Origin of the sequence: Streptomyces sp. NPDC094032, assembly GCF_040303965.1 — a bacterium.
Classification (GTDB): domain Bacteria; phylum Actinomycetota; class Actinomycetes; order Streptomycetales; family Streptomycetaceae; genus Streptomyces.
The window spans coordinates 1-113,434 of the sequence record NZ_JBEOUE010000025.1; the positions used below are offsets into that span (position 1 = coordinate 1).

The 113,434-nt window shown below is 71.8% G+C and carries 96 protein-coding genes, 1 tRNA gene, 2 pseudogenes and 1 riboswitch (1 of these 100 cut by a window edge); of the genes and pseudogenes, 49 read left to right on the plus strand and 50 right to left on the minus strand.

From position 1 onward, the window contains the following. Positions 1 to 337: 337 nt before the first annotated feature. The 3 genes from ABTZ54_RS28260 (at position 338) to ABTZ54_RS28270 (ending at position 8,709) form a co-directional block, all read left to right on the plus strand. The gene (locus ABTZ54_RS28260) at positions 338 to 6,385 is read left to right on the plus strand and encodes a DNRLRE domain-containing protein (protein WP_351668392.1); all 6,048 of its coding nucleotides are present in this window, start codon (positions 338 to 340) and stop codon (positions 6,383 to 6,385) included. A gap of 366 nt (positions 6,386 to 6,751) precedes the next feature. Beyond that, the gene (locus tag ABTZ54_RS28265) at positions 6,752 to 7,393 is read left to right on the plus strand and encodes a GntR family transcriptional regulator (protein WP_351668394.1); all 642 of its coding nucleotides are present in this window, start codon (positions 6,752 to 6,754) and stop codon (positions 7,391 to 7,393) included. Beyond that, on the plus strand, positions 7,390 to 8,709 hold the full coding sequence (locus tag ABTZ54_RS28270; RefSeq protein ID WP_351668396.1) for an MFS transporter: 1,320 nt from the start codon (positions 7,390 to 7,392) through the stop codon (positions 8,707 to 8,709). The genes ABTZ54_RS28265 and ABTZ54_RS28270 overlap by 4 nt, the downstream gene beginning before the upstream one ends. 14 nt (positions 8,710 to 8,723) lie before the next feature. On the opposite strand, the gene ABTZ54_RS28275 is transcribed toward ABTZ54_RS28270, so the two are convergent. After that, positions 8,724 to 9,551 (minus strand): maleylpyruvate isomerase family mycothiol-dependent enzyme, encoded by an 828-nt coding sequence (locus ABTZ54_RS28275; protein ID WP_351668398.1) that lies wholly within the window; start codon positions 9,549 to 9,551, stop codon positions 8,724 to 8,726. Positions 9,552 to 9,710: 159 nt separating this feature from the next. Here ABTZ54_RS28275 and ABTZ54_RS28280 point away from each other — a divergent pair, with 159 nt between their 5' ends. Then, positions 9,711 to 10,484 carry a carbon-nitrogen family hydrolase gene (locus ABTZ54_RS28280; protein WP_351668409.1) on the plus strand — a complete coding sequence of 258 codons (774 nt, stop codon included), beginning with the start codon at positions 9,711 to 9,713 and terminating at the stop codon, positions 10,482 to 10,484. Positions 10,485 to 10,493: 9 nt separating this feature from the next. On the opposite strand, the gene ABTZ54_RS28285 is transcribed toward ABTZ54_RS28280, so the two are convergent. Beyond that, the gene (locus ABTZ54_RS28285; RefSeq protein ID WP_351668411.1) at positions 10,494 to 11,981 is read right to left on the minus strand and encodes an aminotransferase-like domain-containing protein; all 1,488 of its coding nucleotides are present in this window, start codon (positions 11,979 to 11,981) and stop codon (positions 10,494 to 10,496) included. A gap of 218 nt (positions 11,982 to 12,199) precedes the next feature. Between ABTZ54_RS28285 and ABTZ54_RS28290 the strand changes: the two genes are divergently transcribed. After that, positions 12,200 to 13,402 (plus strand): trans-sulfuration enzyme family protein, encoded by a 1,203-nt coding sequence (locus ABTZ54_RS28290; protein ID WP_351668413.1) that lies wholly within the window; start codon positions 12,200 to 12,202, stop codon positions 13,400 to 13,402. Between the two features lie 21 nt (positions 13,403 to 13,423). On the opposite strand, the gene ABTZ54_RS28295 is transcribed toward ABTZ54_RS28290, so the two are convergent. The 3 genes from ABTZ54_RS28295 to ABTZ54_RS28305 are packed head-to-tail and all read right to left on the minus strand — an operon-like array spanning position 13,424 to position 16,101. Next, entirely contained in the window at positions 13,424 to 13,915 is a 492-nt protein-coding gene (locus ABTZ54_RS28295; RefSeq protein ID WP_351668415.1) for an LURP-one-related/scramblase family protein, read from the minus strand. Positions 13,916 to 13,933: 18 nt separating this feature from the next. Further along, the gene (locus tag ABTZ54_RS28300; protein WP_351668417.1) at positions 13,934 to 14,686 is read right to left on the minus strand and encodes a bestrophin-like domain; all 753 of its coding nucleotides are present in this window, start codon (positions 14,684 to 14,686) and stop codon (positions 13,934 to 13,936) included. Positions 14,687 to 14,694: 8 nt separating this feature from the next. Further along, positions 14,695 to 16,101: a hypothetical protein gene (locus tag ABTZ54_RS28305; protein WP_351668419.1), complete on the minus strand. Its 1,407-nt coding sequence runs from the start codon at positions 16,099 to 16,101 to the stop codon at positions 14,695 to 14,697. Between the two features lie 158 nt (positions 16,102 to 16,259). Between ABTZ54_RS28305 and ABTZ54_RS28310 the strand changes: the two genes are divergently transcribed. Next, a complete protein-coding gene (locus ABTZ54_RS28310; protein WP_351668421.1) occupies positions 16,260 to 18,050 on the plus strand; it encodes an NHL domain-containing thioredoxin family protein in 1,791 nt (596 codons plus the stop codon). A gap of 47 nt (positions 18,051 to 18,097) precedes the next feature. Here ABTZ54_RS28310 and ABTZ54_RS28315 read toward each other — a convergent pair whose 3' ends face one another. From ABTZ54_RS28315 to ABTZ54_RS28335, 5 genes are all read right to left on the minus strand, one after another. Then, positions 18,098 to 19,390 carry a M18 family aminopeptidase gene (locus ABTZ54_RS28315; protein WP_351668422.1) on the minus strand — a complete coding sequence of 431 codons (1,293 nt, stop codon included), beginning with the start codon at positions 19,388 to 19,390 and terminating at the stop codon, positions 18,098 to 18,100. A gap of 133 nt (positions 19,391 to 19,523) precedes the next feature. Further along, positions 19,524 to 21,353, minus strand: coding sequence for an acyl-CoA dehydrogenase (locus tag ABTZ54_RS28320; RefSeq protein ID WP_351668423.1), 1,830 nt, complete (start codon positions 21,351 to 21,353; stop codon positions 19,524 to 19,526). A gap of 168 nt (positions 21,354 to 21,521) precedes the next feature. After that, the gene (locus ABTZ54_RS28325; protein WP_351668425.1) at positions 21,522 to 22,055 is read right to left on the minus strand and encodes a hypothetical protein; all 534 of its coding nucleotides are present in this window, start codon (positions 22,053 to 22,055) and stop codon (positions 21,522 to 21,524) included. Positions 22,056 to 22,113: 58 nt separating this feature from the next. Then, positions 22,114 to 23,877, minus strand: coding sequence for an alpha/beta hydrolase (locus tag ABTZ54_RS28330; RefSeq protein WP_351668427.1), 1,764 nt, complete (start codon positions 23,875 to 23,877; stop codon positions 22,114 to 22,116). A 5-nt stretch (positions 23,878 to 23,882) separates the two neighbouring features. Beyond that, a complete protein-coding gene (locus ABTZ54_RS28335) occupies positions 23,883 to 24,308 on the minus strand; it encodes a hypothetical protein (RefSeq protein ID WP_351668429.1) in 426 nt (141 codons plus the stop codon). 126 nt (positions 24,309 to 24,434) lie between these two features. Here ABTZ54_RS28335 and ABTZ54_RS28340 point away from each other — a divergent pair, with 126 nt between their 5' ends. The 3 genes from ABTZ54_RS28340 to ABTZ54_RS28350 all read left to right on the plus strand — a co-directional run bounded on the left by ABTZ54_RS28340 (position 24,435) and on the right by ABTZ54_RS28350 (position 27,272). Next, positions 24,435 to 24,923: an SseB family protein gene (locus ABTZ54_RS28340; protein WP_351668431.1), complete on the plus strand. Its 489-nt coding sequence runs from the start codon at positions 24,435 to 24,437 to the stop codon at positions 24,921 to 24,923. 155 nt (positions 24,924 to 25,078) lie between these two features. Further along, positions 25,079 to 26,041, plus strand: a complete 963-nt coding sequence (locus ABTZ54_RS28345; RefSeq protein WP_351668433.1) for a pirin family protein — start codon at positions 25,079 to 25,081, stop codon at positions 26,039 to 26,041. Positions 26,042 to 26,213: 172 nt separating this feature from the next. Continuing rightward, on the plus strand, positions 26,214 to 27,272 hold the full coding sequence (locus ABTZ54_RS28350) for an AI-2E family transporter (RefSeq protein WP_351668435.1): 1,059 nt from the start codon (positions 26,214 to 26,216) through the stop codon (positions 27,270 to 27,272). Here the strand turns inward: ABTZ54_RS28350 and ABTZ54_RS28355 are convergent. Further along, positions 27,269 to 28,081 carry an MBL fold metallo-hydrolase gene (locus ABTZ54_RS28355; RefSeq protein WP_351668437.1) on the minus strand — a complete coding sequence of 271 codons (813 nt, stop codon included), beginning with the start codon at positions 28,079 to 28,081 and terminating at the stop codon, positions 27,269 to 27,271. The genes ABTZ54_RS28350 and ABTZ54_RS28355 overlap by 4 nt on opposite strands. 69 nt (positions 28,082 to 28,150) lie before the next feature. Continuing rightward, positions 28,151 to 30,262, minus strand: coding sequence for an ATP-binding SpoIIE family protein phosphatase (locus ABTZ54_RS28360; RefSeq protein WP_351668439.1), 2,112 nt, complete (start codon positions 30,260 to 30,262; stop codon positions 28,151 to 28,153). Between the two features lie 240 nt (positions 30,263 to 30,502). Between ABTZ54_RS28360 and ABTZ54_RS28365 the strand changes: the two are divergent. The 3 genes and pseudogenes from ABTZ54_RS28365 to aspS form a co-directional block, all read left to right on the plus strand. Then, positions 30,503 to 30,559, plus strand: a pseudogene (locus ABTZ54_RS28365) (helix-turn-helix domain-containing protein); the annotation flags it as partial. 70 nt (positions 30,560 to 30,629) lie between these two features. Then, positions 30,630 to 31,592 (plus strand): RNA-guided endonuclease InsQ/TnpB family protein, encoded by a 963-nt coding sequence (locus tag ABTZ54_RS28370; protein ID WP_351668441.1) that lies wholly within the window; start codon positions 30,630 to 30,632, stop codon positions 31,590 to 31,592. A 275-nt stretch (positions 31,593 to 31,867) separates the two neighbouring features. After that, positions 31,868 to 33,721 (plus strand): aspartate--tRNA ligase, encoded by a 1,854-nt coding sequence (aspS, locus tag ABTZ54_RS28375; protein WP_351668443.1) that lies wholly within the window; start codon positions 31,868 to 31,870, stop codon positions 33,719 to 33,721. Positions 33,722 to 33,797: 76 nt separating this feature from the next. Here the strand turns inward: aspS and ABTZ54_RS28380 are convergent. From ABTZ54_RS28380 to ABTZ54_RS28390, 3 genes and pseudogenes are all read right to left on the minus strand, one after another. Next, a pseudogene (locus ABTZ54_RS28380) lies at positions 33,798 to 34,535 on the minus strand (RpnC/YadD family protein); the annotation flags it as partial. 194 nt (positions 34,536 to 34,729) lie between these two features. Continuing rightward, positions 34,730 to 36,337 (minus strand): methionine--tRNA ligase, encoded by a 1,608-nt coding sequence (gene metG, locus ABTZ54_RS28385; RefSeq protein WP_351668445.1) that lies wholly within the window; start codon positions 36,335 to 36,337, stop codon positions 34,730 to 34,732. Between the two features lie 72 nt (positions 36,338 to 36,409). Continuing rightward, positions 36,410 to 37,960 (minus strand): VWA domain-containing protein, encoded by a 1,551-nt coding sequence (locus ABTZ54_RS28390; RefSeq protein WP_351668473.1) that lies wholly within the window; start codon positions 37,958 to 37,960, stop codon positions 36,410 to 36,412. A gap of 228 nt (positions 37,961 to 38,188) precedes the next feature. Between ABTZ54_RS28390 and ABTZ54_RS28395 the strand changes: the two genes are divergently transcribed. Next, positions 38,189 to 40,243, plus strand: coding sequence for a PhoX family protein (locus ABTZ54_RS28395; protein WP_351668475.1), 2,055 nt, complete (start codon positions 38,189 to 38,191; stop codon positions 40,241 to 40,243). A gap of 25 nt (positions 40,244 to 40,268) precedes the next feature. Here ABTZ54_RS28395 and ABTZ54_RS28400 read toward each other — a convergent pair whose 3' ends face one another. The 7 genes from ABTZ54_RS28400 to ABTZ54_RS28430 form a co-directional block, all read right to left on the minus strand. Continuing rightward, on the minus strand, positions 40,269 to 41,258 hold the full coding sequence (locus ABTZ54_RS28400) for a hypothetical protein (protein WP_351668477.1): 990 nt from the start codon (positions 41,256 to 41,258) through the stop codon (positions 40,269 to 40,271). A 29-nt stretch (positions 41,259 to 41,287) separates the two neighbouring features. After that, positions 41,288 to 42,763, minus strand: a complete 1,476-nt coding sequence (locus tag ABTZ54_RS28405; RefSeq protein ID WP_351668479.1) for an APC family permease — start codon at positions 42,761 to 42,763, stop codon at positions 41,288 to 41,290. Positions 42,764 to 43,015: 252 nt separating this feature from the next. Further along, positions 43,016 to 44,995 (minus strand): FUSC family protein, encoded by a 1,980-nt coding sequence (locus tag ABTZ54_RS28410; protein WP_351668481.1) that lies wholly within the window; start codon positions 44,993 to 44,995, stop codon positions 43,016 to 43,018. Between the two features lie 66 nt (positions 44,996 to 45,061). After that, positions 45,062 to 45,298: a DUF2630 family protein gene (locus ABTZ54_RS28415; RefSeq protein WP_351668483.1), complete on the minus strand. Its 237-nt coding sequence runs from the start codon at positions 45,296 to 45,298 to the stop codon at positions 45,062 to 45,064. Between the two features lie 56 nt (positions 45,299 to 45,354). Next, the gene (locus ABTZ54_RS28420) at positions 45,355 to 45,792 is read right to left on the minus strand and encodes a hypothetical protein (protein ID WP_351668485.1); all 438 of its coding nucleotides are present in this window, start codon (positions 45,790 to 45,792) and stop codon (positions 45,355 to 45,357) included. Next, positions 45,789 to 46,220, minus strand: a complete 432-nt coding sequence (locus tag ABTZ54_RS28425) for a DUF7144 family membrane protein (protein WP_351668487.1) — start codon at positions 46,218 to 46,220, stop codon at positions 45,789 to 45,791. The genes ABTZ54_RS28420 and ABTZ54_RS28425 overlap by 4 nt, the downstream gene beginning before the upstream one ends. Positions 46,221 to 46,302: 82 nt before the next feature. Further along, positions 46,303 to 47,232 (minus strand): hypothetical protein, encoded by a 930-nt coding sequence (locus ABTZ54_RS28430; protein ID WP_351668489.1) that lies wholly within the window; start codon positions 47,230 to 47,232, stop codon positions 46,303 to 46,305. A gap of 210 nt (positions 47,233 to 47,442) precedes the next feature. Between ABTZ54_RS28430 and ABTZ54_RS28435 the strand changes: the two genes are divergently transcribed. The 3 genes from ABTZ54_RS28435 to ABTZ54_RS28445 all read left to right on the plus strand — a co-directional run bounded on the left by ABTZ54_RS28435 (position 47,443) and on the right by ABTZ54_RS28445 (position 48,912). Then, the gene (locus ABTZ54_RS28435; protein ID WP_351668618.1) at positions 47,443 to 47,913 is read left to right on the plus strand and encodes an RrF2 family transcriptional regulator; all 471 of its coding nucleotides are present in this window, start codon (positions 47,443 to 47,445) and stop codon (positions 47,911 to 47,913) included. A gap of 94 nt (positions 47,914 to 48,007) precedes the next feature. Then, positions 48,008 to 48,430 (plus strand): RidA family protein, encoded by a 423-nt coding sequence (locus ABTZ54_RS28440; protein ID WP_351668491.1) that lies wholly within the window; start codon positions 48,008 to 48,010, stop codon positions 48,428 to 48,430. A 74-nt stretch (positions 48,431 to 48,504) separates the two neighbouring features. Next, positions 48,505 to 48,912: a hypothetical protein gene (locus ABTZ54_RS28445; protein WP_351668493.1), complete on the plus strand. Its 408-nt coding sequence runs from the start codon at positions 48,505 to 48,507 to the stop codon at positions 48,910 to 48,912. Here ABTZ54_RS28445 and ABTZ54_RS28450 read toward each other — a convergent pair. From ABTZ54_RS28450 to ABTZ54_RS28465, 4 genes are all read right to left on the minus strand, one after another. Beyond that, the gene (locus ABTZ54_RS28450) at positions 48,906 to 49,304 is read right to left on the minus strand and encodes a hypothetical protein (protein WP_351668495.1); all 399 of its coding nucleotides are present in this window, start codon (positions 49,302 to 49,304) and stop codon (positions 48,906 to 48,908) included. The two genes, ABTZ54_RS28445 and ABTZ54_RS28450, sit on opposite strands and share 7 nt — an antisense overlap. An 86-nt stretch (positions 49,305 to 49,390) precedes the next feature. After that, positions 49,391 to 49,840, minus strand: a complete 450-nt coding sequence (locus tag ABTZ54_RS28455) for a universal stress protein (protein ID WP_351668497.1) — start codon at positions 49,838 to 49,840, stop codon at positions 49,391 to 49,393. A 66-nt stretch (positions 49,841 to 49,906) separates the two neighbouring features. After that, positions 49,907 to 50,530, minus strand: a complete 624-nt coding sequence (locus ABTZ54_RS28460; protein WP_351668499.1) for an FMN reductase — start codon at positions 50,528 to 50,530, stop codon at positions 49,907 to 49,909. A gap of 3 nt (positions 50,531 to 50,533) precedes the next feature. Continuing rightward, positions 50,534 to 51,622: an LLM class flavin-dependent oxidoreductase gene (locus ABTZ54_RS28465; protein ID WP_351668501.1), complete on the minus strand. Its 1,089-nt coding sequence runs from the start codon at positions 51,620 to 51,622 to the stop codon at positions 50,534 to 50,536. Positions 51,623 to 51,764: 142 nt separating this feature from the next. Between ABTZ54_RS28465 and ABTZ54_RS28470 the strand changes: the two genes are divergently transcribed. From ABTZ54_RS28470 to cobM, 3 genes are all read left to right on the plus strand, one after another. Then, a complete protein-coding gene (locus ABTZ54_RS28470) occupies positions 51,765 to 51,905 on the plus strand; it encodes a DUF6126 family protein (protein WP_351668503.1) in 141 nt (46 codons plus the stop codon). A 66-nt stretch (positions 51,906 to 51,971) separates the two neighbouring features. Next, complete coding sequence (gene cbiE / locus ABTZ54_RS28475) at positions 51,972 to 53,186, plus strand: precorrin-6y C5,15-methyltransferase (decarboxylating) subunit CbiE (RefSeq protein WP_351668505.1); 1,215 nt, start codon at positions 51,972 to 51,974, stop codon at positions 53,184 to 53,186. Positions 53,187 to 53,194: 8 nt separating this feature from the next. Beyond that, a complete protein-coding gene (gene cobM, locus ABTZ54_RS28480) occupies positions 53,195 to 53,944 on the plus strand; it encodes a precorrin-4 C(11)-methyltransferase (RefSeq protein ID WP_351668507.1) in 750 nt (249 codons plus the stop codon). 92 nt (positions 53,945 to 54,036) lie between these two features. On the opposite strand, the gene ABTZ54_RS35735 is transcribed toward cobM, so the two are convergent. Continuing rightward, a complete protein-coding gene (locus ABTZ54_RS35735; RefSeq protein WP_372460710.1) occupies positions 54,037 to 54,111 on the minus strand; it encodes a 50S ribosomal protein bL37 in 75 nt (24 codons plus the stop codon). A gap of 104 nt (positions 54,112 to 54,215) precedes the next feature. Here ABTZ54_RS35735 and ABTZ54_RS28485 point away from each other — a divergent pair, with 104 nt between their 5' ends. After that, on the plus strand, positions 54,216 to 54,977 hold the full coding sequence (locus tag ABTZ54_RS28485; protein ID WP_351668509.1) for a hypothetical protein: 762 nt from the start codon (positions 54,216 to 54,218) through the stop codon (positions 54,975 to 54,977). Between the two features lie 483 nt (positions 54,978 to 55,460). Here the strand turns inward: ABTZ54_RS28485 and ABTZ54_RS28490 are convergent, their stop codons facing one another. Beyond that, the gene (locus tag ABTZ54_RS28490) at positions 55,461 to 56,606 is read right to left on the minus strand and encodes a cobalt-precorrin-5B (C(1))-methyltransferase (RefSeq protein ID WP_502997330.1); all 1,146 of its coding nucleotides are present in this window, start codon (positions 56,604 to 56,606) and stop codon (positions 55,461 to 55,463) included. Between the two features lie 12 nt (positions 56,607 to 56,618). Here ABTZ54_RS28490 and ABTZ54_RS28495 point away from each other — a divergent pair, with 12 nt between their 5' ends. Further along, complete coding sequence (locus ABTZ54_RS28495) at positions 56,619 to 57,365, plus strand: cobalt-precorrin-6A reductase (protein ID WP_351668511.1); 747 nt, start codon at positions 56,619 to 56,621, stop codon at positions 57,363 to 57,365. Positions 57,366 to 57,373: 8 nt separating this feature from the next. Next, the gene (locus ABTZ54_RS28500; protein WP_351668513.1) at positions 57,374 to 58,912 is read left to right on the plus strand and encodes a serine hydrolase; all 1,539 of its coding nucleotides are present in this window, start codon (positions 57,374 to 57,376) and stop codon (positions 58,910 to 58,912) included. 48 nt (positions 58,913 to 58,960) lie between these two features. On the opposite strand, the gene ABTZ54_RS28505 is transcribed toward ABTZ54_RS28500, so the two are convergent. The 4 genes from ABTZ54_RS28505 to ABTZ54_RS28520 form a co-directional block, all read right to left on the minus strand. After that, entirely contained in the window at positions 58,961 to 61,036 is a 2,076-nt protein-coding gene (locus tag ABTZ54_RS28505) for a fibronectin type III domain-containing protein (protein ID WP_351668515.1), read from the minus strand. A 141-nt stretch (positions 61,037 to 61,177) separates the two neighbouring features. Continuing rightward, positions 61,178 to 62,611, minus strand: a complete 1,434-nt coding sequence (cobJ, locus tag ABTZ54_RS28510) for a precorrin-3B C(17)-methyltransferase (protein WP_502997333.1) — start codon at positions 62,609 to 62,611, stop codon at positions 61,178 to 61,180. A gap of 65 nt (positions 62,612 to 62,676) precedes the next feature. Further along, positions 62,677 to 63,330 (minus strand): precorrin-8X methylmutase, encoded by a 654-nt coding sequence (locus ABTZ54_RS28515; RefSeq protein WP_351668519.1) that lies wholly within the window; start codon positions 63,328 to 63,330, stop codon positions 62,677 to 62,679. Next, entirely contained in the window at positions 63,327 to 64,625 is a 1,299-nt protein-coding gene (locus ABTZ54_RS28520; protein WP_502997331.1) for a ferredoxin-like domain-containing protein, read from the minus strand. The genes ABTZ54_RS28515 and ABTZ54_RS28520 overlap by 4 nt, the downstream gene beginning before the upstream one ends. Positions 64,626 to 64,858: 233 nt before the next feature. Continuing rightward, a riboswitch (cobalamin riboswitch) is annotated at positions 64,859 to 64,997 on the plus strand. A gap of 40 nt (positions 64,998 to 65,037) precedes the next feature. On the opposite strand from ABTZ54_RS28520, the gene cobN reads away from it, so the two are divergent. Next, a complete protein-coding gene (gene cobN, locus ABTZ54_RS28525) occupies positions 65,038 to 68,658 on the plus strand; it encodes a cobaltochelatase subunit CobN (protein WP_351668521.1) in 3,621 nt (1,206 codons plus the stop codon). 63 nt (positions 68,659 to 68,721) lie between these two features. Next, complete coding sequence (locus ABTZ54_RS28530; protein ID WP_351668523.1) at positions 68,722 to 69,060, plus strand: hypothetical protein; 339 nt, start codon at positions 68,722 to 68,724, stop codon at positions 69,058 to 69,060. On the opposite strand, the gene ABTZ54_RS28535 is transcribed toward ABTZ54_RS28530, so the two are convergent. Together ABTZ54_RS28535 and ABTZ54_RS28540 are read right to left on the minus strand one after the other, a co-directional pair. Then, positions 69,041 to 70,018 carry a nucleoside hydrolase gene (locus ABTZ54_RS28535; RefSeq protein WP_351668525.1) on the minus strand — a complete coding sequence of 326 codons (978 nt, stop codon included), beginning with the start codon at positions 70,016 to 70,018 and terminating at the stop codon, positions 69,041 to 69,043. The genes ABTZ54_RS28530 and ABTZ54_RS28535 overlap by 20 nt on opposite strands. 65 nt (positions 70,019 to 70,083) lie before the next feature. Further along, positions 70,084 to 71,073: a S8 family serine peptidase gene (locus ABTZ54_RS28540; protein ID WP_351668527.1), complete on the minus strand. Its 990-nt coding sequence runs from the start codon at positions 71,071 to 71,073 to the stop codon at positions 70,084 to 70,086. Positions 71,074 to 71,244: 171 nt separating this feature from the next. Between ABTZ54_RS28540 and ABTZ54_RS28545 the strand changes: the two genes are divergently transcribed. Beyond that, the gene (locus tag ABTZ54_RS28545) at positions 71,245 to 72,210 is read left to right on the plus strand and encodes a DUF1648 domain-containing protein (RefSeq protein WP_351668529.1); all 966 of its coding nucleotides are present in this window, start codon (positions 71,245 to 71,247) and stop codon (positions 72,208 to 72,210) included. 2 nt (positions 72,211 to 72,212) lie between these two features. Further along, positions 72,213 to 72,569, plus strand: coding sequence for a GntR family transcriptional regulator (locus tag ABTZ54_RS28550; protein WP_351668531.1), 357 nt, complete (start codon positions 72,213 to 72,215; stop codon positions 72,567 to 72,569). Between the two features lie 67 nt (positions 72,570 to 72,636). On the opposite strand, the gene ABTZ54_RS28555 is transcribed toward ABTZ54_RS28550, so the two are convergent. After that, positions 72,637 to 73,212, minus strand: coding sequence for a histidine phosphatase family protein (locus ABTZ54_RS28555; protein WP_351668533.1), 576 nt, complete (start codon positions 73,210 to 73,212; stop codon positions 72,637 to 72,639). A 242-nt stretch (positions 73,213 to 73,454) separates the two neighbouring features. Here ABTZ54_RS28555 and ABTZ54_RS28560 point away from each other — a divergent pair, with 242 nt between their 5' ends. Further along, positions 73,455 to 73,685 (plus strand): CbtB domain-containing protein, encoded by a 231-nt coding sequence (locus tag ABTZ54_RS28560; protein WP_351668535.1) that lies wholly within the window; start codon positions 73,455 to 73,457, stop codon positions 73,683 to 73,685. A 15-nt stretch (positions 73,686 to 73,700) separates the two neighbouring features. Beyond that, positions 73,701 to 74,546, plus strand: a complete 846-nt coding sequence (locus ABTZ54_RS28565) for a CbtA family protein (RefSeq protein ID WP_351668537.1) — start codon at positions 73,701 to 73,703, stop codon at positions 74,544 to 74,546. 70 nt (positions 74,547 to 74,616) lie between these two features. Here ABTZ54_RS28565 and ABTZ54_RS28570 read toward each other — a convergent pair whose 3' ends face one another. Continuing rightward, positions 74,617 to 75,594 carry a D-2-hydroxyacid dehydrogenase family protein gene (locus tag ABTZ54_RS28570; RefSeq protein ID WP_351668539.1) on the minus strand — a complete coding sequence of 326 codons (978 nt, stop codon included), beginning with the start codon at positions 75,592 to 75,594 and terminating at the stop codon, positions 74,617 to 74,619. A 176-nt stretch (positions 75,595 to 75,770) separates the two neighbouring features. Between ABTZ54_RS28570 and ABTZ54_RS28575 the strand changes: the two genes are divergently transcribed. Further along, on the plus strand, positions 75,771 to 77,102 hold the full coding sequence (locus ABTZ54_RS28575; RefSeq protein ID WP_351668541.1) for a hypothetical protein: 1,332 nt from the start codon (positions 75,771 to 75,773) through the stop codon (positions 77,100 to 77,102). Between the two features lie 4 nt (positions 77,103 to 77,106). On the opposite strand, the gene ABTZ54_RS28580 is transcribed toward ABTZ54_RS28575, so the two are convergent. Further along, positions 77,107 to 78,939, minus strand: a complete 1,833-nt coding sequence (locus ABTZ54_RS28580) for an alkyl/aryl-sulfatase (RefSeq protein WP_351668543.1) — start codon at positions 78,937 to 78,939, stop codon at positions 77,107 to 77,109. Between the two features lie 523 nt (positions 78,940 to 79,462). Here ABTZ54_RS28580 and ABTZ54_RS28585 point away from each other — a divergent pair. The 5 genes from ABTZ54_RS28585 (at position 79,463) to ABTZ54_RS28605 (ending at position 87,744) form a co-directional block, all read left to right on the plus strand. Beyond that, complete coding sequence (locus tag ABTZ54_RS28585) at positions 79,463 to 79,921, plus strand: hypothetical protein (RefSeq protein ID WP_351668545.1); 459 nt, start codon at positions 79,463 to 79,465, stop codon at positions 79,919 to 79,921. A gap of 86 nt (positions 79,922 to 80,007) precedes the next feature. Beyond that, positions 80,008 to 80,550 carry a toxin gene (locus ABTZ54_RS28590; protein ID WP_351668547.1) on the plus strand — a complete coding sequence of 181 codons (543 nt, stop codon included), beginning with the start codon at positions 80,008 to 80,010 and terminating at the stop codon, positions 80,548 to 80,550. 43 nt (positions 80,551 to 80,593) lie between these two features. Beyond that, a complete protein-coding gene (locus ABTZ54_RS28595) occupies positions 80,594 to 81,844 on the plus strand; it encodes an MAB_1171c family putative transporter (protein WP_351668549.1) in 1,251 nt (416 codons plus the stop codon). An 80-nt stretch (positions 81,845 to 81,924) separates the two neighbouring features. Further along, positions 81,925 to 82,428, plus strand: a complete 504-nt coding sequence (locus ABTZ54_RS28600) for a hypothetical protein (RefSeq protein ID WP_351668624.1) — start codon at positions 81,925 to 81,927, stop codon at positions 82,426 to 82,428. A 201-nt stretch (positions 82,429 to 82,629) separates the two neighbouring features. After that, complete coding sequence (locus ABTZ54_RS28605) at positions 82,630 to 87,744, plus strand: DUF5979 domain-containing protein (protein WP_351668551.1); 5,115 nt, start codon at positions 82,630 to 82,632, stop codon at positions 87,742 to 87,744. 19 nt (positions 87,745 to 87,763) lie between these two features. Here the strand turns inward: ABTZ54_RS28605 and ABTZ54_RS28610 are convergent, their stop codons facing one another. After that, positions 87,764 to 88,777 (minus strand): hypothetical protein, encoded by a 1,014-nt coding sequence (locus ABTZ54_RS28610; RefSeq protein WP_351668553.1) that lies wholly within the window; start codon positions 88,775 to 88,777, stop codon positions 87,764 to 87,766. A 274-nt stretch (positions 88,778 to 89,051) separates the two neighbouring features. Next, the gene (locus ABTZ54_RS28615; RefSeq protein WP_351668555.1) at positions 89,052 to 89,792 is read right to left on the minus strand and encodes an NIPSNAP family protein; all 741 of its coding nucleotides are present in this window, start codon (positions 89,790 to 89,792) and stop codon (positions 89,052 to 89,054) included. A gap of 104 nt (positions 89,793 to 89,896) precedes the next feature. Here ABTZ54_RS28615 and ABTZ54_RS28620 point away from each other — a divergent pair, with 104 nt between their 5' ends. Then, the gene (locus ABTZ54_RS28620) at positions 89,897 to 90,925 is read left to right on the plus strand and encodes a helix-turn-helix transcriptional regulator (protein WP_351668557.1); all 1,029 of its coding nucleotides are present in this window, start codon (positions 89,897 to 89,899) and stop codon (positions 90,923 to 90,925) included. Here the strand turns inward: ABTZ54_RS28620 and ABTZ54_RS28625 are convergent, their stop codons facing one another. Then, complete coding sequence (locus ABTZ54_RS28625) at positions 90,926 to 91,810, minus strand: LysR family transcriptional regulator (protein WP_351668559.1); 885 nt, start codon at positions 91,808 to 91,810, stop codon at positions 90,926 to 90,928. A gap of 168 nt (positions 91,811 to 91,978) precedes the next feature. On the opposite strand from ABTZ54_RS28625, the gene ABTZ54_RS28630 reads away from it, so the two are divergent. From ABTZ54_RS28630 to ABTZ54_RS28645, 4 genes are all read left to right on the plus strand, one after another. Beyond that, on the plus strand, positions 91,979 to 92,599 hold the full coding sequence (locus ABTZ54_RS28630) for a CatB-related O-acetyltransferase (RefSeq protein WP_351668626.1): 621 nt from the start codon (positions 91,979 to 91,981) through the stop codon (positions 92,597 to 92,599). Next, positions 92,596 to 93,915, plus strand: a complete 1,320-nt coding sequence (locus tag ABTZ54_RS28635) for an erythromycin esterase family protein (protein ID WP_351668561.1) — start codon at positions 92,596 to 92,598, stop codon at positions 93,913 to 93,915. The genes ABTZ54_RS28630 and ABTZ54_RS28635 overlap by 4 nt, the downstream gene beginning before the upstream one ends. A gap of 1 nt (position 93,916) precedes the next feature. Further along, a complete protein-coding gene (locus tag ABTZ54_RS28640; RefSeq protein ID WP_351668563.1) occupies positions 93,917 to 94,324 on the plus strand; it encodes a VOC family protein in 408 nt (135 codons plus the stop codon). 169 nt (positions 94,325 to 94,493) lie between these two features. Next, positions 94,494 to 94,640, plus strand: coding sequence for a hypothetical protein (locus ABTZ54_RS28645; RefSeq protein WP_351668565.1), 147 nt, complete (start codon positions 94,494 to 94,496; stop codon positions 94,638 to 94,640). A gap of 123 nt (positions 94,641 to 94,763) precedes the next feature. Here ABTZ54_RS28645 and ABTZ54_RS28650 read toward each other — a convergent pair whose 3' ends face one another. From ABTZ54_RS28650 to ABTZ54_RS28660, 3 genes are all read right to left on the minus strand, one after another. Then, positions 94,764 to 95,261 (minus strand): zinc finger domain-containing protein, encoded by a 498-nt coding sequence (locus tag ABTZ54_RS28650; protein WP_351668567.1) that lies wholly within the window; start codon positions 95,259 to 95,261, stop codon positions 94,764 to 94,766. A 46-nt stretch (positions 95,262 to 95,307) separates the two neighbouring features. Then, on the minus strand, positions 95,308 to 96,048 hold the full coding sequence (locus ABTZ54_RS28655; protein ID WP_351668569.1) for a hypothetical protein: 741 nt from the start codon (positions 96,046 to 96,048) through the stop codon (positions 95,308 to 95,310). A gap of 172 nt (positions 96,049 to 96,220) precedes the next feature. Next, a tRNA-Gly gene (locus tag ABTZ54_RS28660) sits at positions 96,221 to 96,291 on the minus strand. 409 nt (positions 96,292 to 96,700) lie between these two features. On the opposite strand from ABTZ54_RS28660, the gene dcd reads away from it, so the two are divergent. Both dcd and ABTZ54_RS28670 read left to right on the plus strand, forming a co-directional pair. Then, positions 96,701 to 97,276, plus strand: coding sequence for a dCTP deaminase (dcd, locus tag ABTZ54_RS28665; RefSeq protein ID WP_046910319.1), 576 nt, complete (start codon positions 96,701 to 96,703; stop codon positions 97,274 to 97,276). 13 nt (positions 97,277 to 97,289) lie between these two features. Next, positions 97,290 to 97,787 carry a phosphoribosyltransferase gene (locus ABTZ54_RS28670; protein ID WP_132915920.1) on the plus strand — a complete coding sequence of 166 codons (498 nt, stop codon included), beginning with the start codon at positions 97,290 to 97,292 and terminating at the stop codon, positions 97,785 to 97,787. An 80-nt stretch (positions 97,788 to 97,867) separates the two neighbouring features. Here ABTZ54_RS28670 and ABTZ54_RS28675 read toward each other — a convergent pair whose 3' ends face one another. From ABTZ54_RS28675 to ABTZ54_RS28685, 3 genes are all read right to left on the minus strand, one after another. Continuing rightward, positions 97,868 to 98,731 carry a Yip1 family protein gene (locus ABTZ54_RS28675; RefSeq protein WP_351668571.1) on the minus strand — a complete coding sequence of 288 codons (864 nt, stop codon included), beginning with the start codon at positions 98,729 to 98,731 and terminating at the stop codon, positions 97,868 to 97,870. 175 nt (positions 98,732 to 98,906) lie between these two features. Next, a complete protein-coding gene (locus tag ABTZ54_RS28680; protein ID WP_351668573.1) occupies positions 98,907 to 101,156 on the minus strand; it encodes a (Fe-S)-binding protein in 2,250 nt (749 codons plus the stop codon). A gap of 118 nt (positions 101,157 to 101,274) precedes the next feature. After that, the gene (locus tag ABTZ54_RS28685) at positions 101,275 to 101,772 is read right to left on the minus strand and encodes a sugar transferase (protein ID WP_351668575.1); all 498 of its coding nucleotides are present in this window, start codon (positions 101,770 to 101,772) and stop codon (positions 101,275 to 101,277) included. 258 nt (positions 101,773 to 102,030) lie between these two features. Here ABTZ54_RS28685 and dnaK point away from each other — a divergent pair, with 258 nt between their 5' ends. The 4 genes from dnaK to ABTZ54_RS28705 are packed head-to-tail and all read left to right on the plus strand — an operon-like array spanning position 102,031 to position 106,206. Further along, positions 102,031 to 103,872: a molecular chaperone DnaK gene (dnaK, locus tag ABTZ54_RS28690; RefSeq protein WP_351668577.1), complete on the plus strand. Its 1,842-nt coding sequence runs from the start codon at positions 102,031 to 102,033 to the stop codon at positions 103,870 to 103,872. Continuing rightward, on the plus strand, positions 103,872 to 104,522 hold the full coding sequence (gene grpE, locus ABTZ54_RS28695) for a nucleotide exchange factor GrpE (protein ID WP_351668579.1): 651 nt from the start codon (positions 103,872 to 103,874) through the stop codon (positions 104,520 to 104,522). The genes dnaK and grpE overlap by 1 nt, the downstream gene beginning before the upstream one ends. A 30-nt stretch (positions 104,523 to 104,552) precedes the next feature. After that, the gene (gene dnaJ / locus ABTZ54_RS28700; RefSeq protein WP_351668581.1) at positions 104,553 to 105,737 is read left to right on the plus strand and encodes a molecular chaperone DnaJ; all 1,185 of its coding nucleotides are present in this window, start codon (positions 104,553 to 104,555) and stop codon (positions 105,735 to 105,737) included. Positions 105,738 to 105,741: 4 nt separating this feature from the next. Further along, a complete protein-coding gene (locus tag ABTZ54_RS28705; RefSeq protein WP_351668583.1) occupies positions 105,742 to 106,206 on the plus strand; it encodes a heat shock protein transcriptional repressor HspR in 465 nt (154 codons plus the stop codon). Positions 106,207 to 106,231: 25 nt separating this feature from the next. Here ABTZ54_RS28705 and ABTZ54_RS28710 read toward each other — a convergent pair whose 3' ends face one another. Then, positions 106,232 to 107,239, minus strand: coding sequence for a helix-turn-helix transcriptional regulator (locus ABTZ54_RS28710; protein WP_351668585.1), 1,008 nt, complete (start codon positions 107,237 to 107,239; stop codon positions 106,232 to 106,234). A 127-nt stretch (positions 107,240 to 107,366) separates the two neighbouring features. On the opposite strand from ABTZ54_RS28710, the gene ABTZ54_RS28715 reads away from it, so the two are divergent. After that, positions 107,367 to 107,570, plus strand: coding sequence for a hypothetical protein (locus ABTZ54_RS28715; protein WP_351668586.1), 204 nt, complete (start codon positions 107,367 to 107,369; stop codon positions 107,568 to 107,570). Beyond that, a complete protein-coding gene (locus ABTZ54_RS28720) occupies positions 107,567 to 107,887 on the plus strand; it encodes a (2Fe-2S)-binding protein (RefSeq protein WP_329421908.1) in 321 nt (106 codons plus the stop codon). Before ABTZ54_RS28715 ends, ABTZ54_RS28720 begins: the two co-directional genes overlap by 4 nt. A gap of 141 nt (positions 107,888 to 108,028) precedes the next feature. Here the strand turns inward: ABTZ54_RS28720 and ABTZ54_RS28725 are convergent, their stop codons facing one another. Further along, the gene (locus ABTZ54_RS28725) at positions 108,029 to 108,433 is read right to left on the minus strand and encodes a pyridoxamine 5'-phosphate oxidase family protein (RefSeq protein ID WP_351668588.1); all 405 of its coding nucleotides are present in this window, start codon (positions 108,431 to 108,433) and stop codon (positions 108,029 to 108,031) included. A gap of 128 nt (positions 108,434 to 108,561) precedes the next feature. Here ABTZ54_RS28725 and clpB point away from each other — a divergent pair, with 128 nt between their 5' ends. Together clpB and ABTZ54_RS28735 are read left to right on the plus strand one after the other, a co-directional pair. Continuing rightward, positions 108,562 to 111,150 (plus strand): ATP-dependent chaperone ClpB, encoded by a 2,589-nt coding sequence (gene clpB, locus ABTZ54_RS28730; protein WP_351668590.1) that lies wholly within the window; start codon positions 108,562 to 108,564, stop codon positions 111,148 to 111,150. A gap of 125 nt (positions 111,151 to 111,275) precedes the next feature. After that, entirely contained in the window at positions 111,276 to 111,812 is a 537-nt protein-coding gene (locus tag ABTZ54_RS28735; RefSeq protein ID WP_351668592.1) for a type III secretion system chaperone family protein, read from the plus strand. 32 nt (positions 111,813 to 111,844) lie between these two features. Here ABTZ54_RS28735 and ABTZ54_RS28740 read toward each other — a convergent pair whose 3' ends face one another. Continuing rightward, positions 111,845 to 112,972: a hypothetical protein gene (locus ABTZ54_RS28740; RefSeq protein ID WP_351668594.1), complete on the minus strand. Its 1,128-nt coding sequence runs from the start codon at positions 112,970 to 112,972 to the stop codon at positions 111,845 to 111,847. A 156-nt stretch (positions 112,973 to 113,128) separates the two neighbouring features. Continuing rightward, positions 113,129 to 113,434, minus strand: partial view of an NlpC/P60 family protein gene (locus ABTZ54_RS28745; protein ID WP_351668596.1) — the 3' portion only. The gene runs 1,443 nt beyond the window's last position; 306 of the gene's 1,749 nt are visible here — the last part of the coding sequence; its start codon lies off the right edge, out of view — the gene reads right to left on this strand; the stop codon is at positions 113,129 to 113,131.

Genomic DNA, 113,434 nt, shown 5'->3' on the forward strand with positions numbered 1-113,434 from the left:
AGAAGGTGGGACTCACCGTCGACCGCACGTACTCGTTCCCCTTCGCGCGGTCGGTCGGCAAGGTCTTCCCGTACAACGAGTTCATCCTGGTCGCCAAGAGCCTCCTCTGAAGCAGACGTTCCTCATCCGTCCTGACAGAGTCGTTGCCGAATGAACGAGTTTTTCGAACTGATGGTCGGTCCGTCTGTTTATGATCCCCGTTCGGCTGTGTCAGCAGCCGTTTATGGGGAGGGACTTCAGCACGATGAGTGTGAGAAGGAGACCGGCGAGTCGGGTGGGGGGCAGGTGGCTGGAAGCCAGCACGCTGTCACGCATAGCCCTGGCGACAGCCGGCCTGATGGCGGTCGAGGCGGCCCTGGTGGTCGGCACGACGGGCCAGGCAGTGGCCCTGCAGTCTCAGCAGGAGTCGCAGAGCGCCGCTGAGTCGAGTTATCCGACGCAGGCAGCGGATCTGCCGTCGGCTCAGGTGACGGCCCGTCTGTCGGGCAAGCGGGTCGAGGCGCTCTCGGAGCGCACCGAGTCGTCGACGACGTGGGCGAACCCGGACGGCTCGGTGACGCTGGACGCGGCGTCGGGTCCGGTCCGGTTCCGTGACGAGGTCACGGGCAAGTGGCGGGACATCGACGTCGACCTGACGAAGACGCTGGACGGTGGCATCGCCGCCAAGGACCACCCGCTGGGTCTGAAGCTGGCGGGGAAGACCCCGGCGGCGCAGGCGGCGAAGGTCCGCGCGTCCGGACCCGCCGGTGAGGCGGCGACCTCGGCGGTTCCGCTGGTCACGCTGGACGCCGGCAAGGACCGTGAGCTGGGGCTCTCGTGGCGCGGCGCGCTGCCGGAGCCGACCCTGTCGGGGACGACGGCGCGCTATCCGAACGCGCTGACGGCGACGGACCTGGTCATCGAGTCGACCCGGACGGGCTTCGAGCAGTTCCTGGAGCTGAAGAACCGTTCCGCCGTCGAGGCGAACGGCTCGGTGACCCTGACGCTGAACGCGAAGGGCATCAAGGCCCAGGCGAACGCGGACCGCTCGGTCACGTTCGTCGACAAGAAGTCGGGCAAGCAGGTCGGTCTGCTGCCCGCGCCGGTGATGTGGGACGCGTACGTCGACCCGCAGTCCGGCGAGCACACGCGTCAGGCCGATGTGGGCCTGAAGCTGACGCAGCGCGGGAACCAGGTGGACCTGACGCTGACGCCGGACGCGAAGTTCCTGGCCGATCCGCAGACGCAGTTCCCGGTGACGGTGGACCCCGCGGTCAACATCGGCCCCAGCTTCGACACGTTCGTCCAGCAGGGCTACGCGACGGACATGTCGTCCTCGACGGAGCTGAAGCTGGGCAACAACGGCTCGGGCCAGGTGGCGCGGTCCTTCCTCGCCTTCCCGATGGACAAGATCCTCGGCAAGCAGGTCCTGAGCGCCAAGCTGAACCTGTGGAACTTCCACTCCTGGTCCTGCTCGCCCAAGAGCTGGGAGGTCTGGGACACCGGGGCGGTCTCGACGGCCACCCGCTGGACCGCGCAGCCGTCGTGGTTCAACAAGTGGGCCACGTCGACGTCGACCAAGGGCTTCTCGTCGTCCTGTGCGGACGGCTGGGTGAGCACCGACGTCACCAGCATGGCCAAGTACTGGGTCGCCAGTGGCAACACGACGAACCGACTGGGCATCCGGGCGACGGACGAGACGGACCCGAACGGCTGGAAGCGGTTCAACTCGGGCAACGCGGCGTCGAACACGCCGTACATGTCGGTCACGTACAACACCGTTCCCGGTGTGCCGACGCTGGTCAGCCCGGTGCCGAACTTCCCCACCAACGACACGACGCCGGCGCTTTCGGCGAAGGCCGTCGACGGTGACGGGCAGCCGCTCAACCTCGACATCGAGATCTGGGACCGCAACGGCACCGCGTGGCTGCAGGCCCAGGCCTCGGGCATGAAGCCGTCGGGCACGGTGGTGACCTGGTCACCGGCGAACCCGCTTCCGGCCGGTGCCTACAAGTGGCGGTCGCGTTCCTATGACGGGACGACGTTCAGCGCGTGGGCGGCGTTCCGGAACATCAACATCGATACGACGGCTCCGGCGAAGAGCACGATCGCGTCGACGGACTTCCCCGCGAACACGTGGTCCGGCACCCCGGACGCGAACAACACCTTCTCGGGTGCGTTCACCTTCACCCCGCCCACGAGTGACATGGCGTCGGTGGAGTACAAGCTGGACTCCGGCGCCTGGACGGCGGCGGCCACGACCGGCGCCGCGGTGACCAAGACGCTGTCGTTCCCGGCGGGCCCGCACACGGTGACGGTCCGCTCGAAGGACGCGGCGGGCAATGTGTCGGCCGAGTCGTCGCACGTGTTCTACGCGGGCTCGGGTGCGGCGCTGCTGACGCCCGGTCAGGGTGAGCGTCCGGCGCGTCGTGTCGGTCTGTCGGCACTGGGGCTGTCCGTATACAGCGGTGTGACCTACCAGTACCGGCGTGGCGAGACGGACACGTGGAAGGACGTGCCGGTCGCCGATGTGCGGCAGGGCTCGGACACGGTGTCCGGCTGGCCGGTGGCGCTGTCGGGCGGCCAGCCGGCGGGGCTGACGTGGAACATCACGGACTCGCTGGCCGAGGACGGTGCGATCGAGCTCCGTGCGGCGTTCACGGACGGAACGAAGACCGTCTACTCGCCGGTGAACGAGATCACGGTGGACCGCAACGCGGGCACGGCGCCGGATGCGGAGGAAGGGCCGGGGACGGTCAATCTTCTGACTGGAAACTTCACCCTCTCGGCGGCAGACGCATCTCTCTTCGGCATTTCCGTGTCACGCTCGACCTCTTCCCGGCTCCCGGGAGCCGGAGCATTGCAGGACGGCCAGGCGCCGATCTTCGGACCGCAGTGGACCTCGGGCACAGATGGCGCGAGCGACGACGCCGGCTGGTCCTACCTGAAGAAGACCTCGACGACATCAGTCGCGCTGGTCGACCCCATGGGTAAGCAACTGGGTTTCACCGCCACCAACAGCGCTGGCTGGAAGGCGGAGCCGGGTGCTGAGGAGATGACGCTGACCGGATCACTCACGGGTTCCTTCACTCTGAAGGACACCGAGGGAGTGACCACCCTCTTCACCAAGACGGACTCGGCCGCCACTTCTTGGCAGGCGTCCTCCACCACTGTGGCAGGTATCGGGCAGTCGACGACCACGGTGATTTCCGAGGCTGTGACGGTCGATGGAAAGAAGCTGTCCCGCCCCAGACTGGTCATCGCGCCTACCTCTGCCGCCTCAGTTGCAACGTGCTCCGCGAGTCTCACTACGAAGGGTTGCCGGGCACTGGAGTACGTCTACGCGACGACTTCCACTGCCACGGGTGCAGCCTTCGGCGATATCACTGGCCAGGTGAAGGAGGTCCGGGGATGGTCCACTGATCCCGGTGCTGCGACTGCGACCGCCAGAGTTGTCCAGAGGTACCTCTACGACGAATCCGGCCGCCTTCGAGAGACGTACAACCCCCAGATCAGTCCCGCGCTGGTCACTGCCTATGCCTATGACGAGGCAGGTCGCGTCATCACGCTGACGCCGCCCGGGCAGCTGCCTTGGTCATTCACCTACGGCAGGGCGGGCAATGCCGCCACCGCCGGTGACGGCATGCTGCTGAACATCAACCGCTCCGGCCTGCAGCAGGGCACCAAGGACGTGGAGTCCGGCACTGCGAGTGTGAGTGTCGTCTACGACGTACCCCTCACCGGTCCCAACGCGCCCTACCAGCTCGGAGTCTCTGACGTGCGGGCGTGGGGGCAGACGGACGCGCCCGCCGATGCCACTGCGGTGTTCCCCCCCGACGCAGTCCCCGCGACGCATGACGGTCGTAACCTCACCGCCAGTGACTACCGTCGTGCATGGCTCACATACACCAACGCCTCCGGACGCCAGGTGAACACGGCCGTCCCCGGTGGGAGCATCACAACGACCGAGTACGACCGCTTCGGCAACATCATCCGTGATCTGAGCGCGGGCAATCGGGCTCTCGCGCTGGGTGGAACAGCCAGCGACCAGGCGGCGCTCACCGACCTCGGCATTCTCGGTCTGGGTGGGCAGGATCGTGCCGAGCTGCTTTCCACCAGATCCGCATACGACTCCAAGGGCACCCGAAAACTGGAAGAGCTTGGCCCACTGCGTCGCACCACTCAGATCGGCGGGGCACAGCCGATTACGGCTCGCCCGTGGGTGATCACTGAGTACGACACAGGCCGTCCGGCTGATGCCAAGGTGGAGAACCAGGCCACCAAGGTCACCGCTGGAGCTCAGGCGTTGGGCTCCAGGACCATGACCGACGCGCGCGTGACGCAGACCGACTACGACTGGGCCAAGGGGCTTCCGACCAAGACGATCAAGGACCCGGCTGGTCTCGCGATCACCACGGTCACCGCATACGACTCCGAGGGACGAGTCTCCAAACAACTGCTGCCGGGTGCCACCGGTACCGACAGCGCGACCCGCGCGACCACGTACTGGTCCGCGACCGGTACCGGCACGTGTGCCGGACGGCCGGAGTGGGCCGATCAGGTCTGCTCCACCGGGCCGGCCGGAGCCATCGTCGGCGGTGGAAGCAACCCGTCCCAGTTGCCGACCACCACCACGGAGTACGACTGGTCGGGTAATCCGACCAAGCTCGTCGAGTCGGCCAACGGTGTCGATCGAACCACGGTCAACACCTTCGACAACGCCGGCCGCCTTACCAAGAGTGCCATCACTGGTGGTGTCGGCCAGGCGGTTCCGGACACGACGACCGAATACGATCTGGCCACGGGGCAGGTCGTCAAGATGACGCTGTCGACGGGTGGTGTGATCGCCAAGGAGTACGACAGGCTTGGCCGCAGGATCTCGTACACCGACTCAAACGGTGGCGTTACCCGGACCGATTACGACCTGCTCAACCGGCCGGTCAGAATCACTGATTCGGCACCGTCCGTCGTCACCTACGCATACGACACCGCTGCCGAGCCTCGTGGGCTGGTCACCTCGACCACTGACTCGGTTGCCGGAACCTTCTCCGCCACCTACGACGCCGATGGCTCCGTCGCCACGGAGAAGCTCCCCGGTGGGCTCACTCTCGCAGTGAGCGAGGACACCGCAGGCGCCTTCGTGTCCCGCGTCTACACCCGTGACAGCGACGGCGCGGTCGTCTATTCCGACAATGTCGCGGAATCGGTCCACGGCCAGGTCACTGAGCACGCGGGCTGGTCCGGCCAGGACTACACGTACGACTCCACCGGTCGGCTGACCGGAGTCGACGACACCGTGGGCGACATCTGCACGCGCCGTACCTATGGATTCGACAAGCGTGCCAACCGCACTGCCGCCGCCACTGTCAGCGGCACAGCGGGCGCTGCTTGCCCGGCCACGGGAGGGAGTAGCTCGACCCATACCTATGACAGCGCCGACCGCATCGTCGACAGCGGATATGCCTACGACGCCTTCGGCCGCACCACCGCTCTCCCGGGGAGCCAGGTCAGTTACTTCGCCAACGATCTCGTCCAGCAGCAGACCACTGGGACCCAGCGTCAGACCTGGCGGCTGGATCCCGGATACCGCTTCGGCTCGTGGACTGTCGAAGAGAACACCGACGGCGTCTGGAGCCAGAGCGCGGCGAAGACAAACCACTATGGCGACGACAGTGACAACCCTCGATGGGTAACGGAAGACGTGGGCGACGGCAGCATCAGTCGCAACGTCGGTTCCGCCACGGGAGACTTCGCGGCTGTCACCAGCGGGAGCGGCGACACTGTGCTCCAGCTCACCAACATCCACGGCGACGTCGCGCTCCAGCTTCCGCTGGACACCAGCGACGCCCCCTTGGTCCTGGACAACGACGAGTACGGCAACACCCGCACCGGCCGGCCGTCCGTGCGCTACGACTGGCTCGGCGGCAAGCAGCGCTCCAGCGAGACCTTGACGGGCCTTGTCCTCATGGGCGTCCGGCTCTACAACCCGGACAGCGGACGCTTCCTCTCTCAAGACCCGTTCTACGGAGGGAACGCCAACGCTTACGAGTACTGCTATGGCGAGCCGGTCAACTGCACCGACCTGAGCGGGCAGTGGTCCTATACGACGTGGCGCGCGTGGTGGGCCCCCTACCATCACATCAAGATCTATACCACGCGAAGCGAAGCCGGTTGGCTGGCATTCACGGCAGGTGCGGTTGGCCAGCTGCTCGGTGTCGTCGCAAGCTACCTGAATGGACCGCTCAAGCTGGCTGTGACGTTGGCCCGTTACTACGCGTGGTATATCGCCTCAGTGAGTGGCTATGCTTGGAAGCGAGGCAAGGGAGTGGTCATCTATTCCTACGTATCCTTGATTCCCGCGCCTCACGCCGCAGCGCCAACTGTGTGGCCCAGGGGAGGATGGTAATGACCCGTCGACTCAATGCCGCAACTTCCGCAGCCTTCGTGGGTGAATTGGTCGCTGGTTCCGTGTTGACGGCGCTGGCCGTCTACCTGGGGACGGACGCGCCAGTGCTTCTCGCGGTCTTCGCGCTGGGGGGGCTCAGCTTCTTCCTTGACGCGTTGCGCCGCTGGAGAGCTCAGGGCGGAAGCGGGGCATGACGCTCTGGGTGGGACCTGCGCTCGCCGAGAGTCCTGACGCGCCTGTAGGAGTGGTCTTGACCGAGAGTTCCGTGTAGTCCACGGAACCTACTCAGACCGCGCAACGGGACAGGCCCGTCCGCATCGCGGACGGGCCTGTCTGTTGTACCTCTGTTGTATCTAAGCTGTGTCCATGGCATCCGCACCCCCCGCAGCAGACCGCGTCTACATGCACGTCAAGCAGGCCGTCCTCGACCGCAGGTACGAAGGGGGGACCCTGCTGACCGAGGGGGAGCTCGCGCTGGCGGTGGGGGTGTCGCGGACGCCGGTGCGGGAGGCGTTGCTGAAACTGGAGATGGAGGGGCTGCTCAAGCTCTATCCGAAGAAGGGGGCCCTCGTGCTCGCGGTCTCCGCGCAGGAGATCGCGGATGTCGTCGAGACGCGGCTGCTCGTGGAGGAGTTCGCGGTGCGGCGGGCCGTGCCTGCGGGGCCGGGGCTTGTCGGGCGGCTGGAGGAGCTGCTGGAGGAGCAGAAGCGGCGGGCCGAGGCGGGGGATCTGGCCGAGGTCGCCGCCACCGACCGGGCCTTCCACGCCGAGATCGTCCAGCACGCCGGGAACCAGATCCTCGCCCGGCTCTACGACCAGCTGCGGGACCGGCAGCTGCGGATGGGGGTCGCCGTGATGCAGTCCCAGCCGGACCGGGTCGCCAAGAACATCGTCGAGCACGCCGAGATCCTGGAGCGGATCAAGGCGGGGGACGTCGAGGGGGCCGCCGGGTGTGTCCGGCAGCATCTGAGCTGGGTCAAGGTGCTGGTCCGGGGAGAGGCCCGGTGAGCGGGCGGAAGAACGGGTATGGCTCTGCGGTCTCCTTGCCCGGGGATCCGCCCGGTGGGCGGAGGGCCGCGCTCGTCTGGGGTGTCGGGGTTGCCGTCTACTTCGTCGCCGTTATTTTTCGGACCTCGCTGGGTGTCGCCGGGCTCGATGCCGCCGATCGGTTCGGGGTCAATGCCTCGGCGCTCTCCACGTTCTCCATACTTCAGCTGCTCGTCTACGCCGGGATGCAGATACCCGTCGGCCTCATGGTCGACCGGCTCGGCACCAAGAAGGTGCTGACCATCGGCGTGCTGCTGTTCACCCTCGGGCAGCTCGGCTTCGCCTTCTCCCCCACGTACGGCATGGCGCTCGCCTCCCGGGCCCTGCTCGGCTGCGGTGACGCCATGACCTTCATCAGCGTGCTGCGGCTGGGGACACGGTGGTTCCCCGCCCGGCGCGGCCCGCTCGTCGCCCAGCTCGCCGGGCTCGTCGGGATGGCCGGAAACCTCGTCTCCACCCTCGTCATCGCCCGGCTCCTGCACGGCCTCGGCTGGACCGCCGCCTTCGCGGGCAGCGCCGCCGCCGGAGCGGTCGTCCTCGTCCTGCTGCTGCTCTTCCTCAAGGACCACCCCGAGGGGTACGAGCCCGAGCCCCTGCCCCACGCGGGCGCCGCCTTCGTCCGCCGCCAGATCGGCGAGTCCTGGCGCGAGCCCGGCACCCGGCTCGGGATGTGGGTGCACTTCACCACCCAGTTCCCCGCCATGGTCTTCCTGCTGCTCTGGGGCCTGCCCTTCCTCGTCGAGGCGCAGGGCCTGAGCCGCGAGACCGCCGGATCGCTGCTCACCCTCGTCGTGGCCTCCAACATGGTGGTGGGGCTCGTCTACGGGCAGGTCATCGCCCGCCACCACGCCGCCCGCGCCCCGCTCGCCCTCGGCACCGTCGCCGCGACCGCGACCCTCTGGGCCGCCACCCTCGCCTACCCCGGCGACCACGCGCCGATGTGGCTGCTGATCACCCTGTGCACCGTGCTCGGGGCCTGCGGGCCCGCCTCCATGATCGGTTTCGACTTCGCCCGGCCCGCCAATCCGCCCGAGCGGCAGGGCACGGCGTCCGGCATCGTGAACATGGGTGGTTTCGTCGCCTCCATGACGACGCTGTTCGCCGTGGGGGTCCTTCTCGACGCCACCGGGGGCGATTACCGGATCGCCTTCTCCTCGGTCTTCGTCCTCGAAGCCCTCGGCGTCGTGCAGATCCTCCGGCTCAAGTCCCGCACCACCCGACGGGAGCGGGAGCGGCTCGTGGCCAGTCGGGTCGAGGTCGTGCACGTCCCCGCGTAGGCCGGGACCAGTTACTAGTTCGGCGTGACCGCGAAGTGGTCCAGGATCGCCTTCGCCAGGTCCTCGTCGCCCTCGGTCTTCACCCGGTCGGCCACCTCGGCCGGCCGGACCCGGCCGCAGGCCAGGCGCACGAAGGTCTCCCAGTCCGTCATCAGCGTCACCGCCGGGCCCAGCGACGGCGCCCCGTCCACCGAGCCGTTGCCCTCCGCGTCCACCCGTACCGTCCGCAGGAACTCCACCGGGCCCGTCACGTCGATGACCACCGCCGAGCTCGTCGGCGCGCCCGCCTCCTTCGCGACGACGTGCGGCAGCGCCTCCAGGAGCACGTCCCGCGTGACGTACGCGCCGGGGGAGTCCAGGTTGCCGGGGACGCCGAGGGTGGTCCGCAGGTCCTGCTCGTGCACCCAGCAGTCGAAGGCGCGCATCCGGTAGGCCAGTTCCAGGGTCTGCTCCGCGCCCAGCGGGGCGCGCATCAGCGCGTCCGGCTTCCGGTTCTCGTTGCGCAGCTGACGGGCCCTGCGGATCAGGATGTACTCCAGCTCCGAGGTCATCTCCGGCGCCGTGTGGTGCCGCCGCACATCGACCTGCATCTCCATGTAGCGGGCGAAGTCACTGCGTACGTGGTAGAGATCGCGGGGCAGGCTGTGGATCGGGCGCGGGTCGCCCAGCATCTCGGTCTCCATGCCGATGACATGGGAGACGATGTCGCGGACCGACCAGCCGGGGCACGGGGTGGCGCGGTTCCACTCGCCCTCCACGAGCGGCTGCACCAGCTCGGCTATCGCTTCGATGGAGTGGGTCCAGGCGTCGGCGTAGTTCTGGAGGCTGGGATGGACGGTCACGGGACCCCTCGGCGGCGCTGGTACGGCTGGGCGGGCTGAAAACATGTCTGCGTGGGAGGCTCGTTGGCTAAGTTACGCTGCCCGCAGGCACCCCGGCAGTGCTTTCGTGTGACGATCGTAGGCCGGTGTTGACGGCTCGAATGCCAGGACGGTGGTAGTGTGCGCGCCTCGCTGATCCAGATCGCGGTAGACCCGGACGAACCGGTCGAGAGCCGGAGGGCGCGCGTCGCCCGGCTCGTGCGGGCGGAACGGGGCGGGGCGGACCTGGTGGTCCTGCCCGAGCTGTGGCCCGTCGGAGCCTTCGCCTACGAGTCCTTCGCCGCCGAGGCCGAGCCGCTGAAGGGCCCCACGTACGCGGCGATGGCGGCGGCCGCGCGGGACGCCGAGGTCTGGCTGCACGCGGGCTCGATCGTCGAGGCGGCGGGCGGGGCGCTCTACAACACCTCGCTCGTCTTCTCCCCCGACGGCGAGCTCGTCGCCTCCTACCGCAAGATCCACCGCTTCGGCTTCGACAAGGGCGAGGCGGTGCTGATGACGGCCGGCGAGGACCTCGTCACCGTCGATCTGCCGCAGCTCACCGTCGGCGTCGCCACCTGCTACGACCTGCGCTTCCCCGAGCTGTTCCGCGGCCTCGTCGACGCGGGCGCCCAGGCCTTCGTGCTGCCGGCCGGCTGGCCCGCCCGGCGCCTCGGCCACTGGCGGCTGCTGGCCCAGGCCCGCGCCGTCGAGAACCAGGCGTACGTCCTGGCCTGCGGCACCGCCGGCACCCACGCGGGCGTCGAGCAGGCCGGGCACTCGATGGTCGTCGACCCCTGGGGCGAGATCCTCGCGGAGGCGGGCCCGGACGAGGAGACCCTGCGGGTCGTCCTGGACCCGGCGAAGGTGAACGTCACGCGGGAGCAGTTCCCGGCGTTGAAGGACCGGTTGCTGTAGGGCACGCCCTCATACCGTGATCGCTCCCAGGGCGGCTCCGGCTCCGGCTCCGGTCCCTGGCCCCGCCCCCGGTGCGTACTCCCCCCACGCCGTCGCCAGGCGGCGTACCGCCTCCGACAGCAGCGGGTGCGGCAGCAGGAAGTGGAGCCGTAGCATCCGGGTGCTGCCGCCCAGGGCGTCCATCGTCGAGCCGGGCAGCACGGCGACCCCGTGGCGCAGCGCGACCTGCGCGAACGCGACGCCGTCGCCGTGCGGCAGGCGCACCCACAGGGTCTGGCCGCCCCGGGCCGGCGGGCAGGACCAGGCGGGCAGCAGCCGGGCCAGTTCGGCGCGCAGGTGGTCGTGGCCCGCGCGGAGCTCGGCGAGGCGTCGGCGCAGCAGCGGGTCGAAGGCGTCGAACAGCCGGACGGCGGCCAGTTGGGACGGGACGTCGCTGCCCAGGTCGTGCAGCGCCTTCAGCCGGGCGAGACGGGCGATCAGCGGGGCCGGGCCACGGACCCAGCCGATCCGCAGGCCGCCCCAGACCACCTTGCTGAGCGAGCCGACGGCGACGACCTCGGAGCCGTACGAGGAGAGCGCGGGCCCGCCGTCCGGCTCCGCCGCGAGGTCCAGCTCCGTCAGCACCTCGTCCTCGACCAGCGGCACCCCGAACGTCCGGGCCGCCTCCACCAGTCGGCGCCCGGGCAGCGGCGGCAGCACGGTGCCGGTCGGGTTCTGGAAGCGGGGGATCACATAGGCGAGGGCCGGGCGGTGACGTTCCATCACCCGGATCGCCTCCGCCACGTCGAGGCCGTCCGGGCCCACGGCCACCGGCCGCACCACCGCCGCCGCCTCCCGGAACAGGTCCAGGGCCCCCGGATACGTCGGCGCCTCCACCAGCACCCCGTCACCCGGCGCCACCAGGAGCCGGGTGAGCAGCGCGAGACCCTGCTGGGCGCCGGTGGTGACCAGGAGCTCGGCGGGCGAGGTCGGCACGCCCCGGCGCGCGTACCGGCGCGCGACGGCCTCGCGGAGCGCGGGCAGGCCCGCCGGGTGGTAGCCGAGGTCGTCACCGGGCAGGGTGAGCCCCGCGTACGCCTCGGCGAGTTCGCGCGGGGCGCCCAGGGGCGCGGCGCAGCTCAGCAGGATCGCGTCGTGGGACGGTTCGAGCAGGTACAGGAACATCGGGTTCGACGTCTCCGTCACCCGGGGCCCGGGCGGCGGTGCGAGCACGGCGGGTGCCACCCGGGTGCCGCTGCCCTGACGGCGTACCAGACGCCTCTCCTGACGCAGCGTCTCGTACGCCGACACCACCGTCGTACGCCCCACCGCGAGCGCCGCCGCGAGCCGCCGGTCCGGGGGCAGCACGGTGTCCGGCGGCAGCCTGCCCTCGTCCACCAACTGGCGCAGGCGGGCGGCGAGCAGGAGGTAGAGCGGCCCCCGCCCGGCGGACCAGCGGCCGAGCCGCGCGACGAGCTCCCCGGGCGGAACGGCGGCCGGGCCGGGAGCGGGGCTCATCGTGCGTCCAGGGGGAGGGCGGCGGGGCTCATCGGGCGTCCAGGGGAGGGGAGTCGGGCTTGGTCGGTGCTCATCGGGCGGCCGACGGCAGGGCGGCCGACGGCAGGGCATTCAGCGGCAGGGCATCCGGCAGCAGGTGACTGATTGGCTTCATCGGCGGACCAATCTGCCGGGATTGGTCCTGTAGCCGCAAGACCCCCGTCCGCAGACTGGGCGGCATGAGCGCAGCCGACTCCTCTTTCGACAGCCACCGTCCCGAGACCCTCGCCGTCCACTCCCCGCAGCCCGAGATCCGGGGCAGCAGGCCGCTCGGCGTGCCGCTGCACCAGGGCCATGTCTTCGCCTTCGAGACCGCCGACGCCATGGCCGAGGCCTTCCACTCGACGGACACCTTCCTCTACAGCCGGATGGGCAACCCGACCGTCCGCGCCCTGGAGACCGCCGTCGCCCGCCTGGAGGGCGGCGCCGCCGCCCTCTCGTACGCCTCCGGCATGGGCGCCATCAACGGCGTGCTGCTCGCACTGCTCTCCACCGGCGGCCACGTCATCGCCCAGCGCTGCCTCTACGGCGGTACGTACGCCCTGCTCACCGACCTCGCCGCGCGCTGGGGCGTCGACGTCACCTTCGTCTCCGGCACCGACCCCGACGAGGTGCGGGCCGCGCTGCGCCCCGAGACCCGGCTGCTCTACCTGGAGACCATCGCCAACCCCACCACCCGCGTCTCCGACCTGCCCGCCCTGATCGCCGTCGCCCGCGAGGCGGGGGTGCCGTCCGCCGTCGACAACACCTTCGCGTCGCCGCTGCTGTGCCGGCCGATCGAGTACGGCGCCGACATCGTCGTGCACTCCGCGACCAAGTACCTCGCCGGTCACGCCGACGTCCTCGGCGGCATCGCCGTCTTCAAGGACGAGGAGCTGTACGGCCGCGTCCGCCACTACGCCGTCGAACAGGGCGCGATCACCGACCCGTTCGCCGCCTGGCTGACCCTGCGCGGGCTGCAGACGCTGCCGCTGCGCATCGAGCGGCAGTGCGCCAACGCGGCCGGGCTCGCGGCGCGGCTCGCCGGCCACCCGGCGGTGGCCGCCGTCCGGCACCCCGCCCTCGCCGGCCACCCCGACCACGAGGTGGCGGCCCGGCTGCTGCCCAAGGGCGGCGGCGGGGTGGTCTCCTTCGACCTCGCGGGCGGCCGGGAGGCGGGCCGGGCCGTCGTGGAGGGGGTCCGGCTCGCCTCGCTCAGCGCCTCGCTCGGTGATGTGAAGACCCTGGTCATGCACCCGGCCTCCACCTCGCACCGCCAGCTGGACGCGGCGGCGCTTGAGGCGGCGGGCATCGGACCGGGCACGGTCCGGCTCTCGGTCGGCATCGAGCACGTCGAGGACCTGTGGGCGGACTTGGAGCAGGCCCTGGAGAAGGCGATCTGATCCGCGGCCGAGGCCCCGTCCTCAGTCCTCCCGTTCCCGCTCGGCCATCCGGATCACGCACACCGCGACCGCGATGAGCAGAGCGGGATCGGCGTCCTCGCGGACCGCGTTCACGGCGTACGTGTCGCGGACGTGGAACCACTGGCGGGAGATGTGGGCCAGCAGCTCGCCGTCGTACTCGACGGTGAACTCCCGGTCCAGGATCCGGCCGCTGATGTCGAGTTCGGTGCCCTCCACGAGGGTGACGCGGTAGTGGTTGCGGAGGAGCGAGAGGCGCTTGCGGCGGATGGTGGCGAGCGGGCGGTCGTCCCGCTCGATCGTCATGGCGTCCCGCAGGCTGAACATCTTCTGCCGCAGCGTGATGAGGACCTGCCCGTTCGGGTCCTTCAGCTCCAGGGTGTCGCGCAGCCGCATGGCCTTGCCGTCGACGAGGAAGGCGTGGCGGCCCCGCTCGTCCTCGATCCAGTAGTCGTCGCCGATCGCGAAGATCTTGTCCCGTACCAGGTATTTCATGGCGGAATGCCTTCCCCGTCACGGGGAGAAGTAGCGCGTGAACGGGTCCGGACTCGCGCCGAGCGTCGCCCCGAAGGGCGAGTCCAGTTGGTGGATGAGCAGCACGGTGAACGCGATGAAGCCGGCCAGGCCCATCACCATCACCACATGGGTGGTGCTCCGGCTGATCCCGAACAGGAACATGAACGCCAGCGTGAGCAGACCGCCGATGATGAGCCCGGCCCACAGGACGGGGGACAGGCTCTCCTGCGCCGCCGCCTCCCGCCCGCGCCGGGAGTCGTCCACGTAGCCGATCTGCGCGAGCATCTCCTGCGCGGCGATCTGCTGGGCCGCGGTGGCGGTGCCGTGCAGCTGGCTCGCGTCGCGCAGCCGGGCGAGCAGGGTCCAGCCCGCCGGCCCGAGGGGCTCGCGTTCGGCCATCAGCGGCCACTCGACGTCCACGACATGGGCGGCGTACGCGCGGGCCGCCTGCCGCACCGGTTCCTGCTGGGCGGCGGGGAGGGTGTCCGCGAGGAGGTACGTCTGGTGGAGCGCGCTCGCCTCGGCCTGCACCATGTCGTCGGCGGAGGCGCGGGTGTCCCAGACGGAGACCAGGCAGAGGCCGAGCACGATGGCGTAGAGGACCGAGACCATCATCGCGATGTACTCGGCGACGTCCTCGCGGGGCTCGTCGTCCTCGCTCACCGGGAAGAGCCGCGTCTTGGCGACCACGGCGAGCGCGGCGACGGCGGCGACGCCGATGACGACGACGAGGGTTTCCAGAAGGGCCATGGGGTCTCTCAGTGGTGGCGGGAACCGAGGAGTGCGGCGGCGAGGGCCGCCGGGATCAGCAGGAGCAGCAGCGTCACGACCACGCCGAGGTGCGGGAGTTCGCGGGAGCGGCGGTGGATACGGGGCAGCAGGCCCTCGTCGTCGGCGGGGACGGCGGCGGGGACGCGGGCGGTGGGGGTGTTGTTGTTGGTGTTGGTGGTGGGCGGCTGCGCCGGTGGTACGCCGGGGGGCTGGGCGCCTGGGGGGAGCGCCCCGGCGGCCGTTCCCGCTCCGGCGGCGGCTCCGGCGGCGGCCGCGCCTCCAGCTCCGGCGCCTGCTCCGGCGCCTGCGCCTGCGCCTCCGGCTCCCGCGCCCGCGGCTCCGGCGGCTCCGGCTCCCGCACCTCCGGCCCCGGCAGCCCCAGCACCCGCAGCACCCCCAGCAGCACCAGCCGCACCCGGAGCCCCCAGAGCCCCTGAACCCCCCGGACCCCCCGGAGTACCCAAGGCACCAGCCACCCCACCCGCCCCCACCCCACCCGGCGGCACCACACCCCGTACCGCAGAGGGCGCCCCCGGCACACCCCCAGCCGAGGACCCACCCCCAGTCCCGCCCCCACTCCCACTCCCACTCCCCGCCCCACCCTCCACCCGGAACACCGCCGAAGCCCGCGCCGTGAGTTCCGGTGCGGGGACGGTCTCCCCCCGTTCGCCGTAGGTCGTGACGCGGTCGCTGCCCGAGGCGAGGCCGGTGCTGCGGTAGGTGCCGGGGAGGCGCCGTACCGTCGCCGTGCACCCGGCGGAGGCGCCGGGCGCGAGGACGGGGACGGGCGCCCCCGGGCCCGTACCGCAGTCGGGGACGGCGTTCAGGGCGGCGTCGGAGAGGCGGACGGTGTGGACGGGGCGGTTGCCGAGGTTGGTGACGGTGTAGCGGACGACCGCCGTGCCGGGGCCGGGCGGGGAGGTGACCCGTGCGGTCTCGGTCAGCCTCAGCGCCCCGGCCACCCCCTCGTATCCGGCGCGGGCGATGGCGGTGACCCGGCGGTTCAGGGAGGGGATGTTCCCGGTGGCCCAGGCGGTCGCCAGGTGGGAGCCGGACAGGGCGCGGAAGCGGGCGGTGCACACCATCGTGCGGAGCGCGAGGAGCGGTCGGGCGGGGCAGCGTACGAGGTCGCCGGGGACGCCGGGGTCGGCGATCCGTACGCCGTAGAGGTCGGCCTCGCCCCGGTTGACCAGGAGATATCGCTTCACGACCGTGCCGCCGGCCCGGACGGCGCGGGCGTTCGACCCGCCCGCGCCGTTCACGGTGACGCTCATGCCGAGCGCCCCCTCACCGGCCCCGCCCGCCCGGGCGGCGGGCGTCCAGACGGGCAGGAGCAGCAGCGCGAGCAGGGACACGGGCAGCAGTGACAGCGCAGCACTCCGGAACCGCCGCATGGCACCCTCCCTGCGAACCGCGAACGAAAAACCGATGATCGTTCCGGCTGCCATGCTCGCCATGGCCCCCGCCCCGGCGCGAGGCAAGACACGCGGCCGTCCCGCCACCCGGGGCCCCTCATTCATCCGTCCGGCCGGACGTACGGCACCCTGGAGCCATGAACGACGACTCCGTGCGCGCGCGCGTCCGTGTCCGTGCCCCCGAGCTGACCGGCAAGGGTGGCTGGCTCAACACCGGCGGAGACGATCTGACCCTCACCGACCTGCGGGGGAAGATCGTTCTGCTCGACTTCTGGACCTTCTGCTGCATCAACTGCCTGCACGTCCTCGACGAGCTGCGCGAGCTGGAGGAGAAGCACCGGGACACCCTGGTGATCATCGGGGTGCACTCGCCCAAGTTCGTGCACGAGGCCGAGCACCAGGCCGTCGTCGACGCCGTCGAGCGCTACGAGGTGCACCACCCGGTGCTCGACGACCCGGAGCTCGCGACCTGGAAGCAGTACGCCGTACGGGCCTGGCCGACGCTCGTCGTGATCGACCCCGAGGGGTACGTCGTCGCCCAGCACGCCGGTGAGGGGCACGCCAACGCGCTCCGGACGCTGGTCGAGGAGCTGGAGGCCGAGCACGGCGCGAAGGGGACGCTGCGGCGCGGCGACGGGCCGTACGTGCCGCCGGAGCCGGTCGCGACCGATCTGCGCTTCCCCGGCAAGGCGGTCCTGCTGCCGTCCGGGAACTTCCTGGTCTCCGACACCACCCGCCACCAGCTCGTGGAGCTGGAGCCGGACGGCGAGACGGTGGTGCGCCGGATCGGCGACGGGGAGTTCCGGGAGCCGCAGGGTCTCGCGGTGCTGCCCGACGGGAAGGTCGTCGTCGCCGACACCGTGCACCACGCGCTGCGGCTGCTCGACCCGGCCACCGGCACCTCCGAGCGGATCGCGGGCACCGGCCGCCAGTGGTGGCAGGGCTCCCCGACCTCGGGGCCCGCGCTCGACGTGGACCTGTCCTCGCCGTGGGACGTGGCCTGGTGGCAGGGGAAGGTGTGGATCGCCATGGCCGGGGTGCACCAGCTGTGGACGTACGACCCGGATACCGGCACCGTCGAGGTCGCGGCCGGCACCACCAACGAGGGCCTGGTCGACGGGCCCGCCGGTGAGGCCTGGTTCGCGCAGCCGTCCGGGCTCGCCGCGACCGAGGACCGGCTGTGGGTGGCCGACTCCGAGACGAGCGCGCTGCGCTGGGTCGACCCCGACGGGTTCGTGCACACCGCCGTCGGCACCGGGCTCTTCGACTTCGGGCACCGTGACGGCGAGGCCGGGCAGGCGCTGCTCCAGCACCCGCTGGGCGTGACCGCGCTGCCCGACGGCTCGGTCGCCGTCAGCGACACGTACAACCACGCCCTGCGCCGCTTCGACCCGGTGAGCGGCGAGGTCACCACGCTCGCCACCGATCTGCGCGAGCCGAGCGACGCGGTCGTCGTCGGCGAGGACGTCGTGGTCGTCGAGTCGGCCCGGCACCGGTTGACCCGGCTGCGGCTGCCCGAGGAGGCCGTGCAGGTCGAGTCGGTCGCCCACCGCACCCAGCGCGAGGCCACCGACATCGCGCCAGGCCGGCTCCGCCTCGACGTGGTCTTCCAGGCCCCGAAGGGCCAGAAGCTGGACGAGCGCTACGGCCCGTCGACCCGGCTGCTCGTCTCCTCGACCCCGCCGGAGCTGCTGCTCACGGGCGAGGGCACGGGCACGGACCTCTTCCGCGAGCTCGCACTGAACCCGGAGCTCACCGAGGGCGTCCTGCACGTCTCGGCGATGGCCGCGTCCTGCGACGACGACCCGGAGAACGAGTACCCGGCCTGCCATGTGCACCAGCAGGACTGGGGCGTCCCGGTGAGGATCACCGAGGGCGGCGCGGCCCGGCTGCCGCTGATCCTGGCGGGGATGGACGCGGACGCCTGACGGTCCTCCGCCGGGCCGGGGGGCTCCCCCGGCCCGGGGGTACGGGCTCAGCCCTCCAGGAACGCCACCAGCGCGTTCGCCAGGTGGTGCGGGTCCTCGGAGCCGCAGAGTTCGCGGGCGCTGTGCATCGAGAGGCAGGCGACGCCGATGTCGACGGTGCTGATGCCGTGGCGGGCGGCGGTGATCGGGCCGATCGTGGTGCCGCAGGGCATGTCGTTGTTGGAGACGAAGGACTGCCACGGCACGCCGGCCTTCTCGCAGGCGGCGGCGAAGACGGCGCGGCCGCTGCCGTCGGTGGCGTAGCGCTGGTTGACGTTCACCTTGAGGATCGGGCCGCCGTTGGGGCGCGGGTGGTGCGTCGGGTCGTGGCGCTCGCTGTAGTTGGGGTGCACGGCGTGGCCGACGTCGGAGGAGAGGCAGATCGAGCCGGCGAGCGCGCGGGCCTTGTCCTCGTAGCCGCCGCCGCGGGCGTAGACCGAGCGCTCCAGGACGTTGCCGAGCAGCGGGCCCTGGGCGCCGGTGTCGGCCTCGGAGCCGTTCTCCTCGTGGTCGAAGGCGGCGAGGACCGGGATGTACGGGAGGTCGGGCAGCGCCGACACCGCCGCGAGGGCGGCGACGCAGGCGTGCACGGAGATGAGGTTGTCCATGCGCGGGCCGGCGAGGAGTTCGCGGTCGCGGCCCAGGTAGGCGGGGGCCTCGACGGCGTGCACCATCAGGTCCCAGCCGGCCACGTCCTCGGCGTCGACGCCCGACTCCTCGGCGACGAACGAGATCAGGTCGCCCTCGTGGACCTCGCCCAGGCCCCAGATCGGCTGCATGTGGCGCTGGCGCTCCAGCTTCATGCCGTCGTTGACGCCCCGGTCGAGGTGGACGGCGAGCTGCGGGACGCGCAGCACGGGCCGGTCCACGTTGACGAGCGCGGTGCTGCCGTCGCGGAGGGTGAGCCGGCCGGCCAGGCCGAGGTCGCGGTCGAGCCAGCTGTTGAGCAGCGGTCCGCCGTAGATCTCGACGGCGACCTGGCGCCAGCCCTCGCGGCCGAAGTCGGGCTGCGGCTTGACGCGCAGGTTGGGGGAGTCGGTGTGGGCGCCGACGATCCGGAACGGCGTGTGCGGGGCGGCGCCCTCGGGCACGTACCAGGCGATGATCGCGCCGCCGCGGACGACGTACTTGCCGCCCGTCGTCGCGTCCCAGGCGTCGGTCTCCTCGACCTTGCGGAAGCCGGCCTTCTCCAGCCGCGCGGCGGTGTTGGCCACCGCGTGGTACGGCGACGGCGAGGCCGCGAGGAAGGTCATGAGGTCATCGGTGTGGCCGCGGTCGAAGCGGGGAGCTGCGCTACTCATGCGTTCACCTTACGCAGCGGCCGGGAGAAGGCAGAACGGCCCGCTCCCCTCCCCGGGAGCGAGCCGTTCCGGTGCGGACGGAGGCGGGTACGGATACCCGCCTCGTCCAGGTCCTTCGAAGCCGTGCCGTGTCCTAGAACGCGGCCTCGTCGAGGTCCATCAGCGAGCCGTCGACGCCCTCGGCGAGGAGGCGCTCGGCGGTGACGCCCGGCAGCATGGTGGCGGCGAAGAACTTCGCGGCCGCGATCTTGCCCTGGTAGAAGGGGACGTCCTTGGCGGAGGCGCCCGCGGCCAGCTTCTCGGCGGCGACGGCCGCGCCGCGCAGCAGCAGGTAGCCGACGACGACGTCGCCGGAGGCCATCAGCAGGCGGGTGGTGTTGAGGCCGACCTTGTAGATGTTCTTGACGTCCTCGCCGGTGGCGGTGAGGTCGGTGAGCATCTTGCCGACGATGCCCTCCAGGTCGACCGCGGCCTTGGCGAGCGCGTCGCGGGCGCCGGCCAGCTCCTCGCCGCCGGTGCCGACCGCGAGGAACTTCTTGATCTCCTCGGCGAGCGCGTTCAGGGACGCGCCCTGGTCGCGGACGATCTTGCGGAAGAAGAAGTCCTGGCCCTGGATGGCCGTGGTGCCCTCGTAGAGGGTGTCGATCTTGGCGTCCCGGATGTACTGCTCGATCGGGTACTCCTGGAGGAAGCCGGAGCCGCCGAAGGTCTGGAGCGACTGCGCGAGCTGCTCGTAGCCCTTCTCGGAGCCGTAGCCCTTCACGATCGGGAGCAGCAGGTCGTTCAGGCCGTGCAGGGCCTTCGTGTCCTCGCCGGCCGCTTCCGCGAGCGCGATCGCGTCCTGCACGGAGGCCGTGTAGAGGACGAGGGAGCGCATGCCCTCGGCGTACGCCTTCTGCGTCATCAGCGAGCGGCGGACGTCGGGGTGGTGCGTGATGGTGACCTTGGGGGCGGCCTTGTCCATGAAGTTCGCCAGGTCGGTGCCCTGGACGCGCTCCTTGGCGTACTCCAGGGCGTTGAGGTAGCCCGTGGAGAGGGTGGAGATCGCCTTCGTGCCGACCATCATGCGGGCGAACTCGATGATGAGGAACATCTGGCGGATGCCCTCGTGCTTGTCGCCGATCAGCCAGCCCTTGGCGGGGTGCTGGTCGCCGAAGGTCATCTCGCACGTGTTGGAGGCCTTGAGGCCCATCTTGTGCTCGACGTTCGTCGCGTAGACGCCGTTGCGGGCGCCGAGCTCGCCGGTCTCCCAGTCGAACTCGTACTTCGGGACGAGGAAGAGGCTCAGACCCTTGGTGCCGGGGCCGGCACCCTCGGGGCGGGCGAGGACGTAGTGGAGGATGTTCTCCTCCATGTCGTGCTCGCCGGAGGTGATGAAGCGCTTGACGCCCTCGATGTGCCAGGAGCCGTCCTCCTGCCGCACGGCCTTGGTGCGGCCGGCGCCGACGTCGGAGCCCGCGTCGGGCTCGGTGAGGACCATGGTGGAGCCCCAGCGCTTCTCGACGGCGATCTGCGCGACCTTCTTCTGCGCCTCGTTGCCCTCGTTGTAGAGGACGCCGGCGAAGGCGGGGCCGGAGGAGTACATCCAGATGGCCGGGTTCGAGCCGAGCAGGAGCTCCGCGTAGGCCCAGACGAGGGAGCGCGGGGCGGTGGTGCCGCCGATGCCCTCGGGGATGCCGAGGCGCCAGTACTCGGAGTCCATGAAGGCCTTGTAGGACTTCTTGAAGGTGGCCGGGACGGGCGCGGTGTTGGTCTCCGGGTCGAAGACCGGCGGGTTGCGGTCGGCGTCCGCGAAGGACTCCGCGAGCTCGTTCTCGGCGAGGCGGCGGATCTCGTCGAGGATGCTCTTCGCGGTCTCGACGTCCATCTCCTCGAACGGACCGGTGCCGTACACCTTGTCGCGGCCGAGCACCTCGAAGAGGTTGAACTCGATGTCGCGGAGATTCGACTTGTAGTGCCCCATGGCGACGGCTCCGTAAAGGCTCGGGGAGGCGGTTTCCTCATACGCGTACACGACGACTACCGGCGGGTAGCTCACGCTCTCTACGATGATGCTACCCACCGGTAATAACGGCAACCCCTATCCGGCCAAGATGTCTGTGACGCCGCCCTCAGTGGCCGGCCGGCGCGGTCAGTAGTGCTCGACCTTCTGCCCGTCCGGGACCTGGTAGCAGCCGGAGATCACGTCGATCATCAGCATCGGGGGCTTCGGCTTGCCCAGCACGGTGCGGGCCTTCCAGAAGCTGACGTGGACGCCGAACTTCCGCTCGTCGTTGTCGGCCGTCAGCTCCAGGCTCTTGGCGGGGCTGTCGTCGGGGCCGTACTTCACGATCTTCCAGCCGCGCTTGGGCAGCTCCGTCCTCAGCCGCTCCATGGCCTGCGCCAGCTCGTCGTCGGTCTTCGCCGAGAGGCTCCACGGGTGGAACATCGTGTAGAACTTCTCGCGGTCCAGGCCCTCGCAGGAGCGGACTCCGGCGCCTGCCTTGGACGCCGTTCCCTGGACCGCGATCAGGTCGAAGAGCTCGCTCGACACCTTCTTGGTCTCGGCGTTCACCTCGTCCTGGTCGCGTACTCCGACGACCTTCGCCCCGTCGGAGCCGGCTGTCGCGGAGCCGGACGTGCCGGAGCCGGGCGTGCCGGAGGCGGTCCCGTTCGAATCGGACATGCTGCATCCCGTGAGTGTGAGGAGCGCCGCCAGTGTGGCGGCGGCGCCGGCCCGGACCTTAGTCAACCTTCTTCACCTGTTCGTATTCGCCGGTGACCACGGCGGCCTGGTTCCTGATGCTCAGGCTGCCGTCGTTCCAGTAGTCGCTGTGACCTTCCCCGTCCGTGGCCATCTGGTTCGCGCCGAACACCTCGTCGCTCGGGATGAGGAACACGCCGCCGCCCAGTCGCCACTGGCTGCCGCCGTGGCCCCACCGGCCGATGTCGGGCACGGCGTCCCCGTCGGCCTCCTCGTTCCACACGTGCCCCTTCGGGACGTCGAGTTCGCCCGCCGAGCCCACCTGGACGCCGGGACTGCCCGCGAAGACGATGTCGTCGGCGTGCAGCGTGCCCTGGCGCGCCGCCGAGCCGATCAGGGTCGTGCCGTAGGAGTGCCCGACGGCGGTGGTGTGGCTCTTGTCGGGGCCGCCCTGCGCGACCTCCAGTCCCTCCATGAACTTGTTGTAGGCCGGAGCGCCGTCGTTCGCGTAGTGACTGAAGGGCGCGTCCTTCACGATGTCCTGCGGGGCGTCGTAACCGAGCCAGGTGATGGTCGAGACATTGGAGCCCGGCGCCATCGCGTGGGACTCGCGCCACAGGCTGTTCATGCGGTCGATGTTGCCGCCGATGCTGCCCAGGTTCGATGTCGTGCCGGGCACGTAGACGGCCGTGTGGTCGGCGGTGTCGGGATTTCCGCTCGCGACGATCGCCCGGCCGTGCCCCTCAGGGGAGAAGCCCAGCAGATACGCCTCTGGCAGCCCGTCCTTGCCCGTCTTCGCGAACCGCTCGTCGATCGCGTCCATGCCCTTCAGCGAGCTCTCCAGGTGGGCCTTGCGGTCGCCGTACTCCTTGTCCCACTTGATCCACGCGTCGCTGTACACCATTCCGGCGCGGCCGGCGAAGACCATCTTCGGGACGGGCTCGGGCGGTATCGCCTTGAGGTCGAGGTGGTACTGGGCCTTCGACTCCGCGAGCACCATCCGGTTGGCGTCGTCGCGGACGGTGGAGGGGATGCCGTCCAGGGCGCCGATGGAGGCCGGGTAGAGCGTCGCGTACTCGTCGCGCTGCTCCTGGGTGAGGCCGTTCCACCAGTCGGCGTTCTCCTTGGGGGACTTGCCGTGGGGGATCGTGTCGTCGTCGGCGTACTTGCCGGCGGCCTCCTGGAGCGCCTTGGTGTCCTTGGCGGCGTCGGCGAGGGTCTCGTCGCTGACGGTGAGGCCGGGCTCGGCCTTCAGTTTGCGCAGGGCGCCGGCGTAGCGGCCGTCGATCTCGGCAGCCTCCCGCACCGCGTCGCCGATGCGCTGGGCGATGTCCTCGGCCTTGCCCTTGTTCTCGTCGCCGCTGCCGATGCCCTCGGCCTTGCCGGGGAGATACGGGAAGGGGGCGCCGTCGTGGGCGGTCTGGTCGCCCTTGAGGACGAAGGACTTGGTCGGATAGCTGACCGAGCCGTCCGCCTGCACGGTGAACTTGAGGTTCTCCGCGTCCTCCAGGGCCTGCTTCAACTTGTTCTGAGGTGCGGCCAGTTCGGCCGCCAGGCCGTTGAGCGCGGTCCGTACCAGGCCGCATTCGGTGTGCAGGTACTGGTAGTTGCGGGAGAGCTGCTGGACGTCGCCGCCCGCCTTGTTCGCGGTCTCGCCCTTCTGGGTGTCGTGGATCTTCGCGAACATGCCGTTGTCCACGCGGTCCTTGTCCGCGTTGGCGCGGGAGCTGACCTTGCCCCAGCCGTCGGCGGCGTCGGTGTACTCGGTCAGCTTCACGTCGCGCAGCTGCTGCCAGGTGGGCACGGCGGTCAGCCCTCCTTCTTCGGGTCGGGCTGGCGGGCGCCCTCGGCGGCCACCTTCTGCTGGGTGTCCGCTTCGCGTTCGCCGAAGTCGCGTCCGGCGGCCTTGAGGGCGCCTTCCAGCCGTCCGCACTCGTCGCGGACCGCGGTGAGGCGGTTCTTCCAGGTGCCGAGGATCTCGGTGAGCGCGGCCGAGGAGTCGAAGCCCGCGGTGCCGCCGGTGACCCCCTCGTTCGCGGTGTCGAGGTCGGTGACCGAGCTCGTCGTGGACGTCTTGAGCTCGCCCGCGGTGTTGCCCGCGCCGTGCCAAGGACCCACGTCCGCCTTGAGGTCGGGTCCGCCGCCGCCCCCGCCGTCGGGCGCGGGAACCCCGGCGAGGCTCATCGCCGCCGGCTGTTCCCCGATGATTTCCTGCCATTTGGCGTTGAGCGCCATCTTTCACCCCCGTGGTGGCCGGATTGCTTCCGCGAACCTAGCAAGAAGGTCCGTGCCGTGCGAAGAAGAGTGCGCGGGGCATCCATGCGCCCCCCGGGCGGGCCGTCGCTCGATAGGCTGGGCCGCATGTACGGCTACGACCAGAATCCGGGTGCCCAGCAGCAGTACGGCCAGCCGCAGCAGCCGCCGCCGATGCACGGCGGCGCCATGCCGCAGGGCGGCTACGCCCAGCAGCCGCCGCTGTACCCGGAGCCGTCGCCGCCGTCGCTCGCGGACGCCGTGCGGGCGTTCACGACCGGCACGCTCGCGCCCGAGGACTTCCAGCAGATCTTCGCGACCTCGAAGGTCTACTGCCCGCGCGGGGACAACCCGGGCTTCCTCGCGCTGCACAACACCCAGCAGCCGGTGATCCCGATGTTCACCTCGTTGAAGGAGCTGCGGCGGTACGCGGGCAAGGAGTCGAAGTACTTCGTGATCACCGGCGCCGAGGTGATCGACCTGCTGCCGACGGGATACGGCTTCGTCCTCGACATGGAGGGCGACCACCGCATGGTCTTCGACGCGAAGGCCGTGGAGCAGATGGTCGACTTCGCGATGCGGCGGATGTACGGCTGACGGAGGCTGGTGCGCGGAGCGCAGGGGACGCCCGGGAGGAATACCTCCCGGGCGTTCTGCGTTCCAGGTGGCGGAAAGTTCAAACTTCAACTAAAGTCAGCCGAAGTAAGTCGTACGGACTTCAACTAAAGTGGTCGTACAGAAGGAGGCACGCCATGCCCGCCGTGACCGTCGAGAACCCGCTCACCCTGCCCCGCGTCGCCGCCCCCGCCGAGGCGGTCGCCCGGCCGGTGCTCGCGGTGACCACCGCGCCCTCCGGCTTCGAGGGGGAGGGCTTCCCGGTGCGCCGCGCGTTCGCCGGGATCAACTACCAGTACCTCGACCCGTTCATCATGATGGACCAGATGGGTGAGGTGGAGTACGCCCCCGGAGAGCCCAAGGGCACCCCGTGGCACCCCCACCGCGGCTTCGAGACCGTCACCTACATCATCGACGGGATCTTCGACCACCAGGACTCCCAGGGTGGCGGCGGCACCATCACCAACGGCGACACCCAGTGGATGACCGCCGGCTCCGGCCTCCTGCACATCGAGGCCCCGCCGGAGCAGCTCGTCATGAGCGGCGGCCTCTTCCACGGCCTCCAGCTCTGGGTGAACCTGCCCGCGTCCGACAAGATGATGGCCCCCCGCTACCAGGACATCCGCGGCGGCCAGGTCCAGCTGCTCACCTCCCCGGACGGCGGCGCGCTGCTCCGCGTCATCGCCGGTGAGCTCGACGGGCACCAGGGCCCGGGCATCACCCACACGCCCATCACGATGATCCACGCGACCCTGCGCCCCGGCGCCGAGATCAACCTGCCGTGGCGCGAGGACTTCAACGGCCTCGCGTACGTGATGGCCGGCCGCGGCACCGTCGGCACCGAGCGGCGCCCGGTCCACATGGGCCAGACCGCCGTCTTCGGCAAGGGCGGCGCGCTGACCGTGCGGGCCGACGAGAAGCAGGACGGGAACACCCCCGACCTGGAGGTCGTGCTCCTCGGCGGGCAGCCGATCCGCGAGCCCATGGCGCACTACGGCCCGTTCGTCATGAACACCCAGGCCGAACTGCGCCAGGCCTTCGAGGACTTCCAGGCCGGCCGCCTCGGCACCATCCCGGCCGTCCACGGAATGGGCGAGTAACCGAGCCCGCAGGGGTACGGGCAGGGGCGCGCGGGACACGGATACGGGTACGGGGTCGTCGGCCCCGTACCCGTACCCATGCCCGTAAAGCCCCTCCGGCACCCTGACGGGCTGTCACCCGTCCGGCCCCCACCGCAGGACGACACGCCGGGCGGCGTGGTCCGGTGGACGCGTGTCCACCGATCGCCCGTCGCCGCTGCTTCCCGAGGGTGCCCGCCGCACCGCCGCCTGGTGCGCCGTCGCCCTCCTCGTCGCCGGGGTCGCGGCGGTCTTCATCTGGCTCTGCGTCGTCTTCAAGACGGCCGTCACCCCCGTCCTGCTCGCCCTCCTCGGCACCGCCCTGCTCGGCCCGCTCTACCGCAGGCTGCTGCGGATGAAGGTGCAGAAGTCGCTGGCCGCCGGGCTCACGGTGATCGCCGTGCTCACGGTCGTCGGCGGCGCCACGTACATCGTCGTCGCCGCCCTGATCGAGACCGGCGACCAGATCATCGCCTCCCTGCGACAGGCCGCCACCGACATCGCCAAGCACCTCGGCGCGGCCGGCACCTCCCTGGAGGACGTCACCAAGAACGCCAAGGCGCTCCTGGAGAAGTTCGGCGGGACCGCGGCCTCCGGGGTGATCTCCGGGCTCAGCGTGGTCGCCCAGATGCTCGCCGCCGCCGTCCTCGCGCTGCTCCTGATCTTCTTCTTCCTGCGCGACTCCGACCGGGCGGTCGACGCCCTGCGCTCGCTCGCCCCGCGCTCCACCGGCGACATGGTCGAGGCGATGGGGCGGCGCGCCTTCGAGGCCGTCGAGGGCTTCATGCGGGGCACCACCTTCGTCGCGCTCGTCGACGCGGTCCTCATCGGCATCGGCCTGCTGGTCCTGAAGGTGCCGGGCGCGGTGGGCCTGGCCGCGCTCGTCTTCGTCACCGCCTACATCCCGTACCTCGGCGCCTTCCTGTCCGGCGCGGTCGCCGTCCTCGTCGCCCTCGCCGACCGGGGCTTCGTCATCGCGCTGTGGGTGCTCGGCGTCGTCCTCGCCGTCCAGGTCCTGGAGGGGAACGTCCTCCAGCCCATGGTCCAGAGCCGGACCGTGCAGATGCACCCGGCCGTGGTCATGCTGGCCATCACCGCCGGGGCCTCCGTCGCCGGCATCCTCGGCATGCTGCTCGCCGTCCCCCTGACGGCCGCCGCCTTCGGGGTCCTCGGCGAGCTGCGCAGCCGGTACGGGTCGGCGGCGGGCGACTAGGCGGGCAGGCCGCCCGGTTCGAAGGAGGCGAGGAGCCGCTCCAGGGCCGCCTGGTCGGGGCCGACGAACGGGTCCGCGTCCGGGGCCGCCGTGATCGTCTCGATCATCCGGCCGGTCATCCGCACGGCCGGCGGCAGATGCGTGCTCAGCACGATCTCCGGGTTCATCTCCCGGACCTGGTCCACCCACAGCCCGTACTTCACCGGGTCCACGATCCGCACCCACGGGCTGTCGATCGTCGCCCACAGGAGCTGCGCGCCCCGCAGCTCCTCCGGTTTGAGGTCGTTGGCGTGCCCGGAGCGCGCCAGCTCCTCGGTGGGCATCGGGCCGCCGAAGCAGTCGGAGCTGAAGCAGACCCGGGTCTTCTCGTCGTAGAAGCCGACGGTGGCGGGGTTGTCGAAGAGCGGCGGCCGGAAGGCGTCGAGGACGCGGTCGCCCACATCCAGGCTCTGGCCCGGGTTGAGGAAGTACACGCGGTCCATCGGCAGGGCCCGCTCGGTGGTCATGATCCCGGCGGCGACGAAGGTGGTCACCACCTTCGCCCGGGGCGCCGCCTCAAGGAGGGCGAAGAGGCCGCCCGTGTGGTCGCGGTCCGGGTGGGTGAGCCAGATCCAGCGCACGTCGGCCGGGTCCACGACACCGCCGAGCACGGCGAGGAAGTCCCGGTCGGCGACGGAGAGCCCGGTGTCGACGACCACGGGCTCGCGGGCGGTGAGGACGAAGGCGTTGACGGGCAGGTGCCCGATCCCCGGCACGTCGAGGCTGTCCCCGAGGACGGTGACGTCACTGCCCAGCTTGTGCGTGTCCATGGCGGGCTCCCGGTCCCCCCGGCGGCCGTTGCACGACACCAGTCTCCTCCGGGGGCGGGGGGTCGCGCGTTACGGCTGCGGCTCGTGTTCCGGCGGCTCGTGCAGCTCGAACCAGATCGACTTGCCCTCGCCCCTCGGGTCCACGCCCCACGCGTGCGCCAGCATCTCCATCAGCCACAGACCGCGCCCGCTGGAGGCCATCTCGCCCGGGTGCCGCTTGTGCGGGAGCTCGTCGCTCGCGTCGGCGACCTCGACCCGGAGGCGCCGGGACTCCGCCCCGCACACGACCTCGGCGACGAGCAGCGCGTCGCCGTCGGTGTGCACCAGGACGTTGGTGACCATCTCGGAGACCATCAGGACCGCCGAGTCGACCTGGTCCGCGTCCGACCAGTCGTGCAGGAGCTGGCGCAGCTGCTCGCGGGCGGCGGCGATCCGCTCCGGCTCGGCCTGGGCGACCGTCATCATCGTGCGGCGCGGGGCGGGCAGCGCGGCGGCGCCCTGCCGGGAGAGCAGCAGCACGGCGATGTCGTCCTCGCGGCGGTCGGCGAGCGGGCCGGTGGTGTGGTGCGAGCCGGGCCCGTGGACGGCCTCGACGAGCCGGTCGGCGAGCGCCTCCAGGTCCTCGCCGCCGTCGGATTCGAGCAGCTTGCGGACCCGTTCCCAGCCGCTGTCCAGGTCGTGGCCGCCGGTCTCCAGGAGGCCGTCGGTGCAGATCATCAGGGTCTCGCCGGGCTCCAGGGTGAGCCGGGTGGTGGGGTAGTCGGTGTCGGGGTCGATGCCGAGCGGCAGGCCGCCGGCGGTGGGCCTCAGGAGAACCGTTCCGTCGGTCATCCGTACCGCAGGATCGGGATGCCCGGCGCGGGCGATCTCGACCACGCCCGACTCCAGGTCGACCTCCAGGTAGAGACAGGTCGCGAAGCGGAGCCCGCCGAAGGCGCCCTCGTTGTCGTCGCCCTCCCCCGTGCCCTCGTTGATCCCGTACAGGAAGCGGGAGGCGCGGGAGAGCACCGCGTCCGGGCGGTGCCCCTCGGAGGCGTACGCGCGCAGGGCGATCCGCAGCTGCCCCATGAGCCCCGCCGCGCGCACGTCGTGGCCCTGGACGTCGCCGATCACCAGGGCGATCCGGCCGGCGCCGGACCCGCCGGGCAGCCGGATCATGTCGTACCAGTCGCCGCCGACCTGGAGACCGCCGCCGGTCGGCACGTAACGGGCGGCCACCTGGATGCCGGGGATGCCGGGGCCGAGCACCGGCATCATCGTGCGCTGGAGCCCCAGCGAGAGCTCGCGCTCGGACTCGGCGACCCCGGCGCGGGCCAGCGCCTGGGCCAGCATCCGGGCGACGGTGGTGAGCACCGAGCGCTCGTCGGGCGTGAAGGCGACCGGGTGCTTGAACGCGGCCATCCACGCGCCCATCGTGCGCCCGGCGACGACCAGCGGGACGAAGGCCCAGGAGCGGCGGCCGAAGCGCTGGGCGAGCGGCCAGGTCATGGGGTAGCGGCGCAGGTACTCCTCGGGCGACGGCAGATAGATCGCCCGGCCGGTGCGGGCCACCTCCGCCGCCGGGTAGTCGGTGTCGAGGGACATCGAGGTGAAGGGGCCCTCGTCGCCCTCGCTGTGCCCGTGGTGCCCGATGACGGTGAGCCGGTCGCCGGACATGCCGAAGACGGCGAGCCCGTCGGGCGAGAAGCCGGGCATGGACAGCGAGGCCGCCACCCGCAGCACCTCGGCCGTCGACCGGGCCTCCGCGAGCGCGCGGCCCGCGTCGAGGAGGAACGCCTCGCGGGAGCGGCGCCAGTCACCGGTGATGGGGGTGCGGGCGGCGGTGCCGGGCTGCGGCTCGGCGACCTCCTGGAGGGTGCCGACCAGCTGGTAGTCGTCGCCCTCGATCAGCGGCTTGGACCTGCTCCGTACGGTACGGATCACCCGGCCGTGCTCGTCCATGATCCGCAGCCGGGCCTCGGCGAGGGTGTCCTCGGCGACGGCCAGGTGGACCACGCCGTCGATCTCGTTCCAGTCGACCGGGTGGAAGCGGGAGCGCACGGCGGCCTCGGTGAGCCGTGCGGGCTCCGCGGGCAGCCCGAGGAGCCGGGCCGCCTCGGCGTCGAGGGTGACCACCCCGGACGCGTTGTCCCAGCGCCACAGGCCGGTCGCGATGGCGGCCAGGACGTCCTCGGTGCGCATTGCCCCACTTTATGAATATCGGACAGCAGGTCGCCACCAGTCGTCCGGTGCGGTGATGCCGGGTGCGCGGCTCGACGACGACCATAGTTCGGGGCGACCCGTGAAGATCAACCAGGGTTTGAGGCCCATGTCACACCGAGCACCGTTCGCCTATGCGTGACGAGTCGGGTGCGTAGCGTGATGTGCGTCGGGTGGTGCTCGACGATTCTCCGCACGGCGTGAGGGAAGGGGCCCGTCGGAATGCAGCTCCGGTACCGGTTCCGCGCCTACCCGACTCCCGGCCAGCGGGTCGTCGCGGCTCGGGTGTTCGGCTGCAGGCGGGTGGTCTGGAACGACGGGCTGGCCCGCATCGCACCGGTCAAGGCGCGTGCTCCAGCAGACACTGCGGGACCTGGATGCGGCGTGGAAGGCGCACGAGGAGTCCAAGACCGGCATGCGCAACGGGGCGGCGAGGGTCGCCCCGCCGCGCTTCAAGTCGAGGAAGGACACCCTGCAGACCGCCCGGTTCACCCGTTCCGACCGCTGGAGCATCACCTCGGCAGGCAAGCTGCACCTGCCGAAGGTCGGCGATCTGCGGGTGAAGTGGAGCCGGAGCCTTCCCTCGGCCGCCACGTCGGTGACACTGATCAGGGAAAGGTCCGGACGGTACTTCGTCTCGTTCGTCGTCGAGACGGATCCCGCCGCCGACGCCCTGCCGCCTGTTGATGGGGACCAGGGTGTCGACCTCGGGCTGACCCGGTTCGCGGTCCTGGCCGACGGAAGCCACATCGCCTCGCCGAAGTACTTGCGCAGGGCCGAGAAGCGGCTGAGGAAGCGGCAGCGCAGCCTGTCGCGTAAGAAGGAGGGATCGAAGAACCGGGACAAGGCCCGCGTCCGGGTGGCCCGTGTGCACGCCGAGGTCGCCGATGCGCGCCGTAACTTTCACCACCAGTGGTCTCACAAGCTGACGAGCGAGAACCAAGCCGTCTTCACCGAGTCCTTGAATGTGGCGGGACTGGCGCGGACCCGGTTGGCCAAGAGCGTGTACGACGCGGGCTGGGCACAGTTCGTGACGATGCTGGCGTACAAAGCCGCCCGACGAGGGCGCTCTTTCGCCCAGGTCGACCGGTACTTTGCGTCCTCTCGGATCTGCTCCGTCTGCGGGCATCACGACGGACCCAAGCCCCTGCGCGTCCGCACCTGGACGTGTCCGGCGTGCCACACCCGGCACGACCGGGACTGGAATGCGGGCAGAAACGTCCTCCACGAAGGCCGCCGAATCCTCGGGGCCGCAACGACCGCACCCTCCACCCCCGGGCCGGGGGCCCCTGCGCGGAGACGCGCCGGGTAAACGCCTGCGGAGCGCGGGTGAGACCGGGACGCCTCGGCGCCGCGCGCAGTCCCCACCCTGTGGGGAGGAAACAGGAACTCAGCCGAAGCGGGGGGTCCCCCACATGGGGGACCGCCGGCAGACGGAGAATCCCTGGGCGCCCGCCCGGGGAAGAGGCCAATGAGAGTATTCGAAAGGGCGATCATGGGTGGCCCGGTACCCTGGGACGGCTGGGCGTGTGTCCGTCCGGCGCCCGCAAGGATCCCGAAGAACCCCGAAGAACTGGATGAACGACGATGCATCGGTACAGGTCCCACACCTGCGGCGAGCTCCGCGCCTCTGACGTCGGTGCCGACGTCCGGCTGAGCGGCTGGCTGCACAATCGGCGCGACCTGGGCGGCATCCTCTTCATCGATCTGCGCGACCACTACGGCATCACCCAGCTGGTCGCCCGTCCCGGCACCGCCGCGGCCGAGGTCCTGGACAAGCTGACCAAGGAGACCGTCGTCCGGGTGGACGGCAAGGTCGTCTCGCGTGGCGCCGACAACGTGAACCCGGAGCTCGCCACCGGCGAGATCGAGATCGAGGCCGCCACGGTCGAGGTCCTGGGCGCGGCCAAGCAGATCCCCTTCACCATCAACGCCGACGACGGCGTGAACGAGGAGCGGCGCCTGGAGTACCGCTTCCTCGACCTGCGCCGCGAGCGGATGCACCGCAACATCATGCTGCGCTCCGCCGTCATCGCCTCCATCCGCTCCAAGATGGTGGCCCTCGGCTTCAACGAGATGGCGACCCCGATCCTCGCCGCGACCTCCCCCGAGGGCGCCCGCGACTTCGTCGTCCCGTCCCGTCTGAACCCGGGCAAGTTCTACGCGCTGCCGCAGGCGCCGCAGCAGTTCAAGCAGCTGCTGATGATCTCGGGCTTCGACCGCTACTTCCAGATCGCGCCCTGCTTCCGTGACGAGGACGCGCGCGCGGACCGGTCGCCGGGCGAGTTCTACCAGCTCGACGTCGAGATGAGCTTCGTCGAGCAGGAGGACGTCTTCCAGCCGATCGAGAAGCTGATGACGGAGCTCTTCGAGGAGTTCGGCGGCGGCCGTCCGGTCAGCTCGCCGTTCCCGCGGATCCCGTTCCGCGAGTCGATGCTGAAGTACGGCAACGACAAGCCGGACCTGCGCACCGACCTGGAGCTCGTCGACATCTCGGACGTCTTCGAGAACTCCGAGTTCAAGGCCTTCGCCGGCAAGCACGTCCGCGCGCTCGCCGTGCCGGACACCGGCGACCAGCCCCGCAAGTTCTTCGACGCGCTCGGTGACTTCGCGGTCTCCCTCGGCGCGAAGGGCCTGGCCTGGGTCCGCGTGGGCGAGGTCCCCCACAGCCTTGACGGCGTGGGAGGTGCCCCCATCGCGCTCACCGGCCCGATCGCCAAGTTCCTCACCGAGGAGAACGTCAAGGTCCTCACCGAGCGCCTCGGCCTGCTCCCCGGCCACGCGATCTTCTTCGGCGCGGGCGAGTTCGACGAGGTCTCCAAGATCATGGGCCCGGTCCGGGTCGAGGCCGCCAAGCGCGCCGGCCGCTTCGAGGAGAACGTCTTCCGCTTCGCGTGGATCGTGGACTTCCCGATGTACGAGAAGGACGAGGAGACCGGCAAGATCGACTTCTCGCACAACCCGTTCTCGATGCCGCAGGGCGGTCTGGAGGCCCTGGAGACCCAGGACCCGCTGGACGTCCTCGGCTGGCAGTACGACATCGTCTGCAACGGCATCGAGCTCTCCTCGGGCGCGATCCGGAACCACGAGCCCGAGATCATGTTCAAGGCCTTCGAGATCGCGGGCTACTCCCGCGAGACGGTCGAGTCCGAGTTCGCGGGCATGCTCCGCGCCTTCGAGTACGGCGCCCCGCCGCACGGCGGCATCGCCCCGGGCGTCGACCGCATCGTGATGCTCCTCGCCGACGAGCCGAACATCCGCGAGACCATCGCCTTCCCGCTCAACGGCAACGCCCAGGACCTCCTGATGGGCGCCCCGACGGAACTCGACGAGTCCCGCCTGCGCGAACTGAACATCCAGCTCCGCAAGCCGGTCGCCAAGGAGAAGCCCGCGGACGACCGCCCGGTGACGGAGTCGGTCCACCCGGACGCGGCGCGGTAGTAGCCCCGCCTCGGCGCATGTGAAGGGCCCGGAACCGTTCGTACGGTTCCGGGCCCTTTCGTATGCGACGACGGGGCTACGCGTCCTCGTCGGCGAAGATCTCGTCGGTGCTGGACACGCTCAAGGCCCGTGCGACCCAGCCGCGCAGCACTTCCGGATCGTCGCAGTCGGCGATGCGCTCACGGGCGGCGTCGGAGACGTCGAGACCGCGCTGCTCCAGGATGATCAGTATGGCCTCGGCCCGGCCCTGGGCGCGGCCCTCGTCCCGGATCTCCTCGGAGATGACCGACTTGTAGAAGGAGAGGTCCACGGCCACCAGGTTCCTCCAGAGCTCTAGGGCCGGTCGTCGTTCAAGGCCCTGGGTGGTGAATTCGATGATCGGATCGGCGACGTCCTCGGGGACGTCCCGCAGAGCGGTGGACAGTGCTTTCAGTATGGCACCGATGTCCGGATCGCCCGCGTGCGTGATGGCCGACAGAGTGGTCAGCGCCAGGTCGGCGCGGGCCTCGTCCGGGTCGGTGATGACCGGCATGTTGTGGGGTCCCACGACGACCGGCCGGAAGGTGAGGGTGGGCAGGTGCGGCGGCCCGCTGCTCACCGGCCGCCCGGCCCATTCGGCGGTGGCACGGTCCTGGCAGACGACCAGCAGGGCCGTCGGCAGCCGGTACTTCGTCCACAGGTACGCGGTGTAGTACGCCCAGCTCGCGGGCTTCGCCGGGTCCTTCCTGCCCTGGGCCTCGATGACGAGGAGCAGGGCGCCGTCCTCCGCGCTGTCGAGGCGCAGGAGGGTGTCGAGGCGGCGCTCGACGGGGCTCCTCGGGGGCCTTCCGGGGTGGGGCTTCGGGCACGACGAGCGTAGGGAGGGGGATGGGCCGTTTCGGGCATGCTTCTGGCATATTCACTCGCTTGAGTGAGCCGTGCGGCCTGGGCCCGCGTACGGCGAAGGCCGCCGGTCCTCCCGTAGGGGGAGGGCCGGCGGCCTTCGGTGGTGCTGGGGTGACCTGGGGGTCAGTCCTTCTTCGGGTCTTCCAGGCGGGGGAACAGGATCGCGCCCTTCGTGACCGTCGCGCCGGCCGGGAGTTGGCCCCACTGCGCCGCGTTCTGGACCGGCTGGGTCGCCAGGGCGCCCAGGGTGGGCTCCGCGCCGAGGGAGTCCCAGAGGGACTGCGAGGTCTCCGGCATGATCGGGTTGAGCAGGACGGCGACGGCGCGGAGCGACTCGGCGGCCGTGTAGAGGATGGTCGCCAGACGGGCCTGGCCCTCGGCCGACTCGTCCTTCGCGACCTTCCACGGCTCCTGCTCCGTGATGTAGCCGTTGACCTGCTTCACGAAGTCGAAGATCGCCAGGATGCCGCCCTGGAAGTCCAGCTCCTCGCCGATCTTCGCGTCGGCCACCGCGACGGCCTTGGCCAGGCCCTCGTGGACCGCCTTCTCCGCGTCGCCGTCCGCCGTCGCCGCCGGCAGCTCGCCGCCGAAGTACTTGCCGACCATCGCCGCCACGCGCGAGGCGAGGTTGCCGTAGTCGTTCGCCAGCTCGGACGTGTAGCGGGCGGAGAAGTCCTCCCACGAGAACGACCCGTCCTGCCCGAACGCGATGGCCCGCAGGAAGTACCAGCGGTACGCGTCCACGCCGAAGTGCGAGGTCAGGTCCTGCGGCTTGATGCCGGTCAGGTTCGACTTCGACATCTTCTCGCCGCCGACCATCAGCCAGCCGTTGGCCGCGATCCGCCCGGGCACCGGCAAGCCCTGCGCCATCAGCATCGCCGGCCAGATCACCGCGTGGAAGCGCAGGATGTCCTTGCCGATGAGGTGCACGTTGGCCGGGAAGGTCTCCGCGAACTTCTCCGGGTTCTCGTTGTAGCCGACCGCCGTCGCGTAGTTCAGCAGCGCGTCGATCCACACGTAGATCACGTGCTCGCTGTCCCACGGGACCGGGATGCCCCAGTCGAAGGTCGAGCGCGAGATGGAGAGGTCCTCCAGGCCCTGCTTCACGAAGTTCACGACCTCGTTGCGGGCCGACTCCGGCTGGATGAAGCCCGGGTTCGCCTCGTAGAACTCCAGCAGCTTCGGGCCGTACTCGCTCAGCTTGAAGAAGTAGTTCTCCTCCTTGAGGATCTCCACCGGCTTCTTGTGGACGGGGCACAGCTTCGTGCCGTCCTCGGCCTCGATGAGATCGCCCGGGAGCTTGAACTCCTCACAGCCCACGCAGTACGGGCCCTCGTAGCCGCCCTTGTAGATCTCGTCCTTGTCGTACAGGTCCTGCACGAACTCCTGGACGCGGTCGGTGTGCCGCTTCTGCGTGGTGCGGATGAAGTCGTCGTTCGCGATGTTCAGGTGCTGCCAGAGGGGCTTCCAGGCCTCCTCGACCAGCTTGTCGCACCAGGCCTGGGGCGTGACGTCGTTCGCCTCGGCCGTGCGCATGATCTTCTGACCGTGCTCGTCCGTGCCGGTGAGGTACCACACCTTCTCGCCGCGCTGACGGTGCCAGCGCGTGAGCACGTCGCCTGCGACGGTCGTGTAGGCGTGGCCCAGGTGAGGAGCGTCGTTGACGTAGTAGATGGGGGTCGAGACGTAGAACGCCTTCGTGCCCTGCTTCTCGGATCCAGTGGCCGCCATGCTGCGAATTTTAACGGCCGGAAGAGGGTCCCCTCACACGGTTAAAACCAGGTGAGGGGACCGCGGGCTCCGTCAGAGCGCCGGGAGCTCCGCGAGGAGGCCCCGGTAGAACGCCGCGTGCGGGGTCTCCAGCGGGGCCGGGCCCGCCAGGTGGACGCCGGTGTTCGGGACCGTGCCGGGCAGCTTGCGGAGGTAGTCGAACGCCTTGCCGTCCTCCTCGCCCCAGGCCGTGAAGCGCCAGTGCACCGGGCGGTCCGCCGCCTCCGCCAGCGCCTGCGTGGCGGCCGTACGGGACTCGGGGGCGCCGTCCGTCTGGAAGACGACGAGGGCCGGGCGGGCCGGGTCGTTCTTCTCGTGGTGGGCGAGGACCTCCTCGACCGCGCGGTGGTAGTTGGTCCTGCCCATCCGGCCGAGGGTCGCGTTGAGCGTCTCGACGCGGTCCGGGGTGAGGTCGGCGGGGCGGAGCTCGGCGGTGCCGTCGATGTCCGTCGAGAAGAAGACCGCCGTGACCGCCGCGTCCTCCGAGAGGTGCGCGGCCAGCGCCACGGTCTGCTCGGCGAGCCGCTGCACGGAGCCGTCCTTGAAGTACGGCCGCATCGACCCCGACCGGTCCACCACCAGGTACACGGCCGCCCGCGCCCCCGTGAGCCCCTGCTTCTTCAGCACGGCCCCGGCGGCCTTGTACGCCTCCGCGAGCTGCGGGGCGACGGCCTTGACCTTGGAGAGGGGGAGAGCGGGGCCGGAGGTTGCCTGTACGGGGGCGGGGGCGTCGGCCTCCACCGCCACGGGCGCGTCGGTGTCGGTGCCGGCCGGCTCCGCCATGTCCTCGGCCGCGCGGGCGGCCGGGATCTGCACCGGGGCCGCTTCCTGCGCCTGCGGCGCGTCGGCGGGCTCCGCCAGGTCACTCGGCGTCGCGTCCGCGTCGGCGGCCTCGGCCTGGGCCGTCAGCTCCGCCGGAGGCGCGTCGGCCGCACTGTCCGCCGTACCGTCGGCAGCGGGCTCCTCGACCGCGACGGCGGCCTCCTCGGCCGTGGCCGTCGGCTCGGCCGCGTCCGCCGCAGGCGCCTCAACCTCGTCGCTGTCCGCCGTACCGGCGGCGGCCGGCTCCTCGGCCGTGGCTGTCGGCTCCGCCGCACCAGCGGCGGACTCCTCGGCGTCGCCCCCCGTCGGCTCCGTCGCGACCGCGGGTTCCGCAGCCTCGGCGACCGGGGCGGCGTCGGCGTCCTCCGCCGCGACCGTCACCTCCGCCTCCGCAGCCGCAACCGGCTCGGCCTCCGCAACCGGCTCGGCCTGCGCCTCGGCCACCGCCTTCGCAGGAGCAACCGCCTCAGCAACTGCCTCCGCAGGAGCAACCGCCTCAGCAACTGCCTCCGCAGGAGCAACCGGCTCCTCAGCCGCAACCGCCTCCGCAGGAGCCACCGCCTCCCCCTCCGACGCCCGTCGCGCCCCCGGCACCTGCGGGTTGTCGAACGAAGCCGCCACCAGGTCCGCCGCCGCGCGTTCGGCGGCGGTGCCCTCGGGGGTGGTTTCCGGGGGTGTCGACTGGGCCGGGACGGAGGTCGCCGGGGCGGAGGGCTCTTCGGTGTCGTTCGCGCGGTCTCGGCCGAATACCTTGCGCAGCAAGCTCCGAATCCCCATGGGCGAACCCCTTCGCATGAGTTGGGCGTTATGCGTCCTTCATCCCTGGCCAGGGCGGACACGTAAGGTTAGCGGCCACGCCCGCCCGGCCCTACGACCCGGGCGCCCCCGGTCGCCGTGCATTCATCCGGCGTTCATTCCGCCGCCTCCGCCGTGCAGATGTGCGCACATAACGTCACCGCCGGACGAAGGTCGACAACCCCGGAGGAAGACGTGCGCAAGCTGCTGCCGATGCTGAGCAACCACTCGCATGGAGGCGGCCGTTCCGCCATGACCTGCCGGTTCCGGTGTGGCGACGCCTGCTTCCAGGAAGTGCCCAACACCAGCGGCAACGAGTACGTCGGCGACGTCATAGCCGGTGCGCTCTCGCGCCGTTCGCTGATGCGGGCCGCCGCCGTGGTGACCGTCGCGTCGACCGCCGGGACCGCCCTCGCCCTCGGGGACGTACCCGCCGCAGAGGCGCACGCCAGGCCGAAGCCGAAGGCCGACGGGGCCCGCGGACTGCGCTTCCAGCCGGTCGCGCCGAACACCGCCGACCAGGTCACCGTCCCCGCCGGCTACCAGCAGAACGTGGTCGTCCGCTGGGGCGAGCCCATCCTGCGCGGCGCGCCGGCCTTCGACCCGGAGAAGCAGACGGCCGCCGCGCAGGCCGGGCAGTTCGGGTACAACAACGACTTCCTGTCGCTGCTGCCGCTGCCGGGCGAGCACCACCGCCAGGTGCTCGTGGCCAACCACGAGTACACCGACGAGGTGCTGATGTTCCGGGGCTACGACCCCGAGAACCCGACCCGCGAGCAGGTCGAGATCGCCTGGGCGGCGCACGGCCTCGGTGTCGTCGTGGTCCAGGAGGAGCACCGCACCGGCAAGCTGACGGCCGTCACCCGCCACCGGCTCAACCGGCGTCTCACCGCCACCAGCGTCTTCGAGGTGACCGGGCCCGCGGCGGGAAGCGCGCTGCTCAAGACCTCCGTCGACCCCTCCGGCCGCAAGGTCCTCGGCACGCTCAACAACTGCTCCGGCGGCACCACTCCGTGGGGTACGACCCTCCACGGCGAGGAGAACTTCAACCAGTACTTCGCCAACGCGTCGAGTGCCACCGACAAGCGCTACGGCATCGGCACCGGCGCCAGCGAGCGCAAGTGGGAGCGGTTCGACAAGCGCTTCGACCTCAAGCAGGAGCCCAACGAGGCGCACCGCTTCGGCTGGGTCGTCGAGCTCGACCCGTACGACCCGGAGTCCACGCCCCGCAAGCGCACCGCGCTCGGCCGCTTCAAGCACGAGGCCGCGCAGCCCCGTATGACCGCCGACGGGCGGCCCGTCGTCTACATGGGCGACGACGAGCGCTTCGACTACTTCTACAAGTTCGTGTCGAGCAAGCGGATGAAGAAGGGCGGCTCGCGGGCCGCGCACGCGCACAACCTCACGCTGCTCGACGAGGGCACGCTGTACGTCGCCAAGCTGAGCGGCGACAGCCCGGCCGCCGAGATCGACGGCAGCGGGAAGCTGCCGGCGGACGGCGAGTTCGACGGGTCCGGCGTGTGGATCCCGCTGGCCACTGCCGGTCCGGACGGTGCCGTCTCGCACGTGCCCGGCATGACCGCCGAGGAGGTGTACGTCTTCACGCGCCTCGCCGGCGACAAGGTGGGCGCCACCAAGATGGACCGCCCGGAGGACATCGAGCCCTCCCCGCGTACCGGCCGCGTCTACGTCGCGCTGACCAACAACTCCAACCGGGGCAAGGGCACCAACCCGGGCGCCGACGAGGCCAACCCGCGCAACCTCAACAAGCACGGGCAGATCCTGGAGCTCGCCGAGCACGGGGACGACCCGGCCTCGGACGGCTTCGCCTGGCGTCTGTTCCTCGTCGCGGGCGACCCGAACGACCCGGCCACCTACTTCGCGGGCTTCCCGAAGGAGAAGGTGTCGCCGATCTCCTGCCCCGACAACGTCGCCTTCGACCCGCACGGCAACCTGTGGATCTCCACCGACGGCAACCAGCTCGGCTCCCACGACGGCCTGTTCGGCGTCGCCACGCACGGCGAGCGGCGCGGTGAGCTCAAGCAGTTCCTGACCGTCCCGACCGGCGCCGAGACCTGCGGCCCGATCGTCCAGGACCGCCGGGTCCTGGTCGCCGTCCAGCACCCGGGCGAGATCGACGGCGCCTCCGTCGAGAAGCCGGCGTCCAGCTGGCCCGACGGGCCCGGCCGGATCGTCCGGCCCGCCGTCGTCTCCGTCTGGCGCGCCGACGGCCGCGACATCGGCGTCTGACACCGAAGGGGGCGGGGCCTGGGGGTCAGCTCACTCCCAGGCCCTCCCTGAAGCGTACGAACTGCTCCTCCGGGTCCCCGGTGTACACCCACGGCACCCACGCCGCCCGGGTCCCGAGGAGCCCCATCAGGTCCCGCGCCACCTCCGCCTGGCCCGCGTAGCACGCCGCGTGGGCCAGGTAGTTGAGCTCGGCGACCTCCTCGGGGGCCACCGGGCGGCCCGGTTCGCGGCCGCCGATCCAGCGGGCGTACGTGCGGCGCAGCTCGGTCACCGCGAGCTCGTGTTTCCAGTGCTGGTCGAAGCCGCGCACCGGGCCCCGGCCGAGCGCCCCGTCGGCGATGTAGCGGTACTCCTCGACCCGCGCGATCTGCACCAGGACCGGCAGCGGTGAGCCGGGCGGGGCCACCCCCGCCGCGTCGCGCGCGAAGTCGTACATGGCGCCGTGCGTGCCGTGCCAGCGCGCCGACCAGTAGCGCAGCACCTGGGTGTGGCCCTCGGTGTTGTACGGGTCGCGGCGGCGCAGTTCGTCGAACCAGTGGCGCAGTTCGCGGCGCGGCACCCCGCCCTCGTACAGCCGGGCGACGGAGAGCAGCGAGACCCACGGCATGGGGTCGGCGGGTGCCGCCTCGGCCGCCGCGAGGCAGGCGTCGACGGCCGCGTCGGTCCTGCCCCGGTCGACGGTGCTGCCCCGGCCCGCGGCGATGGCCGTGTCGAAGACCCGGACCACCTCGGTGGCGGCCCGCAGCACGGCGGCGTCCGGGTCGCCCGGTTCGGCGGCCCGCCAGGCCTCGACGGTGGAGCTGCCCGCGGCGGCGTGCGACAGGAGCCGCAGCCGGTGGGCGCGGCGCGGCCAGTCGTCGCCGGTGGCCCGGAGCAGGTCCCGTACGCCCTGCCAGCGGCCGATGACCATGTCGTGGCGGGCCTCGGTGAGCGCCCGGTCGCCGAGGTCCGGGTCGAAGTCGGGTGTGAAGCGCGCCGCGCGCGACGAGCGGGACGGTCTGCGGAGCGCGGCCATCCGGGTTCCTCCCTCTCAGGCAGTGGCCGTCAGAAGTCCGTGGCGAGCGACTCGTCCGAGCGGCGGGCGCGCGGCGAGTCCGGTGAGTCGAAGGGCGCGGCGGCGGCGAGCGCGCGGACCGCGTCGAGGCGGGCGGGGCGGTAGTAGGAGCTGCCCTTGCGCCAGTACACGATCATCGGGACGACGCCGAGGGCGAGGCCGCCGAGGCCGATGACGAGGGCGGTGGTGGAGAGCTCGCCGAGCGACTCGACGAAGGCCCACAGCATGAAGGCGGAGCCGAGCAGCGGCCACAGCCCGCCGAGCACGAAGTCCCGTACGGAGCTGAGCAGCAGGGACTTGTAGGCGACGACGGCGGCGATGCCGGCGAGGCCGTAGTAGAAGGCGATCTGGAGCCCGATCGCGCTGACCGCGTCCTTGAGGACCTGCTGCACCGAGCCCGCGGCGGCGGCCGCCGCGAACAGCACGAGCGCGGCGGCGCCGACGGCGACGATGGCCACCCACGGGGTGTTCCAGCGCCGGTGTACGGTGCCGAGCGCGGCGGGCATGGTGCGGTCGCGGCCCATCGCGAACAGCGAGCGGGTGACCTGGATCAGGGTGGTCTCCAGGGTCGCGACGGTGGACAGCACCACCGCGAGGACGAGGAGTCTGCCGCCGGTGCCGGGCCAGATCTCCTCGCCGAGGACGGCGAGCACATTGGCTCCGGCGGCGTCGATCCGCTCGGCGCTCAGCAGCACGTTGACGGCGACCGTGAACGCCTCGAACAGCAGGAAGACCACACCGATGCCGACGAGCGCGGCGAGCCCGGCGGTGCGGCGGCTGTCGCGGGTCTCCTCGCTGAGGTTGCTGGTGACGTCCCAGCCCCAGTAGTAGAAGGCGGCGATGAGCGCGCCGGAGGCGAAGCCGGAGGTGCCGTCGAACTGGCCGAGGCCGAACCAGGACCAGTCGAAGGCGGTGGCGTGCCCGCGGTGCGCGAGGGCGCCCAGGACGAACGCGGCGAGGATCAGCAACTCCACGCCGGACAGGACGAGTTGGGCCCGTACGGTGAGTCGCGCGCCGCCGAGCACGACCAGCAGCATCATCAGGAACCAGCCGGCGCCGACGGCGCAGGACAGCGCCGTGTTCGAGGCGAGCGAGGGGGAGAGGAGCGAGAGCGTCAGCGAGCCCGCGGGCAGGGATCCGGCGACCATGAAGACGGTCGCGGCGAAGACCAGGGCCCAGCCGGAGAGGAAGCCGAGGAAGGGGTGGAGGGTGCGTCCCACCCAGGAGTACCCGGCGCCCGCGTTGACGTCGATCCGGCCGAGCCGGGCGTACGCGAGGACGATGCCGAGCATCGGTATGGCGCAGTAGAGCAGCGCCGCGGGCCCGGCGAGGCCGACCGCGCCGAACAGCACGGCGGTCGTCGCGGCGAGCGAGTACGCGGGCGCGCTGCCGGCCACGGCCATCACGATGGTGTCGAACGTGCCGAGGGCATTGGGCTGGAGGCCTCTGCCGGAGGTGGTGCGCATGGGGTGTCCTCGGGGAGGGGAAGGACGGGGGGACGCAGGCAAGTGACCCCGCCACCAGGTCGCTTGTGGCCGGGGAGGGGGCGCGGATCACGGTGAGTCGAGCGCATCGTAGTCGTACCCGTGGATTCGGGTAACGGCGGTGGGAGGGTTGCGTTCCGCGACCGCCGGTAAGGGCTTCCGTACGCCCCATTGGGGAGGTTTGGGACCCGGCCGCTCCCAAGAGGTCAAGTACGCGGGGCGCCAAGGGCGTTGCTAGGGGGAGGCGATGGCGCGGGCCGCCCGTACCTCCTGCCGCAGCGGCTCCAGGACGCCCTCCTCGTCGCCGCCGAGATCGGCGTGCACCTCCACCAGGACCTGACTGGACCGCAGCCCCTCGGCGAGCTCCCGCAACTGCCCCTCCACGGCGGCGACCTCGGCCGGTTCGGGCGCGGGCGCGCCGTGGTCCACACGGATGCGGGCGGCGGTGGTGGCGTCCACGATGCGTTCCACGGCGATGGTCAGGGGCCACCAGGCGGCGGCCAGGTCCCCGGCGGGCGGCGGCTCGGTCAGGGCCCGCTGGAACTCGGAGCGCACGGCCGACATGTCCCGGTACAGCGCGCGGCGGGCCCGGTGCCGGCGGGCCGGGTCGTCCCCGGCGGGCGCGCAGAAGGCGAGGGCGACGTATCCGGCGGTGTCCGCGACGGCGTCCGCGAGCCGGTCGGCGACCCGGGTGTGCCAGGACTCGGGCCACAGCAGATACCCGGCGACCAGGGCGATGGCGCAGCCGATCAGCGAGTCGTAGAGCCGGGGCAGCACGAGGTCGAAGCCCTGGTGGTTGAGGAGGTCGGAGAGGAGCAGGATGACCGGGGTGATGGCCGCGGTCTGGAAGGCGTACCCCTTCGCGGAGAACGCCGGGATCAGCGCGGCGAGCAGCATCATCACGGGCACGTCCCACCAGCCGCGCGGCACCGCCGCGAGCACCGGCGCGGCGATCAGCAGCCCGCCGGCGGTGCCGAGGGCGCGCAGCACGGCCCGCGAGAAGACCGAGCCGAAGTCGGGCTTCAGGACGAAGGTGACGGTGAGGGCGACCCAGTACGAGCGGGGCACGGGGATCAGCGAGACCAGCGCCTGGGAGAGGCCGATGCACAGGGCGAGCCGCAGCCCGTACCGCCAGGACGCCTCGGAGAGGAGCACGGCGCGGCCGGTGCGCCGCACCCGGACGCGGAGCGCGGCGGGGCGGCCGAGCCGGTCGGCGCCGGCGCCTTCCTCGGACGGCTTCCTCGCCGGCTCGTGGACGACGCTCGCCGCGTACCGCAGGGCCGCGTCGACGGCGCGCTCCGAGGGGCGGCGGGGCTCGGGCAGGGTGAGCTCGGGCGGCCCGGAGCGGCGCCGGTCGATGGTGTCGGCGAGCGCGCGCACGGCGGCCGGGATCTCCGGCGGCAGCGGGCGGCGGAAGCGCCCCGCGGCGAGATGGGCGGCGGGCGCGGCCTCCAGGAGCGGGACGACCGCGTTGAGCCGGGCGAGCAGCCGGACCAGGCCGGGCGCCCGGCCGTGCTGGCGGGCGCGGCGGGCGAGGACCAGGTCGTAGGACTGGTTGAGGGAGGCGGTGACGGCCTGTCGCTTCTCGTCGTACGCGTCGGAGCCCGCGGCCTCGAAGAGCGCGGCGACGGCCCGGTAGGTCCCGGCGACCGCCGTCCGTTCGGGCGCGCCGCCGCGCAGCGGCCAGCCGAGCAGGGTGAGGACGAGGACCACGACGCCGCCGAGGGTCAGCAGCAGCGGCGCCGTCCACCAGGGCTCGGGCATCGGCAGGCCCGCGCCGACGACGGCGTTGAGGAGCAGCAGCAGTCCGGAGACGGAGGCGACGGCGCCGATCGAGGAGATCATCCCGGAGACGAGCGCGATGAGGGTGAGGACGGCGACGGCGAGCCAGCCCTGCCCGAAGACGAGCGTGCCGAGGGTGACGCCGAGGGCGCCGAAGAGCTGCGGGACGGCGATGTTGAAGATCCGCATCCGGTACGCGTCGGCGGTGTCGCCGATGACCCCGGACAGGGCGCCCATCGACACCAGCGCCCCGTACGCGGGCCGGTCCACGGCGAAGCCGACGGCCAGCGGGGCGGAGAGCGCGACGGCGGCGCGCAGCACGGCGGCCCACGGCACGGGGGTGGGCTGGGGACGGAGTCCCGCGGTGAGCCAGGAGGGTGGGCTGAGCCGGGTGGGTGGGGTGAGCCGGGTGAGCCGTGCGGGTTTCGCCATGGTCCCAAACTTAGGACTGGTCCCAAACCGGGACGAAAACGGGCGACCGAAGCGGCGGCCCCCGGCTCAGTTGCGGTAGCCCTCGACCTCCGCCGCCGGGCGGACGGCCGCGGTGTCCGGGTCCTCGCCGTACTCGCTCTTCGCGCGGCGCTGCCGCAGCAGGTCCCAGCACTGGTCCAGCTGGACCTCCAGCTCGCCCAGCCGGCTGCGTTCCTCGTCCAGGAGGCCGCCGACGCGCTGCCGGAGGGCGCGCTCCTCCTCGACGAGGGAGCCGATGTTCTCAAGGATCGCGTCGTTGTCCATGCCTTCAGCGTGGCCGATCGGCGCCCGGCGCGCAGGTCGAGCGCCGGGCGCCGGGCTCAGTGGCGTACCGCCTGCTGGATCTCGGCCTTCGTGTCGCCGGTGAGGGTCCGGTTGCTGCGGGCCGTACCGGACTTGGACGTTCCGGCCGCGACGCCGTCGATGTTCAGGACGACGGAGTCGAGCAGATTGCCGCCGGGGTCACGGAAGTTGACCCAGACCGTGTAGTCGGCGGTCTTGTCCTTCGGGTTGGTCGCGGTGATCTCGGCGACCGTCCGGTCCCCGTCCTGCGACGTCGCTCCGGCGTTGACGTCGCCGGTCGCGTTCACCCCGTCCTTGACCTCGTTCATCTTCTCCTGGGCGGCGGAGGCGGCCGCCGCGGTGGCCGAGGAGACGATGTCGCCCGCCGCCTGCTTGGCCTGGTCGCAGCCGGTGACGGCCAGGGAGAGGCCGAGCAGCAGCGCGGCCGCGCCCGCCGTGGCGCGGACCCTGGTCACGGGCGCTCGCTGCCGTAGTCGTCGCCCGTGGCCAGCGCCCAGATCACGAAGATCGAGACGGCCATGGAGAACAGCGCCCACCAGGGCTGGTAGGGCAGGAAGAGGAACTGGGCGAGGACGTTCAGGGAGGCGAGCGCGATACCGGCGACCCGGCCCCACTCGGCGCCCTTGAGGATGCCGTAGCCCGCGATGGCGACGACGATGCCGAGGATGAGGTGGATCCAGCCCCAGGTCGTCAGGTTGAACTTGAAGACGTAGTCGCCGACGCGGGCGTAGACGTCGTCCTCGGCGATGCCGACGATGCCCTGGAAGATGTCCATGATGCCGGTGACCAGCATGAGGACACCCGCGAAGAGGGTGCCTCCGGAGGCCCAGGCGTCACTGTTCCCCGAGGTCTGCTTCTGCGGTGGTGCGGTGTTCTGGCTCATGCCCCCATCGTCGGAGCGCCCGCCCGCCCGCGAACCTTCAGTTGAGCCGTACGGGTGAGGGAGGGGCGGGCGCGCCGGTGGATCAGGCCCCGTGGCGGCGGAACAGGGCCAGGGCGACCCCCGCGGCACCGGCGGCGGCGAGCGCGCCGCCGCCCGCGAACAGCAGGGTGCGGTCGGGGGAGCCGCCCGCGGTCAGCTCGGCGCCCGCGGCGACCGAGCCCTTCGGGACGACGGAGGTCTGGCTGTACGTGGTGGGGGTGGTGGCGGTGGTGGTGGTGGTGGCCTTGGCGGACGTGGTGGTCCCGGTGGTCGGCTTCGGCTTCGGCTTCGACGTCGGCGTGGGCTTCGGCGCGGGCGTCGGCTTCTTCGGGGTGGTGCCGCAGTTCTTGGGCGCGGCGGGGAACTTCCGTCCCTCCCAGGGCAGCGACTGCCCGTGGACGCGCATCTGGAGCGTGGGCAGCTCGGGCGCCGGGTCGAGCAGGCCCTTGACGCGGGCGCCGCCGTAGAGGGCGGTGGTGTGGTTCCTGTCGAGGGTCGCGAGCACCTTGCCGTCGCCGCTGCGGGTGAGCCGCGCGACGGGGCCCTTGGGGCCGTTGGACAGCGCCAGGTCCACGTCCTTCCAGGGGGAGCCGGAGAAGCGGGTGACGGTGCAGCCCTCGCGGGTGTCGCTCCAGTCGCCGCCGAAGCCCGGGTTCTCCCAGGAGGACAGGGCGCCGCCGCTGGTGAGGGTGACCCACAGGCCGCCGAACTGGTCGCCCCGGCCCGCGCCGTCGGCCTTCAGCTCGCCGGTGACCTTGCCGCGCGGGTCGTGCAGGACGGCGCGGTAGGAGGCGGGGCCCAGCTTGAAGAGCTCGGCGTGGCCGCCGTCCGCGAGCGGCAGGGTGGCGCCGGACGGGGCCGGGGTCGCCCCGGGGGCGGCGGCGAAGGCGGAGGCGGACGCGGAGGCCGCGGGGGCGAGGACGGCGCCGGCGAGGGCGGCGACGACGACGGAGGTGCGGAGGGAGGTACGCATGACGACTCCTGGAGCGACAGGTGGTGGAAGAGGAGAGCCGCATGCCTGCCTGACTCGCTCGGTGTGACCGGTGGCGGAGGGGGCGTGGCTGCTGGAAGAAATCTATGGATCGTGTACGACTGTGCGATCCCCGGAGTGTCACAGGCGTGTGACACCCCCTCAGAACGCTGGCAGGCCCTATCCTGGACATGTAACATCCAGAATATGAGGATGAACGAAGGCGTCGAATGGGCACTGCACAGCTGCCTCAACCTCGCCTGGATCGGCGAGGACCGCGCGGTCACCGCGGCCCGGCTCGCGGCGTACCACGAGCTGCCCGCCGCGTACCTCAACAAGCAGCTCCAGGCGCTCGTCCGGGCCGGCATCCTCGGCTCGGTCTCGGGCCCCAAGGGCGGTTTCCGGCTGGCCAGGTCGCTGGACCGGATCACCCTCATGGACGTGGTCACGGCCATCGAGGGCCCGGACGAGGCCTTCCGCTGCACCGAGATCCGCGGCCAGGGCCCGGGCGCGGCGGGCCCGCCGTCCGCCGAGTGCGCCATCGCGGGCGCGATGGGCCGGGCCGAGCTGGCCTGGCGGCGGGAGCTGGCGGGCCGGACCCTGGAAGACGTCCGCGCCCAGGCGGAACGGCAGGCACCGGGCGCGCCGGACCGGATCCGGGCCTGGCTCGCCGGGACGGGCTGACGCTGCCGCCGAGCCCCTCACCCGTATCGCTCCACCTCGCTCCACATCAGGATTCCGGACATCGAATGTCCGCCTAACGGGAGGAAGTCATCTCATGAGCGCGACCCACGACCAGCGCACGATCACCAACCCCGCCACCCTGCACGACCCGACCCCCTTCGGCTACAGCCACGCGGCCTCCGCCCCGGGCGAACTCGTCTTCATCGGCGGCCAGTACGCCTCCGACGCGGGCGGCTCCCCCCTCCACACGGACGACTTCGCCGCCCAGGTCGACCTGGCCTTCGCCAACCTGCGGTACGCGCTGGAGGGCGTCGGCCTCGGCTTCGAGCACGTCGTCCGCCTCGGCACGTACATCGTCGATCACGACCTCGCCAGGCTGGAGGTCCTCGGCAAGGCACTCCAGGCCGCCTTCGGCGACCGGCTCCCCGCCCAGACCCTCAGCGGAGTGGCCTCGCTGGCCCTGCCCGGGATGCTCTTCGAGGTCGACGCGGTGGCGGTGCGCCCGGCCGGGGACTGATCCACTTGCGGGGCGCCGGGGGCGGGTGTGCCCTGGAGGGTGCAGGAACGGTTCCGGGGAAAGGAGCTCCTGCCATGGCCGCACACGCAGCGGTACCCGCCCGCAGGCGGGCGCCGAGCACGCACGGCTGGGCCGTGCCCGCCACGCTCGGCATCCTCTACGGTCTCTACGCCCCGGTCATCGTCCGCGACGGCGGCGCCCTGACCTGGGGCCAGCTCTGGCTCGGCCTGATCAGCGCCGTCGTCGTCGCGGTCGGCATCTACACCCTCCGCCGCTACGGCGGGCGGCTGCGACGCGAGCTGCGCGCCGTGGCCTGGGGCGCCTTCAGCGGCATCGCGATCGGCTTCCTCTACAGCCTCTCCGGCGGCAGCATCTACTCGTCGACGCTGCTCGGACTGATCGTGGCGGCGGTCAACGGCGGCGCCGCCTTCTACCTCTTCTACACCCACGAGGACGCGTCCGGCCGCCCCGCGCCCTACTGACCCCGCCCGGACCGGCGCCGGTGGTACGCCACCGCCACCGCGACGAGCAGGACGGGCCAGGCCACGAGCGGCAGATAGCAGCCGAGGAACAGGGCCTCCTGGGCGGCGGTGAACGACAGGCCGTCGCCCTGGCCGAGCCCCGAGGACACGGTGTACGCGGACCAGCCGTACGCCGCGACAAGACCGGCCGCCCCCGCGAGCGCGGCCCCGGTGGCCGCCCGCGCGGCCACCGGCCGGCCGCCGACCAGGGGCAGCCACCCGGGGAAGACCTCGCCCCAGCCCCGTACGAGCCCGAGCGTGAGCAGGGCGAGGCCCTCGGACAGGACGCTCAGGCCGACCATGTAGGCCAGCAGCCCCGGACCCGGATCGCTGTACGGCGAGGGCAGGGCCACCGGCAGCCCGAAGGCGAGCCCGAGCCGCCACCGGCCTCGTCCCCGGACCGGTCCCGCTACTCCTACTCCTACTCCTGCTCCTACCCCTACTCCTTCTCCTCGCCCGGGATCTCCCCGCGCACGACCACCACCGGGCAGGGCGCGTGCTGGGTGACGTGGGAGGAGACGGAGCCCAGGACCGCCGCCTTGAAGCCGCTGTAGCCGCGGTCGCCGACCACCAGGAGGGACGCGCCCTCGGCCTGGTCGATCAGGGCCTGGGCCGCGTTGCCGCTGACGACGGTGCGGGTGGCCGCGGCGGCGGTGTCGGGGGTGAGGGCCTGGTTGAGGGACTCGTCGAGGACCTGCTTCGCCAGGCGTTCCGGGTCGAACTCGGGCGGGACGCCCGGCATGAGGGTGGCCCAGGAGGCCGGGAACTCCCAGCTGGTCACCGTATGGAGGGAGTCCCCGGTCAGCGCGGCCTGCGCCGCCGCCCACTTCAGCGCCCTCAGGGACGGAGCCGAGCCGTCCACGCCCACCACGATCCTGCCGCCGGCCATGACCGACCTCCGTTTCGCTGTCGGGAGGCCCCGTGCGGAGACCTCCCGACCAACGTAACAAATGGATCAATCCAGCCGCAGGTCGGCCAATTGACGCTCGAACGGGATGATCTCGTCCTCATCGGCCGCGCGGGCGGGCCGCGCCGCGACCAGGCCGGCGAACTCCTGCCCGGCCCGGTTGATCCGGGAGGGCAGCCCTTCGGTGTACTCGTCGCCGCCCGAGCCCCAGTCCTCCGACGCCGCGTAGACGGCGGTCGGGGCGACCAGGGCCCGCAGGTACGCGAAGAGCGGGCGCAGGGCGTGGTCCAGGACCAGCGAGTGGCGGGCGGTGCCGCCGGTGGCGCCGATCAGGACGGGGACGCCGGTCAGCGCGGCCGGGTCGATCAGGTCGAAGAAGGACTTGAACAGACCGCTGTACGAGGCCGTGAAGACCGGGGTCACGGCGATGACCCCGTCGGCGCCGGTCACCGCGTCGATCGCCGCGCCCAGCTTCTCGGAGGGGAAGCCGGTGACGAGGTTCTTCGCTATGTCGAGGGCCAGGTCGCGCAGCTCGACGACCTCGACGTCGACCGCGTACTCCTGCTCGGCCAGCCGGTAGCGGGTCGCCTGGACGAGCCGGTCGGCGAGCAGCCGGGTGGAGGAGGGGGAGCTGAGGCCGGCCGAGACGGCGACCAGCTTGAGGGTCCGCATGGCTTACGACTCCTTCGGGGTGCGGTGCGCGGTGACGGCGGGGTGGAGCGGGGCGGTGGCGGGGACGTCGGCGGGCCGCAGGTTCGCGAACTCCTTGCGGAGCACCGGGACGACCTCCTCGCCGAGGATGTCGAGCTGCTCCAGGACGGTCTTCAGGGGCAGACCGGCGTGGTCGACCAGGAAGAGCTGACGCTGGTAGTCGCCGACGTAGTCGCGGAAGGAGAGGGTCCGCTCGATGACCTCCTGCGGCGAGCCGACGGTCAGCGGGGTCTCGCGGCTGAACTCCTCCAGGGAGGGGCCGTGGCCGTAGACCGGCGCGTTGTCGAAGTACGGGCGGAACTCCCGTACGGCGTCCTGCGAGTTCTTCCGGATGAAGACCTGGCCGCCGAGGCCGACGATGGCCTGCTCGGGGGTGCCGTGGCCGTAGTGGGCGTACCGCTGCCGGTAGAGCCGGACCATCTTCTCGGTGTGCTGCTTGGGCCAGAAGATGTGGTTGGCGAAGAAGCCGTCACCGTAGTAGGCGGCCTGCTCGGCGATCTCCGGGGAGCGGATGGAGCCGTGCCAGACGAACGGCGGGACGCCGTCCAGCGGGCGCGGGGTGGCCGTGAAGCCCTGGAGCGCGCTGCGGAACTTGCCTTCCCAGTCGACCACGTCCTCCCTCCACAGCCTGTGGAGGAGCGCGTAGTTCTCGATGGCGAGCGGGATGCCCTGGCGGATGTCCTGACCGAACCACGGGTAGACCGGCCCGGTGTTGCCGCGGCCCATCATCAGGTCGACGCGGCCGTCGGCGAGGTGCTGGAGGGTCGCGTAGTCCTCGGCGATCTTCACCGGGTCGTTGGTGGTGATGAGGGTGGTGGAGGTGGAGAGGATCAGGTTCTCCGTGCGGGCCGCGATGTGTCCGAGCAGCGTCGTCGGGGAGGACGGGACGAACGGCGGGTTGTGGTGCTCGCCGGTCGCGAAGACGTCCAGACCGACCTCCTCGGCCTTGAGCGCGATGGCGACGGTGTTCTTGATCCGCTCGTACTCGGTGGGGGTACGCCCGGTGGTGGGGTCGGCCGTCACGTCGCCGACGGTGAAGATCCCGAACTGCATCGTGCTCACCTCTCGCGTTTCCCGGCGCCTGTCGCGCCGGGTGGTGGAACCTGTGATGGTTGAATCGTGATGGTTGAATCTTAAATCACCACCTGGAACGGCGTACAGTGCCCCGCTATTCCCGGGCCGTACCCTGGGGGACATGACCGATCCCGGCATGGACACCGAGCGCTGGAAGGAGCGGGGCGTGATGCTCCGCGTCTTCGTGTACGTCTTCGCGACGCACGCCTTCGCGGGCTTCGTCTGGCTGCTCTTCTACGTGGGGCAGAACGCGCGGAAGTGACCGGGCGGGGCGCCGGGAAGCGACCGCGCGGCGGCCCCCCGCCCCTGCTCACGTAGAGTCCCCGGCGTGAACGCTGCGATATCGGTCGTCGGAATCGGCGCGGACGGCTGGGACGGGCTCCCCGAGGCCTCCCGCCGCGCCCTGCGCGCCGCCGAGGTGCTCATCGGCGGCCCCCGTCAGCTCGGCCTGCTGCCCGCCGCCGACTGCCCCGGCGCCCACGTCACCTGGCCCACCCCGCTGCTCCCCGCCGTGCCCGGCCTGCTCGCCGCGCACGAGGGGCGCCGGATCGCGGTCCTGGCCAGCGGCGACCCGATGTTCTACGGGATCGGCCGCACCCTCGCCGGCCTCCTCGGCCCGGACCGCCTCGACGTCCTGCCGCACCCGTCCTCCGTCTCGTACGCCTGCGCCCGGCTCGGCTGGCCCCTGGAGGCCACCGAGACCGTCTCCCTCGTCGCCCGGCCCCTCGACGCCCTCACCTCCCGGCTGCACGACGGGCGCCGCCTGCTGCTGCTCGGCGAGGGCGCCGACTCCCCGGCGCGGGTCGCGGCGCTGCTGCGCGAGCGGGGCTGGGGCGGCACCCGGATGCGGGTCCTGGAACAGCTCGGCTCCGCGCGCGAGCGGCTCCTCGACGGCACGGCTGCGGAGTGGCCCCACGAGCGCACCGACCCGCTCCACGTCATCGCCCTCGACTGCGTACGCGCGCCCGGGACGCTCCGGCTCGGCGTCACGCCCGGCCTGCCCGACGAGGCGTACGAGCACGACGGGCAGCTCACCAAGCGGTACGTCCGCGCCGCCACGCTCGCCGCGCTGGCGCCCGCCCCCGGCGAACTGCTCTGGGACATCGGCGGCGGCTCCGGCTCGATCGGCATCGAGTGGACGCGCGCCCACCGCGACTGCCGGGCGATTGCCGTGGAGAAGTCCCCGGAGCGCGCGGCACGCATCACGCGCAACGCGGCGGCCCTGGGCGTCCCCGGCCTGCGGGTGATGACGGCGGCGGCCCCAACCGGCCTCACCGACCTCCCCACCCCCCACGCGATCTTCATCGGCGGCGGTCTCACGGCCCCCGGCCTGCTCGACGCCTGCTGGGACGCGCTCCGCCCCGGCGGCCGGCTCGTCGCCAACACGGTGACGATGGAGTCCGAGGCGCTGCTCGCCGAGCGCTACCGCCGCCACGGCGGCGAACTGATCCGGCTCGCCGTCGCCGCCGCCGTGCCGGTGGGCGGCTTCACCGGCTGGCGCCAGGCGATGCCGGTCACGCAATGGTCCGTAACGAAGGGTTGAACACCGACATGACCGTCTACTTCATCGGCGCGGGCCCCGGCGCGGCCGACCTGATCACCGTGCGCGGCGCGCGGACCCTGGCGAAGTGCGGGGTCTGCCTCTACGCGGGCTCGCTCGTCCCCACGGAACTCCTCGCCGAGTGCCCGCCGGACGCGAAGCTGGTCGACACGGCCCGGATGGACCTGGACCAGATCGTCGCGGAGATCGCCGCCGCCCACGAGGCCGGCCAGGACGTGGCCCGCCTCCACTCCGGCGACCCGTCGGTCTTCAGCGCCATGGCCGAGCAGATGCGCCGCCTGGACGCGGCGGGCATCCCGTACGAGGTGGTCCCCGGCGTCCCGGCCTTCGCGGCGGCAGCGGCGGCCCTGAAGCGCGAACTGACGGTCCCGACCGTCGGCCAGACGGTCATCCTCACCCGCATCGCCCAGCAGGCCACCCCCATGCCGGAGGGCGAGGACCTGGCGACCCTCGGCCGCAGCGGCGCGCTCCTGGTCCTCCACCTGGCCGCCCGCTACGCCGACCGCGTCGTCGCCGAACTCGTCCCCCACTACGGCGAGGACTGCCCCGCCGCCGTCGTCGCGATGGCCAGCCGCCCGGACGAGATCGTCCTGCGCGGCACGCTCGCGGACATAGCGGACCAGCTCAAGACCTCGGGCATCACCAAGACCGCCGTGATCCTGGTGGGCCGCACCCTGGCCGCCTCGGAGTTCCGAGACAGCCACCTGTACGACCCGTCCCGGGACCGCCACACCTGCTGAAGGGGCGGCGTCCCGGGACCGCCACGCTGTGGAACGGGCGGCGTCCCGGGACCGCCACGCCTGCTGAAGGGCGGCGGCCCGGGCACCGCGCCTCAGGTGTTGGGCCGCTTCCCGTGGTTGGCGCCCTTCTTCTTCCGCGCCCGACGCTTGTTGCCTCGCTTCGACATGGCGTGCCTCCCGGTTTCGTGGGGATTCTGCGGGGGTTTGCCCTGGCAAGCCTAGGTTCGGGGGGAGGGGGGCGCATGTCAGACGCGTCTGCTCCCATGGGGACATGACCGTTCACGACGTGGCCCGGGCGCTGCCGGGCATCGAGGAACTGCGCGACCACTCCCGGGCGCTCGCGATGCTGGACGCGGTGCTGAGCCCGGAGTGGGAGGGGCGGTACTACTCGTTCGACGCGGCCGAGGACCGGGCGAGCATGCGGAACGGCTGCGGCGACGAGTACGTCATCGCCTTCTCCCCGGCGGGCGCCTACGTCGAGGGCTTCGACCACGAGTCGCCGATGAGCCCCTGGGCCCGCATGGCGGACCCGGAGGTGTGGCCCGGCGTCCTCGACGACCTGCCGGATGCCTTCCGCCCGTACGTGTCCCAGCCCGACGACGAGCCCCCGTCCGTCACCGCCTGCCTGTGGCGGACCCCGGCCGACCCCGCCTGGCGCACCGGCACCATCGACTTCCCCACCCGCGAGGGCGACGCGGCCCCCGACGGCGCGGAGTACGTCTTCGAGCTCCTCGTCGACCGCTCGGCGGAGGCGTACGCGGAGTGGGCCACGGACTACTACGAGACGGAGCCCGAGGTCGACGTGGAGGCGGTCCGCCACGTCCTGGCCCTGCGCCCGCTGACCGAGGCGGTCGTCAGATCCCTCAACCCGGAGCTGGACCCGACGGACCTGGCGGAGGGCATCGCGGAGATCGGCTACCCGACGGACGACCCGTTCCCGCCCGTCACGGAGGCCGAGCGGGCGGCGGCACGCGCCGAGCTCGCGGAGATCGACGCGGAGCACGAGCGCCGCCGGACCCTCAGACGGGAGTGACACCCCACTCCGGCCCCAGCACCCCCATCACCACCGCCGCGTCCACCGGCTCGCCCTCCCGCTCGGTGCGGAAGCCGGCCTTCTCGTAGGCGCGGGGCCCGTACGGCCGCGAAGCACCGGACTTGGCTTTCGAGCCGACCGGACCTGATGCGTTGGCATGAGGCCGACGGGGGACGGTCCGGGCTGCGACGTGGCCTGTGGTGACAAGTGCGGCCTGGCGGGCTATGCCTGGCTGTCGGGCTGCTCTCCGTCGCCGCCGTCGATTGATAGGTGAAGGCGGCCCACGCTCGCTCCGGCCGTCTGCGGGTCTCCGTGGGGCAGGGAGCGCGAACGACAGGAGGCGTGGCCGGGGGCGGTGGGTGGCTGGGGGAGGCATACGTGACGGACGGCCGTCCGGCTTTCCCGCCGTCGTGGCGTGCTTTCGTGGGCTGGGGTCACGACGGGGCTCCAAGGGGGCTCACCGGTGTCGCGGCGCCGAGTCGGTCAGTGGCCCGGCCCCGCCACCCCCGACCGCCCCACCACGACCCCCGCCCGGTCGATGCACACCACGTCCACCGCCACCGGCGCGCCCCGCAGGACCGCCAAGGCCTCGTCTCGGGCTCGGGTGGCGACCAGGTCGCCCAGGGGGACTCCGGCGGATTCGCAGAGGCGGAGGGCGGCGAGGCCTGTGTTGGCGGTGGTGATTTCGGTGGTCAGGGGGGTGGAGGCGCCGGCTGTGCGGGCCAGGGTGGCCAGGAAGGGTTTGTCTACCTGGGAGCGGGCCGAGTGGAGGTCCAGGTGGCCGGCGGCCAGTTTGGAGAGTTTTGCGAAGCCGCCGCAGATCGTGAGGCGGTCCACCGGGTGGCGGCGGATGTACTTCAGGACCGCGCCCGCGAAGTCGCCCATGTCGAGGAGGGCGAGTTCTGGTAGGTCGTAGAGGGTGGTGACGGTTTTTTCCGAGGTGGAGCCTGTGCAGCCTGCGACATGGGTCAGGCCGGCCGCGCGGGCGACGTCGACGCCTCGGCGGATCGAGTCGATCCAGGCCGAGCACGAGTACGGGACGACGACGCCCGTCGTGCCGAGGATCGACAGGCCGCCGAGGATGCCGATCCTCGGGTTCCAGGTGGAGCGGGCGATCTCCGCGCCGTCGTCCACGGAGATCGTGATCTCGACGTCGCCGCTCCCGCCGTGCGCCCCCGCGACCGCCGCCACGTGGTCGCGCATCATCTGGCGCGGGACCGGGTTGATCGCCGGTTCGCCTACCTCCAGCGGCAGGCCGGGGAGGGTGACCGTGCCGACGCCCGGACCGGCCCGGAAGACCACGCCCGAGCCCGGCGGCAGGAGCCGTACCGTCGAGCGGATCAGCGCGCCGTGCGTCACGTCCGGGTCGTCGCCCGCGTCCTTCACCACCCCGGCCGTCGCCGAGCCCGCGCCGGGGTCTCGCGACTCCACCGCCAGCGCGAAGGACGGGGTCTGGCCCTTCGGCAGCGTGATCGTCACCGGGTCCGGGAACTCCCCGGTGAGCAGCGCCGTGTACGCGGCGGTCGTCGCCGCCGTCGCGCAGGCACCGGTCGTCCAGCCGGGGCGCAGACCGGTGTGCTTGAGTTGGGCCTCGCGCCCGCCGCCGGAACTCGTCGCACTCACGCTCACGGATGGACTCCCATGCACGTACTCATTCTCGGGGGAACGACCGAGGGACGGGTCCTCGCCGGCCTGCTCGCCGGGGCGGTCCGGGTCACCAGTTCGCTCGCCGGGCGGGTCGCCGCGCCCCGGCTGCCCGCGGGCGAGGTGCGGATCGGCGGCTTCGGCGGGGCGGAGGGGCTGGCCGCGTGGGTGCGGCAGCACGGCGTGGACGCGGTCATCGACGCCACCCATCCCTTCGCCGAGCGGATCAGTTTCAACGCGGCCCGGGCGGCCGCCACCGCCCATGTTCCCCTGCTCGCGCTGCGGCGGCCCGGCTGGGTCCCGGTGGAGGGGGACGAGTGGTACGAGGTGGGGTCGCTGGGGGAGGCTGCCGGTCTCCTTGGTGGGGTTGGCGAGAGGGTTTTCCTCACCACCGGGCGGATGGGGCTTGCGGCCTTTGCCGAGCGATCCGAGTGGTTCCTCGTACGGTCCGTCGACGCGCCCGACGGGCCGATGCCCGCCCGTGTCGAAGTCCTTCTGGAACGGGGGCCGTTCACGCTTGAGGGGGAGCGGGAGCTGCTCGCTCGGCATCGGATCGACGTGCTCGTGACGAAGGACAGTGGGGGTGCCGCCACCGCGCCCAAGCTGGCCGCCGCCCGCGAGGCCGGTGTCCCGGTCGTCGTCGTGCGCCGGCCGCCCGTACCGGTGGGGGTGCCGACGGCAGCGACCCCCGAGGAGGCCGCCGCGTGGGTGCTCCGCGCGACAGACCCGGTGGCAGGTCTTTGAATGGAGAGATGAGTACCGTTCGATGGCTTGCCGCGGCGGGACTGACGGCGCTTCTCGGCGCCACGGCGCCCGGGCCCTCGCCGCCCCCGGCGCAGCCGCCGGCCCAGCTCGACGACGCCGATGTGCAGCGGGCCGTCGACCAGCTGGACGGGGTGGTCAAGGCGGCCATGAAACGGACCGGGGTGCCGGGGGTCTCCGTCGCCGTCGTCCATGACGGCAAGGTGATCAAGCTCCAGGGGTACGGCGTGCGGAAGGTCGGCGAGAACGCCGCCGTGGACGCCGACACCGTCTTCCAGCTCGCGTCCGTCTCGAAGCCGATCGCCTCCACGGTGGTCGCCGGTGCCGTCGGCGTCGACGGCTGGACGAGGCCCGTCGCCCCGAACGTGCCCGACTTCAAGCTCAAGGACCCGTGGGTCACCGCGCACATGACGGCCGCCGACCTGTTCTCGCACCGCAGCGGCCTCCCCGACCATGCCGGGGACCTCCTCGAAGACCTCGGCTACGACCAGCAGTACATCCTGTCCCACCTGCGGTACGAGCCTCTCACCCCGTTCCGGGCGAGCTACGCCTACACCAACTTCGGCCTGACGGGCGCGGCGGTGGCCGTGGCGGAGGAGAAGGGCGTGTCCTGGGACAAGCTGTCCGACGACGTGCTCTACAAGCCGGCCGGCATGAGCCACACCAGCTCCCGCTTCCAGGACTTCGTCAACGCCCCCGACCGCGCCTACGGGCACGCGAAGGCCGCCGACGGCACGTGGAAGGCGCAGTACGTACGCGACGCGGACGCCCAGTCGCCGGCGGGCGGCGTCAGCTCGTCCGCCCGTGACATGGCGACCTGGGTGAGGCTCCAGCTCGCCGACGGCAAGCTGGACGGGCGGCAGATCATCCCCGCCGACGCCCTCCAGCGCACCCACTGGCCCGAGGCGGTCTCCAACCCGCCGCACGCCCCGGCCGCCCGGACCGGCTTCTACGGCCTCGGCTGGAACGTGAGTTACGACGACGCGGGGCGGCTCAAGCTGTCGCACACCGGTGGCTTCGAACTCGGCGCGCACACCAACGTGACGATGCTGCCGGGCGAGCAGCTCGGCATCGTCGTCCTCACCAACGCGTCACCGGTCGGCGTCGCCGACGCCGTCGCGCTCGACTTCTTCGACATCGCGGAGCACGGACAGCCCTCCCGCGACTGGATCCCGCTCATCCAGCAGGTGTACCAGGCGCAGACGGACGCGCTCCGCTCGAAGACCGACTACACCCACCCGCCGTCCGGCGCCGCGCCCCCGAAGGCCGCCCACACCTACGCGGGCACGTACCGCAACTCCTACTACGGCCCCGCCCAGATCGTCGCCGCCCCCGACGGCACCCTCACCCTCCGCCTCGGCCCGAAGCCGCAGTCGTACCCGCTGACGCACTACGCGGGCGACACGTACAGCTTCGAGACCGCGGGCGAGAACGCCGTCGGCCGCACCGGGGTCACCTTCGCCCCGGACGGGAAGTCGTTCACCGTCGAGTACCTGAACGCGGAGGGGCTGGGGACGTTCAGCCGGTAGGCCCGGCGGCCCCGGTATCCGGGGCGGCCGGGGTCACCGGACGACGCCTCAGACCCGGTCCTGGTACACGTAGTCCCACACGTACGTCCCCGCGACGCTGCCGTCGGCGCGCAGTGCCTGGAGTGTGTAGAAGTACGTGTTCCGCGGCGTGGCCGTGGTGTCCACCCACCGCGTCACGATGCCCTGGGCGCGGGCGGGGATCGGGTCGGCGTGCAGGGGTTCGTACGCCCCGGTCTCCGGGTTCCAGCGGCTGATCCGGTAGCCGGTGACGGTCGGGCACATCGTGGTGTTCGAGCAGGCCCACTCGATGAACGTCCCGGTCGTGCCGTCGGTCGTCCTCCCGTGGTTCAGCCGGGCGGGGACCCAGTCCTGGGTGACTGTCACGGACGGCCGCAGGTCGAGCTCGGTGGCCGCCACCTTGGCCACGGCCGGGTCGGACGGATGCAGCGTGTTCCCCCAGCGGTCCTTGCCGGTGACCGCGAAGACGTAGTCGTCGCCGTCCGGCAGATCGCCGCAGAGGACCGCGAGGGGGTCGGCGGGGCCCTCCCAGCAGTGCGAGACGACCCACTTGAGCGTTCCGTCGGCCTGCTTCAGACCGGTCCAGGCCCAGTAGCCTGCCAGGTCGTCCTCGGCGGACGCGGTCCAGTTCAGCAGCACACCGTCGCCGCGCGGCGTGGCCGTCAGGCCGGTTACGGGGGCGGGCGCGACGAGGTCACCGGTGCGGACGGTGAGCGGAGCGGAGAGCGCCGACTCGTTGCCGGCCGGGTCGACCGTCGTGGCGGTGTACGTGTAGTACACGCCGGGGGTCATGTCCAGGTCGTGGCACTCGTTCATGCGGGACGACGAGTAGCGGCTGCCCTCGGCGCAGGTCACCCGCGTGAGCGCGGACGGGTCGAGCACGGTGCCCGGCGAGCGGTAGACGCGATAGCCACCGCCGTTGTCGAAGTCCTGGAAGAAGTTGGGGGGAGCCGTCCAGTGCAGCTCCGTCCTGCCGGGACGGACGACGGAGTTCAGGTCGAGCGGGGGCGCCGCCGGCGTCCGGTCGACGCCGTCACCGGCGAACGTGGCGGAGAACGCGGAGGCGTTGCCGAGGCGGTCGTAGGCCTGGAGGCGGTAGTACTGGGGGCTGTTCGTGGGCGCGCCGGTCCGGTACGACGTCGTGGTCGTCGTGCCGCGCCACTCGAACGGGCCGGCGGCCGTCGAGGCCGCGTACACGGCGTACTTCACCGCGTCGGGGTCCGCCGGCCAGCTCAGCGTGGCGATCCCGCTGTCCTGGGTCACCGTGACGCCGGTCGGGGCGGCGGGACCGGTCTGGTCCAGGCTGGTGAACGAGGCGTCCGCGCTGCCCGCCGACTCGTTGCCCGCCTTGTCCACGGCGCGGACCTCGTACACGTAGACCTGGCCTGTGAAGGGCGGCACGTCGGTGAAGTACGTGGTGGTGCGCGGGGCGGCGGTGCTGATCCTGGACCAGGGACTCGTGCCCGTCCGCCGGTACACGCGGTATCCGGCGAGGTCCATCTCCTTGTTGGCGGCCCATCGCAGGGTGGCTCGGCCGGAGTTCCGGTCGTACGTGGCGGCAACTCCGCCCGGAGCGAGCGGCCGGACCGTGTCCACCGAGGCCGAAGTGCGCGGCGCGTAGCCGAACTTCACGTTGGCCGCGCCCGTCCACGTCGCGTAGTCGACGCGGAGGGTGTGGCGGCCGGGTGGGACGGTGAGGTTGAGGGACTTCTTCTGGGTGGTGGTGACGTTGCGCCAGAGGTCGATCTTGCGGGTGCCGTCGAGGTAGACGCGGATGCCGTCCTGGGCCTCGGCGGAGAAGGTGAAGGGGCCGCCGGAGCCGAAGTCGCGGGTCAGGGACCAGCGGACGGAGAAGTTGTCCTTGGGGAGGGTGACGCCAGCCGGGTCGCCGTAGCCGTAGTTCTCGGCGATGGCGGTGTCGCAGGCGGTCAGCTTCGGGGTGCCGCTGAAGGTGGTGTTGGCGTAGTACTGCGCCTTCCACACCGGGGCGTTGCAGGTGACGGCCGCGGCGGCGGGGGTGGCGGTGACGAGGCCGCCGGCGACGGCGAGGGCGGCGACGACGGCGGCGGCCGTGGGCCGTGCCTTCGGCCGGTTACGAGTAAGCACAGGTGCGAGAGGCCCTTTCCGGACCGGGGGAGACGAGCGGTACGGGGGCGGGTGGTGCGGGTGGGGCCGGTGGTCCGCCGGTGCGGACTCTACCGGCCCCTCCCGTCAGGGGAAACGGGGAGTCATGGGCCCCCGGGCCCCCTAGCTGTAGCGTCGCGGCGTCCACGCGATCGTCCGGCCGTCGCCCCGCTCCGTCACGACGGTCTGGGAGGAGCCGACCAGGAGCAGAGTGCGCATGTCGACCTCGGACGGGTCCAGGGTCTTCAGGGTGAGGATGCGGACCGACTGCTCCGGGCCGCCGACATCGCGGGCGACGACCACCGGGGTGTCGGGCGAGCGGAGTTCCAGGAGGAGGTCGCGGGCGGCGGCGACCTGGTGGGTGCGGGAGCGGGAGCCCGGGTTGTAGATCGCGAGGACCAGGTCGGCCTCGGCGGCGGCCCGTACGCGCCGGGAGATGACCTCCCAGGGCTTGAGGCGGTCGGAGAGCGAGATGGTCGCGTAGTCGTGGCCGAGCGGCGCGCCCGCGGCGGCGGCGGCCGCGTTGGCGGCGGTCACGCCGGGCAGGACGCGGACCGGCACGTCGGCGTACCGCTCCTCCGACGCCACCTCCAGGACGGCCGTCGCCATGGCGAACACGCCCGGGTCGCCGCCCGAGACGACCGCCACGCGGTGGCCGCGCCGGGCCAGGTCGAGCGCGAACTCGGCCCGCTCCGACTCGACCTTGTTGTCCGAGCCGTGGCGGATCTGGCCGGCCCGGAGCACCGGGACCCGGTCCAGGTAGGTGGTGTAGCCGACGAGCACGTCCGCGTTGACGAGCGCGCCGCGCGACTCGGGCGTCAGCCAGGGCGCCCCGGCCGGGCCGGTGCCGACGACGACGACCTCGCCCTTCTCCCGTACCGGCGGCTTCGCGTCGATACGGGAGGGGAGGACGGCGACCGAGAAGTACGGGACCGAGTCCGGGTCTATCGCGTCGAGGCGGCCCGTGCGCTCGCCCGCCATGAACGCGCGCTCCACATACCGGGCGTCCTCCAGCCGGCCGGCCCGCTCCAGGGCCCGCTTCACCGTGGGGAAGGTGCGGCCCAGCTTCATCACGACCGCCGAGTCCGTGCCCGCGAGGCGGGCCGTCAGCTCGTCCTCCGGGAGGGTGCCGGGGACGATCGTCAGCACCTCCTCGGCCTCGCACAGCGGCTCCCCGAGGCGGGCCGCGGCGGCGCTGACGGAGGTGACGCCGGGGAGCACGGTGGTGTCGTAGCGGTGCGCGAGCCGCTTGTGCATGTGCTGGTACGAGCCGTAGAACAGCGGGTCGCCCTCGGCGAGGACGGCGACCGTGCGGCCCGCGTCGAGGTGGGCGGCGAGCCGGGCCGCGGCCTCCTCGTAGAAGTCGTCGAGCGCGCCCCGGTAGCCACCGGGGTGGTCGGTGGTCTCCACCGTGAGCGGGTACATCAGCCGCTCCTCGATGTGGTCCTCGCGGATGTGCTCGGCGGCGATGGAGCGGGCGATGGAGCGCCCGTGCCGGGCCGAGTGGTACGCGACGACGTCGGCGGCGGCGATGGCCTTGACCGCGGCCACCGTCATCAGATCCGGGTCGCCGGGGCCGAGGCCGACGCCGTACAGCTTTCCGGTCACTGGGGTCACTGAGGTCACTGCTGGATCTCCGCTTCGTGGGCGAGGGCGTTGAGCGCCGCCGCGGTCATGGCGCTGCCGCCCCGCCTGCCCCGTACGACCAGGTACTCGATGCCCAGGTCGTTGGCGGCCAGCGCGTCCTTGGACTCGGCGGCGCCGATGAAGCCGACCGGGATGCCGAGCACGGCGGCGGGCCGGCCCGCGCCCTTCGCGATCATCTCCAGGAGGTGGAAGAGCGCGGTCGGGGCGTTGCCGATGGCGACGACGGAGCCCTCCAGGCGGTCCCGCCACAGCTCCATCGCGGCGGCCGACCGGGTGGTGCCGAGCTCCGCGGCGAGCGCGGGGACCGAGGGGTCGGAGAGCGTGCAGACCACGTCGTTGTCGGCGGGCAGCCGCTTGCGGGTGACGCCGCTGGCGACCATCTGGGCGTCGCAGAGGATCGGCGCGCCCGCGCGCAGGGCGGCGCGGGCCGAGGCCACGACGCCGGGGGAGTGGGCGATGTCGCGCACGAGGTCGGTCATGCCGCAGGCGTGGATCATCCGCACCGCGACCGTGGCGACGTCGGCGGGCAGGCCCGCGAGATCCGCCTCGGCGCGGATCGTGGCAAAGGAACGGCGGTAGATCTCCGCGCCGTCCTTCTCGTACTCGAACATCCTGTTGCTCTCGCTCATCTCGTGGGTGTCGCCGGGCCGCGGGCCGCCGCGACTGCTTCGGACAGGGAGGTACGGGGGGTGGGGGCGCCGTCCACCAGATAGGCGCCGTCCTCGGTGGCGAGGACGTCCACCCAGGCACCGTGCGGGTGCCCGCAGCGGCGCGCGCATCCGGAGAAGTGCACGGGCAGCAGGCCGTGCGGGGCGTGGGCCGCGTCCCGCCGCACGTCGGCGAGGGCCTTGGCGCAGCCGGGCCGCCCGGTGCAGGCGCCGACGCCGGTGCCGGGGGCGTGGGGGTGCGTGATCAGGCCGTGGGCGGCGAGCTCGGCGAGGCGGGCGGGGGGCTGGGCCTGCTCTGCCCGCTCCGCCGGGTCCGCGTGCTCGGCCGGTGCCGCGAGCCCGTCGCGCGGGGCGACGACCACCGCGCCGCGCCACGGCGTGAGGCGCACCTCGCGGGCCGGGAGGAGGGCCCGCAGCTGGGCGGCGGTCAGCCGGCCGAGTGGGGCGAGGACGTAGAGGGCGTCCGGCCCGAGCGGCCCGGGAACGGGCGGTCGCCCTGCCGGAAGCGGCGGTACGGGGCCGGGGACGAGCTCCGCGTCGAGCCCGGCGCGCGCGAGGGCACCCGCCAGGTCCGGGACGCACCCCTCGGGCAGCTCCCGCACCCGCCAGGCGCCGGTCCCGGCGTCGGCGGCGGCCCGCAGGAAGGCGTCGGCGGCGGCGAGGGCGGCGCGCGGGGCGTCGCCGGCGGCGACCCGGAGGGCCTGGTCGCCGAGGAGGAGCAGGGCACGGTCGCCACCGGTCCCTGCGAGCAAGGTCACATCCCCGCCGAGCCCCGCGACGTCGCCCCGCCCGTCGTCCAGCACGAACAGGAACCGTCCCGAGAGCGCCGCCGTCCACGCCTCCGCGCACAGCAGGGCGTCCAGCTCCCGCGCCCACAACTGCACGTCCGCGCCGCCGAGTCCGTCCAGTCCCGCGGTGGGCGAGGCGACGATGTTGCGGACGCGTTCGTGGGTGGGCGAGGGCAGCAGCCCGGCCCGGTCGAGGAGGGCGGCGAGCTCGCCGCCGCAGCCCTCGCCGAGCCCGCGCAGCTCCGCGTTGCCCCGCGAGGTGACGCTGACGCCGCCGTCCCCGAGGGACTCGGCCGCGTCGGCCAGGGCGAGGACCTGAGACTCCGTCAAAAGGCCGCCGGGCAGCCGCAGTCGGGCAAGCCGCCCGTCGTCCGCCGCGTGCAGTCGCAGCGCACCCGGACAGGCGTCGCCGCGGTCCCGTATGAGAGGTTCGCCCGGTTCGGGCGAGGTGCGTGGGGTGGCCGACATGGCGGCGAGCATACCCACGGCGGGATCGGCTCCCACCTGCCGAGAACGAGCCACGACCGGGGCCGGAGGCGGCCGTGACCGGGGCGGGGGCGCCTGCGGCCGGGGCTCGCGGCGGCCACGACCGGGACCTGGCCCCGTCGTCGCACCGGGCCCCGCCCCCGTCGTCGCACCGGGCCCCGCCCCCGATGTGATCCCCCCAACCCCCCACTCTCCCCCCGCCCCGCCCGCTCACGATCTAGGATGCAAGCGGCATGGGGTCCCAGGACCCCGGGGAGGAAGCCCGGTGGGAATCCGGCGCGGTCCCGCCACTGTGAGCCGGTCCGGATTCGTCCGGGGCGGTGAGTCAGGAACTCCCGCCGTCCATACGACCACCCGGGGCGCGGACAACCCCGAGGAAGGGCCTGAGCTCGCCATGCTCCTGCTGCTGTCGCACTCCGACACCGACCTGCTCAGCGCCCGCGCGGCGAACGCCGCCGCCGACGAGGGCGCGGTGGAGTGGCGGTTCGCCAACCCGGCCCGGCTGCCGTCCGGCGACCTCCCCGCGCTGCTCGACGGCGTCGAGCTCGTCGTCGTACGCCTCCTCGGCGGCCTGCGCTCCTGGGAGGAGGGCCTGGACACGGTCCGGGCGGCGGGCAAGCCGGTGGTGGTGCTCAGCGGCGAACAGGCCCCCGACGCCCAGCTGATGGAGGCCTCCACGGTCCCGGTCGGCGTGGCCACCGAGGCCCACGCCTACCTGGCGCACGGCGGCCCGGCCAACCTCGGCCAGCTGGCCCGCTTCCTCTCCGACACCGTGCTGCTCACCGGCCACGGGTTCGAGCCGCCGGCCGCCGCGCCGACCTGGGGCCCGCTGGAGCGCACCGCCACCGACGGCGAGGGCCCGACCGTCGCCGTGCTCTACTACCGCGCCCACCACATGAGCGGCAACACCGCCTTCGTCGGCGCCCTGTGCGACGCGATCGAGGCGAAGGGCGCCCGCGCGAAGGCGCTGTACGTGGCCTCCCTGCGGGCCCCCGAGCCGGAGCTCCTCGACGAGCTGCGCGGCGCCGACGCGATCGTCACCACCGTCCTCGCGGCGGGCGGCACCAAGCCGGCCGAGGCGCAGGCGGGCGGCGACGAGGAGGCCTGGGACGCGGGCGCGCTCGCCGCCCTCGACGTGCCGATCCTCCAGGCCCTGTGCCTGACCGGCTCGCGCGCCGCCTGGGAGGAGAACGACGAGGGCCTCTCGCCGCTGGACGCCGCCAGCCAGGTCGCCGTCCCCGAGTTCGACGGGCGGCTCATCACCGTCCCGTTCTCCTTCAAGGAGATCGACGAGGACGGCCTGCCCGCGTACGTCGCGGACCCCGAGCGCGCCTCTCGAGTCGCCGGCATCGCCGTCCGGCACGCCCGCCTGCGTCACATCGCGAACGGCGAGAAGAAGCTGGCGCTCGTCCTCTCCGCGTACCCGACGAAGCACTCCCGGATCGGCAACGCGGTCGGTCTGGACACGCCCGCCTCCGCCGTCGCGCTGTTGAAGCGGCTGATCGCCGAGGGGTACGACTTCGGGCCCGTCGACGAGATCCCCGGCCTCGTCTCCGGGGACGGCGACGAGCTGATCTACGCCCTGATCGAGGCCGGCGGGCACGACCAGGACTGGCTCACCGAGGAGCAGCTGGCCCGCAACCCGGTCCGCATCCCGGCCGCCGACTACAAGCGCTGGTACGCCGAACTCCCGGCGGAGCTGCGCGAGCAGGTCGAGGAGCACTGGGGCCCGGCGCCCGGCGAGATGTTCCTGGACCGGTCCCGGAATCCCGAGGGCGACATCGTGCTCGCCGCGCTGCGCCGCGGGAACCTGCTCGTGCTCATCCAGCCGCCGCGCGGCTTCGGCGAGAACCCGATCGCGATCTACCACGACCCCGACCTGCCGCCCTCGCACCACTACCTGGCCGCCTACCGCTGGATCGCCGCCCGCGCCGAGGACGGCGGCTTCGGCGCCGACGCGATGGTGCACCTGGGCAAGCACGGCAACCTGGAGTGGCTGCCCGGCAAGAATGCCGGCCTGTCCGCCGCCTGCGGCCCCGACGCGGCCCTCGGCGACCTGCCGCTGGTCTACCCCTTCCTGGTCAACGACCCGGGCGAGGGCACCCAGGCCAAGCGCCGGGTGCACGCCACGCTCGTCGACCACCTGGTGCCGCCGATGGCCCGCGCCGACTCGTACGGCGACATCGCGCGCCTGGAGCAGCTGCTCGACGAGTACGCGCAGATCAGCTCCATGGACCCGGCGAAGCTGCCCGCGATCCGCGCGCAGATCTGGACGCTGATCCAGGCGGCGAAGCTGGACCACGACCTGGGCATGGCGGACCGCCCGGCGGACGACGGCTTCGACGACTTCCTGCTGCACGTCGACGGCTGGCTGTGCGAGGTCAAGGACGCCCAGATCAGGGACGGTCTGCATGTCCTGGGCGGCGCGCCGGTCGGCGAGGCCCGGGTCAACCTGGTCCTCTCCATCCTGCGCGCCCGCCAGATCTGGGGCGGCACGCAGGCGCTGCCCGGCCTGCGCGAGGCGCTCGGCCTGGACGAGTCGGCGGCGACCCGCACCACCGCCGACGAGGCGGAGGCGAAGGCCCGCGAGCTGGTCGAGGGCATGGAGGCCGCGGAGTGGTCCGTGGACGCGATCGGCTCCGTGGCCGCCGCATACGGCACCGAGGTGCACGCGGTGCTGCGCTTCGCCTGCGAGCAGGTCGTCCCGCGTCTGGCCGGCACCACCGACGAACTGACGCACGCCGTCCACGCGTTGAACGGCGGCTTCGTCCCGGCCGGCCCGTCCGGCTCGCCGCTGCGCGGTCTGGTCAACGTGCTGCCGACCGGCCGCAACTTCTACTCGGTCGACCCGAAGGCCGTGCCGTCCCGCCTCGCGTGGGAGACCGGCCAGGCGCTCGCCGACTCGCTGCTCACGCGCTACCGCGACGACCAGGGCGAGTGGCCGACCTCCGTCGGCCTCTCCCTGTGGGGGACGAGCGCGATGCGCACCGCGGGCGACGACGTCGCCGAGGCGCTCGCCCTGCTCGGCGTCCGCCCCTGCTGGGACGACGCCTCGCGCCGCGTGAACGGCCTCGAACCCATCCCGCTGGCTGAGCTGGGCCGCCCGCGCGTCGATGTGACGCTGCGCATCTCGGGCTTCTTCCGGGACGCGTTCCCGCACGTCATCGGGCTTCTCGACGACGCCGTACGGCTGGTCGCGGGTCTGGACGAGGCCGCCGAGGACAACTACGTACGGGCGCACGCCCAGGCGGACCTCGCGGAGCACGGCGACGAGCGGCGCGCCACCACCCGTATCTTCGGCTCCCGCCCCGGCACGTACGGCGCGGGTCTGCTCCAGCTGATCGACTCGCGCGACTGGCGCACCGACGCCGACCTGGCCGAGGTGTATACGGTGTGGGGCGGTTACGCGTACGGGCGCGGGCTCGAAGGGCGCCCGGCGCGCGCCGAGATGGAGACGGCGTACAAGCGGATCGCGGTCGCGGCGAAGAACACGGACACGCGTGAGCACGACATCGCGGACTCCGACGACTACTTCCAGTACCACGGCGGCATGGTGGCGACCGTCCGCGCGCTGAAGGGCACGGCCCCCGAGGCGTACATCGGCGACTCCACCCGCCCGGAGACCGTCCGCACCCGCACGCTGGTCGAGGAGACCTCCCGGGTGTTCCGCGCCCGCGTGGTCAACCCGCGCTGGATCGAGGCGATGCGGCGGCACGGCTACAAGGGCGCGTTCGAGCTGGCGGCGACGGTCGACTACCTCTTCGGTTACGACGCCACGACGGGCGTGGTCGCCGACTGGATGTACGACAAGCTGACCGAGGCGTACGTCCTGGACCCGGAGAACCAGGCCTTCCTGAAGGAGGCCAACCCCTGGGCGCTGCACGGCATCGCCGAGCGGCTCCTGGAGGCCGAGTCCCGCGGCATGTGGGAGAAGCCGGACCCGGAGACGCTGGCGGCGCTGCGGCAGGTCTTCCTGGAGACCGAGGGCGACCTCGAAGAGGGCGCCGAGGGCTGAGTTACGATCCCGGTCCGCACGTGTGTGCGGATCGGGAGTCTGGCCTGGGGTGGGGTGGTGGGCATGCGTGCCCGCGGAACGGTGATGACGACGGCGGCTGTGCTGGGGCTTGTCCTGGCCTTGGGCGCCTGCTCGGGCGGTGGCGACGACGACGGCCGGGGCAAGAAGCCGAAGCCGACCGCCCCGACGTCGGCGAAGCCCACGACGTCGGCGCCCCCGGCGCCCTCGTCCACCCCGTCCGAGGACGTGTTCGAGAACCCGGACGAGACCGCTGACGGGACCCCTGACGAGACCCCGAGCGCGACCCGGACGCCCGTCCGGATCGCCCCGGGCATCGGCGGGGGCTCGGTGAAGCCGTACCGGCCGGGTACGGGCGGCGGCGTCAAGAAGGCGACGCGCTGACCGACCGCTCCCCCAGCACCCGCACCGCGTCCACGATCAGGTCCCAGAAGCGGTCCGCGTCCGCCTCGATGCCGACCTCGGCGTTGGCCGGCAGGCCGGTCACGCCGTCCAGGTCGATCACGGTCGCCCCGCGCGTGTACGTGCCGGTCAGCTCGACCGCCACCGGCGCCCGCACCAGGCTGACCAGCGAGGGGTCGATCAGGTGCGCCACGGTCAGCGGGTCGTGCAGGGGCGGCGCGTCGAAGCCGTACACCTCGCGGTAGGTCGCGGCGAAGTACGTCAGGAGCTCGACGCACAGGCGCCCGAGCGGGGTGCCGAGCCCGGCCAGCCGCGCGAGCACGTCGGGGGTGGCCCGGACCTGGTGGGTGACGTTCAGGCCGAACATGGTCAGCGGGATCCCGCTGCGGAAGACCAGGTCCGCCGCCTCCGGGTCGCAGAGGATGTTGAACTCGGCCGCGGGCGTGGTGTTGCCCCGCCCCGTGGACCCGCCCATCAGGACGATCCGCTCGATCCTGGCGGCCAGTTCGGGGTGGGCGAGCAGCAGCGCGGCGACGTTGGTCAGCGGGCCCGTGGGGACGAGCGTGACGGGTGCCGGGTGGGCGAGCAGGACGTCCCGGGTCAGCGCGAGGGCGTCGCGCGGGTCCTGCGGCACGGGCGGCTCGCCCTCGCCGAAGCCGGGCCCGTCGAGCCCCGAGCCGCCGTGGATGTTCTCGGCGACGCGCGGCGCCCCGTACGGCCCGGCGTGCAGCGGGCGGTCCCGGCCGGCCGCGATCGGGACGCCGTGGATCCCGGCCACGGAGCACACCCGGCGCGCGTTGAGCGTGGTCTTCTCCACCGTCTGATTGCCCGCCACGGTGGTGATGGCGAGCAGGTCGACGGCCGGATGGGCCGCGGCGAGCAGGATGTTGAAGGCGTCGTCGTGTCCGGGATCGCAGTCGAGGATCACGGGTACCGGCATGCGCCCACCGTCCCACACCCCGTCCCGTACGTCACGATGCCGGACGCCCGTCCCGCTCCGGGGCCCTACTTGTTCTTGGCGTCCTTGCCCGCCGCGACCGCCGCCGCCGCGTCCACGTTCCCGAGCCCCAGCTTCGGCAGCTTCTGCGGGTTGCTGGCGGTCTGCTGGATCGTCTTCATGATCGCGGCCGGGTCCAGGCCCTGCTGGTGCAGGAGCGCGGCCACGGCGGAGACGTACGGCGAGGCCATCGAGGTCCCGGAGAGCTCCCCGTACCCCGAGGTGTTCTTCAGGGTCTCCTTCGTCGTGTACGTCGGCAGCGTGGACAGGATGTCGACGCCGGGCGCGGACACGGCGTTCTGCGCGCCGAAGTTGGTGAAGGAGGCGGGGGCTCCGTTCTCGCCGGCGGCGTTGACCACGAGCACCGGGGTGTCGAGCTCGTACGGCTGGAGGATCGTGGAGTCGTTGCCGGCGGCGGCGACCACCACCGCGCCCTTGGAGTTGGCGACGGCGATGGCCTGGTTGAGGACGCCGCCCTTGAGCAGCCGGGCCATCAGGCCGGACTCGCCGAGGGAGAGGTTGATGACGTCGGCGCCGTGCTGGGCGGCCCAGACGATGCCCTTGGTGATGTTCTCGTTGGTGCCGCTGCCGTCCGCGCCCAGGACCCGCACCGGCATGATCTTCGCGCCGGGCGCGCCGCCCGCGACGCCGACGCCGTTGTCGGTGTGGGCGGCGGCGATCCCGGCGACGTGGGTGCCGTGGCCGTTGAGGTCCTTGGGCTGGTCGTCGTTGTCGACGAAGTCGTAGCCGTCGACGAGGCGGCCCTTCAGGTCCGGGTGGTCGAGGTCGACGCCCGTGTCGACGACGGCGATCACGGTGTCGTCGCCCCGCTCGGTGTCCCAGGCGGCGGGCATCTTCAGCGCGTCGAGGGCCCACTGGTCGCCGCGCAGGGGGTCCGGCTCGGCGTCGTCGCTGCCGCACCCGGTGGTCACGGCGGCGGTGAGGGCGGTCAGGGCCGTGAGGGCGGCGAGAGTGGCGGTGGCGGGCCGACGACGCATGCGGTTCTCCCCATTCGTACACATTTGGGCCAGTCAGCGGCCAGTCAACAGGGCGAGGGGGAGTTCCGCATCCCGAACGGGGGATTGTTCTAGTAGAGTGCGAACAAGTAGAACGAACAATGCCACTGAGAGCCACTGAGACACCCACCATGGGAACCAGGGGAGGATCCTGTGAACCGTGCCGCCCCCCGGCTGCGGCTGCTCGCCGCACTGCCGTTCGTGCTCGCACTCGCCATCGACCTGCTGCTGTTCGCGCTCTGGCGCGACCGGCTGCCCGACCGGCTCGCCACCCACTTCGGCGCCGACGGGCGCCCCGACGGCTTCACCGCCACCGGCGGCTACCTCGTCATCGCCCCGGTCCTGCTGCTCGGCCTCGGCACCGGCTGGACCCTGCTCGTCCGGCGCGGGGCGCTGTGGGGCGCCTGGGCGACCGCCGGGTTCACCGGCGCGCTGCTCGCGCTGCTGCTGCGCGGCAACCTCGACGTGACCGACCCGGCCGAGGCCCGCATGCCGCTCGCCGTGCTGACCGTGGCCCTGGCGGTCGCCGCCCTCGTCGCCCTCGCCGGGTGGGGGCTCACCCGGTTCACGCCGGAGGAGCCCGTGCGGGAGGTGCCCGTGCCCGACGGCGCGCCCCGGCTCGACCTCGGCGCCGGTGAGCTCGCGGGCTGGGCGCGCGGTGCGGGGTCCGTCCCGCTGACCGCACTCGGCGCCGCCTTCCTGCTCGCCGTGCTCGTCGTCCCCTTCTTCGCCCCGTGGCCGTACGCGCTGATCCCGCTCGCCGTCGGCGTGCCCGGCACCGTGCTGAGCCGGGTCCGGGTGAGCGCCGACCGGCGCGGTCTGACCGTCCGGCCCGCCCTGGTGTCCCGGCCCCGGCTGCGGGTCCCGCTCGACGACATCACCGGCGCGACCACCCGCGACATCGACCCGCTCGCCGACTTCGGCGGCTGGGGCTACCGGGTCCGCGCCGGGGCGAGCGGCGTGATCCTGCGCTCGGGGCCCGGCCTCGTCCTGCGGCGCCGCGACGGGCGGGAGCTCGTGGTCACCGTGGACGACGCGGAGACGGCCGCGGGCCTGCTCAACGCGCTCGTCGAACGCCAGGGGAATGCTCCCGGCACCACCACCCCCGGAAGGGACTGATCGTGCTCTTCCGGGTCGACCCCGCCTCCGCCGTGCCCCTCGGCGACCAGATCGCCGCCTGCGTCCGCGCCGCCCTCGCCGACGGCACCGCCGCCCCCGGCGAGCGCCTGCCCGCCGCCCGGGAGCTCGCCGACTCCCTCGGGGTCAACGTCCACACCGTGCTGCGCGGCTACCAACGCCTGCGCGAGGAGGGCCTGATCGAGCTCCGCCGGGGCCGCGGCGCCGTCATCGTGCCGGGCGCCGCCGCCCCCGGGCGCGCCCAACTGGTCGACAGGCTGAGGGAGCTGGCGGCGGAGGCGCGGCAACTGGGGCTGACGGACGAGGAGTTCGTGGAGCTGGCGCGGGCGTCGCTGGGGTGAGGCGCGCGCGTCGCTGGGCTGAGGCGTACGCGTCCCCGGCGGCTCACCCCACCCCCACCCCCACCCCTCACCCCACCCCCACCCCCACCCGCACGTTCCACCGCCCCGACCGTCCCGACAGCTCCACCGCGTGCAGGGGGCGTACGTCGAGGCGCCAGAAGGTGGTGTCGGGGGCGCCGAGGGCGTGGGTGAGGGCCGCGCGGATCACGTCCGGTTCGGTGAAGGCGTGGACCGGGCCGTCGGCCGGGTCCAGGGCGTCCAGCCAGCCGGCGACCCGCGCGCGCAGCTCCCGCAGGGACTCGCCGCCGTGCGGGGCCGCCGCCGGGTCGGTGAGCCAGGCCGCCACCGACTCCGGTTCCGTAGCGGTCAGTTCGTCGAGCCGGCGACCCCGCCAGCGGCCCATCGCGCAGCCCGCGAGGGCCTGTTCGTCCCGCACGGCGGCGGGGTCGAGGCCCAGCGCCTCGGCGGTCGCCCGGCACCGCCCGGACGGCGAGCCGACCACCCGTACCCCCGCCGGAAGCGTCAACGGGCCCGCCGTGACGGCCTCGACGGGCCCGCCGTCGTCGAAGCGGGCCTCGCGCAGCGCGGCGGTCATGGCCGGGGCGACGAGGGTGAGCCGTACGGTCTGGGAGCGCGCGGTCATGGGTGATTCATCCCTCAATTCATCCGCCCGCCTCCCAGGCACTCTTGGCGGGGAGTGACGGGCGCGGTACGGTCAGGCGTCAATTCCACAGAACGACGACGGCGAGACGGAAGTCCGGTGCAAATCCGGCACGGTCGCGCCACTGTGAGCCCGCCCCGGCACCCCCGGGACGGGTGAGTCAGACCCGACGACCGTCGTCGCGCACCACCGTATGGGACGCGAGTTCCCGAGGAGGTTCCACCATGGCCGAGGCCATCGCGTCGCCCGCCGTCACGTCCACCCCCGCCATCGCCGTTCCGGTCTCCCTGCCGGTCCGCGCGGTGCTCCCGTGGGCGGCGTTCGCCGGGATCCTGATGCTCGTCGCGCTCTACTTCGTCGGTGCCGAGCAGGGCGCCCTGTCCGTGTTCGCGGGCAGCGACGTGCACGAGTGGGTGCACGACGGGCGTCACCTGCTCGGTTTCCCCTGCCACTGAGGGGTCACCGCGCACATGTCATCCCCCACCGTTCCCTCTCCCTCCGCCGCTCCCACGGGTTCGCTCGTGGGGCGGCTCCTGGTCCGCGGCATGCTCGCGGGCCTGATCGCCGGTCTGTTCGCCTTCGCCGTCGCCTACGTCGCGGGTGAACCGTCCGTCAACGCCTCGATCGCCGTCGAGGAGGCCGCCGCCAAGGCGGAGCACGCGGCAGCCCACAGCCATGGCGCGGGCCATGGGCAGGCCGCGGACCCCGCCGAGGAGGAGGAGATCGTCAGCCGGGACCTCCAGTCCACGGCGGGTCTCGCCACCGGTGTCCTCGTCTACGGCGTCGCCCTCGGCGGCATCGCGTCGCTGGCGTTCTGCTTCGTCCTGGGCAGGGTGGGCCGGTTCAGCCCGAAGGCGACCGCGGCGCTCGTCGCGGCGGCCGCCTTCACCACGGTCTATCTGGTCCCGTTCCTGAAGTACCCGGCGACCCCGCCGGCCGTCGGCAATCCGGACACCATCGGGCAGCGCACCACGCTGTTCTTCCTGATGATCCTGCTGAGCGTGCTGCTCGGCATCGCCGCGGTCGTCACGGGCCGCAGGCTCGCCCCGCGCCTCGGCAACTGGAACGCGACCGTCGTGGCGGGCGCGGGCTTCGTCGCCGCGGTCACGGTCGCGTGCCTGTTCCTGCCGGGCAACGGGGACGCGGTGCAGTCCGGCTTCCCCGCCGCCGTGCTGTGGGAGTTCCGGCTCGCGACCCTGGGCATCCAGGCCGGTCTGTGGGTGGTCTTCGCCCTCGCCTTCGGCCTGCTCGCGGAGCGGCTCCTCGCCCCGCGACCCGCCCCGGTGCGGGAGGCCCGGCCGGCCCCGGCCGCCTGAGCCGATCCCGTACGCCGTCCTCGGCCCCGTACCTCTCACGCAGGGGTACGGGGCCGACGCGCGTCCGCCGTCAGTCGAGCTCGCGGACGGGCGCCCCTGCCAGGAACGCCTCGACGTCCTCCACCGCCTGCCCGAAGTAGCGGGCGTAGTTCGCCTCCGTCACGTACCCCAGGTGCGGCAGCGCGAGCACGTTCGGCAGGGTCCGCAGGGGGTCGTCGGCGGGCAGCGGCTCCGTCTCGTACACGTCGAGCCCGGCCCCCGCGATCCGGCCCTCGCGCAGCGCGCGCAGCAGCGCCGCCTGGTCGACCAGGCCCGCACGTGAGGTGTTGACGAGGTACGCGCCCGGGCGCATCGCCCGCAGTTCCGGCTCCCCGAGCAGGCCGCGGGTGCGGTCGGAGAGCACCATGTGCAGGGAGACGACGTCGCTGCCGGCCAGCAGGGCGGGCAGGCTCGCGGCCCGCCGCACCCCGTGCTCGGCGGCCCGCTCGTCCGTCAGGTTCGGGCTCCAGGCGACCACGTCCATGCCGAACGCGAGGCCGATCCGGGCCACCCGGCCGCCGATCTTGCCGAGCCCCACGAGCCCCAGGGTGCGCCCGGACAGGTCGAGGCCGAGCGTCGACTGCCAGGGCCCGCCCTCGCGCATCGCGCGGCTCTCCGTGTGCACCTGCCGGGCCAGGCCCAGGATCAGCGCCCAGGTCAGCTCCGTGGGCGGCTCGGAGCCGCTGGCCGTACCGCAGACGGTGATCCCGCGGGCGCGGGCGGCGGCGACGTCGATGGAGGCGTTGCGCATGCCCGAGGTGACGATCAGGCGCAGCCGGGGCAGCCGGTCGAGGAGGGCGGCGTCGAGCGGGGTCCGCTCGCGCATCACCACCAGGATCTCGCAGTCCTCGACGGCGGCGACGAGCGCGTCACGGTCGGCGAGGTGCTCCCGCAGGACGCGTACGTCGACCCGGTCGTCGAGCGGGCTCCAGTCGGCACAGGACAGGGCGACGCCCTGGAAGTCGTCGAGTACGGCACAGCGCGGCTTCGTGGCCGGCGGAGTCGGCATGGGCGGCAAGGTCGGGATGCTCGGCATGGTCCGCATGATCGCAAATGGCCCCGCTCGGAGCGACAAACGTTCGCGCACCGCACACAATCGGGATGATCGGCCCGTTCGGACGACCGGTGGGCCGGGACGACCGGCCGTGGCGCTCCGCCGTGCGCCGGAAAGACTCCGGAGGCGGCATGACGACCGGTGGAGACGACGAACTCGCGGTGCTGAGGGCCCGGGTGGCCGCGCTGGAATCAGAGGCGGCGGCCCGCCCACCCGCCCCCGTCCACCACCGGGTGCGCTCCTTCTTCTCGGCCCTGCTCATCGTCATCGGCTGCGTCCTGGCCCCGCTGAGCCTGGTCGCCGCCTGGACCGCCGACCTGCTCGGCAACACCGACCGCTATGTCGCCACGGTCGCCCCGCTGGCGTCCGACGCGGACGTCCAGGCGGCCGTCGCCACCCGGGTCACCAACGTGGTCATGGAGCACATCAACCTCACCGACCTCCTCGAAGGCGTGGCCCCCGAGCAGCGCCCGGTCCTGGAGAAGGCCCTGGGCAAGCTGGGCAACTCCCTCGAAGGGGCCGTCGGCAGCTTCGTCCACGACAAGACGCAGCAGGTCGTGGCCTCCGGCACCTTCCAGAACATCTGGAACGACGCCAACCGGGCCGTCCACACCTCCCTCGACCGGGCCCTCACCGGCAACGACAACGGCGCCGTGAAGATCAACCAGAACACGGTGACCCTGGACCTCGCGCCCGTCGTCGACCAGGTCAAGCAGAAGCTGGTCGACTCCGGCCTGACCGTGGCCGGCAAGATCCCCGAGGTCCACACCGACTTCACCCTCGTCCAGGCCGACGACATCGGGAAGGCGAAGACCGGCTTCGCGCTCCTGGAGAAGATGGGCTTCTGGCTGCCGGTGATCGCGGTCGTGTTCGTCGCGGGCGGCGTCCTGCTCGCCACCCACCGGCGGCGGAGCCTGGTCGCCGCGGCCCTCGGTGTCGTCGCCGGGGTGCTCGTCCTCGGCATCGGCCTGACCGTCTTCCGTACGGTCTACCTCAACGCCCTGCCCAACGGCGTCTCCCCGGCCGCCGCGGGCTCCGTCTACGACATCCTGATCCGCTATCTGCGCACCTCGGTGCGGATGGTCGCGGTCCTCGGCGTGGTCGTCGCGCTCGCCGCCTGGCTCTCCGGGCCGGGGAAGTACGCCACCCTGGTGCGGGGCGTGTGGCACTCGGGCATCGGCGCGGCCCGGACGACCGCCGATCACGCGGGCTTCCGCACCGGTCCGGTGGGCCCGTTCGTCGGCCGCTACCGCCGGTGGATCATCTGGGCGCTGGTGGCGCTGGCGATCCTCGTGTACGTGCTCTGGTCGTACCCGACGGGCTGGGTGGTGGTCGGCCTGGTCCTCGCGCTGCTGTTCGCCTTCGCGGTGACGGAGTTCCTGGCGGAGGAGCCGGAGGGGCCGGAGAAGCCGGAGGATCAGGAGCGGCGGCCCGTGGAGCCGCCGCCCGTCACCTCCGGCTGACCGGTCAGGGGGTGACGATCGGGAAGAGCGGGTCGGGCGTCGTCACGTACGAGAGGAGGCGTCCGAGCAGCGCCGGGTCGCCGGACACCCCGACGCCGAGCTCCTGGGGGCTCTTCCCGGCCAGCAGGCCGAGGAGCTGGGGCTTGGCGAGGGTGAGGGTGAGCCCGGCGGGGGTGCGGGGCGGGGCGGTGAGGACCCGGTGGGTGAGGGCGCCGTTGTGCAGCGTGAGCCGCCGTACGGCGTCCGCGTCCGACTCGACCTCCACGAGGTCGATGGTCAGCTCGTCGTCCCAGGCACGCGGCCCGTCGATCCGGACGGCGACCGAGTCGAGCAGCATCGGTACGGTCAGCGCCATCGACATCTCGGGGTTGGTCGTGTCGACCATCTCGCCCTGGACGCCGTGCCGGAGCTCCTGGGCGGCGGTGAGGTAGAAGTTGCGCCAGGGCCCGTTCTCGCAGCCGTACCCGAGCCGGTCGTAGACCGAGCCGAGGGTCTCGCGGGCCTCCCTGTCCTCGGGGACGGCGAAGACCAGGTGGTTGAGCAGGGTCGCGGCGAACCGCAGGTCGCCGTCCTCGGCGTACGCGCGGGCCTTGGCGAGGGCCTGCGCGGGCCCGCCGGCCACGTCCACGTACCGCAGCGCGAGCTCGGCCGGCGGGTGCTCCCACAGGTGGGCCACGTTGCCGTCGAACCACCCCAGATAACGCTGGTACACCGCCTTGGCGTTGTGGTTGAGCGAGCCGTAGTAGCCGTGGGTGTGCCAGGACTTCTCCAGCGCGGGCGGGAGCTGGATCCGCTCGGCGAGCTCCGGTCCGGTCAGGCCCTCGTTGAGCATCCGCAGGGTCTGGTCGTGGAGGTACGCGTAGAGGTCGCGCTGCTCGGTGAGGAAGCGCACCACGTTGTCGTGGCCCCAGGTGGGCCAGTGGTGGGAGGCGAAGCCGACGTCGTAGCGCCCGTGGAAGAGCTCGACGGCCTCGTCGAGATAGCGCGACCAGACCCGCGCGTCCCGGACGACGGCGCCGCGCAGCGTCAGCACGTTGTGCATGTTGTGGGTGGCGTTCTCGGCCAGGCACAGGGCGCGGTGGTCGGGGAAGAGGAAGTTCATCTCGGCCGGGGCCTCGGTGCCCGGGGTGAGCTGGAAGACGATCCGGACGCCGTCGACCGTCTCCTCCTGCCCGGTCTCCGTGATGTCCACGGTCGGCGGGACGAGGCTGATGGTGCCGATGGAGGTGGTCTGGCCGAGCCCGGTGCCGATCTGCCCGGCGGGGCCCTTGGGCAGGCTCGCCCCGTACATGTACGACGCCCGGCGGGTCATCGCGTTGCCCGCGTACACGTTCTCGCTGACCGCGTGCTCCAGGAAGCCGACCGGGGCGAGGACCGGCACGCCCTCCTCGGCGCCGTCCGGCAGCACACCGCGGGCGCCGCCGAAGTGGTCGGCGTGCGAGTGGGTGTAGATGAGCCCGGTGACGGGCCGGTCCCCGCGGTGCTCCCGGTAGAGCGCGAGGGCCGCGGCGGCGGTCTCGGTGGAGATCAGCGGGTCGATGACGACGATCCCGCGCAAGCCCTCGACGAGCGTCATATTGGACAGGTCGAGCCCACGCACCTGATAGATGCCCTCGGTGACCTCGTACAGCCCCTGCTTGGCGCAGAGCCGGGACTGCCGCCAGAGACTCGGATGCGCGGTCTCAGGGCACTCGTCACCGAGAAACCCGTACACGTCGTTGTCCCACACGACCCGCCCTCGCGCGTCCCGCACCACCCCGGGCACGAGGGCCCCGAGGAACCCCCGATCGGCGTCGTCGAAGTCGGTGGCGTCCTCGAAGGGGAGAGCTGCGCCCATGATGTGGCTCCGTTCGGGGGGAGATGTGTCCGTCCGGCCCATCCCAACACCGCTCGCCGTTATGCGCATTTTGTCGGGGTATGCATCGCCTCCGCCCACTCGGGCGGGCTTCGGTGTCAGTGCGCGCTCCTAGAGTCGGATGATGGCGAACTTCCGAGGCGGCTTCATGCTCCGGGAGATGGTGGGCGAGGGCCCCGGACGCGGTCCTGGACATCCCGTTGCGGCGCGGCGACGGATCCCTGCGCGTGGCGGGCCGGTGAATCCCCTGACGGGCCGTCGGCGATGCGCTGTGGAGCGCCCCCCAAGGGGCTGGCATACTGCACGGGTAGCCCTTCGCGCATCCCCCGTCGCGAAGGGCTACACCCTTTGGCGGCGCCGGGTGGGCGGGCGCGTGGGTGTGGGGCACGGCCAGGGCACTCCCCTGTGGTGCCCTGGCCGTGTTTTTTGCAGTTAACAGTGACGTAGAGTGTTTACGCAAGCCCGGTACTTGCGCCGGTGCAGGATGCGAACGTAGGTAACCGGGATGGACATCGGCGACGAACACGTGCCTGAGCTGCAGTCGTTGCGGCAGAAGGTCGAGTACATGCTGGAGAAGACCTTCCCCGGCCAGAAGGTGTCCGGGCGGACCTTCGCCGAGCTGGTCAAGGAGCGCGGCGGCTCCCTCTCGCACAGCTACTTCTCCAACATCCTGGCCGGCAAGGTCACCCAGCCGTCCGAGGAGATCCTCAAGGCGCTCGGACTGGGCTTCGGCGTGGACTGGCGGTTCTTCAAGGAGGAGTCGGAGGTCGTCGGCGACGTGGTCGCCGGGCTCCAGTTCCTCGCCAAGCGGCGTACCGGCGAGATCAGCGGCGTCGCGGGCCGGGGCGTCGACGACGACGGGCTGCCCGCGGAGCTGCTGGAGTTCGCGCTCTCCCTCCTCGCCGAAACCCAGGCCAAGCAGCGCCCCGACGGCGCCCCCGAGGACCCGGAACCGGGAAGTTAGCGCCCGCGCCTCCGGCCCGGCGACCCGCGTTGGCTAAAATCGCGGATCGCATGTCACACACGCGTGACGACGACCAAGAGGCCTCAATGTCCCTGCGTGAACTGCGCAAAGAGTGCGAAGCCGGGCTGGCTGACCTTCCCATCCCCGCCCCCTTCACCATCGAGGGCCTGGTGGCGAACATGGAGGCCGCCCGCGGCCGGACCATCGTCCTCCAGGAACTCCCCGAACGCCTGGCACGCGTCAACGCCGCCTGCGGGCTGCGCCTGAAGTCCGGCACCACCAGCTACGTGCTCTACCGCCGCCGCCCCACCGCGTACCAGACCCAGCACGTCATCCTGCACGAGCTGTGCCACGAGTGGTTCGACCACGGCACCAGCCTCGACGCGGAGAAACTGCGGCAGCTGCTCCCGGTCTTCGACACCTCCCTGATCAAACGGGTGCTCTCCTCCGACTCCGTCCAGGCCCGCGCGCAGTACGACACGCACGACGAGCGGGTCGCCGAGTTCGGCGCCTCCCTCATCCCCCGGATGGCCCGTGACGTGACCAGCGACGACATGGTCGGCCGGCTCGCCAACTCGCTCTCCAGACCCGTGGCCAACCGCCGCCGGGGCCTCTTCCGCCGCTCGTGACCGCCGCCGCCCGCCCCGCAGAACACCACCCCGAGGAACTCACGTGACCGCGCTCGACCTCGCCGGCTACCTCATCGCCGGTCTGATGACCGCCGTCGCCCTGTGGCGGATGCCCGCCGCGCTCTGGGGCGACGAGGAGGACAAGCGGCGCCGCGCCCTGTGGGGGTGTTACGCGGGCTTCGCCGTCGCCCTGTGGACCAAGACCCAAGTGGTCCGCATAGGCCTCAACAACAGCCCCGTCGTGGACCTCGCCGTGCTGATCAAGCACTACACGTCCACCATCGCCATCCTCGCGATCCTCAGCTACATCGTCGCCATCTACGGGCACTTCCCCGAGGGCGGTCCCGTCCCCCGCCACGTGCGCTTCGCCCGCCTCATCCAGCAGGTGGCGGCCAAGGCCTCCGTGGTCACCCTGATCCTCCTCACCGTGCTCTTCTTCACGGTGGTCGACCGCTCGGTCCCCGCCGACCGCTTCGTCGCCGAACACGCCGGCCAGTGGGGCGCCACGCTCTACATGACCGTCTTCTACCTCTACTTGGGCGCCGCCTCCGCCGTCTGCGCGTACCAGTGGGCCCTGGCCACGGCCGACGCCAAGCTGCTGCACCTGCGGGTCGGCCTCGGCATGATGACCTTCGCGATGTTCATCGGCGTGGGCTACACCCTCAGCCGCACCCTCTTCCTCTGGATCAGCGTCGTCGACAAGCCCAGCGAGAGCTTCGCGCTGACCTTCGACGAGGCCACCGAGGCCGCCCAGCTGGTCCTCTTCGCCTTCTTCGCGCTGGGCGCCTCCCTCCCCGCCTTCAGCAAGGGCTGGCGCCGCGCCAGGCTGTGGCGGGCCCAGGTCAACCTGCACCCCCTGTGGCGCGAGCTCATGACCGCCTTCCCCGACCAGCCCTTCGCCCCGCCGGCCTCGCTCGGCCGGGAGCTGACCCGCTTCGACACCCCGGCCGACCTGCGCGTCGACCGCTGGGCCGCCGACATCGCGGACGCCGTCGAGAAGCTGCGCCACTACGTGCCCGACAGCCTGCTGACCGCCGCCAAGGAGGCCGCGGCGGGGGAGGGCGCGGACCCCGGCAAGGCGGACGCGCTCGCCGACGCGTACTGGATCAAGGCCGCCCTGGTCGCCAAGGCCGAGGGCGCGGCCGCCGGGAAGGCCGCCGCCTTCGAGACGAAGCACGCCACCGACCAGGACGGGGAGGTCGCCTGGCTGGTACGGGTCGCCGCCGCGTACAAGTCCATCCCGGAGCAGCGTAGCCGCGTCGTCCTCCACGAGGGCCTGGCGGCGGGCGCGTGAGCCGCGCCACGGGTACGCCGGTCGGCACCGCCCGCCTCGTCACCGACGTCCTCCAGCCCCGCAACGCTCTCCTCGTGGGCATGCTCGGCATCGGCCTCGCCGCGGCCGGCCACTGGACCGGCCTGCTGTGGGGCCTGCTCGGCGCCCTGTGCGCCGGACTGATACCGGCCGGCTACATCGAGTGGGAGCGCAAGCGCGGCACCTGGGGCGACCGGCACGTGGTCGACCGCACCCAACGGGCGCCCATCTTCTTCGTCATCCTCGGTTCCATCGGCACCGGTTCGGTGGTCATGCTCCTCGGCGGCGCGCCGACCGCCATCCTGGTCGCGATGCTCGCGCTGTGGGCGATGACGATCGGGCTGCTCGCGGTGAACACCGTCTGGAAGATCTCGGTGGACTCCGCCGTGGCCTCGGCGGTGGTCGCCCTGCTGGCCGCGGTCCACTCGCCGTGGTGGCTCGCCGCGTACGCGCTGACGGCCGGCGTCTGCTGGTCCCGCGTCGCCCTGGGCTACCACTCGGTGGCCCAGACCCTCGCCGGAGCCGCCCTGGGCGCGAGCACGGCCGCCGCCTTCCTGTTCGTCTGAGCGCCACTGGGGAGGCCGTCCCCCTCCCCGTACGGCCTAATCTCCCGATTAGTCACCATTCGGACGGCGTGGCTCGAATGCCGTAATCCCGCCCGTCCCTAGGGTCCTGATGATCACTGGCAGACCCTTTTGGACGAGTGCCGGCGGCGGGGGGCGGCGTGGGTGTCGTGGGCCGTGGTCGGTGCGGATGAGGACTGATTCATGCCCAGACGTCGGCCCCGATCCGTCCGGCTGGCCGTAGGGATCGTCACCGCGCTCAGCCTGCTCCACGCCTCTCCGGCGGCCGCCGCGGTGCTCGCGGCGCCCGCCGACCCGCGGAGCGCGGTCGGCATCACCAAGACCGACGACACCGGAGGCAAGCCGCTCGAACCGGGGGACGCGTTCGTCTACACCCTCAACGGACAGTGCTCGGGGCTGACGGTGGACTGCGTGGACTTCACCGTGACCGACACGCTCCCGGCGGGGCTCGACGTGACCAGCCTGCCGCAGTCCACGACCACGCGGGACGTCACCTACGACGAGACCACCCGCAAGCTGACGATCCGCTACACCCAGCCCCTGCAGAATCCTTCCGGCAAGACCGGGCTCCGCGCCGGGCAGGCCGGCACCGTGGAGGTCGGGATGCGGCTCCCGGCCGACACCCCGGCCAAGGACGGCGCGACCGTCACCAACACCGCCCGCGTCACCGCCGCCAACGCCGACCCGAGGACCGGCTCCACCACCGTCACCGTCTCCATCCCGCGCGTGGTGAAGCCCGTGGCGACCAAGACCTGGGCGGACGGCTCGGCGGTGGCGGGCAGCGGCGAGGAGTCCACCCTCACCCTGGGGGTACGCAACGCCTCCTCGTCCTCGGCCGAGGTCACCGAGCTGTCGGTGACCGACGACAGCGCCGACACCTTCGGGTCCTTCGACTTCACCGCCGCCACCGTGACCCGCTTCCCGGCGGGCGCCGACACCGCCCGCCTCACGGTCACCACGGCGGGCGGCGCCACCCGCACCGGCGCCGCGCTCTCCGCCCCCGGCGCCCTGCCGCTGCCCCCGGGGGTGGCCCCGGGAGACGTCGTCGGCGTCCAGGTCGTCTTCACCGACAGCGGCGGCGACCCCCTGCCGTACGACGCGACCGGCGGGACGGTCGAGATCGGCCTGAAGCTGCGCGACACCCAGCGCGCGGACGGCACCCCGCTCCGCCCCACCGACAAGGTCACCGTCGACAACTGCGCCACCCCGTCGGCGAAGGAGACCACGGACGGCACCGTGAAGGGCGCGCCGGCCTGCGACACGTACGACATCCTGCCGGACGTCCTCGTCCTCACCGGGACCAAGAAGTACGTCCCCGACACCGACGGCGACTTCACCCAGGAGACCGCCGAGCACGCCGTGCTCGGCGAGAACTCGCCGGTCAGCACCCTGGTCGACGTCACGAACGGCTCGCCGTTCCCGGTGGCGACCCTCACCGTCACCGAGCCGGACGCGACCGCGACCAGCGAGTTCGACAAGCTGGACGTCGACACCGTACGGCTGCGCCTCCCGGCCGGGGCGACGGAGGCGAAGCTGACCGTCAGCTACGCCGACGGGACCGTCCGCCCCCGCACGTACACCCAGAACACCACCGTCGACGTGGCGAAGAGCGGCACCACGGTCACCAAGGTCGAGGTCGTCTACACCGGCGTCGACGCCGACGGGAAGCCGACGATCGAGCCGGGCGCCGACGCGGGCCTCGACCTGCACGGCACCCTCACCGCCGCCGTCACCGCCGACGACCTGCCCTCGGGCAGCAGCCCCGGCGTCTCCAACTGCGCCGGTTTCACCGGCGACGCGGGCCGCACCGACGGCAGCGGGACGGCCGCCGGAACCGCCTGCCAGAGCCTGCCGATCGAGTCGCCGAACACCTCGGGCGACGGCACCAAGACCGTCGACCAGACCGACGTACCGCCCGGCCAGCCCATCCCCATGCACCTCACCGTCACCAACAACGGCAACAAGCCGCTGATCGACCCGGTCGTCACCGACCCGCCAGCCGGCCCGGACGGGAAGCCGACCGGGGTCAGCCCCTTCGACGTGCTCCAGATCGACTCCGTCTCCGTGGCGCCGTCCTCCGCCCCGGTCACCATCGAACTGTGGGACCCGACGGCGGCCGGCGGCAGCGGCGCCTGGGTCGCGTACGACGCCTCCGACACCGACCTGCTGCACCGCGCCCAGGGCGTACGCGCCCTCTACGCCGGCGGCATGCCGCCGCAGACCTCCTTCACCGTCGACGTCGTCACCGAGCGCCGCGAGGGCACGGAGAACGGCGTCACCTTCAGCAACTGCTACTCGATCACCGCGGGCGGCGACTACGTCCCCGGGGCCAACGTCTGCTCCCCGGGCCTGAACACGGGGCCCGCCTCGGACTCGGCCTCCCTCAACAAGTCGATCAGCCCGGGTGAGCTGCCCCGGTACGTGCCCGGCCTGCCCCGCCAGACCGCGGACACCACCCTCACCATCCGCAACACCGGCAACATGAGCGCGAAGTACCTGGAGGTCACCGACCTCGACGCCGACTTCTTCGACGCCGTCGACCTCACCGGCATCACGTCCAACCGGCTGCCCGCCGGCGCCGACCGCGTCCGGATCGACGCGTACGTGAACGGGGCCTGGACCGTCGGCACTCCCGCCGCGACCGCCGCCCTGCCCGCAGGAGTGACCGCCGCCGACGTCACGGGCCTGCGTGTCACCTACTCCTCCACCAGCACCTTCAACGACGGCTACACGATCAAGCCGTGCGCCCAGTCCGCTTGCGACGGCGTGCTCGTCTTCACGGTCAGCCCCCGCCCGGCCCTGCGGAGCAACGGGCAGCCGGTCCCCGACCACCTGGAGGACACGGCGAGCGGCCGCTTCCTCACCAAGGTCGAGGACCCGGGCAGGCCCAAGGACATCGCCCCCGTCGACGCGACCCTGAACCTGGTCAAGGGCGCCCCGGTGCTGTCCGTCAGCAAGGCGCCGAACACCGTCCTGGCCCCCGGCGAGGACGCCCCCTTCTATCTGAAGGTCACCAACACCGGCACCGCGAACATCCCGGACCTGCTCGTCAAGGACGCCCTGCCGCCCGGCATCGCCTTCGTCGACACCTTCCAGGGCGACGCCGGGAACCCGTACAAGGTCATCGACACGAAGGTCCCCGCGGGGACCCCGCCCGTGCCCGCACCCGTCTTCACCCAGACGACCGCGGAGGCCGCGGCGGCTGGGACGACCGGGATCACCGGTGGCGGCGGCCGGATCTCCGGCCTCACCTGGGACTTCTCCAAGGACGCCGACGGCAGGCCCTGGGTCCTCGCGCCCGGCGCCACCCTCACCATCGAGATCCACGTCAGCCTCGAAGCGGGCATCCGCGCCGGGGACGTCGTCACCAACACCATGGGGGCGACCTCCTCCGACCAGGACCTGACCTGCGAGGGCACCGCCCAGGACGACGGCTCCTTCGGCGCCGGGCGGTACTGCGTGGCGCAGGCGACGCTGACCGCCAAGTCCGGGGCCTCGTTCAGCGCCCGCAAGTGGGTGTCCGGGAACGACGCCCTCGGCTGGCTGAACCAGCGCAGCGGCGAGGTCGTGCCCGTCGCCGACGACTCGTGCCTGACCGCCACCGACGCGGCCGGCCGCCGCTACACCACCGCCCCGTGCGTCGCCCTCGTCAACCCGGGCGACCGTTACGGCTACCTGATGCGCGTCCAGAACTCCGGCACGGAGCCCGGCACGGCCATGCGCCTCGTCGACCGCTTCCCCGTCCAGGGCGACAAGGGCGTCCTCCTCGGCCAGAGCCGGGGCACCGCCTGGGACGAGCGCCCCACGCTCGCGTCGCGGCCGGAGCTGACCGGTCCCGGCACCATGACGGTCGCGTACGAGAACGACGAGCCGCTGTGCACCGACGACCTGGACATGGGCGGCGCGGGCTCCAACGCGGCCCAGTGCCCGTCCGGGACCTGGGACGACGCGTACGGCCCGGGCGCGTCCGGCGTCCGGATGAGCCTGACCTTCCCGACCCCGCTCGCGCCGGGCGGCACGGTCGACATCACCTACGCGATGGACACCCCGTTGGACGTCACCCGCAACGGTGATCCGACCATCGCCTGGAACTCGTACGCCCACAACGAGACCACCGACCGCGCGGGCTCTCCCCGGGTCCTCCAGCCCAACGAGCCGATCCAGGTGGGCGTCGCCCTCGCGTACGGCTCACTGAAGCTGGTCAAGGAGCTCGGCGAGCACCCGGCGCAACTGGACCCGCCCCTCCGCAAGGCCGTCTTCCCCTTCCACGTCACGTGCGTGATCACGCCGCAGGGCCGCCCCGAACAGACGGTCCTGGACACGGACTACAAGGTCTCCGCGTCGAAGCCGGTCACGATCGACGGCATCCCGGCCGGAGCCGACTGCGCCGTCTGGGAGCCCTCGGCCCGAGGCGGCACGTCGAACCACCCCGAGTCCGACCCCCTCCACGTCACGATCCGCCCGTCCACGTCCGCCACCCCCACGCTGACCACCGCCGAGATCACCAACACGTACCTCTTCGGCGAACTCCGCCTGATCAAGGCCGTGGACGGCGACGCGGCCCGTTACGCGGAGGGCCGCACCTTCGAGGTCCGCGTCTCCTGCACCCTCCCCGGCACCCCCGGCGACCGGGTCTTCCAGAAGACGTACGAGGTGACCGCGACGACCCCGACCACCGTCAAGCCCCTCCCGGTGAACGCCCGTTGCTGGGCCGAGGAGATCGACACGGGCGGCGCGACGAAGGCGGTCGTGGACCACGGCACCCCGGACGACCCGGTCGTGATCACCCCCACCGGCGACGCGACGATCACGATCACGAACACGTTCCCGGCCGCCACGATCAAGGTCACCAAGCACGTGGTCGGCGGCGCCCCAGGCCCGTACCCCTTCACTCTCTCCTGCACGACCGACCAGGGCCAGGTCCCCCTCCCGCCCGCCGACCGCTCCTTCGCCCTCTCGGACGGCGAGACCCGCGAGATCAAGGTCCCGCAGGGCGCGACCTGCACGGTGACGGAGACCGACGTGCCGACCGGTGACACCGTGACGTACCAGGCCTCCGACGGCGGCACGGACGGCGTGGTCACCGTGACCGGCACGGCCACGGCGACCACGGTGGACATCACCAACACGTTCACCCCCGCCCCCGCCCCGGGCCCCCAGCCGCCCCACCACGACACCGGCGCCCTCCCGGCCACCGGCACCACCCGCTGGACCCTCCTGGCCGCCTTCCTGGCCACGACCGCCCTCACGACGGGCCTGACGCTCCGCCGCATGTCCCGCCGCCGCCGCACCATCTGACGGATGGCCCGGCCCCAGGTCACCGACCTGGGGCCACCGGCGTCCGCACGGCACGGACGGGCGCGACGGTCCGAATGGCCACGGGCTGCCCGTCGAACTCCTCGGCGAGGAGGGCGAGCTCACCACCCTCGTACGGCACCCCGAGCATGACGGCCTCCCGCAGCCGGACGGCGAGGAACGAACCGTCGTGGCGCACGTCACCGAATTCACCGGGCTCACCGGATTCCCAGGGCCCTTCGAGGCCCGGGGGCTCCTCCGCCGCACACGCGCACATGAACAGCGGCATCCGCTCCGCCGTGTCGTCGGCGGGGTAGACCCAGGTCCGCCCCTCCTCGTCCATCCGCTCCAGCACCCGCAGGGCGGGCACGGGCCGGGACCGCAGCGCCGCCGCACGCCGCCGCGCGAGCAGCCCCGCCGTCAGCAGGGAGACCCCCGGCAACCCGGCGGCCAGGGTCGCCAGCTGCTCCCCGAACGCGTCGTACGGCTCGGCGGCGAGCCGGGCCCCCGACTCGTCCTCCAGGACCGTGACCGTACTCCCGACGCGGTAGTCCTCGGGGAACAGCGCGTCGACGGTGAGCCGCCGCCCGTCCTCGGCGCGGACCCGCAGCGACAGGTCGGTGCGCCCGGTGACCAGGGCCTCGGTACGGGTCGCCAGGGCGGCCGCGCGCTCGTCCTCGGCCACGGCGCGCAGCCCGACCACGACCGCGCCGACGGCCAGGGCGACCAGCACGAGCCCGGTGCCGATCAGGACCGCCCCCCGCCACAACCGCCCGGCCGGCTCCCACCGCCGGTACCCCGAGCCCGCCACCCGCTCAAGCACCAGCCGCTGCTTCCGCCGCCCCCGCAACCGGGCCCACGCCGCCGCCCACCCGAGCCCGAGGGCCGCGAGCACTCCGAGATTGGCGACCAGCACGGCCCCGCCGCTGGAGCGGACCTCCCCCCACACCACGATGCCCGCGAGCACCGGCGCGACGACGAGCACGACCTCGGGAAGCCGGACGTACCAGTACAACAGCCCGATCGCCAGCGCCATTTGCACGAAGCCGAGCCAGTCCGGCCCACACGGCGCCGCCTCACTGCACACAGGCACCACATCGGTCACCGCCTCGGCGACAACCGCAGCCCCGACGCTCACCACCAACGCCACCACGGACCAGACCGGCCACGCCCACCACCCAGGACGAGCCCTCACCCACTCGACGGCATCGGCGGACACCCAGGCGGGCACACCGGCGAAGTCGGAGCCGGTCGATATCGGTACGGAAGTCTGAGCCATCCGAGGATTATGCGGCAGCGCCTCCGCTCCCTCACCGCATGAGCGACCGCCCCGTGGGCGCCAGCCGCAGGACCTGGGGGCCCGTGGTCTGGGCGCGCTCGACCGCCGGGAGGATCTCGTCGCGTACGGCGGGGAGGGCCGTCGCGGCGGCGAGGTGGCGGTGGTGGGCGGTCTCGTCCGGGTACGAGGTGAGGACGGCGACGACGTTCTCGTCGGTGCGGACGGGGAGCCTGGGGAACGTGTTGGGCGACGGTTCCGTGGTGAGTACGGCGAAGGGGGCGGGGCCTGTCTCGCGGAGCAGCGGGACGAGGGCGTTCCGGATCAGGTCGGGTCCGTCGTGGGTGCCCTGGGGGAAGTGCCACAGCGTGGCGGCCACGAAGCGGTCCGGTGCCGGGGTGCCCGGCCGTGGCCGGTCGGCCGGGGTCATCGTGAGGCCGCTCCAGGACGGCGCGGGCTTCAGCAGCAGGACGTTGTCGGAGTCGACCATCGTGTCGTTGGCCTGCGGACCGTGCGCGGCCCAGACCGGGCCGCCGTAGAAGCCGGAGAGGGCCTCCCGCCGGGCCTCCATGTCCGCGAAGCCGCGCAGCCAGACGAAACGGTCCGGATCGTCGAGGTCGCGGAACTGGCCGAGGACGATCATCCCGGTCTCCTCCTGCGTCTCGATGAACTCCCGGTCGAACAGCTCGATGAGCTCCTCCCGGCGTCCGGGGCGCAGGGTGTACTGGCGCAGCTCGATCACGGAGGGGTGGTCGGTGGGGGCGGTTCTGGTCATGCCGGGCTCCTCTTCGACGGCCTTCGGGCCGGATGACCGGCCCGGGCCGACGCTAGGCCCGAGGTGTGCCAGGCTCTGTCAGTGTTTCCGAGCAGAATCCTCGTATGTCTGCCGACCGCCTGCTGTCGATGCTCCTGCTGCTCCAGACCCGTGGCCGCATGTCCGCGCGACGGCTCGCCGAGGAGCTGGGCGTCTCCGTGCGGACCGCCTACCGGGACCTGGACCGCCTCCAGGCCACCGGGGTCCCGCTCTACGCCGAGCAGGGCCGCACCGGCGGCTACCAGTTGCTCGACGGCTACCGCACCCGCCTCACCGGGCTGAGCGAGCGCGAGGCCAGGGTGCTGTTCCTCGCCGGACTGCCCACGCCCGCCGCCGACCTGGGGCTCGCCGAGGAAGTGGCGGCGGCGCGGCTGAAGTTGCTGGCCGCGCTGCCGGTGGGCCTGCGCGAGGAGGCGACGCGGACCGACGCGGTGTTCCACCTGGACGCGCCCGGCTGGTACGGGGAACCCGAGGCGACCCCGTATCTGCCCCTGCTCGTGGAGGCGGTGTTCGGCCGGCGCGCGGTGGACGTGCGGTACCGCCGCTGGCGCGAACCCCAGGAGGTGGACCGCAGGTTGCACCCCTACGGCCTGGTGCTCAAGTCCGGCACCTGGTACCTCGTGGCCGCGTCCGCAGGCCGTACCGCCGCCACCTACCGGATCAGCCAGATCCTCGACGCGACGCCGGCCGACGAGCACTTCGACCGGCCGGAGGACTTCGCCCTGGCCGCGTACTGGACCTCCTACCTGGACGACTTCGCGGCCCGCCGCTATACGGGCACCGCCACCATCCGCCTGTCGCCGCGCGGCCGCGAGCGGCTGGCCGCCAACGTCCCCCCTGAGGTGCTGCGCGCCTTCGAGGCCACCGCGACCGAGGCCGGCGCCGACGGCTGGACCGAGGCCGTCATCCCGACCGAGAGCACCGAGCACGCCCGCGGCGAACTCCTCCGCCTCGGCGTCGACGTCGAGGTCCTGGCGCCGGAAGCACTGCGCAGCGCCATGGCCGAGGCCGTGGGCGCACTCGCCCGGACCTATGGACACGGACACGGACACGGACACGGACCCGGACCCGGACCCGGACCCTCGGCCGCGTAGTCAGGATCCGCCCGGCGCGACCAGGCCGCCGGCCCGCGCGAAGGAGCGGATCAGTTCGGTCTCGGTGGCCGTACGCCACAACAGCGCCCAGTGGGCCGGGGGAGCGTCGTGGACGGGGACGTACACGAGGTCGGCGCGCGCGTAGCTCCGGCCGGCGTGGGCGTGCACGAACGCGACGGCCTCGCCGTTGGACAGGATGGGAAGCATCGCGGTCTCGGTGGTGACGGTCGGACCCACCCGGAGCGGACGCCCGCTGGGGGTGCGGCTGGGTGTGAGGGCCTCGCGCCAGTAGTCGGGGCTGGCCCCGCCGATGACGACCTCGTCGGCCAGGTCCTCGTACGACACCGTCTTCCGCCCGGCCAGCCGGTGCCCGGCTCCGACGGCGAGGACGACGGGCTCGATCCTGACGACCGGCCCCACGGTGAGGTCGGCCTCCTCGACCGGCAGCCAGGCGATCTGGACATCGACCTCGCCGGCCCGCAGCGGCCCGAACGGGTCGCCGAATCCCACGTACCGGATCCGCACGTCACACGTGGGGTGCCGAGCGGCGAAGGCGTCGAGCAGCGGCCGGAAGTCCTGCACGTTGCTGGAGAGCATGCCCAGGCGCAGCACTTCGGTCCGTCCGGCGGCCGAGCGGACGGCACGCTCCACGGCTTCGTGCAGGCCGCGGTAGACCGGCAGCAGGTCGGTGAAGAGCTGAAGCCCGATCGGCGTCAGCGCCACGGACCGGCTGGTGCGCTCGAACAGGGCGGCGCCGATACGGCGTTCCTGCTTCTTGATCGCCTGGCTGACCCGGGCGGGCGTCACGTGCAGCCGCTCCGCGGTCCGGCCGAAGTGCAGCTCCTCGGCCAAGGTCAGGAAGATCTCGATGTCGCGCAGCTCCACGCCGACTCCCTTCGTCGTCGAACGAGTCGTCGTTAAGCGAGGGGTTAACGCACCTTACCGGAACGGCCGTTGTCGCCCGGGCCCGTACGCGTCCAGGCTGGTCACGTCCGCGAAGAGGAGACCCCAGTGAAGAAAGCCGTTCCCGCCGACCCGACGGCGCTGCACCCCATGCCCGGCCAGCCGCGGGTGGTCCAGCTGAAACCGCTGGTCACCTCGCCGCTGATCGAGGTGGGGGAGTACTCGTACTACGACGACCCGGACGACGCGACGGCGTTCGAGACGCGCAACGTGCTGTACCACTACGGGCCGGAGCGGCTCGTCATCGGGAAGTTCTGCGCGCTGGGCACCGGCGTGCGGTTCCTCATGAACGGCGCCAACCACCGCATGGACGGCCCCTCGACGTTCCCCTTCCCCACCATGGGCGGCTCGTGGGCCGACCACTTCGACCTGCTGAAGGACCTGCCGAACCGCGGGGACACCGTCGTGGGCAACGACGTCTGGTTCGGCCACGGTGTGACGGTGATGCCCGGGGTACGCGTCGGCCACGGCGCGATCGTCGCGGCGGGCTCGGTGGTCACCTCCGACGTACCCGACTACGGAGTCGTCGGCGGCGCCCCGGCCCGGCTGATCCGCACCCGGTACGCCGACGAGGACGTGGCCCGGCTCCTGGCGGTGGCCTGGTGGGACTGGCCCGCCGAGCACATCACCGCCCACATCCGCACCCTCATGTCCGGCAGCGTGGCGGACCTGGAGAAGGCGGCCCCGGAGAGCGGACACGGACGCCTGTGAGCCGACACGAGAACAGCGCCACCAGCAGGCAGACGGCCCCCTCCCCCTCCCCCTCCCCTTCCCCCTCGTTCGCGGACTGGCTCGCCGGACACGCGATCCCGCTCACCCACCTCGACCCCGAGGCGCCCCTGGGCGACCTGGAACCGCTGCGCGACCTGATCGGCGAGGCGCGGGTCGTCGCGATCGGCGAACACTCCCACTTCATCGACGAGTTCATACGGCTGCGCGGACGCCTCGTGCGGTTCCTGGTCGAGCGCTGCGGCTTCACCGTCCTGGCCTTCGAGTACGGCTTCAGCGAGGGCTTTCTCCTCGACGCCTGGGGCCGGGGCGAGGGCACGGAGGACGCACTGGACGCCCACCTCGCCGAGACGATCCCGGTGGGCGTGGAAGGACCCCTGCGCTGGATCCGCCGGCACAACGAGACGGCGGCCTCGCCACCCGTCCACTTCGCGGGCATCGACATCCCGGCCGCCGGCGGATCACTGCTGCCGGCCCTGACCCCGGTGGCCGACTACCTACGCCAGGTAGACCCCGACACTCTCCCACTGGCCCGGAAGGCACTGCGGCTCGCCGCGACATTCGCCGCCCCCTCCGCGGCCGTAGCCGCGCCCGCGTGGACCCGCCTGCCCGCCACCGACCAGGACGCCCTCACCGCGACCCTGGCCCGCCTGCTCATCCGCTTCCGCGCCGTCGCACCGCTGTACGTGTCCCGTGGCGACCGGCACAGCTACGACGTCGCCCTGCACCGACTGGAAGGCGCCTGCCGGGCCGACCACGGATTCCGCGCCATGGCGGGCCTGTTCGCAGGGGACGGCCTGACCGCCGACACCTCGGCCCGCGACGCCTACATGGCCGAATCGGTCCTGTGGCACCTGGAACGCGCCGAGCCGGGAACCCGCGTGGTGCTGGTGGCCCACAACGCCCACATCCAGAGAAGCCCCATCTCCTTCGACGGCCACCTCACGGGCTTCCCGATGGGCCAGTACCTGAGCGAGACCCTGGGCGACGCCTACTTCGCCCTCGGCCTGACGAGCTCGGCCGGACAGACGGCGGAGCTGGTCCGCGACGAGCGCGCACGCTTCGGCTTCACCGTCGAGCACACGGCCCTGAGACCCCCCGAACCGACCAGCATCGAAGCAGCCTTCACGGAGGCAGGCCTGGGCCTCGCCGTCACCGCCCTCAACCAACACGAGGAACGAGCCCCCGACCGCATCCGCCTCCAGACCACCTTCCTCCACACCCCCGTCCTGAACGCCTTCGACGGCATCCTGCACACCCCGCTCTCCACCGTCGCCGCCGACCACCCCGAGGAGTGACATGACAAGCAGATTCACCGAGTTGGTCGTCGACTGCCACGACCCGGAGAGAGTCGCGGCCTTCTGGTGCGAGGTCCTGGACTTCAGGGTGATCGACCGCTCGGAGGACAAGGTCGAGATCGGCTCCTGGGAACCGACCGCCGAGGAGATCAGGTCCCGCCAGATGCCGCCCACCCTCCTCTTCATCAAGGTCCCCGAAGGCAAGACCGTGAAGAACAGACTTCACCTGGACATCAGCCCGATCGACACCAGCACCGCCACCGAAGTGACCAGACTCCTCACCCTGGGCGCCACCCAGACGGCCGAGGGCAGCACCTGGATCCTCATGACCGACCCAGAGGGCAACGAATTCGACGTCCTCCGCACCCTGGCCCCACCCGACCCAAACAACGAAGCCCCAGGTCTCTGACCTGGGGCTTCGTAGAAGAGCCTTGCGTAGTTGGCTGGCCTGTCCCAGGCCTGGGGCGTGTCGGTGAGTTCGCTCATCTACCGGTACCGGGAGCTCGGGCTCGTTTCCGACGCGACGATCAGCCGCGCTTCGCTCCGGAGTCCGTCCGCGGATACCCGGGGGAGCAGCCGTGATGCTGAGCAAGGCATTCGAGCTGGCGGAACAGGACACCGGACTGACGATCCGCGCGCTTGCTGCGGAACTTGCTTGGAAGCCGGCGAGGGTGCGTGAGCTGTTGGGGATGCCCAACAGCCGCCCTGTGCTGAGGCTCGTCTGACGAGCCGCTGGGGAGGGAAGGGCTGCGCCACTCCCCAGCGGCTGCCACCAGCCTGTCAGTTCCATTGCCGACAGGCGCGGGTATGGATCTGCGGTTTAACGTCCCGGCCTCAGCCCACGGCTTTCAGCGCAGACCGTACGCGTGGTTATAGGGGGCTTGGGCATCGGTGGCCCGGAGGAAGTGCGGCTCCTTCTTGGGCCTGCCGCCAGCCGTCCTGCAGGCTACTCCGTTCGGGGCGCCGCAATCGCGGCACTCCCAGTCCAGGGCTTCCGCCAGCCCTTGCTGCTTGATCTCGACTATCACAGCCCTACGCTGTTTCCACCAGGCTTCTCTCTCGGGGCCCGTTGCAGGTGGCTCCGATTCCTGCTGCAGACGGAACGCACGCTGGCGTTCCGGGTCCGCGAGAGGTCCCGACAGGGTCTTGGTGACGACGGCAGTCTCAGCCGCTGCTTCGCCGGTTTCCAGCTCCGCCTTCAAATCGTCGATCTGCTGACGCAGGTGCCGCTCGAAGTCGTCCAGTGTTGCCCCGGGATGCGCTTCTGAGAAGTCCTGGGTCTCCAGGTAGAAGCGGCAAAGAGCGTTGAGCGTGGATCGCGCCCTGTAGTTGGTGAACTCGCGCATTGCGGTCCTGTTCGTCCTCTCTTCTGGTGTGGCCGTACGGGTGGGGTCAGAGGTGCTGAGCGAATGCGGTCTCCAGGCGCTCGACGGCGTCTCCATGGGCGCTCAGATGCGGCTGCATCACCCATACGTCCTCACGGAAGGGCTCGAATCCCAAGGACCGCCATGTGCGTTGCACTACAACCTTCTCCCGCGCCTCCCGGGCCAGGTCCTCCCGTTCGCTGACAGGGATGTCGATCGGGTACGGATGTGTCGCCACGAGCGCCGCTTGGCCGGCCACCCAGCGGAGCAGCCGGCCGATCAACAGTCGGCCGACGCCACCCAACCCGCGCCACGCCGGTGCGATCCGAACCCGGTCGATGATGACGACTTGTTCACCGCTCACCAGGCCCTCCTCCAGATCGGGGTGCAGGCCGAGCTCTCCCGACTTCTCGAAGAGCGGCGTGAAGTGCTCATAGTCGGCATCGCGTGCGTCCAGCGACACGTAGATGCTCCCGACTCGGCACAAGTCCACCGTGAGGCCGGACATGCTGAGGATCGTCAGCTCCTGGTCTTCGCCCCGGGACGACCGGGTCAGCGATAGGCCAGGGGCCAGGAGCCGCGCGTTGTCGGCCTCGGTCTCTTCGTCGTCCGGCTCCCACAGGGGCAGGACAGCGCGGCAGCTCCAATCCAGTGTTGCGGGATCGTCGTGGGCATCGGAGGCGACCAAGGAAGCGGACGAGTCGAAACGTAACTCCAGACGGTTCAGGTACGTCAGGAGGGCCGCCCCGGAGGATGTGGCGTCGGTCATGACGCCACACGCTAGCCACGTGGTCGGCCTCGTATGGGGAGATTCCCGAGACCGGCGGTAATCCCCTCGGTAGAACTCTGACGCAGGTAGTGCGACGTGGTGCGCCACGTGCCCTCCGACAGGTCTAGACAACAACGAAGGCCCAGGTCTCTGACCTGGGCCTTCGTTCAAGAGCGGATGACGGGAATCGAACCCGCGCTATAAGCTTGGGAAGCTCATGTTCTACCATTAAACTACATCCGCAATGGTCGCCCCGAAGATCGGTGCGGCATCGTTGCACAGCGTACCCCATGTGCCACTTGAGGCGAAGTTCACGCCCGTCCGGTGTGCGGAGTGCCGCCTGGAGTGGTGTCCCCTTGATCCCCTAATGTGGCTGTCTCGTCCACCACTTGTCGTTGTCGGGGAAGGGACTTGATGGGTTCGATGGAGCGCACCGTCCGTTGTGCCGAGGGGCACGTTTTCAGCACCGCTTCGTTCCCGTTGCAGCATCTCGATGCGGGACGGATCGGGCCCGGGCGGCTCGTCCGGTGTCCGCGGTGTGCGCGGTTGCGGCATGCGGTGCCCGTGGAGATCGGGCGGCGCTGACGATGTCCGGAGGGTGCGGGTGCTTCCCGATTGGGGGAGCTCCGCACCCTCTGCGTATCGTGGGAGCGTGCTTCTCTCAGACAAGGACATCCGGGCCGAGATCGATGCCGGACGGGTGCGCATCGACCCGTACGACGAATCCATGGTGCAGCCCTCGAGCATCGACGTGAGGCTTGACCGCTTCTTCCGGGTGTTCGAGAACCACCGCCACCCCCACATCGATCCCGCCATCGAGCAGCTCGACCTGACGCGCGAGGTCGAGCCCGAGGGGGACGAGGCGTTCATCCTTCACCCCGGTGAGTTCGTGCTCGCCTCGACCTACGAGGTCATCACCCTGCCGGACGACATCGCGTCGCGGCTGGAGGGCAAGAGCTCCCTGGGGCGGCTCGGGCTCGTCACCCACTCGACCGCCGGGTTCATCGACCCCGGGTTCTCCGGGCACGTGACCCTGGAGCTGTCGAACCTGGCGACCCTCCCCATCAAGCTCTGGCCGGGCATGAAGATCGGGCAGCTGTGCATGTTCCGGCTCAGCTCGCCCGCCGAGTTCCCGTACGGCAGCGAGCGCTACGGGTCCCGGTACCAGGGCCAGCGGGGGCCGACGGCGTCCCGCTCGTACATGAACTTCCATCGGACCCAGGTGTGAGGCGGTCGCAGGCATGAGTGCAGTACGCGAGAACCTGACGTACGAGGGCTTCGGGACCGCCGTCCGCGAGCTCGCCCAGACCATCGCCGACGACGGCTACGAGCCGGACATCGTGCTCTCCATCGCCCGTGGCGGCGTCTTCGTCGCCGGCGGTCTGGCCTACGCCCTGGACTGCAAGAACATCCACCTCGTGAACGTGGAGTTCTACACCGGGGTCGGGACCACGCTGGAAATGCCGGTCATGCTGGCGCCCGTGCCCGACGCGATCGACTTCAGCGACAAGAAGGTGCTCATCACCGACGACGTCGCCGACACCGGCAAGACGCTCAAGCTGGTCCACGACTTCTGCGTCGACCACGTCGCCGAGGTCCGTTCCGCCGTCATCTACGAGAAGTCGCACTCCCTCGTGAAGTGCGAGTACGTGTGGAAGAAGACCGATGAGTGGATCAACTTCCCCTGGAGCGTCGAGCCGCCCGTCGTGAAGCGTGAGGGGCAGGTGCTCGACGCCTGACCCCCCAGGCAGAGTGGCAGAAGGCCCCCGTCGGTGATCGCACCTGACGGGGGCCTTCTGCCTTGTCGCGTGTCGCCGCGCTACATCGCGCCCAGCTTGATCAGGCTCAGCAGCGCCACCAGCTGGATCGCCGACGCGCCGAGTGCCTTCGGCCACGGCAGGTCGTGGGAGCGGCTCACCATCAGGGTGAACAGGACGCCGGCGCCCAGCCAGGTCAGCAGGCCGATGACCTGCACGAAGCCGTTCTCGCCGCCCAGGAACAGGGCGAAGAGCAGCCGCGGCGCGCCGGTGATCGACATGATCAGCATCGACAGGCCCACGGTCGGCTGCCACGCGCCGTCGCCGCCCAGCTGGCGGGCCAGGGTGTGGGTCACCGCGCCCAGGATCAGGCCGCCGATGACGAAGCCCACCCCGGTCATCAGGATCGAGGGGATGTTGGACAGGGGCGCGTCCAGGACCTCGTCGCGCGCCTTGTCGAAGCCGAAGATCGCCAGCAGCCCGTAGAGGAACGTGACGATCAGCGCCGGGCCCCACACGGCGTGGTCCCGCATCTGGAGGAACGTGTCCGCCGGGCGCAGCACGATGCCCTGGAGCAGCGGCTTCCAGGGCAGCCGCGGGCCCGTGGGGACGGGGGCGGCGCCGGCCTGGTACGTGGCGCCCTGGCCGTACGGGTCGTCGTGGACGCTGAAGACCTGCGTGTGGCCCGGGTTGTTCGCCGCCGCGTACTGCTGCTGGTGCTGCTGGGGGTGCGGGTCGCCGAAGTACTCCGGCTCGCCGTACGCCTGGCCGCCCTGCGGCTGCGGAGGGTACTGCTGCTGCGGGTACGGCGGCGGTGCCGCTTCGTACCCGTACGGCCCCTGCGGAGGGCGTTGCGGGCGCTGCGGTTGTTGCGGTTGCTGCGGGGGGCCGCCGGCCCGGCCGCGTCCGTTCCTGAATCCAGCCACCTCAAGAACGTACCCGCTCCTGACGGGCCCTCGCGCCCTGGAGGGGGAGTGCGACAGGGCTGTGACATCCCCTAGGGGTTGCCGGGTAGGGGTTTCCGGATACGAGAACCGGATACGAGAAAGGGCCGCCTCCCCGCATCACCGCGGGTGGCGGCCCTTTCCGTACCTACGAGCGTTACGCGGCCGGCTCCGGCTCCGGCTCCGGCTCCGGCTCCACCGGTGTCTTCACCGAGTCGAGGAGCAGCTGGGCCACGTCCACGACCTGGAGGCTCTCCTTCGCCTTGCCGTCGTTCTTCTTGCCGTTGACGGAGTCCGTCAGCATGACCAGGCAGAACGGGCAGGCGGTGGAGACGATGTCCGGGTTGAGGGAGAGGGCCTCGTCGACGCGCTCGGTGTTGATGCGCTTGCCGATGCGCTCCTCCATCCACATCCGGGCACCACCGGCGCCGCAGCAGAAGCCGCGCTCCTTGTGGCGGTGCATCTCCTGCTGGCGCAGGCCCGGGACGGCGGACATGATCTCGCGCGGCGGCGTGTAGACCTTGTTGTGGCGGCCCAGGTAGCACGGGTCGTGGTACGTGATCAGGCCGTCGACCGGGGTCACCGGGACCAGCTTGCCCTCGTCGATGAGGTGCTGGAGCAGCTGGGTGTGGTGGATGACCTCGTACTCGCCGCCGAGCTGCGGGTACTCGTTGGCGATGGTGTTGAAGCAGTGCGGGCAGGTCGAGACGATCTTCTTCGCCGACTTCGGCTTCTTCGTCGACTCGTCCCCGTCGTCCTCGCCGAACGCCATGTTCAGCATCGCGACGTTCTCCTGGCCGAGCTGCTGGAACAGCGGCTCGTTGCCGAGGCGGCGGGGGGAGTCACCGGTGCACTTCTCGTCGCCGCCCATGATCGCGAACTTGACGCCCGCGATGTGCAGGAGCTCGGCGAAGGCCTTGGTGGTCTTCTTCGCGCGGTCCTCCAGGGCGCCGGCGCAGCCGACCCAGTAGAGGTAGTCGACCTCGGAGAGGTCCTCGATGTCCTTGCCGACGATCGGGACCTCGAAGTCGACCTCCTTGGTCCACTCGACGCGCGCCTTCTTGGCGAGCCCCCAGGGGTTGCCCTTCTTCTCCAGGTTCTTGAGCATCGTGCCCGCCTCGGACGGGAACGCGGACTCGATCATCACCTGGTAGCGGCGCATGTCGACGATGTGGTCGATGTGCTCGATGTCGACCGGGCACTGCTCGACGCAGGCGCCGCAGGTGGTGCAGGACCACAGGACGTCGGGGTCGATGACGCCGTTCTCCTCGGCGGTGCCGATGAGGGGGCGCTCGGCCTCGGCGAGGGCGGCGGCGGGGACGTCCTTGAGCTGCTCGGGCGTCGCCTTCTCGTTGCCCTCCATGTCCTTGCCGCCGCCCGCGAGCAGGTACGGCGCCTTGGCGTGCGCGTGGTCGCGCAGCGACATGATGAGCAGCTTCGGGGAGAGCGGCTTGCCGGTGTTCCAGGCGGGGCACTGCGACTGGCAGCGGCCGCACTCGGTGCAGGTGGAGAAGTCGAGCAGGCCCTTCCAGGAGAACTGCTCGACCTGGGAGACGCCGTAGACGTCGTCCTCGCCCGGGTCCTCGAAGTCGATCGGCTTGCCGCCGGAGGTCATCGGCTGGAGCGCGCCGAGGGCGGTGCCGCCGGTGGCCTCGCGCTTGAACCAGATGTTCGGGAAGGCGAGGAAGCGGTGCCAGGCGACGCCCATGTTGGTGTTGAGCGAGACCACGATCATCCAGATGAACGAGGTGCCGATCTTCACCATGGCGGTGAAGTAGATCAGGTTCTGGAGGGTCTCGGTGCTCAGGCCCTTGAAGGCGAGGACCAGCGGGTACGAGGCGAAGTACGCGGCCTCGTAGGACTCGACGTGGTGGATCGCGCCTTCGAGGCCGCGCAGCACGTAGATCGCGAGGCCGATGGTGAGGATGACGTACTCGACGAAGTACGCCTGGCCCGCCTTGGAGCCGGCGAAGCGCGACTTGCGGCCGGCCCGGCCCGGGAGGCTCAGCAGGCGGATGACGATGAGCGCGGCGATGCCGAGGATCGTCATGACGCCGATGAACTCGATGTACAGCTCGAACGGCAGGAAGCCGCCGATGACGGGCAGGGTCCAGTCGGCCTGGAAGAGCTGGCCGAAGGCCTGCGCCAGGGTCGGCGGCAGGGTCAGGAAGCCGACGGCGACGAACCAGTGGGCGAAGCCCACGATGCCCCAGCGGTTCATGCGCGTGTGGCCGAGGAACTCCCGGACGAGCGTCACGCTCCGCTGGTAGGGGTTGTCGGTCCGGGTGCCGGCGGGGAGCCGCTGGCCGAGGTTGAAGTACCGGACGAACTGACCGATGGCGCGAGCGAGCAGGGCAACGCCGACCACGGTCAGGGCCAGCGACACGATGATCGCGGCGAGCTGCATGAGGGGCTCCTCGGGCGGGGGCCAGTCGGGCCTACTAAGCGGTAACTTATTCAGTCCGTGCCGAGATTACCCGCTCGTGGCGCCGCACTGTAGCGGAGCTCACGGTGATCTGTGTCGCTCAGGCAACCCTTGCCGCCGGTTCCGCGTGGCGGCGGCGTCGGACTGCAGGAAGCGTACGCGCAAGGATCACCAGGTCCATGCCCAGCCAGTGGTGGTCCACGTAGTGGAGATCGAGCAGCTCGCGCTCCTCCCAGGGCAGCTCCGAGCGCCCGCTGATCTGCCAGAGGCCCGTCATCCCCGGGCGTACGGAGAGCCGGCGCCGGCCGTCCCCGGCGGACTCCCGGTGCCCGGGCGCCAGTGGACACGGTCCGACCAGCGACATCTCGCCCCGTACGACATGCAGCAGCAGCGGCAGCGTGGCCAGCGGGCTCCTCGTGCGGAAGGTCAGCATCGTGAAGGTCCGGCCGCCCCGGCCCGCGACCGGGCGGCGGCGCAGCACCCCGCGCGTGCTGCTGGTCCCGAGAGTGACGGAGAGGGCGACGAGCGCGATCAGGGGGGAGAGGAGGGTCAGCAGGGCCAGCCCGACCGCCACGTCGACCGCGCGTTTCGCCGTCATGCGCTCACACCTTCCGGCGGGGATCGCGAGGATCACGAGAATCATGGGGTACGCATCATGGGATATGTCCGGACTCTCTCACGCCGCACCGGTCCTTATCCGGGAATGACGCGCCCTCTGCCACCCTGGGGGAAGGCTCTTTGAGCGAGGGAGAGGGCGAAGAGTTGAGTCGAAGGCGCTCAGGTCTGTTGACTCGGATCGGGTCCTCGTGCATCCTTGAGTCAGTTCCACTCAAGTCAGTCAGCTGGAGGAATCGAAATGGCACGTGCGGTCGGCATCGACCTGGGCACCACTAACTCCGTCGTCAGCGTTCTCGAAGGCGGCGAGCCCACCGTCATCACCAACGCCGAAGGCGCCAGGACCACGCCGTCCGTCGTCGCCTTCGCCAAGAACGGCGAGGTGCTCGTCGGCGAGGTCGCCAAGCGTCAGGCGGTCACCAACGTCGACCGGACCATCCGGTCCGTGAAGCGCCACATGGGCACCGACTGGAAGATCGAGCTGGACGGGAAGACCTTCAACCCGCAGCAGATGTCGGCGTTCATCCTGCAGAAGCTGAAGCGCGACGCCGAGGCGTACCTGGGCGAGAAGGTGACCGACGCGGTCATCACCGTCCCCGCGTACTTCAACGACTCGGAGCGCCAGGCCACCAAGGAGGCCGGTGAGATCGCGGGCCTCAACGTCCTGCGCATCGTCAACGAGCCGACCGCGGCCGCCCTGGCCTACGGCCTGGACAAGGACGACCAGACGATCCTCGTCTTCGACCTCGGTGGCGGCACCTTCGACGTGTCCCTCCTGGAGATCGGCGACGGCGTCGTCGAGGTGAAGGCCACCAACGGTGACAACCACCTCGGTGGTGACGACTGGGACCAGCGCGTCGTCGACTACCTGGTGAAGCAGTTCGCCAACGGCCACGGCGTGGACCTGTCCAAGGACAAGATGGCCCTCCAGCGTCTGCGCGAGGCCGCCGAGAAGGCGAAGATCGAGCTCTCCTCCTCCACGGAGACCACGATCAACCTGCCCTACATCACGGCCTCCGCCGAGGGCCCGCTGCACCTGGACGAGAAGCTCACGCGCGCCCAGTTCCAGCAGCTGACCGCGGACCTCCTGGACCGCTGCAAGACCCCGTTCCACAACGTCATCAAGGACGCCGGCATCGCGCTGTCCGAGATCGACCACGTGGTCCTCGTCGGCGGCTCGACCCGCATGCCGGCCGTCGCGGAGCTCGTCAAGGAGCTGACCGGCGGCAACGAGGCCAACAAGGGCGTGAACCCGGACGAGGTCGTCGCCATCGGCGCCGTGCTCCAGGCCGGTGTCCTCAAGGGCGAGGTCAAGGACGTCCTGCTGCTCGACGTCACCCCGCTGTCCCTCGGCATCGAGACCAAGGGCGGCATCATGACCAAGCTCATCGAGCGCAACACCACGATCCCGACCAAGCGGTCCGAGATCTTCACGACGGCCGAGGACAACCAGCCGTCCGTGCAGATCCAGGTCTACCAGGGCGAGCGCGAGATCGCGGCGTACAACAAGAAGCTGGGCATGTTCGAGCTGACCGGCCTCCCGCCGGCCCCGCGCGGCGTCCCGCAGATCGAGGTCGCCTTCGACATCGACGCCAACGGCATCATGCACGTGACCGCGAAGGACCTGGGCACGGGCAAGGAGCAGAAGATGACCGTCACCGGCGGCTCCTCGCTGCCGAAGGACGAGGTCAACCGGATGCGTGAGGAGGCCGAGCAGTACGCGGAGGAGGACCACCGCCGCCGCGAGGCCGCCGAGACCCGCAACCAGGGCGAGCAGCTCGTCTACCAGACGGAGAAGTTCCTCGCGGACAACGCGGACAAGGTCCCCGGTGAGGTCAAGACCGAGGTCGAGGCCGCCGTCGCCGAGCTGAAGGAGAAGCTCAAGGGCGAGGACACCGCCGAGATCCGTACCGCCACCGAGAAGGTCGCGGCCGTCTCCCAGAAGCTGGGCCAGGCGATGTACGCCGACGCGCAGGCCGCCCAGGGTGCCGCCGGCGCCGAGGGTGCCCAGCAGGCCCAGGACGACGACGTCGTCGACGCCGAGATCATCGACGACGAGAAGCCGAAGGGCGGCGCTGCCTGATGTCGGAGGAGACCCCGGGCTTCGAGGAGAAGCCCGAAGTCCCCGCCGACGGCACGCCCGAGGAGCCCGAGACCGCCGCTGCCGCCGCTTCCGCCGACAAGGCGGAGGGGGCGGCCCCGGCCGGGGACGCGAGTGATGTGGCCCTGCTGGCGCAGCTGGACCAGGCCCGTACGGCGCTCACCGAGCGCACGGCGGACCTCCAGCGCCTGCAGGCCGAGTACCAGAACTACCGCCGCCGGGTCGAGCGGGACCGGGTGACGGTCAAGGAGATCGCCGTGGCGAGCCTCCTGACCGAGCTGCTCCCGGTGCTCGACGACATCGGCCGGGCGCGGGACCACGGCGAGCTCGTGGGCGGCTTCAAGTCCGTCGCCGAGTCGCTGGAGACCGTCGCCGCCAAGATGGGCCTCCAGCAGTTCGGCAAGGAGGGCGAGCCCTTCGACCCGACGATCCACGAGGCCCTGATGCACTCGTACGCGCCGGACGTCACCGAGACGACCTGCGTGGCGATCCTGCAGCCGGGGTACCGGATCGGCGAGCGGACCATCCGGCCCGCCCGCGTGGCCGTCGCCGAGCCCCAGCCGGGCGCGGCCCCGGCCGGCAAGGAAGAGTCGAAGGCCGACGAGGAGAGCGGTGCCCCCGAAGAGGGGTGACGCAGTGACCGTCCGGAAGGAGGGACGTCGATGAGCACGAAGGACTTCGTCGAGAAGGACTACTACAAGGTCCTCGGCGTCCCCAAGGACGCCACCGACGCCGAGATCAAGAAGGCGTACCGGAAGCTGGCTCGCGAGAACCATCCGGACGCCAACAAGGGCGACGCCAAGGCCGAGGAGCGCTTCAAGGAGATCTCCGAGGCGAACGACGTCCTCGGCGACCCCAAGAAGCGCAAGGAGTACGACGAGGCCCGCGCCCTGTTCGGCAACGGAGGCTTCCGTGCCGGACCGGGCGGGGGCGGCTCGTTCGGCAACTTCGACCTGGGCGACCTCTTCGGCGGCGCCCAGGGCCCCGGCGGGGCCGGTGGCTTCGGTGGCGGCGGCGGTCTCGGGGACGTCTTCGGCGGTCTGTTCAACCGGGGCGCGGGCGGTGCGGGCACCCGTACGCAGCCGCGCCGCGGCCAGGACATCGAGTCCGAGGTGACGCTCAGCTTCACCGAGGCCATCGAGGGCGCGACCGTGCCGCTGCGGATGTCCAGCCAGCAGCCGTGCAAGGCGTGTTCGGGCACCGGCGACAAGAACGGCACCCCCCGGGTGTGCCCGACCTGCGTCGGCACCGGGCAGGTCTCGCGCGGCAGCGGCGGCGGCTTCTCGCTGACCGACCCGTGCGTGGACTGCAAGGGCCGCGGCCTGATCGCGGAGAACCCCTGCGAGGTCTGCAAGGGCAGCGGCCGGGCCAAGTCCTCGCGGACCATGCAGGTCCGCATCCCGGCGGGCGTCAGCGACAGCCAGAAGATCCGGCTGCGCGGCAAGGGCGCCCCGGGCGAGCGCGGCGGGCAGAACGGCGACCTGTACGTCGTCGTGCACGTCGACGCCCACCCGGTGTTCGGCCGCAAGGACGACAACCTCACCGTCACGGTGCCCGTCAGCTTCGACGAGGCGGCGCTCGGCGGCGAGGTCAGGGTCCCGACGCTGGGCGGCCCCCCGGTCACCCTGAAGCTGCCCGCCGGCACGCCCAACGGGCGCACGATGCGCGCCCGTGGCAAGGGCGCGGTCCGCAAGGACGGCACGCGCGGCGACCTCCTGGTGACCGTGGAGATCGCGGTGCCGAAGGACCTGGGCGACAAGGCCCGCGAGGCCTTGGAGACCTACCGCGAGGCCACCGCGGACGAGGACCCCAGGGCAGAGCTGTTCCAGGCCGCGAAGGGAGCTTGAGGACATGGACCGCCGCCGACAGCCCGGATTCAGTTCCAGGGCGTACCAACTGACCGACGAGACGCCGGTGTACGTCATCTCGGTGGCGGCCCAGCTGTCCGGTCTGCACCCGCAGACCCTGCGCCAGTACGACCGCCTGGGTCTGGTGTCCCCGGACCGCACGGCGGGCCGTGGGCGCCGCTACTCGGCCCGTGACATCGAGCTGCTCCGTCAGGTGCAGCAGCTGTCGCAGGACGAGGGCATCAACCTGGCCGGCATCAAGCGCATCATCGAGCTGGAGAACCAGGTCGCCGCGTTGCAGAGCCGGATCGCCGAGCTGTCGACCGCGGTCGAGGGCGCGGCGGCGGCGATGCGCCAGCGCGAGGCCCAGGTCCACGCCTCGTACCGGCGCGACCTGGTGCCCTACACGGACGTCCAGCAGGCCAGCGCCCTGGTGGTCTGGCGGCCGGGGCACAAGCGCGGCGAGTAGCCCTTCCCGTACGCCCTCAGCATCTTCACGAGGCCCCTTCCGCTCCGGCGGAGGGGGCCTCGTCGAGGATTCCGGACTGGGCGATGAGGAAGCCGAGCTGGGCGCGGCTGCCGCTGCCGAGGGTGGCGGCCAGCTTGGCGATGTGGGCGCGGCAGGTGCGTACGTTCATGCCGAGGCGGCGGGCGATGGCCTCGTCGACGTGGCCCTCGACGAGCAGCTTGGCGATGGAGTGCTGGACGCCGCTGATGCCGTCCCTGCGCTGGGCGCCCGGGACCTGCTCGCCGAAGGGGGTGGCGCGGGCCCAGGACTGCTCGAAGACGGTCGCCAGGTACTCCACGAGGCCGGGGTGGCGCAGTTCCAGGGCCACTTGGCGGTCCTGGCGGGCCGGGATGAGGGCGACGGAGCGGTCGATGATGATGAGCCGCTCGATGCTCTCCTCCAGGGTGCGGACCTGGAGCCGGTCCATGCCGGCCTGTTCGAGGTAGACCTGCATGCCGGGGCTGTGGCGGACGGTGTGCTGGTAGAGGGTGCGCACCCGCACGCCCCGGTCCAGGAGCGGCTGGACGCGGTTGAGCGCGGTGCTGAGGGTGTGTTCGCTGCGGCCGCCGCCGGGCTGGACGGTCAGGAGCTCCTGGGAGCACTCGGCGGTCGCCCGGCCGAGGACGGCGTCGATGCGGTGGATGCCTTCGAGCACGGTGATGGCGTGGGTGGTCGAGGGGTCCTGGGCGCTGATCGCCATGAACGGCTCGAAGGTGCTGGAGAGCCCCATGGCCAGGGCGCGCCGGTCCTGGATCTCGCGCTCCAGCGGCTGGACGAGCCGGGCGAGCGCCGCCGAGGGCGGGACGGGCCGGAGCCAGGACGGATCGTCCGGATCCGGGTGCAACAGGTCGAGATCCATGAGGCAGGGTGCGGCTTCTGCCTCACTCCTGGTTATTCGCCCGATCCGCAACGCACTTGCGTACAAGTCCGTTCCGGCTGCACAGAGGTCGACATGCCCGTGGGGATGTGTCGGCTCTGTCAGTTTCTGCGGCATATGCACACCCCCCAGGATCCTGTATTTCAGGAACATGATGCATTGCCCCGGTGGTGCCAGCGCAAAGACTGAGCCATCGTCTTGTACGCGGGGGAGAGGAAACCATCAAGTGAGGTCGAAGCCGCTCATGTCCACGAAACTGCTTCGCTCGATACTTGCTTCCGTCTTCATTGGGGCGGCGGCAGTAGGAGCGCTGGCCGTCAGCGACCCGGTGTGGGACAGCACGCCCGCCAAGGTCGTCGCGGCACCGATTGACCCCGTCTGGGACTTCACCCCGGCCGGTCAGCTCGACCCGGTATGGGACTCCAGCCCGGCGGACGCGGACGCATGACCGTGCCCCCGGACGACCGGTCCTTCAGGCGGGAGATGGCTTCGGCCTACCGGTCCGGGTGGCACTTCGTCGATCTCGTCACGGCCATCCCCCACCGTGGCGACTCGCTGATGGTCACCCTCTTCGGAGAACCGATCGTCGTCGCCCGGGAGCAGGACGAGGACGTCCGTGCCTACCGGTGCCTGCGCCGGCCCCGAGGCGCCCCGCAGCCCGTCCGCTGTGCCATCCGGTACGGCATGATCTTCGTCAATCTCGACCAGCGTGACCACCAGCTGGTCGAACCAGAGACCATCACCGCCACCCCCCGCAGTGCCTGAGCGATTCCCCCGTCGTTGTAGATCGCTCAGGTACTTCCCCCACACAGCGGCGCCATCGCGGACCTGAAACGCGATGGCGCCGTTGTGCGTCCCGGGACCGGAATGGCCCATTCCGGACTGTTCCGGTCCGGCCCGTTCCGGCTAGGCGCGGCCCATCGCGCGGGTCAGGGTGATCTCGATGACCACCCGGTCCGGGTTCGGGGCCGGCGTGCGGTCGTAGCGCGCCGCGTAGCGCGCCACCGCGTCCTCGACGGCCTCCGCCTCGGTGCGGATCCTGGCGATGCCCTCCAGGGTGGCCCAGCGCCCCTTGTCGACCTGGCAGACCGCCACCTTCGCGCCGTCCGCGCCCGCCGCCAGGACGTTCGCGACCTTGCGGCTGTGTTTGTTGGTGATCACCCGCGCGAGACCGTTCTCGGGGTCGTACGTGACGCCCACCGCCACCACGTGCGGGGTGCCGTTCGGGCGGGGGGTGGTCAGGGTGCACATGTGGTACTCGCGCCAGAAGCTGAGATACGAGTCGCCGGGATTCCTCGGGTCGGTCGCCATGCCCGGAAACTACCCCCGACGGGGCCCCCGGCGGTACCTCGCGCGGACATTGAGTGGAATAGACTCAACTTTGTGTACGTTGGATGCATCATAGTATTCAGCCGAGCTCTCAGGAGGAGACACCGCACGTGGACGCCGAACTGACCAACAGGAGCCGGGACGCGCTGAACGCGGCGAGCAGCCGCGCCGTGTCCCAGGGGCACGCCGACCTCACCCCCGCGCACCTGCTGCTGGCCCTGCTGGCGGGCGCGGACAACGAGAACATCACCGACCTGCTCGCCGCCGTCGAGGCCGACCAGGCCGCCGTGCGCTCCGGCGCCGAGCGGCTGCTGGCCGCGCTGCCCAGCGTCACCGGGTCCACGGTCGCGCCCCCGCAGCCGAACCGCGAGCTCCTCGCGGTGATCGCCGACGCCGCCGAGCGCGCGAAGAAGCTGAGCGACGACTTCATCTCCACCGAGCACCTGCTCATCGCCACCGCGGCCAAGGGCGGCCAGTCCGGCCAGGTCCTGGACCGGCAGGGCGCCACCGCCGCGCGGCTCCAGGACGCCTTCGAGAAGAGCCGGGGCGCCCGCCGGGTGACCACCGCCGACCCGGAGGGCTCGTACAAGGCCCTGGAGAAGTTCGGCACCGACTTCACCGCCGCCGCCCGCGAGGGCAAGCTGGACCCGGTCATCGGCCGCGACCACGAGATCCGGCGCGTCGTGCAGGTCCTCTCCCGCCGCACCAAGAACAACCCGGTCCTCATCGGCGAGCCCGGCGTCGGCAAGACCGCCGTCGTCGAGGGCCTCGCCCAGCGGATCGTGAAGGGCGACGTGCCCGAGTCGCTGCGCGGCAAGCGGCTGGTCTCGCTCGACCTCGGCGCCATGGTCGCCGGCGCGAAGTACCGCGGCGAGTTCGAGGAGCGGCTGAAGACCGTCCTCTCCGAGATCAAGGAGAGCGACGGCCAGATCATCACCTTCATCGACGAGCTGCACACCGTCGTCGGCGCGGGCGCGGGCGGCGACTCCGCCATGGACGCCGGCAACATGCTGAAGCCGATGCTGGCCCGCGGCGAACTGCGCATGGTCGGCGCCACCACCCTCGACGAGTACCGCGAGCGGATCGAGAAGGACCCCGCCCTGGAGCGCCGCTTCCAGCAGGTCCTGGTCGCCGAGCCCACCGTCGAGGACACCGTCGCCATCCTGCGCGGCCTCAAGGGACGCTACGAGGCCCACCACAAGGTGCAGATCAACGACTCCGCCCTGGTGGCCGCCGCGACCCTCTCCGACCGGTACATCACCTCCCGCTTCCTGCCCGACAAGGCCATCGACCTCGTCGACGAGGCCGCCAGCCGGCTCCGTATGGAGATCGACTCCTCGCCCGTCGAGATCGACGAGCTCCAGCGCTCGGTCGACCGGCTGAAGATGGAGGAGCTCGCCCTCTCCAAGGAGACCGACGCCGCCAGCGTCCAGCGCCTGGAGAAGCTGCGCCGCGACCTCGCCGACCGCGAGGAGGAGCTGCGCGGGCTCACCGCCCGCTGGGAGAAGGAGAAGCAGTCCCTCAACCGGGTCGGCGAGCTGAAGGAGCGCCTCGACGAGCTGCGCGGACGGGCCGAGCGCGCCCAGCGCGACGGCGACTTCGACACCGCCTCCAAGCTGCTGTACGGGGAGATCCCCACCTCCGAGCGCGAGCTGGCCGAGGCCACCGAGGCCGAGCGGGAGGCCCAGAAGGACACCATGGTCAAGGAGGAGGTCGGCCCCGACGACATCGCCGACGTCGTCGGCGCCTGGACCGGCATCCCCGCCGGGCGCCTCCTGGAGGGCGAGACCCAGAAGCTGCTGCGCATGGAGGACGAGCTCGGCCGCCGTCTGATCGGCCAGGGCGAGGCCGTCCGGGCCGTCTCCGACGCCGTGCGCCGCACCCGCGCGGGCATCGCCGACCCCGACCGGCCCACCGGCTCCTTCCTCTTCCTCGGCCCCACCGGCGTGGGCAAGACCGAGCTGGCGAAGGCGCTCGCCGACTTCCTCTTCGACGACGAGCGGGCCATGGTCCGCATCGACATGTCGGAGTACGGCGAGAAGCACTCCGTCGCCCGTCTCGTCGGCGCGCCCCCCGGCTACGTCGGCTACGAGGAGGGCGGCCAGCTCACCGAGGCCGTCCGCCGCCGCCCGTACAGCGTGGTCCTCCTCGACGAGGTGGAGAAGGCCCACCCGGAGGTCTTCGACGTGCTGCTCCAGGTCCTCGACGACGGGCGGCTCACCGACGGCCAGGGCCGCACGGTCGACTTCCGCAACACGATCCTGATCCTCACCTCCAACCTGGGCAGCCAGTACCTGGTGGACCAGGGGACGCCCGAGGACGAGAAGCGGGCCCGGGTCCTGGACGTCGTGCGCGCCAGCTTCAAGCCCGAGTTCCTGAACCGGCTCGACGAGATCGTCGTCTTCTCCGCCCTGGACCGGGACGAGCTGGCCCGTATCGCGCGGCTCCAGATCGACCGCCTGGCCCGCCGCCTCGCGGAGCGCCGGATCGGCCTGGACGTCACGCCCGAGGCGCTGGCCTGGCTGGCCGAGGAGGGCAACGACCCGGCGTACGGCGCCCGCCCGCTGCGCCGCCTCATCCAGAGCGCCATCGGCGACCGCCTGGCCCGGGAGATCCTGGCCGGCGAGGTACGCGACGGGGACACGGTCCGGGTGGACCGCGCCGAGGACGGCCTGATCGTGGGCCCGGCGACGGCCTGAGCGGGCGGGTGAGCACGCCGAGACCACGGCCCGGATCAGCTTGCAGCTGATCCGGGCCGTGGGGGCTTGCCACCCCCCGCCCGGCATGAGGGAGGATGGCCGCATCCGTACGAAGGGAAATCCCGGTGAGCATCGACCCGTCCTCGATTCCGAATTTCGGGGGACAGCCCCAGCCTCAGGCCGCAGGACCGGCGGGCCCCGTCGTTCCCGACCAGGACCTGGTGAAGCAGCTCCTCGACCAGATGGAGCTCAAGTACGTCGTCGACGACGAGGGTGACCTCGCGGCGCCGTGGGAGGAATTCCGCACGTACTTCATGTTCCGCGGCGAGGACGACCAGCAGGTCTTCTCCGTCCGCACGTTCTACGACCGCCCGCACTCGGCGGACGACCGTGCCAAGGTCCTCGACGCGATCGACGACTGGAACCGGCGCACCCTGTGGCCCAAGGTCTACACCCACCTGCACGAGGAGGAGGACGGCTCCGCCACCCTCCGTCTCATCGGTGAGGCCCAGATGCTGATCGGCACCGGCGTGTCGCTGGAGCACTTCGTGTCCTCCACCGTCAGCTGGGTCCGCGCGTCGATCGAGTTCGACAAGTGGATCGTCGAGCAGTTCGGTCTGGAGACCCCCGAGGACAAGGAGTCCGGCGAGGCCGGCGAGTGAATCGCCCCTCCCGGCTCCCCGCGTGACCCCGGCTACAGGGCCATGCGTGCCAGCGTGAGCACGTACACCCCGTAACCGAACGAGAGCCCGGCCAGGCCCGCGACCACCAGGATCGCGGCCCGTGGCCGGGCTCTCGTCAGTGCCAGGGCCGCCGGGAGCAGCAGCGGGAAGGCCGGCAGCAGGAAGCGCGGCTTCGACTCGAAGAAGCCCGAGCCGCCGACGGTGATGAGCACCAGCACGCCCGTGTAGACGAGCAGCGGCAGCGGCGGGCGCTCCACCAGCACCAGCAGCGCGAAGAGCAGCACCCCGACGCCGGTGATCACCAGCGCCATCACGAACCCGAACTGGGTCGGGCCCTTCAGCATGTCCCGGACGAAGCGCAGCGCGCCCCGGCCGAAGTCGAAGCGCGAGGTCCAGCCGTCCTGCACGGCGAAGTAGCCGCCCAGCAGGTCGCCCCGGCGGGCCCCGACCCACAGCACGTACGACAGCCAGCCGGCCGGTGCCAGCGCCGCCGCCGCCCACGGCCGCCACCCGGCCCGGCCGCGCCGCCGCCACAGCTCCACGCCGACGGCCACGAGGACGGCGGCGGCGACGGCCACCCCGTTGGGCCGGGAGAGCCCGGCGAGCGCGGCGAGCGCGCCCGCGAGCAGCCAGCGGCGGGTGAGCAGGGCGTACAGCGACCAGGCGGCGAAGGCGGTCATCAGCGGCTCGGTGTACGCCATGGTCAGCACCACCGCGTGCGGCAGCAGCCCCCACAGCAGGACGAGCACGACGGCGGCCGGCCGCCCCGCGACCCGCTCCGTGACCAGGTAGATCCCCCAGGCCGCCGCCCCGGCCGCCAGCCAGGACAGCAGCAGCCCCGCCGTCCCGTACGCGATCGGCAGCACGGCCGTCAGGGCCCGCACGAGCCCCGGGTAGAGCGGGAAGAACGCCAGGTCCGACTGGGCGCCGCCGTCCGGCCAGTGCAGGGTGCGCCCGTAGCCGTGCGCGGCGATCCGGGTGTACCAGTCCGAGTCCCAGGACTTCGCGAGCAGCGCCCGTGGCGAGCGCCCCACGTGCCAGGCCCACAGCGCGAGCACCAGCGTCCCGGTGAGCCGGGCGGCCGCGAAGAGCCCGAGCGCGGGCGCCGCCCGGCGCAGCGAGGCCCGCCAGGCGGGCACCCGCCGGACGGCCGGGGCGGCGGCGGGGGCGGGGACGGACGCCGGGCGGTCGAGGGTCTCGGCGGACAGGGGGCACCTCCGTGCGCGCGGGAATCAGGTCGTACCCGACAAATCGGTTTACCTGACGAGCGGCGCGGCACGGAGGGGGCGCGCGGATCAGAAGCGGCGGATCACCCGGAGTGTGACGGTGTAGATGTCGCCCTTCTTCGTGACGCCGTTCTCGGTCACGTTCGGCCGCCCGTCGAGGATCGACTTCCCGCCGACGTCGCCGAGGGTCGGCCCATTGGGCGACTTGCGGCTGGAGACGAAGCGGCGCTTGCCGTACCGGTCCGGGCCGACGTAGACGCCGACGTGGCCGCCCGGGTCGTCGGTGGTCGCGTCGGTGTCGAAGTAGACCGTGTCGCCGATGCGCAGCCCGTCGAGCGGCGGGGTGCTGCCGACCGCGCTCTCGGCGATCGTCAC

Excerpts from the sequence above, each read along its gene's own strand:
- ABTZ54_RS28260 (WP_351668392.1), top strand. The coding sequence starts at position 338 with ATGGCGGTCGAGGCGGCCCTGGTGGTCGGCACGACGGGCCAGGCAGTG.
- ABTZ54_RS28265 (WP_351668394.1), top strand. The coding sequence starts at position 6,752 with ATGGCATCCGCACCCCCCGCAGCAGACCGCGTCTACATGCACGTCAAG.
- ABTZ54_RS28285 (WP_351668411.1), bottom strand. The coding sequence starts at position 11,981 with ATGAGCCCCGCTCCCGGCCCGGCCGCCGTTCCGCCCGGGGAGCTCGTC.
- ABTZ54_RS28290 (WP_351668413.1), top strand. The coding sequence starts at position 12,200 with ATGAGCGCAGCCGACTCCTCTTTCGACAGCCACCGTCCCGAGACCCTC.
- ABTZ54_RS28295 (WP_351668415.1), bottom strand. The coding sequence starts at position 13,915 with ATGAAATACCTGGTACGGGACAAGATCTTCGCGATCGGCGACGACTAC.
- ABTZ54_RS28300 (WP_351668417.1), bottom strand. The coding sequence starts at position 14,686 with ATGGCCCTTCTGGAAACCCTCGTCGTCGTCATCGGCGTCGCCGCCGTC.
- ABTZ54_RS28305 (WP_351668419.1), bottom strand. The coding sequence starts at position 16,101 with ATGCGGCGGTTCCGGAGTGCTGCGCTGTCACTGCTGCCCGTGTCCCTG.
- ABTZ54_RS28310 (WP_351668421.1), top strand. The coding sequence starts at position 16,260 with ATGAACGACGACTCCGTGCGCGCGCGCGTCCGTGTCCGTGCCCCCGAG.
- ABTZ54_RS28315 (WP_351668422.1), bottom strand. The coding sequence starts at position 19,390 with ATGAGTAGCGCAGCTCCCCGCTTCGACCGCGGCCACACCGATGACCTC.
- ABTZ54_RS28320 (WP_351668423.1), bottom strand. The coding sequence starts at position 21,353 with ATGGGGCACTACAAGTCGAATCTCCGCGACATCGAGTTCAACCTCTTC.
- ABTZ54_RS28325 (WP_351668425.1), bottom strand. The coding sequence starts at position 22,055 with ATGTCCGATTCGAACGGGACCGCCTCCGGCACGCCCGGCTCCGGCACG.
- ABTZ54_RS28335 (WP_351668429.1), bottom strand. The coding sequence starts at position 24,308 with ATGGCGCTCAACGCCAAATGGCAGGAAATCATCGGGGAACAGCCGGCG.
- ABTZ54_RS28340 (WP_351668431.1), top strand. The coding sequence starts at position 24,435 with ATGTACGGCTACGACCAGAATCCGGGTGCCCAGCAGCAGTACGGCCAG.
- ABTZ54_RS28345 (WP_351668433.1), top strand. The coding sequence starts at position 25,079 with ATGCCCGCCGTGACCGTCGAGAACCCGCTCACCCTGCCCCGCGTCGCC.
- ABTZ54_RS28355 (WP_351668437.1), bottom strand. The coding sequence starts at position 28,081 with ATGGACACGCACAAGCTGGGCAGTGACGTCACCGTCCTCGGGGACAGC.
- ABTZ54_RS28360 (WP_351668439.1), bottom strand. The coding sequence starts at position 30,262 with ATGCGCACCGAGGACGTCCTGGCCGCCATCGCGACCGGCCTGTGGCGC.
- aspS (WP_351668443.1), top strand. The coding sequence starts at position 31,868 with ATGCATCGGTACAGGTCCCACACCTGCGGCGAGCTCCGCGCCTCTGAC.
- metG (WP_351668445.1), bottom strand. The coding sequence starts at position 36,337 with ATGGCGGCCACTGGATCCGAGAAGCAGGGCACGAAGGCGTTCTACGTC.
- ABTZ54_RS28400 (WP_351668477.1), bottom strand. The coding sequence starts at position 41,258 with ATGGCCGCGCTCCGCAGACCGTCCCGCTCGTCGCGCGCGGCGCGCTTC.
- ABTZ54_RS28405 (WP_351668479.1), bottom strand. The coding sequence starts at position 42,763 with ATGCGCACCACCTCCGGCAGAGGCCTCCAGCCCAATGCCCTCGGCACG.
- ABTZ54_RS28410 (WP_351668481.1), bottom strand. The coding sequence starts at position 44,995 with ATGGCGAAACCCGCACGGCTCACCCGGCTCACCCCACCCACCCGGCTC.
- ABTZ54_RS28415 (WP_351668483.1), bottom strand. The coding sequence starts at position 45,298 with ATGGACAACGACGCGATCCTTGAGAACATCGGCTCCCTCGTCGAGGAG.
- ABTZ54_RS28425 (WP_351668487.1), bottom strand. The coding sequence starts at position 46,220 with ATGAGCCAGAACACCGCACCACCGCAGAAGCAGACCTCGGGGAACAGT.
- ABTZ54_RS28430 (WP_351668489.1), bottom strand. The coding sequence starts at position 47,232 with ATGCGTACCTCCCTCCGCACCTCCGTCGTCGTCGCCGCCCTCGCCGGC.
- ABTZ54_RS28435 (WP_351668618.1), top strand. The coding sequence starts at position 47,443 with ATGAACGAAGGCGTCGAATGGGCACTGCACAGCTGCCTCAACCTCGCC.
- ABTZ54_RS28440 (WP_351668491.1), top strand. The coding sequence starts at position 48,008 with ATGAGCGCGACCCACGACCAGCGCACGATCACCAACCCCGCCACCCTG.
- ABTZ54_RS28445 (WP_351668493.1), top strand. The coding sequence starts at position 48,505 with ATGGCCGCACACGCAGCGGTACCCGCCCGCAGGCGGGCGCCGAGCACG.
- ABTZ54_RS28455 (WP_351668497.1), bottom strand. The coding sequence starts at position 49,840 with ATGGCCGGCGGCAGGATCGTGGTGGGCGTGGACGGCTCGGCTCCGTCC.
- ABTZ54_RS28460 (WP_351668499.1), bottom strand. The coding sequence starts at position 50,530 with ATGCGGACCCTCAAGCTGGTCGCCGTCTCGGCCGGCCTCAGCTCCCCC.
- ABTZ54_RS28465 (WP_351668501.1), bottom strand. The coding sequence starts at position 51,622 with ATGCAGTTCGGGATCTTCACCGTCGGCGACGTGACGGCCGACCCCACC.
- ABTZ54_RS28470 (WP_351668503.1), top strand. The coding sequence starts at position 51,765 with ATGACCGATCCCGGCATGGACACCGAGCGCTGGAAGGAGCGGGGCGTG.
- cobM (WP_351668507.1), top strand. The coding sequence starts at position 53,195 with ATGACCGTCTACTTCATCGGCGCGGGCCCCGGCGCGGCCGACCTGATC.
- ABTZ54_RS28485 (WP_351668509.1), top strand. The coding sequence starts at position 54,216 with ATGACCGTTCACGACGTGGCCCGGGCGCTGCCGGGCATCGAGGAACTG.
- ABTZ54_RS28495 (WP_351668511.1), top strand. The coding sequence starts at position 56,619 with ATGCACGTACTCATTCTCGGGGGAACGACCGAGGGACGGGTCCTCGCC.
- ABTZ54_RS28500 (WP_351668513.1), top strand. The coding sequence starts at position 57,374 with ATGAGTACCGTTCGATGGCTTGCCGCGGCGGGACTGACGGCGCTTCTC.
- cobJ (WP_502997333.1), bottom strand. The coding sequence starts at position 62,611 with ATGACGGTGGCCGCGGTCAAGGCCATCGCCGCCGCCGACGTCGTCGCG.
- ABTZ54_RS28515 (WP_351668519.1), bottom strand. The coding sequence starts at position 63,330 with ATGAGCGAGAGCAACAGGATGTTCGAGTACGAGAAGGACGGCGCGGAG.
- ABTZ54_RS28520 (WP_502997331.1), bottom strand. The coding sequence starts at position 64,625 with ATGTCGGCCACCCCACGCACCTCGCCCGAACCGGGCGAACCTCTCATA.
- cobN (WP_351668521.1), top strand. The coding sequence starts at position 65,038 with ATGCTCCTGCTGCTGTCGCACTCCGACACCGACCTGCTCAGCGCCCGC.
- ABTZ54_RS28530 (WP_351668523.1), top strand. The coding sequence starts at position 68,722 with ATGCGTGCCCGCGGAACGGTGATGACGACGGCGGCTGTGCTGGGGCTT.
- ABTZ54_RS28535 (WP_351668525.1), bottom strand. The coding sequence starts at position 70,018 with ATGCCGGTACCCGTGATCCTCGACTGCGATCCCGGACACGACGACGCC.
- ABTZ54_RS28540 (WP_351668527.1), bottom strand. The coding sequence starts at position 71,073 with ATGCGTCGTCGGCCCGCCACCGCCACTCTCGCCGCCCTCACGGCCCTG.
- ABTZ54_RS28555 (WP_351668533.1), bottom strand. The coding sequence starts at position 73,212 with ATGACCGCGCGCTCCCAGACCGTACGGCTCACCCTCGTCGCCCCGGCC.
- ABTZ54_RS28560 (WP_351668535.1), top strand. The coding sequence starts at position 73,455 with ATGGCCGAGGCCATCGCGTCGCCCGCCGTCACGTCCACCCCCGCCATC.
- ABTZ54_RS28565 (WP_351668537.1), top strand. The coding sequence starts at position 73,701 with ATGTCATCCCCCACCGTTCCCTCTCCCTCCGCCGCTCCCACGGGTTCG.
- ABTZ54_RS28570 (WP_351668539.1), bottom strand. The coding sequence starts at position 75,594 with ATGCCGACTCCGCCGGCCACGAAGCCGCGCTGTGCCGTACTCGACGAC.
- ABTZ54_RS28575 (WP_351668541.1), top strand. The coding sequence starts at position 75,771 with ATGACGACCGGTGGAGACGACGAACTCGCGGTGCTGAGGGCCCGGGTG.
- ABTZ54_RS28580 (WP_351668543.1), bottom strand. The coding sequence starts at position 78,939 with ATGGGCGCAGCTCTCCCCTTCGAGGACGCCACCGACTTCGACGACGCC.
- ABTZ54_RS28585 (WP_351668545.1), top strand. The coding sequence starts at position 79,463 with ATGGACATCGGCGACGAACACGTGCCTGAGCTGCAGTCGTTGCGGCAG.
- ABTZ54_RS28590 (WP_351668547.1), top strand. The coding sequence starts at position 80,008 with ATGTCCCTGCGTGAACTGCGCAAAGAGTGCGAAGCCGGGCTGGCTGAC.
- ABTZ54_RS28600 (WP_351668624.1), top strand. The coding sequence starts at position 81,925 with ATGCTCGGCATCGGCCTCGCCGCGGCCGGCCACTGGACCGGCCTGCTG.
- ABTZ54_RS28605 (WP_351668551.1), top strand. The coding sequence starts at position 82,630 with ATGCCCAGACGTCGGCCCCGATCCGTCCGGCTGGCCGTAGGGATCGTC.
- ABTZ54_RS28610 (WP_351668553.1), bottom strand. The coding sequence starts at position 88,777 with ATGGCGCTGGCGATCGGGCTGTTGTACTGGTACGTCCGGCTTCCCGAG.
- ABTZ54_RS28615 (WP_351668555.1), bottom strand. The coding sequence starts at position 89,792 with ATGACCAGAACCGCCCCCACCGACCACCCCTCCGTGATCGAGCTGCGC.
- ABTZ54_RS28620 (WP_351668557.1), top strand. The coding sequence starts at position 89,897 with ATGTCTGCCGACCGCCTGCTGTCGATGCTCCTGCTGCTCCAGACCCGT.
- ABTZ54_RS28630 (WP_351668626.1), top strand. The coding sequence starts at position 91,979 with ATGCCCGGCCAGCCGCGGGTGGTCCAGCTGAAACCGCTGGTCACCTCG.
- ABTZ54_RS28640 (WP_351668563.1), top strand. The coding sequence starts at position 93,917 with ATGACAAGCAGATTCACCGAGTTGGTCGTCGACTGCCACGACCCGGAG.
- ABTZ54_RS28650 (WP_351668567.1), bottom strand. The coding sequence starts at position 95,261 with ATGCGCGAGTTCACCAACTACAGGGCGCGATCCACGCTCAACGCTCTT.
- ABTZ54_RS28655 (WP_351668569.1), bottom strand. The coding sequence starts at position 96,048 with ATGACCGACGCCACATCCTCCGGGGCGGCCCTCCTGACGTACCTGAAC.
- ABTZ54_RS28670 (WP_132915920.1), top strand. The coding sequence starts at position 97,290 with ATGAGTGCAGTACGCGAGAACCTGACGTACGAGGGCTTCGGGACCGCC.
- ABTZ54_RS28680 (WP_351668573.1), bottom strand. The coding sequence starts at position 101,156 with ATGCAGCTCGCCGCGATCATCGTGTCGCTGGCCCTGACCGTGGTCGGC.
- ABTZ54_RS28685 (WP_351668575.1), bottom strand. The coding sequence starts at position 101,772 with ATGACGGCGAAACGCGCGGTCGACGTGGCGGTCGGGCTGGCCCTGCTG.
- dnaK (WP_351668577.1), top strand. The coding sequence starts at position 102,031 with ATGGCACGTGCGGTCGGCATCGACCTGGGCACCACTAACTCCGTCGTC.
- grpE (WP_351668579.1), top strand. The coding sequence starts at position 103,872 with ATGTCGGAGGAGACCCCGGGCTTCGAGGAGAAGCCCGAAGTCCCCGCC.
- dnaJ (WP_351668581.1), top strand. The coding sequence starts at position 104,553 with ATGAGCACGAAGGACTTCGTCGAGAAGGACTACTACAAGGTCCTCGGC.
- ABTZ54_RS28705 (WP_351668583.1), top strand. The coding sequence starts at position 105,742 with ATGGACCGCCGCCGACAGCCCGGATTCAGTTCCAGGGCGTACCAACTG.
- ABTZ54_RS28710 (WP_351668585.1), bottom strand. The coding sequence starts at position 107,239 with ATGCCGCAGAAACTGACAGAGCCGACACATCCCCACGGGCATGTCGAC.
- ABTZ54_RS28715 (WP_351668586.1), top strand. The coding sequence starts at position 107,367 with ATGTCCACGAAACTGCTTCGCTCGATACTTGCTTCCGTCTTCATTGGG.
- ABTZ54_RS28720 (WP_329421908.1), top strand. The coding sequence starts at position 107,567 with ATGACCGTGCCCCCGGACGACCGGTCCTTCAGGCGGGAGATGGCTTCG.
- ABTZ54_RS28725 (WP_351668588.1), bottom strand. The coding sequence starts at position 108,433 with ATGGCGACCGACCCGAGGAATCCCGGCGACTCGTATCTCAGCTTCTGG.